The 114,370-nt window shown below is 70.1% G+C and carries 99 protein-coding genes, 3 tRNA genes, 1 pseudogene and 1 riboswitch (2 of these 104 cut by a window edge); of the genes and pseudogenes, 41 read left to right on the forward strand and 62 right to left on the reverse strand.

The annotated features are described in order from the left end of the window. Positions 1–590: the 5' portion of an ABC transporter ATP-binding protein gene (locus DPQ65_RS10140; RefSeq protein ID WP_114907220.1), read on the reverse strand. The gene continues 391 nt to the left of window position 1, outside the view; 590 of the gene's 981 nt are visible here — the first part of the coding sequence; the start codon lies at positions 588–590; the stop codon falls past the left edge of the window. A gap of 60 nt (positions 591–650) precedes the next feature. Here DPQ65_RS10140 and DPQ65_RS10145 point away from each other — a divergent pair, with 60 nt between their 5' ends. Next, positions 651–1,160 carry a GbsR/MarR family transcriptional regulator gene (locus DPQ65_RS10145; RefSeq protein ID WP_114907221.1) on the forward strand — a complete coding sequence of 170 codons (510 nt, stop codon included), beginning with the start codon at positions 651–653 and terminating at the stop codon, positions 1,158–1,160. Here DPQ65_RS10145 and DPQ65_RS10150 read toward each other — a convergent pair. From DPQ65_RS10150 to DPQ65_RS10165, 4 genes are all read right to left on the reverse strand, one after another. Further along, positions 1,124–3,265, reverse strand: a complete 2,142-nt coding sequence (locus tag DPQ65_RS10150) for a prolyl oligopeptidase family serine peptidase (protein WP_114907222.1) — start codon at positions 3,263–3,265, stop codon at positions 1,124–1,126. The genes DPQ65_RS10145 and DPQ65_RS10150 overlap by 37 nt on opposite strands. A gap of 234 nt (positions 3,266–3,499) precedes the next feature. Next, positions 3,500–6,022: an FtsX-like permease family protein gene (locus DPQ65_RS10155; RefSeq protein WP_114907223.1), complete on the reverse strand. Its 2,523-nt coding sequence runs from the start codon at positions 6,020–6,022 to the stop codon at positions 3,500–3,502. Beyond that, a complete protein-coding gene (locus tag DPQ65_RS10160) occupies positions 6,019–6,813 on the reverse strand; it encodes an ABC transporter ATP-binding protein (protein WP_114907224.1) in 795 nt (264 codons plus the stop codon). The genes DPQ65_RS10155 and DPQ65_RS10160 overlap by 4 nt, the downstream gene beginning before the upstream one ends. Next, positions 6,810–7,118: a hypothetical protein gene (locus DPQ65_RS10165; protein WP_114907225.1), complete on the reverse strand. Its 309-nt coding sequence runs from the start codon at positions 7,116–7,118 to the stop codon at positions 6,810–6,812. Before DPQ65_RS10165 ends, DPQ65_RS10160 begins: the two co-directional genes overlap by 4 nt. Before the next feature lie 197 nt (positions 7,119–7,315). Between DPQ65_RS10165 and DPQ65_RS16325 the strand changes: the two genes are divergently transcribed. The 5 genes from DPQ65_RS16325 (at position 7,316) to DPQ65_RS10190 (ending at position 13,778) form a co-directional block, all read left to right on the forward strand. Further along, a complete protein-coding gene (locus DPQ65_RS16325) occupies positions 7,316–8,584 on the forward strand; it encodes a sensor histidine kinase (RefSeq protein ID WP_202863080.1) in 1,269 nt (422 codons plus the stop codon). Further along, on the forward strand, positions 8,575–9,234 hold the full coding sequence (locus tag DPQ65_RS10175) for a response regulator (protein WP_114907226.1): 660 nt from the start codon (positions 8,575–8,577) through the stop codon (positions 9,232–9,234). The genes DPQ65_RS16325 and DPQ65_RS10175 overlap by 10 nt, the downstream gene beginning before the upstream one ends. A gap of 106 nt (positions 9,235–9,340) precedes the next feature. Next, positions 9,341–11,284, forward strand: coding sequence for an ABC transporter transmembrane domain-containing protein (locus DPQ65_RS10180; RefSeq protein WP_114907227.1), 1,944 nt, complete (start codon positions 9,341–9,343; stop codon positions 11,282–11,284). Positions 11,285–11,484: 200 nt separating this feature from the next. Next, the gene (locus DPQ65_RS10185) at positions 11,485–13,248 is read left to right on the forward strand and encodes an ABC transporter ATP-binding protein (RefSeq protein WP_420330090.1); all 1,764 of its coding nucleotides are present in this window, start codon (positions 11,485–11,487) and stop codon (positions 13,246–13,248) included. 95 nt (positions 13,249–13,343) lie between these two features. Then, positions 13,344–13,778 (forward strand): DUF6918 family protein, encoded by a 435-nt coding sequence (locus tag DPQ65_RS10190; RefSeq protein WP_114907229.1) that lies wholly within the window; start codon positions 13,344–13,346, stop codon positions 13,776–13,778. Between the two features lie 16 nt (positions 13,779–13,794). Here the strand turns inward: DPQ65_RS10190 and DPQ65_RS10195 are convergent, their stop codons facing one another. The 6 genes from DPQ65_RS10195 to mfd all read right to left on the reverse strand — a co-directional run bounded on the left by DPQ65_RS10195 (position 13,795) and on the right by mfd (position 21,501). Further along, the gene (locus tag DPQ65_RS10195) at positions 13,795–14,328 is read right to left on the reverse strand and encodes a GNAT family N-acetyltransferase (RefSeq protein ID WP_114907230.1); all 534 of its coding nucleotides are present in this window, start codon (positions 14,326–14,328) and stop codon (positions 13,795–13,797) included. Positions 14,329–14,362: 34 nt separating this feature from the next. Further along, complete coding sequence (locus DPQ65_RS10200) at positions 14,363–15,112, reverse strand: ABC transporter permease (protein WP_114907231.1); 750 nt, start codon at positions 15,110–15,112, stop codon at positions 14,363–14,365. Beyond that, complete coding sequence (locus DPQ65_RS10205) at positions 15,109–15,822, reverse strand: ABC transporter ATP-binding protein (RefSeq protein ID WP_337589683.1); 714 nt, start codon at positions 15,820–15,822, stop codon at positions 15,109–15,111. Before DPQ65_RS10205 ends, DPQ65_RS10200 begins: the two co-directional genes overlap by 4 nt. A gap of 99 nt (positions 15,823–15,921) precedes the next feature. Beyond that, the gene (locus tag DPQ65_RS10210; protein ID WP_114907233.1) at positions 15,922–16,602 is read right to left on the reverse strand and encodes a VOC family protein; all 681 of its coding nucleotides are present in this window, start codon (positions 16,600–16,602) and stop codon (positions 15,922–15,924) included. 28 nt (positions 16,603–16,630) lie between these two features. Then, positions 16,631–17,848, reverse strand: coding sequence for a DUF2332 domain-containing protein (locus DPQ65_RS10215; RefSeq protein WP_114907234.1), 1,218 nt, complete (start codon positions 17,846–17,848; stop codon positions 16,631–16,633). Positions 17,849–17,901: 53 nt separating this feature from the next. Then, positions 17,902–21,501 carry a transcription-repair coupling factor gene (gene mfd / locus DPQ65_RS10220; protein ID WP_238146779.1) on the reverse strand — a complete coding sequence of 1,200 codons (3,600 nt, stop codon included), beginning with the start codon at positions 21,499–21,501 and terminating at the stop codon, positions 17,902–17,904. Between the two features lie 167 nt (positions 21,502–21,668). Between mfd and DPQ65_RS16330 the strand changes: the two genes are divergently transcribed. Both DPQ65_RS16330 and DPQ65_RS10230 read left to right on the forward strand, forming a co-directional pair. Then, entirely contained in the window at positions 21,669–23,735 is a 2,067-nt protein-coding gene (locus tag DPQ65_RS16330) for a TPM domain-containing protein (protein WP_114907236.1), read from the forward strand. A gap of 121 nt (positions 23,736–23,856) precedes the next feature. After that, positions 23,857–24,573: a PspA/IM30 family protein gene (locus DPQ65_RS10230; protein WP_114907237.1), complete on the forward strand. Its 717-nt coding sequence runs from the start codon at positions 23,857–23,859 to the stop codon at positions 24,571–24,573. A gap of 302 nt (positions 24,574–24,875) precedes the next feature. Here DPQ65_RS10230 and pth read toward each other — a convergent pair whose 3' ends face one another. From pth to glmU, 5 genes are all read right to left on the reverse strand, one after another. Next, complete coding sequence (pth, locus tag DPQ65_RS10235) at positions 24,876–25,466, reverse strand: aminoacyl-tRNA hydrolase (RefSeq protein ID WP_114907238.1); 591 nt, start codon at positions 25,464–25,466, stop codon at positions 24,876–24,878. Positions 25,467–25,556: 90 nt separating this feature from the next. After that, complete coding sequence (locus DPQ65_RS10240) at positions 25,557–26,231, reverse strand: 50S ribosomal protein L25/general stress protein Ctc (RefSeq protein ID WP_114907239.1); 675 nt, start codon at positions 26,229–26,231, stop codon at positions 25,557–25,559. Between the two features lie 209 nt (positions 26,232–26,440). Next, positions 26,441–26,980 (reverse strand): DUF1697 domain-containing protein, encoded by a 540-nt coding sequence (locus DPQ65_RS10245; protein ID WP_114907240.1) that lies wholly within the window; start codon positions 26,978–26,980, stop codon positions 26,441–26,443. A gap of 17 nt (positions 26,981–26,997) precedes the next feature. Next, on the reverse strand, positions 26,998–27,981 hold the full coding sequence (locus DPQ65_RS10250) for a ribose-phosphate diphosphokinase (RefSeq protein ID WP_114907241.1): 984 nt from the start codon (positions 27,979–27,981) through the stop codon (positions 26,998–27,000). After that, on the reverse strand, positions 27,978–29,531 hold the full coding sequence (gene glmU, locus DPQ65_RS10255; protein ID WP_114907242.1) for a bifunctional UDP-N-acetylglucosamine diphosphorylase/glucosamine-1-phosphate N-acetyltransferase GlmU: 1,554 nt from the start codon (positions 29,529–29,531) through the stop codon (positions 27,978–27,980). The genes DPQ65_RS10250 and glmU overlap by 4 nt, the downstream gene beginning before the upstream one ends. A gap of 272 nt (positions 29,532–29,803) precedes the next feature. Between glmU and DPQ65_RS10260 the strand changes: the two genes are divergently transcribed. Continuing rightward, positions 29,804–30,340, forward strand: coding sequence for a CarD family transcriptional regulator (locus DPQ65_RS10260; protein WP_162802155.1), 537 nt, complete (start codon positions 29,804–29,806; stop codon positions 30,338–30,340). Positions 30,341–30,388: 48 nt separating this feature from the next. Here DPQ65_RS10260 and DPQ65_RS10265 read toward each other — a convergent pair whose 3' ends face one another. The 4 genes from DPQ65_RS10265 to DPQ65_RS10280 all read right to left on the reverse strand — a co-directional run bounded on the left by DPQ65_RS10265 (position 30,389) and on the right by DPQ65_RS10280 (position 34,603). Further along, a complete protein-coding gene (locus tag DPQ65_RS10265) occupies positions 30,389–32,119 on the reverse strand; it encodes an AMP-binding protein (RefSeq protein ID WP_114907244.1) in 1,731 nt (576 codons plus the stop codon). A gap of 85 nt (positions 32,120–32,204) precedes the next feature. Next, positions 32,205–33,362, reverse strand: coding sequence for a UDP-galactopyranose mutase (glf, locus tag DPQ65_RS10270; RefSeq protein ID WP_114907245.1), 1,158 nt, complete (start codon positions 33,360–33,362; stop codon positions 32,205–32,207). A 7-nt stretch (positions 33,363–33,369) separates the two neighbouring features. Further along, positions 33,370–34,431 (reverse strand): glycosyltransferase, encoded by a 1,062-nt coding sequence (locus DPQ65_RS10275; RefSeq protein WP_114907246.1) that lies wholly within the window; start codon positions 34,429–34,431, stop codon positions 33,370–33,372. A gap of 90 nt (positions 34,432–34,521) precedes the next feature. Then, positions 34,522–34,603: transfer RNA gene (locus DPQ65_RS10280), tRNA-Gln, on the reverse strand. 139 nt (positions 34,604–34,742) lie between these two features. Here DPQ65_RS10280 and DPQ65_RS10285 point away from each other — a divergent pair. Next, positions 34,743–35,348 (forward strand): TetR/AcrR family transcriptional regulator, encoded by a 606-nt coding sequence (locus DPQ65_RS10285; RefSeq protein ID WP_162802186.1) that lies wholly within the window; start codon positions 34,743–34,745, stop codon positions 35,346–35,348. Here DPQ65_RS10285 and DPQ65_RS10290 read toward each other — a convergent pair. Further along, complete coding sequence (locus DPQ65_RS10290) at positions 35,335–35,916, reverse strand: PadR family transcriptional regulator (RefSeq protein WP_114907248.1); 582 nt, start codon at positions 35,914–35,916, stop codon at positions 35,335–35,337. The two genes, DPQ65_RS10285 and DPQ65_RS10290, sit on opposite strands and share 14 nt — an antisense overlap. A gap of 57 nt (positions 35,917–35,973) precedes the next feature. On the opposite strand from DPQ65_RS10290, the gene DPQ65_RS10295 reads away from it, so the two are divergent. Next, a complete protein-coding gene (locus DPQ65_RS10295) occupies positions 35,974–36,711 on the forward strand; it encodes a VC0807 family protein (protein WP_114907249.1) in 738 nt (245 codons plus the stop codon). Here DPQ65_RS10295 and DPQ65_RS10300 read toward each other — a convergent pair. From DPQ65_RS10300 to rsmA, 5 genes are all read right to left on the reverse strand, one after another. Further along, complete coding sequence (locus tag DPQ65_RS10300; RefSeq protein WP_114907250.1) at positions 36,708–37,220, reverse strand: MarR family winged helix-turn-helix transcriptional regulator; 513 nt, start codon at positions 37,218–37,220, stop codon at positions 36,708–36,710. The genes DPQ65_RS10295 and DPQ65_RS10300 overlap by 4 nt on opposite strands. A 48-nt stretch (positions 37,221–37,268) precedes the next feature. After that, complete coding sequence (locus DPQ65_RS10305; protein ID WP_114907251.1) at positions 37,269–38,195, reverse strand: DMT family transporter; 927 nt, start codon at positions 38,193–38,195, stop codon at positions 37,269–37,271. 62 nt (positions 38,196–38,257) lie between these two features. Continuing rightward, positions 38,258–40,105 (reverse strand): ABC-F family ATP-binding cassette domain-containing protein, encoded by a 1,848-nt coding sequence (locus DPQ65_RS10310; RefSeq protein ID WP_114907252.1) that lies wholly within the window; start codon positions 40,103–40,105, stop codon positions 38,258–38,260. A gap of 4 nt (positions 40,106–40,109) precedes the next feature. Beyond that, on the reverse strand, positions 40,110–41,072 hold the full coding sequence (locus tag DPQ65_RS10315) for a 4-(cytidine 5'-diphospho)-2-C-methyl-D-erythritol kinase (RefSeq protein WP_114907253.1): 963 nt from the start codon (positions 41,070–41,072) through the stop codon (positions 40,110–40,112). A gap of 9 nt (positions 41,073–41,081) precedes the next feature. Beyond that, positions 41,082–41,948: a 16S rRNA (adenine(1518)-N(6)/adenine(1519)-N(6))-dimethyltransferase RsmA gene (rsmA, locus tag DPQ65_RS10320; RefSeq protein ID WP_114907254.1), complete on the reverse strand. Its 867-nt coding sequence runs from the start codon at positions 41,946–41,948 to the stop codon at positions 41,082–41,084. A gap of 158 nt (positions 41,949–42,106) precedes the next feature. Between rsmA and DPQ65_RS10325 the strand changes: the two genes are divergently transcribed. After that, positions 42,107–42,634, forward strand: coding sequence for a DUF4282 domain-containing protein (locus DPQ65_RS10325; RefSeq protein WP_162802156.1), 528 nt, complete (start codon positions 42,107–42,109; stop codon positions 42,632–42,634). 150 nt (positions 42,635–42,784) lie between these two features. Then, the gene (locus DPQ65_RS10330; RefSeq protein ID WP_114907256.1) at positions 42,785–43,414 is read left to right on the forward strand and encodes a superoxide dismutase; all 630 of its coding nucleotides are present in this window, start codon (positions 42,785–42,787) and stop codon (positions 43,412–43,414) included. A 173-nt stretch (positions 43,415–43,587) separates the two neighbouring features. Here the strand turns inward: DPQ65_RS10330 and DPQ65_RS10335 are convergent, their stop codons facing one another. Continuing rightward, a complete protein-coding gene (locus DPQ65_RS10335; RefSeq protein WP_114907257.1) occupies positions 43,588–44,430 on the reverse strand; it encodes a TatD family hydrolase in 843 nt (280 codons plus the stop codon). Continuing rightward, entirely contained in the window at positions 44,430–46,343 is a 1,914-nt protein-coding gene (metG, locus tag DPQ65_RS10340; protein WP_114907258.1) for a methionine--tRNA ligase, read from the reverse strand. Before metG ends, DPQ65_RS10335 begins: the two co-directional genes overlap by 1 nt. A 282-nt stretch (positions 46,344–46,625) precedes the next feature. Between metG and DPQ65_RS16335 the strand changes: the two genes are divergently transcribed. Next, entirely contained in the window at positions 46,626–50,243 is a 3,618-nt protein-coding gene (locus tag DPQ65_RS16335; protein WP_162802157.1) for a S8 family serine peptidase, read from the forward strand. Positions 50,244–50,456: 213 nt separating this feature from the next. Then, positions 50,457–51,065, forward strand: a complete 609-nt coding sequence (locus DPQ65_RS10350; protein WP_114907260.1) for a DUF4126 domain-containing protein — start codon at positions 50,457–50,459, stop codon at positions 51,063–51,065. A gap of 23 nt (positions 51,066–51,088) precedes the next feature. Here the strand turns inward: DPQ65_RS10350 and rsmI are convergent, their stop codons facing one another. The 4 genes from rsmI to DPQ65_RS10370 are packed head-to-tail and all read right to left on the reverse strand — an operon-like array spanning position 51,089 to position 55,480. Further along, complete coding sequence (gene rsmI, locus DPQ65_RS10355; RefSeq protein ID WP_114907492.1) at positions 51,089–51,934, reverse strand: 16S rRNA (cytidine(1402)-2'-O)-methyltransferase; 846 nt, start codon at positions 51,932–51,934, stop codon at positions 51,089–51,091. Between the two features lie 34 nt (positions 51,935–51,968). Continuing rightward, entirely contained in the window at positions 51,969–52,712 is a 744-nt protein-coding gene (locus tag DPQ65_RS10360; RefSeq protein ID WP_114907261.1) for a succinate dehydrogenase/fumarate reductase iron-sulfur subunit, read from the reverse strand. Positions 52,713–52,767: 55 nt separating this feature from the next. Beyond that, positions 52,768–54,738 (reverse strand): fumarate reductase/succinate dehydrogenase flavoprotein subunit, encoded by a 1,971-nt coding sequence (locus tag DPQ65_RS10365; protein WP_114907262.1) that lies wholly within the window; start codon positions 54,736–54,738, stop codon positions 52,768–52,770. A 46-nt stretch (positions 54,739–54,784) separates the two neighbouring features. Continuing rightward, positions 54,785–55,480 (reverse strand): succinate dehydrogenase cytochrome b subunit, encoded by a 696-nt coding sequence (locus tag DPQ65_RS10370; RefSeq protein ID WP_114907263.1) that lies wholly within the window; start codon positions 55,478–55,480, stop codon positions 54,785–54,787. Positions 55,481–55,578: 98 nt separating this feature from the next. Between DPQ65_RS10370 and DPQ65_RS10375 the strand changes: the two genes are divergently transcribed. Then, a complete protein-coding gene (locus DPQ65_RS10375) occupies positions 55,579–57,156 on the forward strand; it encodes a dolichyl-phosphate-mannose--protein mannosyltransferase (protein WP_238146780.1) in 1,578 nt (525 codons plus the stop codon). A gap of 33 nt (positions 57,157–57,189) precedes the next feature. Here DPQ65_RS10375 and DPQ65_RS10380 read toward each other — a convergent pair whose 3' ends face one another. The 6 genes from DPQ65_RS10380 to DPQ65_RS10405 all read right to left on the reverse strand — a co-directional run bounded on the left by DPQ65_RS10380 (position 57,190) and on the right by DPQ65_RS10405 (position 61,869). Further along, positions 57,190–57,648: a GNAT family N-acetyltransferase gene (locus DPQ65_RS10380; protein ID WP_114907264.1), complete on the reverse strand. Its 459-nt coding sequence runs from the start codon at positions 57,646–57,648 to the stop codon at positions 57,190–57,192. Between the two features lie 84 nt (positions 57,649–57,732). Next, positions 57,733–58,053, reverse strand: coding sequence for a tetratricopeptide repeat protein (locus tag DPQ65_RS10385; RefSeq protein ID WP_114907265.1), 321 nt, complete (start codon positions 58,051–58,053; stop codon positions 57,733–57,735). Beyond that, positions 58,053–59,795, reverse strand: coding sequence for a PH domain-containing protein (locus tag DPQ65_RS10390; RefSeq protein WP_162802158.1), 1,743 nt, complete (start codon positions 59,793–59,795; stop codon positions 58,053–58,055). Before DPQ65_RS10390 ends, DPQ65_RS10385 begins: the two co-directional genes overlap by 1 nt. Beyond that, a complete protein-coding gene (locus DPQ65_RS10395) occupies positions 59,792–60,298 on the reverse strand; it encodes a PH domain-containing protein (protein ID WP_114907267.1) in 507 nt (168 codons plus the stop codon). The genes DPQ65_RS10390 and DPQ65_RS10395 overlap by 4 nt, the downstream gene beginning before the upstream one ends. After that, the gene (gene argF, locus DPQ65_RS10400) at positions 60,295–61,308 is read right to left on the reverse strand and encodes an ornithine carbamoyltransferase (RefSeq protein ID WP_114907268.1); all 1,014 of its coding nucleotides are present in this window, start codon (positions 61,306–61,308) and stop codon (positions 60,295–60,297) included. Before argF ends, DPQ65_RS10395 begins: the two co-directional genes overlap by 4 nt. Positions 61,309–61,413: 105 nt before the next feature. Beyond that, entirely contained in the window at positions 61,414–61,869 is a 456-nt protein-coding gene (locus DPQ65_RS10405; RefSeq protein ID WP_114907269.1) for a pyridoxamine 5'-phosphate oxidase family protein, read from the reverse strand. Between the two features lie 72 nt (positions 61,870–61,941). On the opposite strand from DPQ65_RS10405, the gene DPQ65_RS10410 reads away from it, so the two are divergent. Both DPQ65_RS10410 and DPQ65_RS10415 read left to right on the forward strand, forming a co-directional pair. Then, a complete protein-coding gene (locus DPQ65_RS10410) occupies positions 61,942–62,811 on the forward strand; it encodes a DNA-3-methyladenine glycosylase family protein (protein ID WP_162802159.1) in 870 nt (289 codons plus the stop codon). A gap of 40 nt (positions 62,812–62,851) precedes the next feature. Continuing rightward, positions 62,852–64,099, forward strand: coding sequence for a low temperature requirement protein A (locus tag DPQ65_RS10415; protein WP_238146781.1), 1,248 nt, complete (start codon positions 62,852–62,854; stop codon positions 64,097–64,099). Positions 64,100–64,106: 7 nt separating this feature from the next. Here DPQ65_RS10415 and DPQ65_RS10420 read toward each other — a convergent pair whose 3' ends face one another. Further along, a complete protein-coding gene (locus tag DPQ65_RS10420) occupies positions 64,107–64,436 on the reverse strand; it encodes an ArsR/SmtB family transcription factor (protein ID WP_114907271.1) in 330 nt (109 codons plus the stop codon). A 16-nt stretch (positions 64,437–64,452) separates the two neighbouring features. On the opposite strand from DPQ65_RS10420, the gene DPQ65_RS10425 reads away from it, so the two are divergent. The 3 genes from DPQ65_RS10425 to DPQ65_RS10435 all read left to right on the forward strand — a co-directional run bounded on the left by DPQ65_RS10425 (position 64,453) and on the right by DPQ65_RS10435 (position 67,682). After that, positions 64,453–64,941, forward strand: coding sequence for an SRPBCC domain-containing protein (locus DPQ65_RS10425; protein ID WP_114907272.1), 489 nt, complete (start codon positions 64,453–64,455; stop codon positions 64,939–64,941). An 88-nt stretch (positions 64,942–65,029) separates the two neighbouring features. Further along, on the forward strand, positions 65,030–66,730 hold the full coding sequence (locus DPQ65_RS10430; protein ID WP_114907273.1) for a formate--tetrahydrofolate ligase: 1,701 nt from the start codon (positions 65,030–65,032) through the stop codon (positions 66,728–66,730). A 34-nt stretch (positions 66,731–66,764) separates the two neighbouring features. Beyond that, positions 66,765–67,682 carry an aldose epimerase family protein gene (locus tag DPQ65_RS10435; protein WP_238146782.1) on the forward strand — a complete coding sequence of 306 codons (918 nt, stop codon included), beginning with the start codon at positions 66,765–66,767 and terminating at the stop codon, positions 67,680–67,682. A gap of 283 nt (positions 67,683–67,965) precedes the next feature. Here the strand turns inward: DPQ65_RS10435 and DPQ65_RS16515 are convergent, their stop codons facing one another. Together DPQ65_RS16515 and DPQ65_RS10450 are read right to left on the reverse strand one after the other, a co-directional pair. Further along, positions 67,966–68,814, reverse strand: coding sequence for a TatD family hydrolase (locus DPQ65_RS16515; protein ID WP_420330086.1), 849 nt, complete (start codon positions 68,812–68,814; stop codon positions 67,966–67,968). A 4-nt stretch (positions 68,815–68,818) separates the two neighbouring features. Then, a complete protein-coding gene (locus DPQ65_RS10450; protein WP_114907275.1) occupies positions 68,819–69,502 on the reverse strand; it encodes a Crp/Fnr family transcriptional regulator in 684 nt (227 codons plus the stop codon). A gap of 260 nt (positions 69,503–69,762) precedes the next feature. On the opposite strand from DPQ65_RS10450, the gene DPQ65_RS10455 reads away from it, so the two are divergent. From DPQ65_RS10455 to DPQ65_RS10485, 7 genes and pseudogenes are all read left to right on the forward strand, one after another. Further along, positions 69,763–70,830: an ISAs1 family transposase gene (locus DPQ65_RS10455; RefSeq protein ID WP_272947645.1), complete on the forward strand. Its 1,068-nt coding sequence runs from the start codon at positions 69,763–69,765 to the stop codon at positions 70,828–70,830. A gap of 134 nt (positions 70,831–70,964) precedes the next feature. Continuing rightward, on the forward strand, positions 70,965–71,198 hold the full coding sequence (locus tag DPQ65_RS10460) for a heavy-metal-associated domain-containing protein (RefSeq protein ID WP_114907277.1): 234 nt from the start codon (positions 70,965–70,967) through the stop codon (positions 71,196–71,198). A 96-nt stretch (positions 71,199–71,294) separates the two neighbouring features. Then, on the forward strand, positions 71,295–73,295 hold the full coding sequence (locus tag DPQ65_RS10465; RefSeq protein ID WP_114907278.1) for a heavy metal translocating P-type ATPase: 2,001 nt from the start codon (positions 71,295–71,297) through the stop codon (positions 73,293–73,295). A 119-nt stretch (positions 73,296–73,414) separates the two neighbouring features. Continuing rightward, the gene (locus DPQ65_RS10470) at positions 73,415–73,840 is read left to right on the forward strand and encodes a cupin domain-containing protein (RefSeq protein WP_114907279.1); all 426 of its coding nucleotides are present in this window, start codon (positions 73,415–73,417) and stop codon (positions 73,838–73,840) included. A 69-nt stretch (positions 73,841–73,909) separates the two neighbouring features. Continuing rightward, entirely contained in the window at positions 73,910–74,821 is a 912-nt protein-coding gene (locus DPQ65_RS10475; protein WP_114907280.1) for an NADP-dependent oxidoreductase, read from the forward strand. Positions 74,822–75,085: 264 nt separating this feature from the next. Then, positions 75,086–75,436: pseudogene (locus DPQ65_RS10480) on the forward strand (AraC family transcriptional regulator); the annotation flags it as partial. Between the two features lie 117 nt (positions 75,437–75,553). Further along, on the forward strand, positions 75,554–76,810 hold the full coding sequence (locus DPQ65_RS10485; RefSeq protein ID WP_114907281.1) for an IS256 family transposase: 1,257 nt from the start codon (positions 75,554–75,556) through the stop codon (positions 76,808–76,810). 17 nt (positions 76,811–76,827) lie between these two features. Here the strand turns inward: DPQ65_RS10485 and DPQ65_RS10490 are convergent, their stop codons facing one another. From DPQ65_RS10490 to DPQ65_RS10505, 4 genes are all read right to left on the reverse strand, one after another. Next, positions 76,828–77,259: a hypothetical protein gene (locus DPQ65_RS10490; protein WP_114907282.1), complete on the reverse strand. Its 432-nt coding sequence runs from the start codon at positions 77,257–77,259 to the stop codon at positions 76,828–76,830. Between the two features lie 34 nt (positions 77,260–77,293). Continuing rightward, a tRNA-Ala gene (locus DPQ65_RS10495) sits at positions 77,294–77,366 on the reverse strand. A 68-nt stretch (positions 77,367–77,434) separates the two neighbouring features. Next, positions 77,435–78,367, reverse strand: coding sequence for an aldo/keto reductase (locus DPQ65_RS10500; RefSeq protein ID WP_114907283.1), 933 nt, complete (start codon positions 78,365–78,367; stop codon positions 77,435–77,437). A gap of 56 nt (positions 78,368–78,423) precedes the next feature. After that, positions 78,424–78,882, reverse strand: a complete 459-nt coding sequence (locus DPQ65_RS10505) for a hypothetical protein (RefSeq protein ID WP_162802160.1) — start codon at positions 78,880–78,882, stop codon at positions 78,424–78,426. A gap of 108 nt (positions 78,883–78,990) precedes the next feature. Here DPQ65_RS10505 and DPQ65_RS10510 point away from each other — a divergent pair, with 108 nt between their 5' ends. Further along, positions 78,991–80,718 (forward strand): bifunctional 3'-5' exonuclease/DNA polymerase, encoded by a 1,728-nt coding sequence (locus DPQ65_RS10510; protein ID WP_272947646.1) that lies wholly within the window; start codon positions 78,991–78,993, stop codon positions 80,716–80,718. 89 nt (positions 80,719–80,807) lie between these two features. Continuing rightward, positions 80,808–81,191, forward strand: a complete 384-nt coding sequence (locus DPQ65_RS16395; protein ID WP_337589685.1) for a LuxR C-terminal-related transcriptional regulator — start codon at positions 80,808–80,810, stop codon at positions 81,189–81,191. A gap of 394 nt (positions 81,192–81,585) precedes the next feature. On the opposite strand, the gene DPQ65_RS10520 is transcribed toward DPQ65_RS16395, so the two are convergent. The 6 genes from DPQ65_RS10520 to DPQ65_RS10545 all read right to left on the reverse strand — a co-directional run bounded on the left by DPQ65_RS10520 (position 81,586) and on the right by DPQ65_RS10545 (position 86,284). Continuing rightward, on the reverse strand, positions 81,586–81,780 hold the full coding sequence (locus DPQ65_RS10520) for a hypothetical protein (RefSeq protein ID WP_114907286.1): 195 nt from the start codon (positions 81,778–81,780) through the stop codon (positions 81,586–81,588). A 138-nt stretch (positions 81,781–81,918) separates the two neighbouring features. Continuing rightward, positions 81,919–82,935 carry a hypothetical protein gene (locus tag DPQ65_RS10525; protein WP_114907287.1) on the reverse strand — a complete coding sequence of 339 codons (1,017 nt, stop codon included), beginning with the start codon at positions 82,933–82,935 and terminating at the stop codon, positions 81,919–81,921. An 88-nt stretch (positions 82,936–83,023) separates the two neighbouring features. Then, positions 83,024–83,629, reverse strand: coding sequence for a GNAT family N-acetyltransferase (locus tag DPQ65_RS10530; RefSeq protein WP_202863083.1), 606 nt, complete (start codon positions 83,627–83,629; stop codon positions 83,024–83,026). After that, a complete protein-coding gene (moaC, locus tag DPQ65_RS10535) occupies positions 83,626–84,099 on the reverse strand; it encodes a cyclic pyranopterin monophosphate synthase MoaC (protein WP_114907288.1) in 474 nt (157 codons plus the stop codon). The genes DPQ65_RS10530 and moaC overlap by 4 nt, the downstream gene beginning before the upstream one ends. Further along, positions 84,096–85,382 carry a molybdopterin molybdotransferase MoeA gene (locus tag DPQ65_RS16340; protein ID WP_114907289.1) on the reverse strand — a complete coding sequence of 429 codons (1,287 nt, stop codon included), beginning with the start codon at positions 85,380–85,382 and terminating at the stop codon, positions 84,096–84,098. Before DPQ65_RS16340 ends, moaC begins: the two co-directional genes overlap by 4 nt. Then, on the reverse strand, positions 85,379–86,284 hold the full coding sequence (locus tag DPQ65_RS10545) for a UTP--glucose-1-phosphate uridylyltransferase (protein WP_114907290.1): 906 nt from the start codon (positions 86,282–86,284) through the stop codon (positions 85,379–85,381). Before DPQ65_RS10545 ends, DPQ65_RS16340 begins: the two co-directional genes overlap by 4 nt. Positions 86,285–86,338: 54 nt before the next feature. Between DPQ65_RS10545 and DPQ65_RS10550 the strand changes: the two genes are divergently transcribed. After that, on the forward strand, positions 86,339–86,947 hold the full coding sequence (locus tag DPQ65_RS10550) for a 5-formyltetrahydrofolate cyclo-ligase (protein WP_114907291.1): 609 nt from the start codon (positions 86,339–86,341) through the stop codon (positions 86,945–86,947). On the opposite strand, the gene DPQ65_RS10555 is transcribed toward DPQ65_RS10550, so the two are convergent. Then, positions 86,944–89,571: a penicillin acylase family protein gene (locus DPQ65_RS10555; protein WP_114907498.1), complete on the reverse strand. Its 2,628-nt coding sequence runs from the start codon at positions 89,569–89,571 to the stop codon at positions 86,944–86,946. The genes DPQ65_RS10550 and DPQ65_RS10555 overlap by 4 nt on opposite strands. 58 nt (positions 89,572–89,629) lie before the next feature. On the opposite strand from DPQ65_RS10555, the gene DPQ65_RS10560 reads away from it, so the two are divergent. The 3 genes from DPQ65_RS10560 (at position 89,630) to mscL (ending at position 91,195) form a co-directional block, all read left to right on the forward strand. Further along, the gene (locus DPQ65_RS10560; RefSeq protein WP_114907292.1) at positions 89,630–89,959 is read left to right on the forward strand and encodes an FmdB family zinc ribbon protein; all 330 of its coding nucleotides are present in this window, start codon (positions 89,630–89,632) and stop codon (positions 89,957–89,959) included. A gap of 21 nt (positions 89,960–89,980) precedes the next feature. Next, positions 89,981–90,613: an SAF domain-containing protein gene (locus DPQ65_RS10565; RefSeq protein ID WP_162802161.1), complete on the forward strand. Its 633-nt coding sequence runs from the start codon at positions 89,981–89,983 to the stop codon at positions 90,611–90,613. A 189-nt stretch (positions 90,614–90,802) separates the two neighbouring features. Beyond that, positions 90,803–91,195, forward strand: a complete 393-nt coding sequence (gene mscL, locus DPQ65_RS10570) for a large conductance mechanosensitive channel protein MscL (protein WP_114907294.1) — start codon at positions 90,803–90,805, stop codon at positions 91,193–91,195. Between the two features lie 142 nt (positions 91,196–91,337). Here the strand turns inward: mscL and DPQ65_RS10575 are convergent, their stop codons facing one another. Further along, a complete protein-coding gene (locus DPQ65_RS10575; RefSeq protein ID WP_114907295.1) occupies positions 91,338–91,538 on the reverse strand; it encodes a hypothetical protein in 201 nt (66 codons plus the stop codon). Then, positions 91,535–95,476 carry a DUF4011 domain-containing protein gene (locus DPQ65_RS10580; protein ID WP_114907296.1) on the reverse strand — a complete coding sequence of 1,314 codons (3,942 nt, stop codon included), beginning with the start codon at positions 95,474–95,476 and terminating at the stop codon, positions 91,535–91,537. Before DPQ65_RS10580 ends, DPQ65_RS10575 begins: the two co-directional genes overlap by 4 nt. 153 nt (positions 95,477–95,629) lie before the next feature. On the opposite strand from DPQ65_RS10580, the gene DPQ65_RS10585 reads away from it, so the two are divergent. Further along, positions 95,630–95,702: transfer RNA gene (locus DPQ65_RS10585), tRNA-Arg, on the forward strand. A gap of 556 nt (positions 95,703–96,258) precedes the next feature. Here DPQ65_RS10585 and DPQ65_RS10590 read toward each other — a convergent pair. After that, the gene (locus DPQ65_RS10590; protein WP_238146783.1) at positions 96,259–96,822 is read right to left on the reverse strand and encodes an Hsp20/alpha crystallin family protein; all 564 of its coding nucleotides are present in this window, start codon (positions 96,820–96,822) and stop codon (positions 96,259–96,261) included. A 263-nt stretch (positions 96,823–97,085) separates the two neighbouring features. Between DPQ65_RS10590 and DPQ65_RS10595 the strand changes: the two genes are divergently transcribed. Beyond that, the gene (locus DPQ65_RS10595; protein ID WP_114907297.1) at positions 97,086–97,829 is read left to right on the forward strand and encodes a GAF and ANTAR domain-containing protein; all 744 of its coding nucleotides are present in this window, start codon (positions 97,086–97,088) and stop codon (positions 97,827–97,829) included. 74 nt (positions 97,830–97,903) lie between these two features. Here the strand turns inward: DPQ65_RS10595 and DPQ65_RS10600 are convergent, their stop codons facing one another. The 4 genes from DPQ65_RS10600 to DPQ65_RS10615 all read right to left on the reverse strand — a co-directional run bounded on the left by DPQ65_RS10600 (position 97,904) and on the right by DPQ65_RS10615 (position 104,964). Beyond that, positions 97,904–100,066: a DUF6351 family protein gene (locus DPQ65_RS10600; RefSeq protein ID WP_238146784.1), complete on the reverse strand. Its 2,163-nt coding sequence runs from the start codon at positions 100,064–100,066 to the stop codon at positions 97,904–97,906. 194 nt (positions 100,067–100,260) lie between these two features. Next, positions 100,261–100,962 (reverse strand): arsenate-mycothiol transferase ArsC, encoded by a 702-nt coding sequence (locus tag DPQ65_RS10605; RefSeq protein ID WP_114907298.1) that lies wholly within the window; start codon positions 100,960–100,962, stop codon positions 100,261–100,263. A gap of 103 nt (positions 100,963–101,065) precedes the next feature. Further along, positions 101,066–103,711: an AAA family ATPase gene (locus DPQ65_RS10610; protein ID WP_114907299.1), complete on the reverse strand. Its 2,646-nt coding sequence runs from the start codon at positions 103,709–103,711 to the stop codon at positions 101,066–101,068. Then, positions 103,708–104,964: a metallophosphoesterase gene (locus tag DPQ65_RS10615; RefSeq protein ID WP_114907300.1), complete on the reverse strand. Its 1,257-nt coding sequence runs from the start codon at positions 104,962–104,964 to the stop codon at positions 103,708–103,710. Before DPQ65_RS10615 ends, DPQ65_RS10610 begins: the two co-directional genes overlap by 4 nt. Before the next feature lie 242 nt (positions 104,965–105,206). Here DPQ65_RS10615 and DPQ65_RS10620 point away from each other — a divergent pair, with 242 nt between their 5' ends. The 3 genes from DPQ65_RS10620 (at position 105,207) to DPQ65_RS10635 (ending at position 110,091) form a co-directional block, all read left to right on the forward strand. Next, on the forward strand, positions 105,207–106,595 hold the full coding sequence (locus DPQ65_RS10620) for a hemolysin family protein (protein WP_114907301.1): 1,389 nt from the start codon (positions 105,207–105,209) through the stop codon (positions 106,593–106,595). Next, a complete protein-coding gene (locus DPQ65_RS10625) occupies positions 106,592–107,668 on the forward strand; it encodes a hemolysin family protein (RefSeq protein ID WP_114907302.1) in 1,077 nt (358 codons plus the stop codon). Before DPQ65_RS10620 ends, DPQ65_RS10625 begins: the two co-directional genes overlap by 4 nt. A gap of 1,685 nt (positions 107,669–109,353) precedes the next feature. Next, positions 109,354–110,091 (forward strand): DUF899 family protein, encoded by a 738-nt coding sequence (locus DPQ65_RS10635; protein WP_114907304.1) that lies wholly within the window; start codon positions 109,354–109,356, stop codon positions 110,089–110,091. An 82-nt stretch (positions 110,092–110,173) separates the two neighbouring features. Here DPQ65_RS10635 and DPQ65_RS10640 read toward each other — a convergent pair whose 3' ends face one another. Together DPQ65_RS10640 and DPQ65_RS10645 are read right to left on the reverse strand one after the other, a co-directional pair. Next, positions 110,174–111,013, reverse strand: coding sequence for a C40 family peptidase (locus tag DPQ65_RS10640; RefSeq protein ID WP_238146785.1), 840 nt, complete (start codon positions 111,011–111,013; stop codon positions 110,174–110,176). Positions 111,014–111,015: 2 nt separating this feature from the next. Next, a riboswitch (cyclic di-AMP (ydaO/yuaA leader) is annotated at positions 111,016–111,160 on the reverse strand. 306 nt (positions 111,161–111,466) lie between these two features. After that, positions 111,467–112,168 (reverse strand): iron-dependent transcriptional repressor DtxR, encoded by a 702-nt coding sequence (locus DPQ65_RS10645; protein ID WP_114907305.1) that lies wholly within the window; start codon positions 112,166–112,168, stop codon positions 111,467–111,469. A gap of 140 nt (positions 112,169–112,308) precedes the next feature. Here DPQ65_RS10645 and DPQ65_RS10650 point away from each other — a divergent pair, with 140 nt between their 5' ends. Further along, on the forward strand, positions 112,309–113,010 hold the full coding sequence (locus tag DPQ65_RS10650; RefSeq protein ID WP_114907306.1) for a DUF3105 domain-containing protein: 702 nt from the start codon (positions 112,309–112,311) through the stop codon (positions 113,008–113,010). 3 nt (positions 113,011–113,013) lie between these two features. Next, complete coding sequence (locus tag DPQ65_RS10655; RefSeq protein WP_114907307.1) at positions 113,014–113,796, forward strand: DUF305 domain-containing protein; 783 nt, start codon at positions 113,014–113,016, stop codon at positions 113,794–113,796. A gap of 34 nt (positions 113,797–113,830) precedes the next feature. Here the strand turns inward: DPQ65_RS10655 and pdxH are convergent, their stop codons facing one another. Continuing rightward, a protein-coding gene (pdxH, locus tag DPQ65_RS10660; protein ID WP_238146786.1) for a pyridoxamine 5'-phosphate oxidase crosses the window boundary here: on the reverse strand, positions 113,831–114,370 show its 3' portion. Its footprint extends 153 nt past the window's final position; the window shows 540 of its 693 coding nt (coding positions 154–693); its start codon lies beyond the right edge, outside the window; the stop codon is at positions 113,831–113,833.

A 114,370-nucleotide genomic window follows, 5' to 3' on the forward strand; every position in this document is an offset into this window, starting at 1 on the left:
CACAAGGCCTCCACCTCGGCCAGGATGTGGCTGCTCAGCAGCACCGTGCGCCCCTCGTCCTTGGCTCGTTGGATCCAGCTCTGGAAGACCTCCTCCATCAGCGGGTCCAGGCCGTTGGTCGGCTCGTCGAGGATGAGCAGGTCGGCGTCGGAGGCCAGGGCGGCCACGAGTGCGACCTTCTGGCGGTTCCCCTTGGAGTAGGTCCGGCTCCTCTTCGCGGGGTCGAGCTCGAAGTCGCGCAGGAGCTCGACCCGCCGGGTCTCGTCGAGGCCACCGCGAAGCCGACCGATCAGGTCGATCACCTCCCCACCGGTCAGGCTCGGCCACAGGGCGACGTCACCGGGGACGTAGGCGAGGCGTCGGTGCAGGGCCGCAGCATCGCGCCAGGGGTCACCGTCCAGGAGCCTCACGTGCCCCGAGTCCGGCCGCAGCAGACCGAGCAGCACGCGGATGGTGGTGGACTTGCCCGAGCCATTGGGGCCGAGGAAGCCGTGCACCTCTCCGCGGGCGACGGTCAGGTCGAGCCCGTCCAGCGCGTGGGTCGACCCGAAGGACTTGTGGAGTTGGTCCACGACAATCGGTGCAGTCATGGGCTACAATCTACACAACTTTTACAGATTTGTGAATATCATTAATTGTGGGAGATCCAGATGACTGATCAGGCACCCGAGGAACTGACGGCGGAGCAGCGCGCCTACGTCGAGGAGCTCGCCGGCGTCCTCACGGCCTCGGGCATCCAGCGCATGCCATCGCGTGTCTACGCGGCGATCCTGGTCAACGAGAGCGGCAGTATGACGTCAGCCGAGTTGGCCGCGACCCTCCAGGTGAGCGCGGCGGCAGTCTCGACGGCCGTGCGCTGGCTCACCCAGGTGGGGCTGGTCTCCCGGCGCACCATGCCGGGGTCCCGACGCGAGCAGTACGTCGTCGACGGCGACTCGCTCATCCAGTTGATCGCCCACGACACCAGCGCACTGAACTCCTGGAGCACGGGCTTTGAGCGCGGCCTGCAGGTCGTCCAGCCAGGCGGTGCCGCCGCTCATCGGCTGACCGAGCTCCGGGAGTTCTTCGTCTTCCTGCTCGAGGAGATGGATGGCGTCATGCGGCGCTGGGAGGAGCGGAAAGCTCAGTCCAGGCCGAGCCGTTCGGCCAGGAACCGGTAGGCGAGCGCCTGCATGTGCGCGAGCTGCTCGTTGGTCGCCGCGCCACCGTGGCCGCCCTCGATGTTCTCGTAGTAGGTCACGTCCTTGCCGGCGGCGAGCATCCTGGCCGCCATCTTGCGGGCGTGCGCCGGGTGCACCCGGTCGTCCCGGGTCGAGGTGGTAAACAGCACCGGCGGGTAGTCCCGCTCCGCATCGAACAGGTGGTAGGGGCTGAACGTGGCGATGAACTCCCACTCGTCCGGCTCGTCCGGGTCTCCGTACTCCGCCATCCAGGACGCCCCCGCCAGCAGGTGCGAGTAACGCTGCATGTCCAGCAACGGCACCTGGATCACGACAGCACCGAACAGCTCCGGATACTGCGTGAGCATGTTGCCGGTGAGCAGTCCGCCATTCGAACCGCCCTGCACCCCAAGCCTTTCCGGCACGGTGACACCCGAGTCGACCAGGTGGCGCGCGACAGCCGCGAGGTCCTCGTAGGCGCGATGCCGGTTGGCCTTCAGCGCGGCCTGGTGCCAGGTCGGGCCGTACTCGCCACCACCGCGGATGTTGGCCAGGGCGTAGGCCCCGCCGCGCTCCAGCCACGCGGCCCCCAGACCACCGGAGTAGGTCGGGGTGAGGGAGACCTCGAAGCCGCCATAGGCATACAGCAGGGTCGGGGTGCTGCCGTCAACCGGCAGGTCCGCCCGGTGCACCAGGAAGTACGGCACCCGGGTCCCGTCCGCAGACGTCACGAACCGCTGCTCGGCGACCAGCCCCTCGGCGTCGAAGAAGACCGGCATCGACTTCAGCGGCTCCAGCACGAGCTCGGGGTCAGCGCCGGAGTCGGAGAGGTCAGCGAGGTCGGCGATCGCGAGGGTCGTCGGGGTGAGGAAGTCGGTCGTGTAGACCCACACCGCATCGGACTGCACCCGGTCGACCGCGGCGACCACCGTCGTGCCGACCTCCGGCACCCCCGGGAACGGTGTGCTGGCGAAGGTGCCGTCCGCACCCGGCGTGAGCACCTCGAGCCGGTTGGTCACGTCGTCCAGGACGTTGAGCACCACGTGGTGCCGCGTCCAGGTGTGCCCGGCCAGGGACCTGGTCGGTGACGGGGCGAACAGCACCTGCAGCTCGCGGGAGCCGGCCAGGAAGTCAGCCAGCCGTATGCCGAGGAGCGAGCCCGCGGCATACCTCACCTCTCCCGGGGTCCAGTCATCCCGCAGTTCGACGGTGAGCCACTCCCGCACGATCCCGGCCTGCGCGGAGTCCGGGAGGTCGAGGCGCACCAGGTCGCCGCCGGGGTCCAGGAGGTGGACCTCGTTGGTGTAGAAGGTCAGGGCGCGGTAGATGACGTCGCGCTCGTGACCCGGCGTCTGGTCGTGGTGCGCGCCCACCGCGATGTCCTCGGCCGCCCCTTCGAAGACGAGCTCAGCCGCCTCGAGCGGGTTCCCCCGGCGCCACCGGCGGGCGGTCCGGGGGTAGCCGCTGTCGGTCATGCTCCCCGGTCCGGTGTCGGTCATCAGGAAGAGCGTGTCCTGGTCGATCCAGGACACGCTGCCCTTGGACTCCGGTCGGTGGAACCCGCCCTCGACGAACTCCTTCGCGTGCAGGTCGAACTCCCGGGAGACGTCGGCGTCGGCGCCGCCACGGGACAGGTCGACCATCGCCAGCCGGTGGTCCTCGGTCTCGCTGTCGCGAGTGCGGCGCAGGACGGTGGCGCCGTGCCAGACCCAGTTCTCCTGCTCGACCTCGTTCAACGCGTCAAGGTCGAGGACGGTCTCCCAGTCGGGCTGCTCGGTGCGGTAGGACTCCAGGCTGGTGCGCCGCCAGATGCCCCGCTCGTGCTCCGCGTCCTTCCAGAAGTTGTAGTAGTGCTCCCCGATCCGCGTGACGTCCGGGATCTTGGCGTCCGAGTCGAGCATCGCCCGGATCCGGTCGCGGGTGGCCGCGAACTCGAGCGTGCCCGCGATCCGGGCCGCCTCCCCCGCGTTGCGCTCGCGGACCCAGTCCAGCTGCGCCTCCCCCTCCACCTCCTCGAGCCAGGCGTGCTCATCGGTGCGGGAGACCTCGGTGCCGTCCTGGTCGACGGTGTCCGGGTCCACGGTCTGCTGCTGTTGCCGATTCACCCCGCCAGCGTAGGCGACCGGCTCACGGCGTCACGGGCCGTGCACGCCAGCCGACCGCCCTTCCTGCCGACGGTCACCGCGATCGTCGGGCCACGAAGGAGAGTCGGCTGCGGCCGCTTGAATGCGTGCCCCTGCACACAAAACCGCGGCCACGACTGAGCGGTGCCATCGGGGTCCTGCGTGACGCGAAGTAGTCCTCGAAGGTGGCGGCGAACCCGCTGGTCATGGGTCTGATCATGGCAGGACCAGCGCTCCCCTGGCTCGCAGCAGGTGGCGGGTCGGCACCAGCGTGGCGACAGCAGCGGTCGCCGTGACCACGAGGACGATGGCCGCGACCACCCACAGGGGTCCCTGCGGCCACGGCGTGCCGAGGAACCCCAGGGCCACTAGGCTCATGGGCACCAGGGAGATGACCAGGCCCGCGGCGGTTGCCCCGAGGGCGATCAGGCCGGTCTCGGCCGCGACCATGGCCCATAACTGTCCGTGGGTCGCCCCCAGGGACTCGAGCAGCTGCCACTCGCGCCGACGACGCAAGGTGGTGGCCACCAACCGGTTGGCGACCCCGAGCAGCAGGTAGCCGAAGAGCACCACGGACGCCCCGAGGCTGATCCACACCGTGGGATCCTGGGTGGCCGTGCCCGCCCGGGCGAGCGGATCGCTCGTCTCGAGGCCGGGGTGGCTTGCGACGAGCGCGCTCAGGTCGCGCTCCACGGCGCCCGGGTCCTCCCCCCGGACCAGGACGGAGTCGACGGGTCCGGCCGCGGCCGGCACGAGATCACGCGAGGCGACGACCGTGCCGAACCCGAAGCCGTGGCGGTAGGTCGCCACCACGGTGGGCTCCACGCGCGTGCCGTCGGCGAGCGCGAGCGGCAGGGTGTCCCCCACCTGTATGCCGTGTGGCCAGCCGAGGCTGGTAGCCACCGCCACCGTGTCACCCGCCAGATCAGTCAGCGTGCCATCGACGACGCCGAGATCGAGCACCTCGTCGGCGCCGGGACCGACCGCCAGGATCTGCTCGGGCTCGGCACCGGTGAGAGCCTGCGTGCCGTCGCTGGTGGTGCGCACGCCGCTGGTCCGCAGCACCGGAACCGCCGCCGACACCGATGGCAGGCGCGCAATCTCCTCGACGAGCCCCTCGGGCACGCCACCGACCGGGTCGGCCGTGACCTGGGCGGTCGCGATCGTGCTCGCTCGGGCCTCGTGGGCCGCGACCGACGAGAGCGTGGTCGTCGTGAAGACCTGAGTCACGGTGAGCCCGACCGCCACGGCGAGGACGGCCAGGGCTCCTCCGGTCCGCACGGCAAAGCTCCCGCTGTTGCGCACGGCGAGCCACCCACTGACGCTGCGCTGCCGTGGGGCGAGCCACCCGGCACCTCGACGCACGACCGCTGGCGCGGCCAGGACGACGCCGATGCCGGCCAGGAGCGCGCCCGATGCGGCTCCGATGATGGCCGCCTCGGTGCGGGTGACCAGCGGTGCTAGCGCCGTCCCCAGCGCCAGCACCAGCAGGACGGCACCGGCCCGTGTGCGGAGCGGACCTCCGGCCCGCGGCTCGGACTGCGTCTCGATGACCGCCGTGGTGGCTGGCAGTGTGGACACCCGCCACGAGGCGGCCCGGGCCGCCACCTGCATGACGCCCCACAGCAGCAGCACCGTCGCCAGCGCAGGCCACGGGCTCCAGCTGACCTCCTGGCCGATGACCAGGATCCCCAGACCCACCAGCGCGTCCTGGGACCACCAGGCCAGCCCATAGCCTGCGGCCACTCCCGTCGCCGAGGAGGCCAGAACGACGGTGCTCGCGTGCCGCGCCAGCAGGGACCGAACCTGGGCCGGAGTGGCGCCGACCGCCCGCAACAGGGCCAGTTCCCGCGCCCTGTTGGCGGCCAGGACCGAGACCGCGCCGCCGGTGATGAAACCGACCAGGAGCACCACCACCCCGCCCGCGGAGAGCACGAGGAGCACAAGCATCCCGGCGGTGACCGCGGCCGCTGGGCGCTCGGCCGAGCCGAGATCTGCTCCGGAGCTGACCACCAGTTCCGGGCCGACCGCCTGCTGCACCCGGTCGGCAACCACGGCTGGGTCGCTCCCGGGTTCGGTCGAGGCCGTGATCAGGTCCACTGTGTCCGCGGCCAGCGGCGACAGCGTTCGGGCCAGGTCATCACTGACCAAGATCGTGCCGGGCACCCCACTGGCTGCCCCCGAGTTGTCGGTCGTCCCGGCCCGGTCGACCACTCCGGACAGATGCATCGTGCGTGGCTCTCCCCCGAGGGCCACCTCCACCCGTTCGCCGACGGACACCCCGGCGGCTGCTGCCGTCATCTCATCGAGCACCACGTCGTGGGCACCGCGCGGCGCCTGTCCCACCAGGTCGATCTCCCCCAGCAACGAGTCCCAGCCGTGTCCGGCCCTGCGCGGGTCAGGAGCGGGCTGGAAGCCACCGGCACCGTCGCTGACGGCGGCCGGGAAGCTCACATCGCCCGCCGCGGCGGTGACGCCGGGCACGTTGGCGACCTCCCGGATCAGGTGTGTCGGCACGCCGACGTGCTCGGGTAGGGCGATGTCGAGGTCCTCTGCGCGAGGGACACTCTGCTCGCCGCCGACCACCAGGTCAATCGACCCGAGACGTTGCGGCGGCACCGGTGAGCGCAGACCGGTCTCCAGGAGCACCAGGCAGAGGCTGGCCAGGACCGAGCCGATCAGAACGGCCGTCACGATGGCCAGCACCTCGCTGGCGCGGTGCGGCAGGCGGTGCCTCATCGGTGCGCACCCACCGTGTGAGGCTCAGGCGGACGTCGCTGATCAGCCAGGACCTCGACGTCGGGTGCGCGCAGCACCTCACGGATCCGCCCGTCGGCCATCACCACGGTGTCGTGCGCGGAGGCAGCCGCGACGGGGTCATGAGTGACCATCACCACGGTCTGGCCGTAGTCGCTGACCATCTCGCGCAACAGCCCAAGCACGCCCTGGCCCGTGGCCAGGTCGAGGGCACCGGTGGGCTCATCGGCAAAGACCACGGCGGGTCGGGGCGCCAGGGCTCGCGCGATGGCCACCCGCTGCTGCTGGCCCCCCGAGAGCTCGCCCGGCAGCCGGCGCAGCAGGTCGACCAGCCCCGTCCGCTCGACCAGCGTGCCGACCCAGGCGCGGTCCAGGTTCGCACCGGCCAGTCGCAGGGGGAGGGTGATGTTCTCCTCGATGGTCAGCGAGGGCACCAGGTTGTAGGCCTGGAAGACGAACCCGACGCGGTCTCGGCGGAAGCGGGTGCGGGGCGTCTCCCGGAGCCGGCTCACCTCCGTCCCGCCGATCCAGACCGAGCCACTGCTGGGCACGTCGAGCCCAGCAGCGACGTGCAGCAGGGTGCTCTTGCCGGAGCCCGAACGGCCCATCACGGCGAGGAAGGCCCCGCGGGGCACGGACAGCGAGACCCCGTCCAGTGCGCGGACCTCGCCGCCGCGCCGGAACACCTTGCTCACCGAGTCCAGTCGCACCGCGACGTCCGGGCCCCTGTCGGCCTGCTGGACAGGCGCCCGCAGGGTTGGCCCGGTGCTCATGGCTGCCTCCGCCCGAGATAGCGGGCCACGAGCAACCCGATGCAGCCCAGCGCGGCGACACCGAAGGCCAGGGAGGGCAGCAGGTTGCCCGGGCTGGCCACCGAGAACACGGCATTCAGTGCGGCGCACAGGGCCAGCGCGACCCAGAGGAGAGTGGTGCCACGGTCTCCGGCGGCACCCGGTGTCCTGGTGGCGGATGGCAGGGTGGTGCCACGGTCTCCGGCGACACCCGGTGTCCTGGTGGCAGATGGCAGGTTGCCGCCGTGGTGGTGCGGGGCGTCGGTGAGGCGGTACGGGTCGTTCACGAGTGACTCCTGGTCCGTGCGGATGGCGTGCTCTCCACGCTAGGAACCGTGATCACCCGAAACCATCCTGCGAGCTACCCGATCGAGGGTGCAGCAGGCGCTACCTTCTGCATCCCAGGGGTGGGTGACGTGGACGCTGGCGTGCCCCACGGCATACGTTGGGCTGGCCCAGCCACCACCGCAGCCGAGGAGGAGCCGTGTCGACCGGTGCCCTCCCGCGCCCCGGGCTCCTAGCGATCCTTCGGTCCTGGGTGGTCGCAGCCGCGGTGGCAACCCAGTGGCTGGTGCTCGGCCTGGGCACGGCCCTGCTCGCCCTGCTGACCGTCGTGGTCCTGCTCCTGGTCGCGGCCCTGTGCCTGATCGGCCTCGGGCTGCTGCTGGTCGGCCCGGCGCTGCGCCTGCTGCGCTGGGTGGCAGACCTGGAACGGCGTCGGCTGACGGCGATGGGGCACGCGACGGTCTCGCCCTATGGCCCCCTCCCGCGGGGCTGGGGGCAGGTGCTGCGCGACGTCCGGTCCGAGGTCAGCACTCGGCGGGACCTGGGGTGGCTCCTCCTCCACGCCACGGTGGGGCTCCTCCTTGGCCTGCTGCCGCTGGAGATGCTCTCCAACGCGCTGCAGGAGCTCAGCACCCCGTTGTGGTGGCAGCTGGCGCCGGGCCAGGCCACCGTCCTCGGCGGGTTCGTGGCCGTGGACACGTGGGGCGCGGCCCGATGGGGCGTGGTCACCGGCATCGTCTGGGCCCTGCTCTGGCTGCTCCTGACCCCGCAGCTGGCGCGTGGCCAGGCGGCACCCGGGCGGCGCCTGCTCGTCCCACACCCCGACCAGGACCTGACCGCCCTCGTCGCCCGGCTCGGCGCGACCCGGGCTGCCGCGCTCGATGCCCACGCGGTGGAGCTGCGCCGCATCGAGCGCGCTCTGCATGACGGCACCCAGAACCGGTTGGTCGCCGTCACCGTGCTGGCGGGGGCGGCCCGCCAGGCGCTGGCGCGGGACCCTGCGAGCGCCGAGCCCCTCCTGGAGCGGGTGCAGGACGGCGCGGAGCTCGCCCTGGCCGAGCTGCGCTCGGTGGTGCGCAGTATCCTGCCCCCGGCTCTCGAGGCCGACGGACTGCCCGGTGCCCTGGCCGCCCTGGCCGCCCAGTGCGCGGTGCCGACGCGCGTCGACGTCACGGTGCCGACCCGGCTCCCCGTGTCGATCGAGGCGGTCGCCTACTACGCCGTGGCCGAGGCCCTCACCAATGTCACGCGGCACAGCACGGCACGCGACGCAATCGTCACGGTGCAGCAGCGCGGTGACCACCTGTGGGTCGAGGTCGCCGACGACGGCGTCGGAGGAGCCACCGTCGGGCAGGGGTCCGGCCTCACCGGCATCCGCGACCGGGTGGAGGCCCACGACGGCACGCTCGAGGTGCACAGTCCGGCCGGCGGTCCGACACTGCTGCGGGTGGTGCTCCCATGCGGATAGTGGTCGCCGAGGACGACGCCCTGCTCCGGGAAGGGCTGGTCCTGTTGTTGGGCGGCGAGGGCCTGGACGTCGTAGCGGCCGTCGGGGACGGGGCAACCTTCCTCGACGCCGTCACCGAGCACCGGCCCCAGGTGGCCATCGTGGACGTCCGGATGCCGCCCACCCACACCGACGAGGGCATCCGCGCCGCTGTGGCGGCCCGACGGGACCAGCCGGACCTCGCGGTGCTCGTGCTCTCCGCCCACGTCGAGCAGGGCTTCGCCACCGACCTGCTCGTCGGCAGCGCCCGGGGCCTCGGTTATCTGCTCAAGGAACGCGTGGGACGGGTCGCGACCTTCCTGGAGGCCCTGCGCCGGGTGGCGGGCGGGGGCACCGCGATCGACCCGGAGGTGGTGGCCCAGCTGTTCGCGCGGCGACGGGCAGCCGACCACCTGGCGGCCTTGACCCACCGCGAGCGCGAGGTGCTGGGCCTGATGGCCGAGGGTCTGGGCAACGCCGCGATCTCCCAGCGGCTGTGGATCACCGACCACGCGGTGCACAAGCACATCCGCAACATCTTTGCCAAGCTCGACCTGCCGGTCGGAGCGGACAGCGACCGCCGGGTTGCGGCGGTTCTGCGCCACCTCGAGGCGACCAGCGGGGCGACCTGACCGCCGGCCCGCCAAGGGTTTGCCCGCCGCCGCGGGGACCCGTGCGCCCGGCACGGTGATAATCGGTGGTCAGCGTCCTGCGAACGACCGTACTCTTGACCAAGCCATGCAAGACTTTCCGCCCGAGATCCGGGCCTACTCAGCACGCGACGACGCCGCGCCGGACACCCGCAGCCCGAGGCACTTCCTCTGGTGGATGATCCGGCTCGAGGGCACGCTCGCGCTGGCCGGCGTGGGCATCGCCCTGGTGTGGATGCTCCCCCAGGTGCTCGGTCCCTGGCTGGTGGGCCGGGCCATCGACGACGGCATCGTCGGCGGTGACTCCGGCGCCTTCCTTCAGTGGGCGCTGATCCTGCTGGTCATCACCGTCGTGGGTGGCCTGAGCGGCACGGTCTACCACACGGTGATCGTGCGCGAGTGGCTCGTGGCGCTCTACGGCACCACCAAGCTGGTCACCCGCAAGACACTGCAGCTCGGCCATATCCTGCCGCGCCGCACCCCCACCGGCGAGGTGCTCTCGGTGTCGGGCAGCGACAGCGACCAGTTCGGTGGGTTCATCGAGATCGTCACCCGGGCACTGTCCGAGTTCGTCGCCTTCCTGTGCGTGGCCGTCATCGTCCTCACCATCAGCCCCACGATGGGCGGGCTGGTGCTGCTCTCCGCTCCGTTGCTGGTTGTCTGCGGCATGCCACTGCTGCGCCCGATGCAGCGCTGGCAGGGCATCGAGCGGTCCCGCAACTCCGAGCTGACCTCGCAGGCCACCGACATCGTCGGCGGCCTGCGGATCCTGCGCGGGATCGGTGGTGAGGGCACCTTCGGCGGCAACTACGCCCGGCAGTCCCAGCGGGTCCGCCAGTCCGGCGTCTCCGCAGGAGCGTGGCAGGCCGCCGTCGAGGCGGTCGGCGTGCTACTCAGCGGCACCTTCGTGGTCGCCCTCATGTGGGTCGGTGTCCGCGAGGTCGTGGCTGGCCAGCTCAGCGTGGGCCAGCTCATCAGCATCCTGGGCTATGGCCTGTTCCTGATCCAGCCGATGCGCACCTTTGTGGAGTTCGCGCAAAAGATGACCCGCTCGGTGGTGTCGGCGCGCAAGGCCATCGCCGTGCTGGAGCAGCGGCCGCCGTGGGTGCCACCAGCCGCTCCGCGGGAGCTGCCGCACGATGCACCGATCACGGACGACGCCTCGGGCCTGGTGATCACGCCGGGCCTGCTGACGATGGTCGTGTCTGGGGTGCCCGACGACTCCGCGGCGCTGGCCGACCGTCTTGGCCGCTACCTGCCCGAGGAGCAGGACGCCCGGATCGGCCTGGAGCTGCCCGAGGACCTCAAGGGTCGAGCAGCCCGGCGGGAGCGCGCCCGGCGCGTCATCGCCCGCGCCGAGCAGGCCGTCCGCGACGAGGAGCGCGCCCGTCAGGCCTGGGGCGTGCGCGTCGGCGACGTCGACCTCGGGGACGTGGAACTGGACGAGGTGCGCTCCCGCATCCTGGTCAGCGACACGAGCCCGCACCTGTTCGCCGGCACCCTGCGCTCGGCGATCGACCCGCACGGTCGGCTCGACCGGGGGGCCGCCGAGGCAGCGCTGTGGGCCGCCTCCGCCGACGACGTCTTCGACGCCGTCCCGGGCGGCTGGGCCGGAGAGCTCGACGAGCGCGGCCGCGGGCTCTCCGGCGGGCAGCGCCAGCGGCTGGTCCTGATGCGGGCGCTGGCCGCCGACCCGGAGGTCCTGGTCCTCGTCGAGCCGACCTCGGCCGTGGACGCCCACACCGAGGCCCGGATCGCTGAGCGCCTCGGGACCGTCCGGGAGGGTCGCACCACCGTGGTGATGACTGCCTCCCCGCTGCTGCTGCACCACGCCGATGAGGTCGTCCTCCTGCAGGACGGGCTGGTGACCGCCCGCGGGACGCACGCCGACCTGCTCGCCGACCGCTCGGCATACCGGGCCGTTGTGGTCCGGGGCGAGGAGGCGGCCACGATCGACCCGGCCGAGCGCGACGACACCCGCCCCGACACCCACCACACGAAGACCCGACCCGCCCCCCAGGAGGTGCTGTGAGCACACTGCAGACTCCCCTGCTGCCACCCGAGCTGGCGGCTGAGTCGGCGCGCACCTGGGACGCGGCCGAGCAGCACGGACCCGCCATCCCCGAGGAGCTCGTGCCGCCGACGACGGCGACCATGTCCGAGCGTGTTGCCGCGCTGCGCCGTCGGCACCTGCTGCGCGAGCGTCGGGCCGCGGAGTTCGTCGCCGACACGATGAGCTCGACCAAGGGGCTGCCGATCGCGGCGCCCCGGCAGGTCATCCGGTTCATCGGCCGGCTCCTGGGTGAGCGACGCCTCTGGGTGGTCGCTGTGGTCCTGGGCAACGCACTGGCCGCGGTGGCCGGACTGCTCGTGCCCTGGTGGCTGGGCCGGTTGGTCGACAGCACCGTGGCCGACGTCGAGGCCGGTCGCACGAGTGCGGCACTGGCCACGGCCGACTCGGTCGCTCTGATCGTGGCTGGCATCGTCGTGCTGCAGGCGTTGCTGACCCTGGCCGCCAAGAGCGCCTCCGCCGTGCTTGGCCAGGGGATCCTCGCGTCCGCGCGGGAGTTCGTGGTGCGTGCGATCCTGCGCCTGCCGCTGTCCCGGGTGGAGAGCGCCAGCTCCGGTGACCTGGTCACCCGCGTCACCCGTGACGTCGGGACGATGAGCGAGACGGTGCGCTGGGCACTGCCGCAGGTCATCGTGGCCGGCACCACCGTGATCGCGACCCTGGCGGCGATGATCGTCAACAGCTGGCTGCTGGCCGTGCCGTCACTCGCCCTGTTGGCGATCTCGCTGCTGCAGGTGCGCCGCTATCTCAAGCGGGCGCCCAACGGCTACCTGACCGAGGGCGGGACCTACTCGCGCATCAACACCCACCTCACCGAGACCGTCGAGGGAGCCCGGACGGTCGAGGCACTGGAGATCGGCGGCCGGCGCAAGCGCATCGGCGACGACGACATCGAGGTGTCCGCCCAGGCGGAGCGCTACGGCATCACGTTGCGCAACCTGTTGTTCCTGATCATGGACCTGGCCTTCAGCCTGCCGCGGGTCCTGGTGCTGACGGTGGGCGCCGTGGGCTACTCCCAGGAATGGGTCACCATCGGGCAGATCACCACCGCCGTCCTCTACACCGAGGCGCTGTGGGGCCCCTTCGACATGCTCGTGCACACCCTGGACAACGTGCAGGTCGGTGTCGCCTCCACGACCCGCCTGCTGGGCATCGCCACCGTTCCTCCGGACCGGGACGAGGGCCAGGACGAGCCGGCTGACGCCACGCTGACCGGCGCGGACCTGCGCTATGCCTACCGGCCCGGCCATGACGTGCTGCACGGCATCGACCTGGACCTGCGGCCGGGGGAACGTCTCGCCATCGTGGGCCCCAGCGGCTCGGGCAAGTCGACCCTGGGCCGGCTGTTGGCCGGCATCCACCGTCCCCGCACGGGCTCGGTCACCGTCGGTGGTGTCGAGCTGACCTCGCTCCCCCTCGACCAGTTGCGCCGCGAGGTGGCGCTGGTCACGCAGGAGCACCACGTCTTCATCGGCACCATGCGCGACAACATCGTGTTGGCCCGCGAGGGCTCCACCGATGCTGCGGTGGAGGCGGCCCTGCGCGCCGTCGGCGCCTGGGACTGGGTGCAACGGCTCCCGGGCGGACTGGATGCACGGATCGGCTCCGGCTCGCAGGAGCTGACGCCGGGCCAGGCCCAGCAGGTGGCGCTGGCCCGCCTGATCCTGGCCGACCCGCACACCATCGTGCTGGATGAGGCAACCTCGCTGATCGACCCGCACACGGCCCGCACCCTGGAGGGGTCGATGAACGCCCTGCTCTCCGAGCGGACTGTCGTGGCGATCGCGCACCGGCTCCACACCGCCCACGACGCCGACCGGATCGCGGTCGTCATCGACGGACGGGTCGCCGAGCTCGGCAGCCACGACGAGCTGGTCGCCCTGGACGGTGAGTACGCCGCGCTCTGGCGGGCCTGGACGACCTGAGGCGGGGTGGGCGAAGGGCGACCGGACGCGCGGCGTGGCGTCCCCCCAGGACGACCGGGCGCACGGCAGCACGACAGGGAACTTACGCTGAGCCCATGAGTTCCCTGCAGCAGACCTTGCTCGAGCCCACCCGCCGCCCCACCGTGGTGAAGGCCCTGGTCGACGTGGTTGACGCCGAGGTGGCCAGCAAGTCCGGCATCGGCGGCCGCATCATCAAGACGGGATATGCGGCAGTGACCAGGGTCTCCGAGGGGTTCGTGGCCAAGGCAGTCAACGCGTTGTTGCCCGGATTTGCCACTGCCCTGGATCCGTTCTGGCAGGAGCGGGGGGATCGGCCCTTCGCCGACGTGCTGGTCGCGCGGGACCACGAGGCCGCAGAGGCCCTGCTCGCCGTCACCGACCGCGAGGTGGGCGGCACCAGGAACAGCGTCGTCAAGAAGGTCTACGGCTCGCTGCGCGGGAAGGCCAAGGACAATGTGGTCGCGGCTCTCCCGCGGGTCGGTGCCACGATCGAGAGCCAGGCGAACTGACACCTGAGGCGGCCCCTCACACCGGATCGTGGAGCATGACGTGCACGTCCGGCCCTTCATCACCCACCACGGAGGTCAGCCACAGAGGCCGGACCGTCGTCACGTCACGCCAGCCGGAGCGCAGGTAGAGCTGGCGGGCGGCCCCATGGTGCGGCAGCACCTCCAGACACGGCATGCGACCGGCATCCCGGATGCCCTGGACCGCCCCCTCGAGCAGCAGGCGCCCCGCTCCCGACCCGCGGGCTCGCTCGGCCGTGAACAGGGCCGAGACCCAGGCGAGGCGTTCGGTCGCGACACCGGCGGCACCAGCACACGCCTGGTTGACCGTGTCGCTCCCGCTGAGGGGCCCGACCCAGCAGACGTGACCGATCACGTCACTTTCCTGCTGCGCCACGAGGGCACCCAGGGCGTCCTCGGCGTGGAGGAACTCCTCGGTCGAGACCGGCAGTGGCTTCCGGAACGGATAGCGGGTGCGCGGTTGCTGCTCCAGCAGGTCCACGCCCAGGCCCAGCAGATCGTCCGGGTGGCGAGAGCGGAGGGTGATGGTCACCGCACCATCATTCCGCGTCCCGGGCTCCTCGCTCTCAGTCGGTGCGGCGACGCAGGGTCAGCGTCCCCAGGGCGAGCACGACGACCGCAATGCCGACCACGATGAGCAGGTCGGTCCAGGTGCCGTCCGCCACGTGCCCGTCCGCACCGGCCTGGACTCCCTGCATCGCCTCGATGGCATAGGTCAACGGCAGGAAGTCGGAGATCGCCTGCGCGGCGCCCGGCATGGTCTCCCGCGGCACGAACAGCCCACACAGCAGCAGCTGCGGGAAGACCAGTGCCGGCATGAACTGCACGGCCTGGAACTCGGTGCGCGCGAAGGCCGACACGGCCAGGCCGAGCGCCGTGCCGAGAAAGGAGTCGGCCAGCGCCACGAGCAGCAGGGCCCAGACCGGACCGCCGACCTCCATGCCGAGTGGCCCAACGCCCAGCCCGATCACCAGCGCCGCCTGCACCAGGCAGACGGAGAGCAGGGCCAGGGCGTAGCCGAGCAGGATGTCGGCGCGGCCCGTGGGCATGGCCAGCATCCGTTCCAACGTGCCGGCGGTGCGCTCGCGCAGCATGGTGACCGACGTGACGATGAACATGACGGTGAACGGCATGAACGCGATCAGGGCCGGACCGAAGGTGTCGATGATGTTGCCACCGGCCACCTCGGAGAAGACCCACCACAACAACAGGAGCACCAGGCAGGGCACGAACAGGAGCAGCGCGATGGTGCGCGGGTCACGACGGAGCTGACGGATCACCCGGCGGGCCACCGCGAGCGTGATGCGTGGACTCATGCGGCGGCCTCGTCGATCAGGGCCAGGAAGGCCCCCTCGACCGACCCCGCACCGGTGCGTTCGAGCAGTTCGCTGGGTGTCCCGGCAGCCAGCACCCGCCCCTCGCGCAGCAGCGCGATGCGGTCACAGCGCTCGGCCTCGTCCATCACGTGGGTGGACACGAGCACCCCGGCCCCGCCGGCGGCCAGATCGGCGAAGGTGGCCCACAGGGAGCGGCGCAGCACCGGGTCCAGGCCGACCGTCGGCTCGTCGAGCACCAACAGCGATGGGTCACCGAGCAGAGCAGTGGCCAGGGACACCCGCGACTGCTGGCCCCCGGACATCGTGCCCACCACCTGGTCACCCGCCTCCGCGAGGTCCACGGTCGCCAGCACCTGCCTGACCTGATCGGCACCCACGCCGTGGATGGCGGCAAAGAACTCCAGGTTCTCCCGGGCCGTCAGGTCGCTGTAGATCGCCCCCACCTGCGTCACATAACCGACCCGCCCGCGCACCCCAGGACTCCCGGCCTGCTGCCCCAGGACGCGCAGCGTTCCCTCCACACCGCTCTGGACCCCCACGATCGCTCGCATCAGCGTCGACTTGCCGCCCCCGGACGGCCCGACGATCCCGACCAGCTCCCCGGCACCGACGGTGAGGTCCAGGCCGTGCAGGACCTCGCGCCCGCCACGCGTGACCCGCAGGTCTGCCACCTCAACGACCGGCTCCACCACGGCCCTCCTTCCGGGTCGACATCCCTGTGGACACGGCACGCGGCATCCCACGGGCGCCACCGGACCACGCTAGACCCACCGCACCAGGACCGCGAGTCAGTGGCTGGCGGGTTCCCCGCTGGTGGACCGCGCCTGCCAGGTGCAGAGGCAGACCTCGTTGCCGTCCGCGTCGGCCAGCACCCAGAACGCGGGGGCACGACCGTCCGAGACCAGGCGGCCTCCAGCGGCCAGAGCCGCGGCGACCCGCTGCTCGGCGACATCGTGGGGCAGCGTCAGGTCGAAGTGGATCCGGTTGCGGTCGGTGCGCGGCGGATCCATGTCCTGGAACCAGAGGTCCGGGAGGTGGCCGGCAAGATCCCGCAGGTCGCCACGCCCGTCCGCCTCGTAGCCGAGGACCGCCGTCCAGAACGGGCGGATGGCCGCGGCGTCGACCGTGTCGATGCCGATCTCCAGCGTGGCCAGACGGCCCGGGCGCGCCGCAGTGCCCGCGTCGTCCGCCACGGCACTGACGGCCCGGGCCAGGTCCAGGTCCTGCTGGGTCAGGCCGTCCACCGCCTCGGTGCGCGTGCGGACCACGATGTGGTCCGGACGCAGGTCCACCTCCGGATGGTGGTGCATCCGGTCCCCGGCCGCGGTGATCGCGACCGCGAGGGCGGCGCCCTCCGCCGGGCTGCCGATGTCGAACCGGGCGACGAGCTCACCGAGCAGATAGCGCCAGTCGCCCAGCCCCTCGGCATGCGTCGCGTCGTAGGGCGTCACCTCGTCGTGAACGGTCATGCTGCCAGCGTCCCACGGAGCACCGCGGTCAGGCGAGGGTCCGCGGATCGCCCCAGCGCACCGGCACCCCGTGGGGCGGTGCCTCACCCAGCAGTCGCTCCGTGCCGCCCGGCCAGGTGGTGGCCGCGACGAGGAAGCGGTGTGGCCCGCCCGGCTCCAGGCGCCGGGGCTCGAACGCCAGGTGCGTCAGTGTCCGCTCCGGATCCGCCTCGGCGCCGAGCGCGGCGAGCCGGTCGAGCATGCGCTCCTGCTCCTCGGCCGGCACGTACTGCCACATCACCGAGTGCCACACCACCGTGTGGTGACTCTCCCGCAGCTCCAGCCGGTCCAGGAAGTCCCCACCGCCCGCACGCTCCAGCCTCACCTCGTGCTCCTGGGCCAGGGACAGGGCGCCACGCAGCCGGCTCAGCCGGTGCGTCTGGTCGGGCCACACACAGCTCAACAGGTCGAGGGCACCGTCCTGCGAGCGCGGGTCGATGGGGGCGAGGTCGCAGCCCAGGCGCTCGACCACCTCAACGGCAGTCGGTATGCCGAGGGGCCGGCTCTCCCAGGCCGGGTCCAGCACCACCGTGGTCGGCCTGGCATCGGGGTCCGCGTCCGCCACACCGTCCGCCATGCCGTCAGCCACACCGTCCGCCACACCGTCCGCCATGCCGTCAGCCACACCGTCCGCCGGGCCGTCCACCGGGGCTCCTCCCGCTGCCGGCCAGCCTCCACCCTCAGCGACCCGGTAGGTGAAGTGATCGGCCAGGAGGTTCAGCCCGGCCGATGCGCCGATCTCCAGGAGCCGCACCGGCAGGTCGGGGTGCTGGGCCCGGCTCAGAACCTGCAGCAGACCCCCGAACAGTGCGGCTGAGCGTCCCACCTCGTTGGTCTGGGGCGGGGACCCGAGCCGCTCCCGGATGTCCTGCCCGAGCTCCTCCAGCACGCCGCGCAGCGCGGGCCACGCCGCCGCCGCGGAGCCGTCCCCTCCGACGCTCGCGTAGTGCGCCGCCAGGGCCGGAGCACCTCCGGTCAGCACGAGACGGTGCACGGCCGCCATCAGGCGCAGCGCCAGGGCGGAGGGGCCGGGGTCGTCCTCGTGTCCGGCCAGCACGGTGGCGGTCGGCCCGCCACGGGACAGGTCCTGCGCCACCTGCTCCAGCAGGTGGCCATAGAACGGCGAGCCGAGCGCCCGGCAGGCCACTGCCTGCTGACCGATCAGCTCGACCTGACGTCCCCAGCCCGTGCGGGCGCTGCTGCTCATGGCGCCCAGCCTGCCAGGTGTGTCCCTCGGCCGGTCAGGTGTCCCTCGGCCGGTCAGGCCGAGGTGACCGCCGTCAGCTCGTCCAGCAGCACCTGCTTGATCAGGACGCTGGCCCAGTCCAGGATCTCCTTGTCCCGCAGCACCTTGCCGCCGATCCGCGCGGTCTTGGGCACTGGCACCAGGACAGTGCGGGTGGCCGCCTTGAGGATGGTGCCTGGGAACAACCGGTTGAGCCGCAGCTGCTGGCTCTCGCGCAGCTCCACCGGGCCGAACCGGATGGTCGAGCCCTGGACCGAGATGTCGCTGATGCCGGCGCGGCGCGCCAGTGTGCGCAACCGGGCCACCTCGAGGAGGGTCTGCACCGGCTCCGGCGGGGGGCCGTAGCGGTCGACCAGCTCGGCCTCGATCTCGGCCAGCTCCGCCTCGTCGGTGACCCGGGCCAACTTGGTGTAGGCCTCCAGGCGCAACCGCTCGCCGGGGATGTACTCGTGGGGAAGGTGCGCATCAACCGGCAGCTCGATCTTGATCTCGGCCGGTGTCTCGTCCTTCTCTCCCTTGAAGCCAGCGACCGCCTCACCGACCAGCCGGATGTAGAGGTCGAAGCCCACCCCGTTGATGTGGCCGGACTGCTCGCCTCCGAGCAGGTTGCCGGCGCCGCGGATCTCCAGGTCCTTCATCGCCACGGCCATGCCCGCGCCCAGGTCGGTGTTGGCGGCGATGGTCTGCAGCCGGTCGACCGCGGTCTCGGTCAGGGGCTTCTCCGGCGGGTAGAGGAAGTAGGCGTAGGCCCGCTCGCGGCCCCGGCCGACGCGGCCGCGCAGCTGGTGCAGCTGGGACAGGCCGAACTGGTCGGCGCGATCCACGATGAGGGTGTTGGCGTTGGAGATGTCCAGACCGGTCTCCACGATCGTGGTGCAGACCATCACGTCGAAGGCACCCTCCCAGAAGTCGACGACGACCTGCTCGAGCTGGTGCTCCCCCATCTGGCCGTGGGCGGTGGCGACCCGGGCCTCCGGGACGAGGTCGCGGATCCGGGCGGCGACCTTCTCGATCGAGGTCACCTTGTTGTGCACGAAGAAGACCTGACCGTCGCGCAGCAGCTCGCGCCGGATCGCCGCGGCGATCTGCTTCTCGTCATAGCCACCGACGAAGGTCAGCACCGGGTGCCGCTCCTCCGGTGGCGTGGCCAGCGTCGACATCTCGCGGATGCCGGTGACCGCCATCTCCAGCGTGCGCGGGATCGGTGTCGCGGACATGGCCAGCACGTCGACGTTGGTGCGCAGCGCCTTGAGCTGCTCCTTGTGCTCGACGCCGAAGCGCTGCTCCTCATCGATCACGACCAGCCCCAGGTCCTTGAAGGTGACCGAGGTCGACAACAACCGGTGGGTGCCGATGACCAGGTCGACGCTGCCGTCGGCCATGCCCTTGATGACCTCCCGGGCCTCCCGGTCGGACTGGAACCGGGACAGCGCCCGGACCACGACGGGATACTGGGCATAGCGCTCGGTGAACGTCTGGAAGTGCTGCTGCACCAGCAGCGTGGTCGGCACCAGCACCGCGACCTGCTTGCCGTCCTGGATCGCCTTGAAGGCCGCCCGGACCGCGATCTCGGTCTTGCCGTAGCCGACGTCGCCACTGATCAGCCGGTCCATCGGGACCGGCTTCTCCATGTCGGCCTTGACCTCCTCGATGCTGGAGAGCTGGTCGGTCGTCTCCACGAACGCAAAGGCGTCCTCGAGCTCCCGCTGCCAGGGGGTGTCTGGCCCGAAGGCATGTCCCTGCGTCGCCATGCGGGCGCTGTAGAGCCGGATCAGCTCCGCGGCGATCTGCCGGACGTACTTGCGGGCGCGGGACTTGGTCTTCTGCCAGTCGGCGCCCCCCAGCCGGTTCAGCGTCGGGGACTCACCCCCGACGTACTTGGTGATCTGGTCGAGCTGGTCGGTCGGCACATAGAGCCGGTCGGCCGGTTGCCCCCGCTTGGCGGAGGCGTACTCCAGCACGAGGTACTCCCGCACGGCGCCCTGGACCTGCCGCTGGGCCATCTCGACGAACTTGCCCACGCCGTGCTGCTCGTGGACCACGTAGTCACCCGGCCGCAGCTGCAGGGGATCGACCTGCGCCCGCCGGCGCGACGGCATACGGCGCATGTCCTTGGTCGAGCCCCCGGTGCCGACCGACCCGGTCAGGTCGGTCTCACCGACCACCACCAGACGGGCGCCGGGCAGCACGAAGCCGCGGCCCACCGACCCCGTGGTGACCTGCACGACATCGGACTCGAGCCGCTCCAGGCCCGGGACCAGCCGGTGCGGGACGTCCTGCTCGGCGAGCACCTCGCTGACCCGCCGGGCCAGACCCGGTCCCTCCAGGGAGAGCACGACCTGCTGCCCGTCAGCGAGCCAGCCGCGCAGGGCCGTCGCGATCGCCCCGGCGTCACTGCGGAAGGCCTCGACGCCGCTGGACTCGACGGTGATCTGCCGCGCGACCGGCTCGTCCGCGGTGTCCTCGGTGAACTCCTCCAGCTCCTGGTCGCCGGCGAAGGAGGTCATCGTCCACCAGCCCCGGCCCAGCTCCAGCGCCCGCGCCCGCAGGTCACCCAGTGACCAGTAGGAGGCCGTGCCGAGCACGTCCTGCAGGTCGACCGGCACGGCATTGCCGGCCACGGCGTTTGCCCAGCTCGCCCCGAGGAACTCCAGGCTGGTCTGCACCAGGTCGTGCGCGCGGGTCCGGATCCGTTCCGGGTCGAGCAGGACCAGGCGGGTCGAGTCCGCGAGGACGTCCGGCAGCGTCTCCATGGAGTCCACCAGGACCGGGGTCAACGACTCCATGCCCTCCACCGCGATGCCCTCGGCCACCTTGCCCAGCAGGTCCGCGACCCCCGGCAGCTGATCGGCGAGCTCGGCGGCCCGCTCCCGGACCTGGTCGGTGAGCAGCAGCTCGCGGCACGGCGGCGCCCACAGGCCCCCCTCGGCGATCTCCAGCGACCGCTGGTCGGCGACCTTGAACCAGCGAACCTCCTCGACGGTGTCTCCCCAGAACTCCACCCGCAGGGGGTGCTCCTCGGTGGGCGGGAAGACGTCCAGGATGCCGCCGCGCACGGAGAACTCACCGCGTCGCTCGACCAGGTCGGTGCGCACGTAGGCCGCCGCGGAGAGGGCCTCCACGACCTCCTCGAAGACGTGGGTCTCCCCCGCCTGCAGCTGCACGGGCACCAGCTCGCCCAGACCGGCCACGAACGGTTGCAGCAGCGCCCGGGCCGAGGCCACCACGACCTGCAGGGGACCGTATGCCGAGGCACCGGCGCTCTCCCCGCTCACCTCCGGGTGGGCCAGGCGGCGCAGGACCGCCAGGCGCTGACCGACCGTGTCCGAGCGGGGGCTGAGCCGCTCGTGCGGCAGCGTCTCCCAGCTCGGGAAGGTGGCGACCTGTTCCCGGGGCAGGAACTCCGCGAGGGCCGCGGCGAGGTCGTCGGCCTCCCGGCCCGTCGCGGTGACCACCAGCAGCGGTGACCTCCCGGCCAGCGCGGCCACCAGGGCAGGGCGCGCCCCGGCCGTGACCGCGACGTCGACCAGGGGCTCCCGGTCGTCGGCTGCGGCCAGGACGGCCGCCGCACCGGGATCGGTGATCAGGCCGGCTAGCACTGGGGTGAGACTCACGAGGGGCCCTCTCTCGGCATACGTGGGCAGAGACCTGCTGGCAACACAAATGGCCCCGGTCTGGGAACTGACCGGGGTTTCTGCCAGTCTAAAGGCCAGGACGGACAGCCACATGTTTCGGCCCGGGGGCGGTTGCACCCCCGGCTCATTGACAGGAAGATCACACCGTGACCCAGATTGCCGAGCCGAGCCGCCGCACGACCAGGTCCTGGGGGGCCACGCTGGTCGTCGGTGCCGCCCTCGCCGTGCCGCTGACCCTCACCGCGCAGGTAGCCCTGGCAGAAGAGGCGCCGCTGGAGATCACCGACCAGATCAACGACCGGGCCGGGGTGCTCAGTGGCAGCGAGGCCGAGATCGAGGAGGCGATCCAGGATCTGCGGGACGAGACCGGCCTGCAGCTCTTCGTGATCTATGTCGACGAGTTCGACCGCGCGGACGGCCCTGGCTGGTCCGATGAGACCTACAACCTCAATGGTTTCGACGGCGACGACATTCTGCTGTCGGTGGCCGTCGAGCAGCGCGCCTACGGCCTGACCGGCAGCTCCGCGATCCCCGCGAGCGCCCTCAACGAGGTCGCGAGCAGCTACGTGGAGCCGGCCCTGGGGCAGGACGACTGGGCCGGGGCCTCCATCGCCGCCACGGAGGGCCTGGCCGAGGTGCTGCCGGACGGGGTGAACACGGCCATCGACTCCGGCGGCTCTGGCAGCTCCGGCAGCTCAGGGGGCAGCGGATCCGGCGGCGGTTTCAACATTCCCTGGATGTTCGCGGTCCCGGTCGTGGCCATCGTGGGCTCCAAGGTGATCTCCTCGATGGGCAACAAGAGCGCCCGGCAGAGCCGCGAGCGCGCCGGGCAGCTGCCCGCCGAGTCCAGCCAGACGGCACAGGTCCCCACCCAGGAGCTGCAGCGCGTCGCCGCCGCAGCCCTGGTCGACCTGGACAACTCCCTGCGCAGCGCCGAGGAGGAGCTCGCCTTCGCCGAGGCGCAGTTCGGCCAGCAGCAGACCGAACAGTTCCGGACCGTCCTCGGGGAGGCGCGACGCACCTCCCAGGAGGCCTTCCAGATCCGTCAGCAGCTCGACGACTCCGACAAGGAGGCCGAGCCGGTCGAGCGGAGCATGCTGGGACAGATCATCCAGCTGTGCTCCAGCGCCAAGGCGAGCCTGGACGCCCACGCGGCGGAGTTCGCCGAGATGCGCGCCCTCCAGGACACCGTGCCCCAGTTCCTCGAGGAGCTCGCCGGCCGGGCGCAGGAGGTGCGCGGACGCCTCCCGGTCGCGGACCAGGAGATCCAGGGGCTGGCCGCACGTTATCCGCAGCAGGCCCTCGGGACGGTGCGGGACCACCGGGTCCAGGCCGAGCGGCTCCTGAACAGCGCCGAGGGGTTCGTCGAGGCCGGCCGTGAGTCCGTGGCCACCGACCGACCGTCCGCGGTCGCCGCGGCCCGAGCGAGCGAGGAGGCACTCGGGCAGGCCGTCCGACTCCTGGATGCCATCGCCTCGGCCGACAACGACCTGGCCAACGCCAAGCAGGTGCTCTCCAGGGCGATCTCCTCCTTGACCTCCGATGTCCAGGACGCCCAGCGGCTCGCCCCCAAGGACCCCGTCATCCAGCCGGTCGTCGAGCGGGCTCGCCGGGCGATCGCCCAGGGGCAGAGCGCGGACACCTCCGGCGACCCGCTGGCCGCCCTGGCCACCCTGGACGCCACCGAGCACGATCTGGACACCCTGCTCGATCCCCTGCGCGACGCCGAGAGCAAGCGCACCAAGGTCCGTGAGGACCTCAACGCCCGCGTCTCCCGGGTCGGCGCGCGGCTGCGCAGCATCGACGAGACGATCTCCACCCGCCGCGGTGCCGTCAACAGCGGTGCCCGCACCCGCATCTCCGAGGCGATGCGCCTGTTCGAGCAGGCCCAGCGTCTCACCCGGGACGACCCCCAGCAGGCGGCCAACCTGCTCAACCAGGCCGAGCAGCTCGGCGAGCGCGCCCTCAGCGAGGCGCAGCAGGATCTCGACCGTTGGAACGGCCCGATGGGCGGCGGTGGGCGTCGGGGCGGGATCGACCCCCTGTCAGTCATCCTCGGCGGCATCCTGGCTGGCGGTGGCAACCGGCACAGCGGCGGCTGGGGTGGTGGCGGCGGCTTCGGTGGTGGCGGGGGCTTCGGCGGTGGTGGCGGCTTCGGCGGTGGCGGCGGCTTCGGTGGCGGCGGCTCGACCTCTGTGGGGGGCCGCTTCTGAGATCTCGGCACCCTGATGCGCTTGACTGGACGGAACCAATCGACGGCGTGAGCCGTCATTACACAAGAACTGGCACGACGACCTCGCACTACCTCGGTCCCCACGAAAGGACACTAGGACCATGACTCAGAAGCAGACCATCCTGGGCCGCATCAGCCAGCTCGCGAAGGCCAACATCAACTCCCTCCTGGACCGCGCCGAGGACCCGGAGAAGATGCTCGACCAGCTCGTGCGTGACTACACCAACTCCATCGCCGAGGCTGAAGAGGCCGTCGCACAGACCATCGCCAACGTGCGCATGGCCGAGGCCGACCTGCGCAGCGACGAGGAGACCGCGCAGGAATGGGGTCGCAAGGCTGCCGCTGCCAACAGCAAGGCCGAGGAGCTGCGGGGCCAGGGCGACGCCGCGGGCGCCAGCAAGTTTGAGAACCTGACCCGCATCGCCCTCCAGCGCCAGATCCAGCACGAGAACGACGCCAGCGCCGCACGTCCGGCGATCGAGCAGCAGAACGTCACCGTCGAGAAGCTCAAGGAGGGCCTGGTCAGCATGAAGACCAAGCTCGAGGAGCTGAAGTCCAAGCGCGGCACCCTGGTGGCGCGGGCCCGTTCCGTTGAGGCGCAGGCCAAGGTGAACGACGCGATGCGCTCCATCGACGTCATGGACCCGACCAGCGACCTGGGCCGCTTCGAGGAGAAGATCAAGCGCGAGGAGGCGCTCGTCGCCGGTCGCGCCGAGGCGCAAACGACCTCCATCGAGGACCAGTTCGACGAGCTCGAGGACCACAGCCACGATGCAGAGATCGAGGCGCGCCTAGCTGCGCTGAGGAGCCAGGGCTGACCCGTCCCCAGCCACTCTGGGGCGCCAGCTGACCAGCGCCACGGGCCCGCCGGATCCTTCCGGCGGGCCCGTGGTCGGTCACGACCGCGCCCAGTCGGCGCAGGGCACAGCCAGCCGCCGTGAGCTGGCACCGGCGTGCAGCGCGAGCCGGCGCGCTCGGTGGGGTGACATCTCGCCGGCGCGCTCGGTGGGGTGACATCTCGCGAGTCGGCGCGCTCGGTGGGGTGACATCTCGCGAGTCGGCGCGCTGGGTGGGGTGACATCTCGCGAGTCGGCGCGCTCGGTGGGGATGGAACGCTCCCTCAGCGCGAGTGGAAGCGCCCTTGCGTGGCCTCCAGGCCGGTGTGCACGAGGTCGGTCACGGCGTCCACCCCGTCCCCGATGAGCAGTTCGACCTCGACCCGGTCGCGGGCGGGGAAGTCGGACAGGACGTAGGCGGCCGGGTCCTGCCGCCCCGGCGGTCGTCCGACGCCCAGACGCACCCTGAGGTAGTCCCGCGTGCCGAGTGACTGGCTGATGGAGCGCAGGCCGTTGTGCCCGCCCTCGCCGCCGCCGCGCTTGAGCTTGACCGCACCGAAGTCGATGTCGAGCTCGTCGTGCACCACGACGACCTGCTCCAGCGGCACTTTGTAGAACGCCACCAGCGAGGCGACCGGGCCACCCGAGACGTTCATATAGGTCATCGGCTGGGCCAGGATGGCGCGGGGGCCGGGGGCTCCGCCGGGCAGCGTGCCGAGCCGGATCTCACTGACCCAGGCACGAGACTTGTGCTGCTTGGCGACCACCCCAGCCTGCTCGGCGAGGTCGGCGATCACCATGGCTCCGATGTTGTGCCGGTTGCCGGCATACTTCGGCCCGGGGTTGCCCAGCCCGACCACCAACCAGGGGTCCATGAGTCCTCCAAGAATGACGGCGGGGCCGCCCCGGACGTGGTGTCCGAGGCGACCCCGATCGTATGCCGTGTGGTCCGGCAGGTGCGCCGGTCAGGCGTCCTCGGCCTTGGCCTCGTCGTCGCCCTCGCCCTCGGCCTTGGCGTCCTCTGCGTCGGCGTCGGGCTCCTCGTGCTCGATGCCGACCTCCTCCTCAGCCTCAGCCAGCTCGGCCTCCAGGGCCTCCTCGGAGATGGCCTGGGTGACGTTGACCAGGAGCGCCTCGGGGTCGGTGACCAGGGTGACGTCCGCGGGCAGCTCGATGTCGCCGGCCAGGATCTGGGTGCCGGCCTCCAGGCCCTCGACGGAGACGACGAAGGACTCCGGGATCTTGGTGAAGTCGGTCTCGACGGTCACCTCGGTGTAGTCGGTGGTGACCAGCGTCTCCGGCGCGGCCTGGCCCTCGACGTGGACGTAGACGTCGACGACGACCTTCTCGCCCTTGCGGACGATGACCAGGTCGACGTGCTCGATGGTGCGCTTGATCGGGTCACGCTGGACATCCTTGACCAGGGCCAGGTGCTCCTTGCCCTCGACGTCCAGGCTGAGGACGGCGTTGGTGTGCTTCAGCGCCATCATCGTGTCGTGGCCCGGCAGGGTCAGGTGCATCGGATCGGTGCCGTGGCCGTAGAGGACGGCGGGCACCTTGTCGGCGCGCCGGACGCGGCGGGCTGCACCCTTGCCGAACTCGGTGCGCATCTCGGCGGAGATGGAAAGTTGGTCAGCCATGTCGGGGCCTCCGGGGTTGGTGGTTCATCGGGTGGGGCCTCGACGCGGGGCGCGGCACGACGCGGAGGCAGGGCCGTCAAAGTCGGCACAACCGCGTCGATTCACGGACGCGCCACGTCTTCGTGCGGCGTCCCTCGCCGAGGCAACAGTCGGTCAGTCTAGGTCAGCAGTATGGCCTGAACCAACTTGGGTCCTCCACCCCAATCTGTTCAGCCCCAGCGGCGGGCCACCTCGGTCAGCACACCGGCGGTGCGGGCCGTGGTCACCCCGAGCAGCCGGGACGTGGCCGCGCCCAGCGGGTCGACGTCGCCGGGCACGGCGTGCTCCCACATCTGGTGGACGCTGCGTCCGCGAACGGCGACGGTCACCTTCGGGCCGGAGGCCGCCTCGACGCGCTCCGCAGCCGCTGCCGGGAGCGGCTCGCGCACCAGGGAGACGTAGTGCCGCTGGAGCGGGCCGTGCTCCGCAGCCAGCACCTCGGCATACGAGACGATCTCGCTCAGCTCGGCGAGCCCGAGGACGATGGTCGGCACCTCGAACCCGCGGTCACGGGTGAAGGCCGTCTCCAGCGCGTCCTCGACACGGGCCGTCGAGCGCATCCGGGAGGTGACCCGGACGTTGCCGGTGTTCAGATAGGTGGCGACGTCCGTGAACCCCGCCGCCTCGGTGACCGCACGCAGGTCGTCCTTGGGGAACCTGCGCTTCGCTCCAAGGTTGACCGCGCGCAGGAATCCGACATAGGTGGGCACGCGCGCAACCTCTCAGCTCAGGCGTGACCGTCGAACATGCTGGTGACCGAGCCGTCCTCGAAGACCGCGCGGATCGCCTGGCTGATCAGCGGCGCGATGGACAGTTCGGTGATCTTGTCCAGTGCCCGGGCCTCGGCCGACAGTGGCAGGGTGTTGGTGACGACCACCTCGCGTGCGACCGAGTTGGAGAGCCGCTCGACCGCCGGCCCGCTGAAGATCGGGTGCGTCGCCGCGATGACGACACTGTTGGCGCCGTCCTTCATCAGGGCGTCCGCCGCCTGGCAGATGGTGCCGCCGGAGTCGATCATGTCGTCGACCAGGATGCAGGTGCGGCCGGCGACCTCACCGACGACCCGGTTGGCCACGCTCTGGTTGGGGCGGGTGATGTCCCGGGTCTTGTGGATGAAGGCCAGCGGGGCGCCGCCCAGGCGCTGGCTCCACTGTTCGGCGACCTTGATGCGGCCAGCGTCGGGCGAGACGATCGCCAGCTCCTCCTTGCCGTAGTGCTTCCTGACGTAGGAGCTCAGGATCGGCAGCGCCATCAGGTGGTCGACCGGTCCGTCGAAGAAACCCTGGATCTGCGAGGTGTGCAGGTCGACGGCCATCAGCCGGTCGGCGCCGGCAGTCTTGAACAGGTCGGCCATCAGCCGCGCGGAGATCGGCTCGCGACCACGGTGCTTCTTGTCCTGACGGGCGTAGCCGTAGAACGGCAGCACCACGGTGATCCGCTTGGCCGAGGCACGCTTGAGCGCGTCGACCATGATCAGGTGCTCCATGATCCACTCGTTGACCGGCGCCGTGTGGCTCTGGATGACGAAGGCGTCACAGCCGCGGACGGACTCATCGAACCGGACGTAGATCTCGCTGTTGGCGAAGGAGTAGGCGTCGGTCGGGACCAGGTCCGTGCCCAGGGTGGTGGTGACCTCCTCGGCCAGGCCCGGGTGGGCCCGCCCACTGAAGATCATCAGGTTCTTCTGGGTGGTCTTCTGGATGCCGGTCATGCCTGGCCCCCTTCGGGCTCGGTGGCGGTATGCCGAGTGCCGGCCTGGTCCTGGTCGTGGGCTGTGGCGTCGCTGGGCTCGGTGGGGGCTGGCCCACTGGCACCGGCTGCCGCGGCGGCATCGGCCGTGCCGGTGCCGGGGCGTTTGCGGGCCACCCACCCGTCGATGTTGCGCTGGCGCGCCCGGGACACCGCGATCTGCCCGGGCTCGACGTCGCTGGTGACCGCGGAGCCGGCACCGACATAGGCACCGTCGGCGACGTTCACCGGCGCGACCAGCACGGAGTTGGAGCCGACGAAGGAGTGCCGCCCGATCGTCGTGTGGTGCTTATTGACCCCGTCGTAGTTGGCGAAGATCGTGCCAGCGCCGATGTTGGCGCCCTCCCTGATCGTCGCGTCGCCGGCATAGGTCAGGTGCGGGACCTTGGCACCGTCCTCGATCACGGCGTTCTTGGTCTCCACGAAGCCGCCGATCTTGCCCTTGGCGCCGAGCTCCGTGCCGGGGCGCAGATAGCTGAACGGGCCGACCGTCGCCTCGGGGCCGATCACCGCGAGCTCGGCCTGCGTGCGCACCACGCTGGCGCCGTCGCCGACCTGGACGCTGGTCAACGTCGTGTCCGGACCGATCACCGCGCTCTCCCCGATCGTGGTGGCGCCCAGCAGCTGGGTGCCGGGGCGGATGACCGTGTCCTGCCCGATCGTGACGTCGGCATCGATCCAGGTGGTGGCCGGGTCCACGACCGTGACGCCCGCGCGCTGCCACCGCTCGACGTTGCGCTCGTTGAGGATCCGTCCGAGGGTGGCCAGCTGCACCCGGTCGTTCACGCCCTCGGACTGCCAGCGGTCCTCCACCACGTGGGCACGCACCGCGCGCCCGGCATCCCGCGCCAGGCCCAGGACGTCCGTGAGGTACTTCTCGCCCTGGGCGTTGTCCGTGCCGACCTGCGCCAGGGACTCACGCAGGACCTGGGCGTCGAAGGCATAGATCCCGGAGTTGATCTCCTGGATGTCGAGGGCCGCGGCGTCCTGCCCTCCGGTCTCCCGGGCGGCAAGAGCATCCTTCTGCTCGACGATCCGCTGCACCTGTCCGTCGGTGTCGCGCACGACCCGGCCATAGCCGTGCGGGTTGTCCAGGATCGAGGTGATGACCGTGACCGCGTTGCCCGCCTCCTCATGGGCCCTGGTGAGCGCCTGGAGGGTCTGGGTGGTCAGCAGGGGCACGTCGCCATAGGTCACCAGAACCGTGCCGGTCAGGTCCGCGGGCAGCACCTCCAGCCCGCACTCGACGGCCCGACCGGTGCCCTTGATCTCGTCCTGGTCGGCGATGAGAGCGTCCGGGTCGGTCTCGGTCACGTGCGGGGCCACGAGCTCGCGCCGGTGGCGGACGACCACGGCCAGGTGGGCCGGGTGGGTGCCGCGCGCGGCGTGCATGGCGTGCCCGACCAGGCTGCGCCCACCGATGGGGTGCAGGACCTTCGGGGTCTTGGACTTCATCCTGGTGCCCTCACCCGCTGCGAGGATGATGACAGCTGCCGGGCGGTTCTCGCTCACGCGAAGTCGCTCCCAAGGTCTCGGGGACTAAACACTGCTGGCGGCCCTCGGGGTCACCCAGGTGGATGCTACCCGTCCACCGGGAGTGGTGTCTCCCGGCCCTCGCGCCAGGCGACGAACACTCGCGCGGCAGCGGGGGATCGGTCGATGGGGAATCTCCTGTGGTCGTTCGGCGTTGGAACAGGTGTCGGCCTGTGACGGGACCGCGCCCCGAACCGGAGCGCGACGTGCGTCGCCCCGGGCGCGACCGACAAGAAGGAAGGGTCCCCGCCATGCAGTTCACCGCAGACCAGCTCAGCACCGGTCAGCTCCTCGTCCACCCCCACCACGGCCCGGTGATCTTCGAGGGGACGATGACCCGCGTCGTCGGCGGCGTCGAACGGGCCTACCTGACCCTGCGGGTGCAGCGCACCGACATGTCCGTGTCCGTGCCGGCGGACGGGGCCGCGGAGATCGGCCTCCGGCCCGTCCTGACCGCCGAGCAGGTCCAGGAGGTGCTGGATGAGCTCCGGGCGCCGAGCCTGCCTTTCGACCGACAGTTCTCCCGCCGGATGAAGAGCCAGCAGGACCGGCTGCTGCGCGGCGACCTGCGGGTCACCGCGGAGGTCGTGCGTGATCTCGTGCGCCGCGAGCGGGCCGACGGCCTGTCCCCCGCTGAGAAGGACCTGCTCCGACGGGCCGAGCAGCCCCTGCTCGGGGAGTTCGTGGCGGCGCTCGAGGTCTCCCCCGAACGGGCCGAGGAACTGCTCGTCGCCGCCGTGAGCGGCGAGGAGGTCCCCACTCCTACGCAGCTGTCGCCGGCCGGCTGAGCACGCCGGGCTCCTGGCTCCCGGGCTACTGGGAGCGCAGCTCGGGGGCTACTGGGAGCGCAGCTCGGGGAAGTCGCTGTCGCGCCACTCCGCGGCACGGCCGTCTCCGGAGTTGGCGGGAGCAACCGCCAGCTCCTGTTCCCGCCCGCGCAGCTCGACCCGCCGGATCTTGCCGGAGATCGTCTTGGGGAGCTCATAGAACTCGATCCGACGCACCCGCTGCCACGGCTGCAGGTTCTTCCGGGCGTGGCGCAGGATGGCCAGGGCCGTCTCGCGGGTGGGCTCGTGCCCCGGGGCCAGCGCGATATAGGCCTTGGGCACCGCCAACCGCACCTCGTCCGGGGCCGGCACGACAGCCGCCTCGGCCACGGCCGGGTGCTCGATGAGCACCGACTCCAGCTCGAACGGGCTGATCTTGTAGTCGCTGGCCTTGAAGACGTCGTCGGTGCGGCCGACGTAGGTGATCATGCCGTTGCCGTCCCGCTCTGCCACGTCGCCGGTGTGGTAGAAGCCGCCGGCCATCGCCTCGGTGTTGCGCGCGTCGTCCCCCTGGTAGCCGGTCATCAGCGCGACGGGCGCGGCCGACAGGTCCAGGCACAGCTCGCCCTCGCCCGGGCCCACCACCACCTGGCCGGACTCGACATCCACCAGCACTGACGGCATACCAGGCAGGGGTCGCCCCATGGAGCCGGGCTTGACCCGCTCCCCCGGCATGTTGCCCACCTGTGCCGTGGTCTCGGTCTGGCCGTAGCCGTCGCGCAGGGTCAGCCCCCACTGCCGACTCACCTGGGAGATCACCTCGGGATTCAGCGGCTCGCCGGCGCCGATGACCTCACGCAGTGCGCCGGGACCGCCGGAGAGATCGGCGTTGATGAGCATGCGCCACACCGTCGGCGGCGCACAGAAGGTGGTCACGCGATAGCTCCGGAGCACCTTCAACAGCGCTGCGGCGTCGAACCGCGCGTAGTTGTAGACCATGATCGTCGCCTCGGCGATCCACGGCGCGAAGAAGCAGGACCAGGCGTGCTTGGCCCAACCCGGACTGGAGATGTTGAGGTGCACGTCCCCGGGGCGCACGCCGAGCCATGCCATGGTCGACAGGTGCCCGATGGGGTAGGAGGACTGGGTGTGCTCCACGAGCTTGGGCTGGCTGGTCGTGCCGGAGGTGAAGTAGAGCAGTAGTCGGTCGGCAGGCCCGGTGCCCGGGTGCTCCACCGGCCCTGCTGGCTCGCGGTATGCCGAGTGCAGGTCGGTCCAGCCACTCACCTCCCCGACGCTCACCCGGACGTAGTCCCCGGGCACCTGGTCGAACTTGCCGGCGTCAGCGGGGTTGACCACCACGCACCGGGCACCGCCCCGGGCGACCCGGTCCCGCAGGTCGGCCGGTCCGGCCGCCGTCGTGGTCGGCATGATGACGGCGCCGAGCTTGATGATGCCGAGCATGGTGTCCCACAGCTCAAGCTGGTTGCCGAGCATCACGATGACGCTGTCGCCCTTCGAGACACCCTGTGCCGCAAGGAAGGCCGCGACCTGGTCGGACCGCGTCGCGACCTGGTCGAAGGTCAGCTGCTGGTCGGAGCCGTCCTCCTCGACGACGATCAGCGCCGGTGTGTCGTTGCCGCGCGCGATGGCGTCGAACCAGTCGACCGCCCAGTTCCATCGCTGGCCGACGTCCGGATAACGGAACTCCTCCCGGGCGCGCTCCGGTTCTCCGGCCAGCGCGAGGAGACCGTCGCGGGCTGCGCGGTAGGCGTTCGTGGCATCGGTCAGGTCAGTCATACCGGCAGTCTGTCAGGACTGGCTGGACGACTTCCCGTGGTGGCACCCACGCCAGGGGGCCGTCCCCGACCACTCCGGGACGGAATCAGAGCGCACGGAGCAGACCCACCAGGTCGTTGTCGACGAGGCTGAGAGCGGAGGCCACGGCCATGTGCATGTCGAGGTAGCGGTAGGTGCCCAGCCGGCCCCCGAAGGCCACGCCCGGTTCTGCGGCCGCATGCTCGCGGTAACGCCGCACCAGGGCACGGTCCTGTGGTGTCCCCACCGGGTAGTAGGGCTCATCCTGGCGGGTCGCCAGCCGCGGATACTCCCGCATGATGACCGTCCGGTCCGTCGGGTAGTCCCGCTCCGGGTGGAGGTGCCGGAACTCGTGGACCCGGGTGTAGGCCACCTCGGGATCAGCGAAGTTGAGCACGCTGGTCCCCTGGAAGTCCCCGGTGAGCACCACGTCCTGCTCCAGGTCCAAGGTGCGCCACCGGAGCTCCCCCTCAAAGTCGTCGAAGTAGCGGTCCAGCGGGCCGGTGTAGACCACCGGAAGCTGCCCGACGACGGCACCCTTGCGCACCGGGCTCGCGGAGTCGAGGAAATCGGTGTCCAGGCGCACCTCGATGCGCGGATGGTCCGCCATCCGCGCCACCCAGGCGCTGTAGCCATCGACGGGCAGGCCCTGGTGCCGATCGTTGAAGTACCTCGTGTCGTAGGTGTAGCGCACCGGGAGCCTGCTGATGACCGACGGTGGCAGGTCGCGCGGCTCCGTCTGCCACTGCTTGGCGGTGTAGCCGCGGATGAAGGCCTCATAGAGGGGCCGGCCGATCAGACCGATCGCCCGCTCCTGGAGGTCCCGGGCCTCCCCGCTGCCCAGCTCCGCGGCCTGCTCGCGGATGAGCTGTCGCGCACTGCTCGGGCTGTGCGCCGCCCGAAAGTACTGGTTGATCGTGGCGAGGCTGATCGGCATCGGGAACACCTCGCCACGGTGGACGGTGAACACTCGGTGGGTGTAGTCGGTGAACGCGGTGAACCTCCTCACGTACTCCCACACCCGCTCGTTGTTGGTGTGGAAGACGTGGGTGCCGTAGCGGTGCACTTCGATCCCGGTCTGTGGGTCGACCTCACTCGCCACGTTGCCGCCCAGGCGTGCCCGGGCGTCGATCAGCAGGACCCGCAGCCCGTGCACGGAGGCCGCGCGTTCGGCGACGGTCAGCCCGAACAGCCCCGCGCCCACGACGAGCAGATCCGCGTCCATGCCTGCCTCAGCGCACCGCGACCCTGCCGTGAGCACCGTGCAGCGCCCTGCGCAGCACGCGCTCCAGGCGCCGGAGTCCGCCGAAGGACCGCAGCTGCGGCAGTTCCTCGAGCATCTCGAGGAACCGGTGGCTCCACAGCGCGTAGTCCGGAAACCGCGCCAGCCTCCGGTCAAACCCCCGCTTGCGCCAGGACCACGGCTTGACGCCGGCAAAGTGCAGGCCCCGGGCCAGCTCGATGCTCGGGTGGCCGTAGAACATCGAGTAGCTCGGGTCCAGACTCGTCCAGTTCCCGGACCAGTAGAGCGTGGCTGCCTGCTGATCGGTCCATGGCCACCGGTCCCGCGCCAGTTGGTGCGGCTCGCCCTCGGCGATCCACCGTAGGAAGGCCCGATACGTCGCCATCGAAGGCTTGATCACCAGCAATGAGGCGTTCACGCCATAGTTCTGAACGTCGAAGGCGACGCGGTCGGTGATCTCGCGCGGGACCGGCGCACCAGGCGGGCACACGTCACCGTAGACGTCGTGCCACACCCACTCCCCGGTCTCCAGCGCCGCGGGTCGCGGGATGAGCCGGCCCCGGTGGTCGATATCTGCCATGTGCTCGCGACGCTCGTTGACGATGCCGGCCGGTGCCGGAGCGTGCCACAACCGCTCGAAGTCGCGCACCGGCAGCAGGTCGGCGTCCAGGTTGATGACCTTCTCGTAAGCGGTCCCGAAGTCACCGTCCGGCCCCAGCCGCAGGGAGGCGAAGCGCGTCAGTTCGGCACCGGAAACCCGCGCAGACCCGGTCCTCGGTGCAGCCACCGAAGATGCCGCCTCATTCCTCGGGACACCCAACTCGTCCACCGGCAGCACCTGGTCGTAGAGCAGTCGCAGCGCATCGCGGGCACGGTCCGAGATCTGCTCAGTGACCAGACACACCCGGTCCGAGCAGCTGCCCTGCCGGCGGAGTCCATACGCAGCCATCAGGCACCCGGGCAGGTAGCTGTCGTTGAACATCAGGAAGGTGACGAAGGCACGACGGTGCGCAGGGGGGAGCCCCCGAGGCGTCTGGGTCGCGGCTGTCATGTCCCCGACCCAAGTCCACGGCCTGCCCTACTGCAACAGGTTTCCGGGGCGCACCCACGGCGCCCCGGACCCACAGCACACCCACAGCGCTGGCTCCCCGGGAAGGAATCGAACCTTCGTCGCTAATCCTGATTCAAAGTCAGGCGGCCCCTGCCAGCAGAGCAACCGGGGAACACCCGGCGACATGCACCGGACCGGTCAAGGTTAGGCCAGATCCGGCCCGAGACCCCAGCCGCCCGCGCCGACAAGGCAGAATGGAGCGTGTGAGCCGCCCCGATCCCAAACTGTCCACGCCCGCTGCCCGCCACCGCATGACCGGGCCCCAACGGCGCGAGCAGCTCATCTCGATCGGGCGGAGACTGTTCTCGGAGAAGGGTTTCGAGGGCACCACGGTCGAGGAGATCGCCGCCAAGGCCGAGGTCTCCAAGCCCGTGATCTATGAGCACTTCGGCGGCAAGGAGGGGCTCTATGCCGTCGTCGTCGACCGCGAGATCCAGGCCCTGCTCAACGCGATCACCAACGCCCTGTCCGAGCCGGGCCACCCCCGAGCACTGCTCGAGCGCGCCGCCCTGTCGCTGCTGGACTACATCGAGAACTCCACCGATGGCTTCCGGATCCTGGTGCGGGACAGCCCTCCCGGGCAGTCCACCGGCTCCTTCGCCTCTCTGATCAGCGACGTCGCCAGTCAGGTCGAGCACATCCTCGCGGCCGAGTTCAAGCGGCAGCGCCTCGACCCCAAGATGGCGCCGCTGTATGCGCAGATGCTGGTCGGCATGGTCGCCACCCCCGGTGGGTGGTGGCTGGACTCCCGCAAGATCAAGAAGGAGGACGTGGCCTCCCACGTCGTCAATCTCGCGTGGAACGGGCTGTCCGGTCTGGAGTCCAAGCCGAGCCTGCGGCTGATCAACCCGCGCTAGATCCGCTGCCACATTGATCGGCACGGGAACGGTCGAGGTCGGCGTCGGCACCGAGCTGCTCGCTGGCCCAGCGTGCCCACTGCGCGGTCGCACGGAAACTGTGGATGCCCAACTGGACCGTGAGCCCGAGCGGACCACCGGACGCACTCCCAGTGCGCTCCTGCAGTGCGGCGAACTCCGCCTCGAGATCCTGGACCTTGCCACGCGCACCGGCCTCGGTCTGTCGGAGGACCTCGAGTGCCTCCTCCGGCTCGAGCACCCCGAGGAGGAAGAGTCGCAGGGCATGCTCATTCTTCACGCCTCCGGTCGATGTCGGAGCAGCCATCAGCCAGGCCCGCAGAGCGGTCAGCCCCTCTCCCGTGCAGCGATAGGTGGTGCGTCGTCGCGCCCCACGATCGACGACCTCGACCAACCCCTCCTGGTCGAGTCGGCGCAACTCAGGATAGATCTGGCTGTGCTTGGCATCCCATGCGTAGGCCCCGATGACGTCCGCGAACCGCCCGGCGAGGTCATAGCCACTGCTCGGACGGTCCAGCAGCAGGCCGAGAATCGCGTATCGAAGGGCCATCCCCAGAGCCTATATGACTATCTTGACATGTCGAACTCGACATGTCACTCTCGACACATGGGCTTACCGGTGACTGTCTGCGAGACCGAGGAGGCGCCCCTTCCACGCGCCACGTCGTGGGTCCGCGCACTGGCCGGTGAGCTCGCCCTCGACGTCGGGCTGTCGCTGGCGGCCTTCTGGCTCGCGATCACCGCGGGGTGGGGCACTGTCGGCGCCATCATTGCCGCTGGCGCGGTCGCGGTGGCACGGGCCGCATGGACGGCCATCGTCCGCAGCACCCTCGACACCTCACTGCTGCTGGTCGTGCTGGGCTTCCTGACCTCCCTGCTCCTCGCCCTCGTGAGTGGAGACGCCCGGGTTCTCCTGCTCAAGGGGTCGGCCGGCCTCGTCCTGTTCGGGGTGGTCGCCACCGCGAGCCTCGTGTGGGGCCGGCCCCTGTTGTTCTGGCTGGTGCGGCGCTTCGTGGCGCCCGGAGCCGCGGGACGTCAGCAGTGGGAGGAGCTGTGGCATGGGAGCACACCGTTCCGCTGGTTGTATCGCCGGATCACTCTCGTCTGGGCCATGACCTATCTGCTGGCAGCTGCCGGTCACGTGACTGCGGTCCTGACACTTCCCGTGGAGGTGTCCGCGCCGCTCCTGCGGGCAGCCACTCCACTGCTGAGTCTGGCGATGATCGCCTGGACAGCCTGGTTCTCCGCTCGCGCGGAGCGCCGCCTGGAAGGGCCACTCATGGACGAGGCCGAGGACGCGCCGGCAGAGGACGCGCCCGTGGAGGACGCGTCCGTGTCGTCCTAGTCCTGCTCGAAGGGCGTCAGCAGGCGTCGGAGCAGGGCGGCGAGCTCGTCACGCTCCTGCGGCGACAGGCCGATCAGGAGGTCGCGCTCATCCTCGACGAGGCCGGCCAGGGCACCATCCACGGCTTCCCGACCCTGCGCGGTGAGCGTGATCAGCACGGTGCGCCGATCCGTCGGCGACGCAGTGCGCGCCACCATGCCGTGCGCGACCAGCCGATCGATCCGGTTGGTCATGGTGCCGCTGGTCACCAGCGTCTCGCGGACCAGGTCACCCGCCGACAACTGATAGGGCTCCCCCGACCGGCGCAGAGCAGACAGCACGTCAAACTCCCAGGCCACCAGACCCCACTGGTCGAACGCGTGGCGACGCGCCAGGTCCAGGTGGCGAGCCAGCCGGCTCACCCGCGAAAGGACCTCCAGTGGTGAGACGTCCAGGTCCGGGCGCTCTCGCCGCCAGGCCGCGACGATGCCGTCGACCTGGTCGGGAGCGGTGCGCTCGGTGTCAGCCATGGACTCACTGTAATGAGCCGCACGCTGCCCAACCTCAGGGCACGGGGCTCACGACGCCTGGGACACGGCACGGCGCGAGGGCAGGCTGGTCGCGACCACCCCGCCGATCACGACCAGCCCGCCGATGAGCTGAGCCGCCGAGTAGGGCTGCCCGACCAGGATGGTGAAGGCGGCGACGAACACCGTGACCAGGTTGAGGAAGACTCCGGCGCTGCCCGCGGGGAGGTCGACCAGAGCACGGCTCCACAGCAGATAGGCCAGCACCGAGGGGAAGACCGCGATGAACAGGACTGCCCCCAGGGCCTGTGGGGTCAGCGAGAGGCTCGGTCCTCCGGCGGCGAGACTGAACGGCAGCAGCACCACCACGGTGATCGCTGCCTGCACCGCCAGGGCGGTCACCGGCGGCACCTGCAACCTGCCCTGGCCAGCCCTCCCAATGATGGTGTAGGCAGTCCAGGCCACGACCGCGCCGAGCATCACCAGCTCACCGGCACCGAACCGTGCCGCGAGCAGCACCCTGAGGTCACCGCGGCTGAGGACGATCAGCGCCCCGACGACCGCGAGACTCACGCCTGCGACGACCAGCGGGGTCAGCCGCTCTCGCAGGACGAGGGCGGCGACGAGAACGATGAGCGCGGGATTGGTGGAGTTGACGAGCGAGGCGCTCAGTGCCGAGGTGTGCTCCAGCGCCACATAGACCAGCAACGGATAGCAGAGCAGGCCGGTCAGGCTCAGGGCCACCAACCAGCGCCACTGCGAGAGCACCACGCGGAGGGACGGTCTCTCCCGCCGGGCGAGAACGACCAGCAGCGGCAACGCGAACAACCACCGGAGCAGCACCAGGTCGAGCGGGGTGATGCTCTGCACGGCCACGGCTCCCACGAGGTAGTTGCCGGCCCAACAGAGCGTGGCCCCCAGCAGGGCGACGACGGCGACCAGGCGCCCGTGCCGGGTGCCAGCGCCGGAGTGGGGCATACGACGGCGGCTCCTCTCGTGACAGAAGCGGCTCGGGTCGAGCCGTGACAGGCTGGACGCTGCTAGTCGGCCAGTTCGGCGGCCTCCAGCCACTCCAGCTCCAACGTCTCCCTCTCGTCGCGGATCGCGGCGAGCTGGGCACTGAGCCGCATCATCGCCTCGGCGTTGGTCGCCTGCGCCACCATCTCCTCATGCACCCGGGTCTCCCGCTCCCCGAGCCGGGCCAGCGCCTTCTCGACCCGGGCCACGGTCTTGCGGGCCTCGCGCACCTCGGCCGCACGAGGAGCCGACGATCCCCCGGACTGGGCGCCGCCCGATGCCTTCGCCGTGGAGTGCGAGCCACCTGAGGCCTGTGGAGCCGGTCCCCCACGCTCCGCCCGGGTCTGCATGGCGCGTCGCAGCTCGAGATACTGCTCCACCCCACCGGGCAGGTCACGTAGGCCGCCGTCACCCAGCAGGGCCACCTGCCGGTCGGTCATCCGCTCCAGCAGGTAGCGGTCGTGGGACACCACGAGCAGCGTGCCGGCCCACCCGTCGAGCACGTCCTCCATCGAGGTCAGCGTGTCGATGTCCAGGTCGTTGGTCGGCTCGTCGAGCAGCAGCACGTTGGGCTCGTCCATCAGCAGGCGGAGGAACTGCAGTCGTCGCCGTTCGCCCCCGGACAGGTCGCCGACGCGCGACTGCTGCCGCCCGCCGGTGAAGCCGAGGCGGGTGGCCAGCTGGCTCGCGGAGATCTCCTTGCCGCCCAGGACCGTGAACGAGCGAACCTGCGTGATGGCATCGATCACCGTCCGGCCCGCGACCGCTTCCAGCTCTCGCAGGTCCTGGCTGAGGCACGCCAGACGGACGGTCTTGCCGGTCTTGAGCGTGCCGTCCTCCAGCGGGATCTGGCCCATGAGGGCTCGGAAGAGGGTCGACTTGCCGGCGCCGTTCACTCCCACGATGCCGAACCGGTCTCCGGGGCCGATCCGCCAGGTGACGTCGTCGAGCAGCACCCGGTCACCGAGCCGGACGGTCGCGTCCAGCAGGTCCAGGACGTCCTTGCCGAGCCGCGTCGTGGCAAACCGGACCAGCTCGACACTGTCCCGCGGCGGGGGTTCGTTGGCGACCAGGGCCTCGGCAGCGTCGATCCGGAAGCGTGGCTTGCTGGTCCGGGCCGGCGCCCCGCGCTGCAGCCAGGCCAGCTCCTTGCGCAGCAGGTTGTTGCGACGTTCCTCGGTGACCGCCGCCACCCGCGCCCGCTCGGCCCGGGCGAGCACATAGGCGGCGTAGCCCCCGTCATAGCTGTGGACCTGCCCGTCGCTCACCTCCCAGGTGCGGGTCGCGACGGCATCCAGGAACCACCGGTCGTGGGTGACGAAGACCAGACCGCTGCCGGGACGGGGACGACGCTGGGACAGGTATGCCGCGAGCCAGGCCACGCCTTCGACGTCCAGGTGGTTGGTGGGCTCGTCGAGCAGCAGGAGGTCGGGGTCGCGCACCAGCAGCGCCGCCAGCGCCAGCCGGCGGAGCTCACCGCCGGACTTGGCTCCGACGGGGGAGTCCAGACCCCCGAGTACGGTAGCGCCCAGGTCGCCCAGCAGCCCGGACACGATCTCCCGGACCCGGGGGTCACCGGCCCACTCATGCTCGGCCAGGTCGCCGAGGACGACCTGTCGGACGGTCGCGTCAGGGTCGAGCACGTCGGCCTGGGCGAGCATCCCGCTGGTCACGCCGGCCGGTCGGAGCACGCGTCCGGTGTCGAGCTCGCGGTTGCCCTGCAGCACCCCCAGCAGGGAGGTCTTGCCGCCGCCGTTGCGGCCGAGCACGCCGATGCGCTCGCCGTCGAGGACCCCGAGGGAGACGTCGTCCAGCAACACCTGGGTGCCCGCGATCAGACGTGCGCGGTCGGTCGCTATGAGGTTGGCCATCCGCTCAGCCGGAGAAGTTCTGCGGGCCGGTCGGCGCGACGGAGTGGATCACCTGGGCGCCTGCGACAGGGCCGGTGGCGCGGCGGATGTCGCCGGCCGGCCCACGGGCAGCCAGTCCGACGGAGAGGTCGATCGCCTCGGCCTGCGTGCTCACCAGGAAGACGACGGTCGGCCCGGACCCGGAGACAATGGCTCCCTGAGCGCCCAGGGTGGTGCCGGCCTCGAGCACCTCGGCGAGCACGGGATACAGCGAGATCGCCGCCTCCTGGAGGTCGTTGCGCAGGGCGGCACCGACCTCGGCCGGGTCCATGGTCCGCAGCGCTGCCATCAGGTCCCCGGAAGGCACCGGGTCTCCCACCGAGCTGCCGGAGGCCTCTCGCAGACGGTCGCACTCGGCATACACCTGCGGGGTCGACAGGCCCGTGTCCGGGCTCACCCACAGCACCCAGTGCAGCTCTCCCCGGGCGAGCACCGGAGCGAGCCGCTCTCCGCGTCCGGACCCGACGGCGGTGCCACCGTGCAACAGGAACGGCACGTCGGAGCCGAGCCGGGCAGCGATCGGCTCCAGCTCGTCGCGGTTCAGCTGCAACTCCCACAGTGCGTCGCAGGCGACCAGGGCCGCCGCCGCGTCCGCCGATCCGCCGGCCAGGCCGCCTGCGACAGGGATGTTCTTGTCGATGCTCAGCGCGACGGCGCCCTCGATGCCATAGCGGCGGGCGAGCATCTTGGCCGCCTTCAGCGCCAGGTTGCTCGTGTTGGTGGGCACGCCCTCGGCCGTCGCGCCGGTGACCTCCACGGACCAGCTGTCGGCCTCCGTGGCGGTGACATAGTCGTAGATCGCGACGGTGTGATAGATCGTGGCCAGCTCGTGATAGCCGTCCTCGCGCAGCGGTCCCACGACCAGCTCCAGGTTGATCTTCCCGGGCACACGGACGGTGACACCGCGGGACTCGACGGCCAGACTCATGCCGCCACCCTATGCGTCGGGGCCGCGGGCAGCAGCGATGGCCGCGAACTGCTCGATCGTCAGGCGCTCTCCGCGGGCGCTCGGATCCACACCGGCCGCCCGGAGCGCCTGCTCGGCCGCGGCCGGGGATCCAGCCCAGCCGGCGAGCGCCGCCCGGAGGGTCTTGCGACGCTGGGCGAAGGCTGCGTCGATCACCGCGAAGACCTCCCGCCGGTCTGCGGTGGTGACCGGCGGGTCACGCCGGACCATGCGCACCAGCCCCGAGTCGACGTTGGGAGCCGGCCAGAAGACGTTCCGGCCGATCCTCCCCGCCGGTGAGACCTCCGCATACCAGGCGGCCTTGACGCTGGGCACTCCGTAGACGCGGTTGCCCGGCGGCGCGACCAGCCGGTCGGCGACCTCAAGCTGCACCATGACCAGCACCCGCTCCAGGGTGGGCAGCACCTCCAGCAGGTGCAGCACGACCGGCACAGCCACGTTGTAGGGCAGGTTGGCGACCAGCGCGGTCGGCTGGGGGTCCGGCAGCTGGGTGACTCTCAGGGCGTCCTGCTGCAGGACCGTCAGGCGATCGGCACGCTCCGGAGCAACCTCGGCGACCGTGGTTGGCAGCTGCTCGGCCAGCACCGGGTCGATCTCGATGGCGGTCACCCGGTCGACCGTGTGCAGCAGAGCCAGGGTGAGGCTGCCCAGCCCCGGCCCGACCTCGACCACGACATCGTCCGGCCCGACACCGGCCTGGCGGACGATCTTGCGCACCGTGTTGGCGTCGATGACGAAGTTCTGTCCCCATGTCTTGGTGGGACGCACTCCCAGGCGGCCGGCCAGCTCGCGGATCTGCGCCGGGCTGAGCAACTGGTCGTGGGGGTGTGGCTCCATGACCGGCCAGCCTAATGGCGCACGGGTCGACCCGGTGCGCGCCACTGGTGCCTGTGCCATCCGGACCCATTGTCCGTGCGGGGGCCTGCCGATATGGTCCGGCCAGGCCACACCGCTGGCCCGATAGACCACATGCTCGCGACCGAGGGAGAGACGTCATGTCAGTGCCACCCCAGGACCCAAACCAGTCCCCTAACCCGAACCAGTCCCCTGACCCGAACCAGCCGCCGGGTTCCCCGCCGCCCTCCTCGCCGCAGGGTGCTCAGTGGCAGAGCGGTCAGCCCGCGCCGCAGACCGGTGGGTGGCAGGGCGGTCAGCCCGCCCCGCAGACCGGTGGGTGGCAGGGCGGTCAGCCCGCGCCGCAGCCGCCGAGCAACCAGGAGGGCGCCATGGACGCCAAGGGCTTCTTCGCCGCCCTGTTCGACTGGCGTTTCCACACCCTGATCACGCCCAAGATCGTCAGCATCGTCTACCTGGTCGGCATGATCCTGATCGGGCTCGGTTGGTTGGGCGCCCTCGTCAGCGGCTTCAGCACAGAGCCGGTGCTCGGACTCATCGTGCTGATCGTCGGGCCTGTCATCGCCGTGGTCTACCTGGCGTTCTGGCGGATGACCCTGGAGTTCTACTTCGCCATCGTGCGCATGTCCGACGATATCCACCGCAGCGGCGGAGCGCCCCGCCGCTGAGCTCAGCGCGGGCCTGGGTGACCAGGCCCGCGCTGCCCGGCGGGGTGAGCCTCAGAGCCCCCGCCGGGGGAATGCTCCACGGTTGCAACTACGTTGTAGGTAGGACAGGCTCGAAGCCTGTGGACATCGACAACTGAGGAGCTGTTTGCTGTGGCTGACTATGCACTTCCCGATCTTCCCTACGACTACGGCGCACTCGCCCCGCATATCTCCGGCGAGATCATGGAGCTGCACCACTCCAAGCACCACAACGCCTATGTCACCGGCGCCAACACCGCCCTCGAGCAGTTGGCCGAGTCCCGCGACAAGGACTCCTTCGGCAACGTCAACATGCTCTCCAAGAACCTGGCGTTCAACCTCGCCGGCCACGTGAACCACTCAGTCTTCTGGCCGAACATGTCCCCGGACGGTGGCGACAAGCCGGTCGGTGAACTGGCCGCCGCGATCGATGACACGTTCGGCAGCTTCGACGCCTTCCGCGCGCACTTCACGGCCAACGCGCTCGGCATCCAGGGCTCCGGCTGGTCGATCCTGGCCTGGGACACCCTCGGCCAGAAGCTGATCCTCTGCCAGCTCTACGACCACCAGGGCAACCTCTCGGCCGGCCTCGTTCCGTTGCTGATGCTGGACATGTGGGAGCACGCCTTCTACCTGCAGTACCGCAACGTCAAGGCCGACTACGTCACCGCTTGGTGGAACGTCGCCAACTGGGCGGACGTCCAGTCCCGCTTCGAGGCGGCCCGGACCACCACCAACGGGCTGATCGTCCCTAGCTCCTGACGACCTCGCGACCCTCAGCGGCCCCGGTGCACGTGCACCGGGGCCGTTGTCGTGCCACCAGGCGGAGGGTGGGGCCCGCAGCCCGTGCGCCCGGTGGGGTCAGATCTCAGGCGACGGCGCGCCCGGTGGGGTGAGATCTCAGGCGACCGTGCGCTCGGTCAGGAGGGGGGCGGTCACCAGGGGCCGTAGACCTGCTCTGAGTTCGCCGACACCGCCTGGCACAACGTGGGGACTGCGACGTTCAGCGTGGTGGCCATCGCGCGCACGGTGAGGGGGATCAGGTAGGGGGCGTTGATCTGCCCCCGGTGCGGGCTGGGCGTCAGATAGGGCGCATCGGTCTCCACGAGCAGGTGCTCCAGAGGGGTCACCGCAAGCGCATCGCGCAGATCTCTGGCGTTCTTGAACGTCACCGTGCCGGCGAAGGACAGGAAGTACCCCCGCCGCACGCACTCCCGGGCCATCGCCATGTCACCGGAGAAGCAGTGCAGGACGACCCGGTCGGGGGCCCCCTCCTCGGCCAGGATGCGCAGCACGTCCTCGTGGGCGTCGCGGTCGTGGATCTGCAGCGCCAGCCCGGTCCGCTTGGCGATCTCGATGTGGCCCCGGAACGACTCCTGCTGGGCGCCGACCCCCTCGGGACCGGTGCGGTAGTAGTCCAGGCCGCTCTCGCCGATCACCCGCATCCGCGGATGGGTTGCGAGCGCCTCGATCTCGGTGAGCGCGTCGTCCAGGTCCCCGGCCGCGGCGTGCCCGGGTGCCTCGTTGGGATGGACCGCCACGCCACCGAGCAACGCCGGGTGCGTGTCGAGGACCTGGGCCGTCCACCGGGCGCTCGGCAGGTCACATCCGATCTGCACCAGGCGGTCGACCCCCACCTGCGCCGCGGCCGCGATCTGGTCGGCAAGGTTCACTGCGGGGCCGTCCCTGCCGATGTCGAGGTGGCAGTGGTTGTCCACGACCGGGATCGGCAGTGGCTCGGGGGCAGGGGGGGCCTGCGCCCGAGGGCTCTGCGCCATCACGCTCCGGGGCCGCCACCGGTGGGGGCGGTGCCGTCGCCGTCGTCGCCACTGCCCTCGCCGTTCTCCCCGGCGACAGAGCCGTCCGCGCTGACCTCGTTGCCGTCCTCATCGACCAGGCCGAGGCGACGCCGCTCCTCATCGATGATGGCCGTGTCCAGCTTGGTGAAGATCGGCGTGGGCTTGGCCACCGGCGCCCCGACCGTGACTGGTCGGCTCTCCCAGGGGGGCATGCCGGCATAGTCACCGGTGATGATCGGGTATGCCGGGCGCTGCGGTTCGTCGAGGTCGCTCACCTCCTCGACGTGCGGCATGGGCATGAACTGCCCCGTGCCGCCGAGTGCCGCGTGGACCGCGTTGGAGCTGTGCGGCAGGAAGGGCGACAGGAGGGTGTTGAGATCGACGACTGCCTGCGCCAGGACGTGCAGCACCGTGGCGAGCCGGGCACGCTGGTCCTCGCCCTTGAGCTTGAACGGCTCGGTGGTGGAGACGTAGGCGTTGGCCTCACCCACCAGGCGCATCGCCTCGGCCAGTCCGGCCTTCTGCTTGTGCGTGGCGATCAGCCGTCCGACGTTGGTGAAGCCCTCGGCGATCTGCCCCAGCAGGGCACGGTCGACGTCTTCGAGGTCGCCCGCGGCGGGGATCTCGCCGAAGTTCTTGGCGATCATCGAGGCGGTCCGGTTCACCAGGTTGCCCCAGCCGGCCACCAGCTCGTTGTTCGTCCGCTTCACGAACTCCGGCCAGGAGAAGTCGGAGTCCGCGGTCTCGGGGGCCGCCGCCGACAGGAAGTAGCGCAACGCGTCGGGCTGGTAGCGCTCCAGGACGTCGCGGACGTAGATGACGATGGAGCGCGAGGTGGAGAACTGACGCCCCTCCATGGTGAGGAACTCGCTGGAGACAACCTCGGTCGGCAGGTTCAGCTCACCGAAGGGACCCTGCTCACCGCCCCGAGTGCCCGCCCCGTTCTGGGCGAGCATCTCTGCCGGCCAGATCTGGGCGTGGAAGGTGATGTTGTCCTTGCCCATGAAGTAGTAGGTCAGCGCCTCCGGGTCGTTCCACCAGTCACGCCAGCGCTCCGGCTCGCCACGCCGGCGGGCCCACTCCACGGACGCCGAGAGGTAGCCGATGACCGCGTCGAACCACACGTAGAGCTTCTTGGTCGGGTTCTCCTCCCATCCCGGCAGCGGGATCGTGATGCCCCAGTCGATGTCGCGCGTCATCGCGCGCGGCCTGATCTCCTCGAGGATGTTCTGGGAGAACTTGATGACGTTGGGACGCCAGAGTCCGCTGGCCTCGCGACCGTCGAGCCACTCGGACAGCGCATCGGCGAGCGCCGGCAGGTCCAGGAAGAAGTGCTGGGTGTCGGTGAACTCCGGTGCCTCGCCGTTGATCTTGCTGTGCGGGTCGATGAGGTCGACCGGGTCGAGCTGGTTGCCGCAGTTGTCGCACTGGTCCCCGCGGGCCTCGGGATACTTGCAGATCGGACAGGTGCCCTCGATGTATCGGTCCGGGAGGGTGCGACCGGTCGACGGGCTGATCGCGACCTTCTGGGTCTGCTCGATCATGTAGCCATTGCGGTGGCAGGCCAGGAACATCTGCTGCACCACGTGGTCGTGGTTGGCGGTCGTGGTGCGGGTGTAGAGGTCGTAGGAGACCCCCAGGGCGGTGAGGTCCTCGACGATGAGCCGGTGGTTGACGTCGATGAACTCCTGAGCACTCATCCCGGCCTTGTCCGCCTGCACCAGGATCGGGGTGCCGTGCTCGTCGGAGCCAGAGACCATCAGCACCTGGTGCCCAGCCATGCGCATGTACCTGCTGAACACGTCGGAGGGCACGCCGAACCCGGCCACGTGGCCGATGTGGCGCGGGCCGTTGGCGTACGGCCAGGCGACGGAGGACAGGACATGGCTCATGGCTGGCGAGTCTAGTGGGGGCAGCACGTGACGACCGACCAGCCCCGATCACCGGCGACCGGCCCCCGTCGTGACCGTTTGGAGACCCTTTTGATCACGAATCGATAACGGACCGGGCGCGGGGGTCTAGATTCCCGGTCCCGACCTGCCTACTGTCGAGCAACCGGTGGGATTCACCGGCATCTGATTCTGGGAGAATTCATGAGACGAGTAGGTAGTAAGGCCCCCTCGCGGGGTCTCCGCCGCGTCGCGACGGCGGGGGTCGCCTCGGTGGCGCTGGCCGTGACAACCGTCAGCAGTGGCGGGGCGTTCGCGGCCGAGGCCGACGGCGATGTGCGGGATCTGGGTGAGGCCGCTGATTACGGGGTGGTTGCCCCGGATGGCGGCACCAAGTTCGTGGACGGTGCCATCGAGGGTGTGAAGGCACAGCCGTCCGCCTACTTCATCCAGCTCAGCGCGACACCGGTGGTCAAGGGCGGTTCGGCCAGCGCGGTCACCTCGCAGACCGACGCGTTCCTGGCCCGCGCCGCTTCCGTGGGGGCAGACCTCGAGGTGCGTCAGACCTACGACTCCGTGTGGAGCGGCCTGTCCGTCTCCGGCTCGCGCGCCGATGTCGAGCTCGCGGCCGCGTCGGAGGACGTCGTGGCGGTCTTCCCGGTCCACCAGATCGAGGCTCCCGAGCTCGACCTCGGCGACGCCTCTCCCCAGATGGAGAACGCCAAGGGGATGACCGGTGTCGACAAGGCCCACGAGATGGGTTACACCGGCGAGGGCATGCGCATCGCCATCATCGACACCGGCGTCGACATCGACCACCCGGACTTCGGCGGTGACGGCACCCCCGGTGACGGCATCACGGAGGACTGGCAGACCGACCAGGTCCAGGTCGGCTATGACCTGGTGGGCGACGACTACAACGCCGCTACCCCCGCGACCGACATTCCGGTCCCGGACGTCAACCCGGATGACTGCCAGGGCCACGGCTCGCACGTCGCCGGCATCTCCGCGGGCAACGGCGACGAGGCCGCAGGCGGCGTCGTGGGTGTCGCCCCCGACGCCGTCATCGGTGCCTACCGTGTCTTCGGCTGCGCAGGCTCCACGACCTCCGACATCATGCTCTCGGCCATGGAGCTGGCCTACGAGGACGACATGGACGTGGTCAACATGTCCATCGGCTCCGGCTGGGCCTCCTGGGAGCAGTACCCGACCGCCGTGGCCTCCGACTCGCTGGTGGACGCCGGCATCGTCGTCGCCGCCTCGATCGGCAACGAGGGCGCCAGCGGCACCTTCTCCGCCGGTGCGCCGGGTGTCTCCGACAAGGCCATCGGCGTGGCGTCCTACGACAACGCGATGGTCACCCAGAACGCCTTCACCTACGGGGCCGACGACGTCTCGGTCGGCTACGCGCCGGCCACGGGTGCGCCCGAGCCGCCCACCGAGGGCACCGAGTCACTCGTCCGCCTGGGCGACCCCGGCTCGATCGAGGGCATGGCCTGCACCGCCGATGGTGGCATCGAGGACGACCTGACCGGCTCCATGGTCCTGATCGACCGTGGCGAGTGCTCCTTCCACGAGAAGGCCGCCAACGCCCAGGCCGCCGGCGCCGTCGGCGTCGTCCTGGCCAACAACGTGCCGGGCGTCATCAACGCCACGGTCGAGGGTGACCCGGCCGTCACGATCCCGGTGGTCTCGATCCAGCAGGCTGCCGGCGCTGACCTGAACGCCGCGATCGCCGCGAACGACGAGGCGATCGACCTCACCTGGACCGACGAGGTCACCTCGGTCGAGAGCCCGACCGCGGGACTGATCTCCGCGTTCAGCTCCTACGGCATGACGGCTGAGCTCGAGCTCAAGCCCGACCTCGGTGCACCGGGTGGCAACATCTTCTCGGCCTACCCGCTGGAGAAGGGCGGCTACGCCTCCCTGGGTGGCACGTCGATGTCGTCCCCGCACGTGGCCGGCACGGCGGCCCTGCTGCTGCAGGCCCGTCCCGACCTGGCCACCGAGGACGTCCGGACGGTGCTGCAGAACAGCTCCGACCCGGCCCCGTGGTCCGGCAACCCCACGATCGGCTTCCTGGACTCGGTGCACCGTCAGGGCGCCGGCATGGTCGACATCGACGACGCCATCCTGGCGCCGGCCCTGGTCAGCCCGGGCAAGATCTCGCTCGGCCAGACGGACACCGAGCCGCAGACCGCGACCGTGCAGGTCCGCAACACCACCGACCAGGCGATCGAGTACGCGCTGAGCAACAACACCGCCACGATCTCCACCGACGGCCCGGACTACGCCCCCGGGTACTGGAACGCGGCCGCGGTGGTCGAGGCACCGGAGACGGTGACCGTTGCCGCCAACGGCAGCCGCTGGGTCAACGTCACGTTCACCGGCCCGACCATGGGCCCGGAGATGACGGTGGGTCTGCAGTACGGCGGCTACCTGGAGTTCGAGCCGATCGGCGACACTGCTGGTGACGTCGTGCGGGTCCCCTACGCCGGCTACGCCGGTGACTACCAGGACCGTGAGGTCCTGCTGCCCGGACCCTACGAGTTCGACCTGCCCGTGCTGGCCGTCGGCGACGGCGACCCGAACGGGGACGGTCAGGAGTCCTACACGCCGTTCCCGGACACGGGCACCGGTGACGAGCCGGTCTTCACCCTGGTGGACCACGACGACCCGTCCATCCTCGCCGAGTTCGGCCACCAGGCCCGCAGCGTCGAGGTGACGGCCTACCGGGCCAACGCCGACGGCACGCAGGGCGAGGAGGTCGGCGTCGTCTACACGGAGGACTACCTGCGCCGCAGTGAGGCGCCGGGCGACTTCCTGGCGTTCACCTGGGACGGCACCTTCCAGGGTGCCACCGTCGAGGACGGCAAGTACCTCCTGGAGATGACCGTCACCAAGGCCCAGGCGTTCAACGACGACCGGGAGGCCGGCACCGAGAGCTGGACCGGAGAGCCGTTCACCATCGCGGACGCTCAGGAGGCTCCCACCTCCCCGATCGTGTCCCGCATCGACGGCACCGACCGCTACTCCACGGCCGCCAAGATCTCCGGGGCGAACTACGACCCGGGCGTCGAGACGGTCTACATCGCCACCGGCCAGACCTACCCGGACGCCCTGGCGGGCGCTGCACGGGCGGGTGCCCAGGGTGTGCCGGTCCTGCTGGTCAAGCAGGACGACATCCCGGCGGCCACCCTGTTCGAGCTCGAGCGGCTCGAGGCGGGCCAGATCGTCGTCTTCGGCGGCCCCGTGGCCATCGACGACGCGGTCGTCAGTGAGCTGGAAGGCCTCACCGACGGCTCCGTGACCCGGATGGCCGGCGAGGACCGCTACGGGACCGCTGCGGCGATCTCGGCGGACATCGAGCCGGGTGCGGACACGGTCTACGTCGCCACCGGTGAGGAGTTCGCCGACGCCCTGACCGGGGCGGCCCGGGCGGGCACCGTCGAGAGCGCCGTGCTCCTGACCAAGTCCGACCGGCTGCCGCACGTCACGGCCGCCGAGCTCGACCGGCTCGACCCGACCACGATTGTCATCCTGGGCGGGCCGAACGCGATCTCCGAGGAGGTCGCTGCCGACCTGGCCGTCTACGGCGAGGTCGAGCGCACCGCGGGCGAGAACCGCTACGAGACAGCCGCCGAGATCGCCGCCGACTTCCCGGCGGGCCTGGACGATGTCTTCGTGGCGACCGGCCTGGACTACCCGGACGCGCTGACCGGTGCCGCTCTCGCGGGTCACCTGAACAGCCCCGTCCTACTGGTCCAGCAGGATCACATCCCGCACGCCACCATGGGTGAGCTCACCCGCCTGGGTGCGGAAGAGATCCAGATCCTGGGTGGTCGCGTCGCGATCAGCCAGGGTGTTGAGGACGACCTGAACGAGATCGTCTACACGCCCTGACCCAGCGCTCAACCCCTGGTGGGCCCGCCCCGAGTTCGCTCGGGACGGGCCCACCGTCGTGTGCCACGAACCGGTGCGTGTCGACGCGCCGGAAGGTCACGGAGAGGTCACGGAACCGTGGCTCGTGGGAACACGTCACAGGTCCGCCATGGTTGACTGGCTGCAACGGGTCCCGCCGGGACGCGCCGAACGACGAAGGGGGCGAGACTGACCATGCTCGCTGCACTCACCGGAGCAGGGCTGTCCGCCGCGGCGGGCCTGAATGCCTACATCCCGTTCCTGATCGTGGCCGTGATGGCCCGGTTCACCGACATCATCAACCTGCCGGGACAGTACGCCTGGATCGAGTCCGACTGGGCGATCGGCGGTGCCGCAGTGCTCCTGGTCGGTGAGGTGGTCTTCGACAAGATCCCCGTCGTCGATCACATCAACGATGCCGTCGGCACCTTCATCCGCCCAGCGTCGGGGGGCCTGATCTTCGCCGCGACCCAGGCCGCGGAGGACCTGGAGCAGGGCTCCTCGTTGTTGCAGGACAACCCCTGGATCGGTGTCGTCCTGGGCATCGTGACCGCTGGCATCGTGCACACCGGCAAGGCCGTCACCCGTCCCGTCATCAATGCCAGCACTCTCGGCATCGGGGCTCCCCTGGCCTCGACGGCCGAAGACACCGCCTCGGTCGGCCTGAGCTTTGTGGCGATCTTCTTCCCGGTCATCGTGATCTTCGTGCTGCTGCTCATGCTGTGGGGCGGCATCGTGCTGTGGCGCAGCGCCCGCAGACGCCGTCGAGAGCGCGAGCAGGCCGTCAGCGCCTACTACGGCTGACCACCACCCCCGGGCCGCGCGTGTCAGCGAGCAGCGAGCACCGCGTCATACAACGCCTTGGTCGACAGCCCGGTGCGTCGACCGACCTCCTTGCAGACGTCCTTGAGCCGCTCCCCGGCCGCCGTCCGCTCCAGGATCTCCGGCAGCACATCGGCCACTGTCACTGCGGGGCCGGCCGCCGGGTCCAGCCCCGAGACCACCACGGTGATCTCCCCCCGCACACCGTCCGCGGCCCACTGCGCCAGCTCGGCCAGCCCCCCGCGGCGGACCTCCTCATAGGTCTTGGTGAGCTCTCGGCATACGGCTGCTGGTCGGTCCGGGCCCAACACCTCAGCCATCGACTCGAGGGCCGCGGCGAGGCGGTGGGGGGCCTCGAAGAAGACCATAGTGCGCGGCTCCTCCACCAGCTGCCCGAGCATCCGCGCGCGCTCCCCCGCCTTCCGGGGCAGGAAGCCCTCGAAACAGAACCGGTCGACCGGCAACCCGCTGACGGCCAGAGCCATCAGCACGGCCGAGGGGCCGGGCACACAGGTGACCGGCAGGTCCTCGGCGACACAGGCCGTCACGAGGCGGTAGCCCGGGTCGGAGACCGACGGCATGCCGGCATCGGTGACCAGGAGGACCCGCTCCCCGGCGCCGATCCGGGCCGCCAGCTCCGGCGTGCGGGCGGCCTCGTTGTGCTCGTGGTAGGACAGGACATCGCCGACCACGCTCACCCCGAGCCGGTCGGTGAGTCGCCGCAACCGCCGGGTGTCCTCCGCGGCGACGACGTCTGCGGTCGCCAGCTCCTCCAGGAGGCGGGGCGAGGCGTCGCGGGAGTCGCCGATCGGCGTGGCCGCGAGGACGAGTGCGGCTCGGTGCGTAGTCACCGACACCCCTGGCCGTATGCCGTGGGTCCGGGACTCAGGCGCGGTGCCGCTGGGCGCGCAGCAGGTCGCCGTTCATCTGCGAGATGACGTTGAGCGGGATGCCCTTCGGGCAGGCCCGGGAGCACTCGCCCAGGTTGGTGCAGCCGCCGAAGCCCTCCTCGTCGTGCTGTCCCGTCATGGACAGCACGCGGGCGTCACGCTCGGGCTGACCCTGCGGGAACTCGCCGAGGTGGGTGATCTTGGCGCCCATGAAGAGCATGCCGGAGGCGTTCGGACAGGCCGCGACACAGGCACCGCAGCCGATGCACTCGGCCGCCATGAACGCGCGGTCGGCGTCGTCCTTGGGGACCGGAGTGGCGTGCGCGTCCGGCGCGGACCCGGTGTTGGCCGAGATGTAACCGCCGGACTGGATGATCCGGTCGAGCGAGCCACGGTCGACGCACAGGTCCTTGATGACCGGGAAGGCGTCGGCCCGCCACGGCTCGATGACGATCTCGTCACCATCGCGGAAGGACCGCATGTGCAACTGGCAGGTCGTGGTCCGCTCGGGGCCGTGGGCCTCGCCGTTGATCATCACGCCGCACATCCCGCAGATGCCCTCGCGGCAGTCGCTGTCGAAGGCGACCGGCTCCTCGCCCTTGGCGGTCAGCCCCTCGTTGAGGACGTCGAGCATCTCCAGGAAGGACATGTCCTCGGAGACGCCCTCGATCGGGTAGGTGACGACGCCGCCCTTGTCCTCCGGGCCGTTCTGCCGCCAGATCTTCAGGGTGAGTTTCATCGGGTCCCTCCACGAGGTTCGGAGTGTGCGACGGATGGGGTGCGGCCGGGGGTGATCACTTGTAGCTCCGTTGCTTCAACTCGATCGCCTCGTACTCGAGGAGTTCCTTGTGCAGGACCGGGTCGCCGTTGTCGCCGCCCCACTCCCACGCGCCGACATAGAGGAACTGGTCGTCATTGCGCAGCGCCTCGCCGTCCTCGGTCTGGCTCTCGGCCCGGAAGTGGCCACCGCAGGACTCGCGCCGGTGCAGCGCGTCGATGCACATCAGCTCGCCGAGCTCGAGGAAGTCCGCGACCCGGCCGGCCTTCTCCAGCGACTGGTTGAGGGTGTCGGCGGCGCCGAGGACCCGCACGTTGCGCCAGAACTCCTCACGCAGCGACCGGATGAGGTCGATTGCCTTGCGCAGCCCCTCCTCGGTGCGCTCCATGCCGCAGTACTCCCACATGATGTGCCCGAGCTCCTTGTGGAAGGAGTCGACGGAGCGGTCACCGTTGATGCCGAGCAGCGTCGTGATCCGCCTCTCAACCGCGTCCTGTGCCTCGACGACCGCGGGGTGCTTGACGTCGATCGGCTCGTAGGGCCCGTCTGCGAGGTAGTCGCGGATGGTGTTGGGCAGCACGAAGTAGCCGTCGGCCAGGCCCTGCATGAGCGCCGAAGCGCCGAGGCGGTTGGCCCCGTGGTCGGAGAAGTTGGCCTCCCCGGTGACGAACAGGCCCGGGATGGAGGCCTGCAGGTCGTAGTCGACCCAGAGCCCGCCCATCGTGTAGTGGACCGCGGGGTAGATGCGCATCGGCACCTGGTAGGGGTCCTCACCGGTGATCTGCTTGTACATGTCGAAGAGGTTGCCGTACTTGGCGCGGACGGCGTCCTCACCCAGGCGGCCGATGGCCTCCTTGAAGTCCAGGTAGACGCCGCGGCGGAAGTCGCCGACCTTGGGACCGACACCGCGGCCCTCGTCGCACATGTTCTTGGCCTGCCGGGAGGCGATGTCGCGGGGCACCAGGTTGCCGAACGAGGGGTAGAGGCGCTCCAGGTAGTAGTCGCGGTCCTCCTCGGGAATGTCGCGCGGGTCCTTCTCGCAGTCCTCGCGGCGCTTGGGCACCCAGATCCGGCCATCGTTGCGCAGCGACTCACTCATCAGGGTCAGCTTGGACTGGTGGTCGCCGGAGACCGGGATGCAGGTCGGGTGGATCTGCGTGTAGCAGGGGTTGGCGAAGTAGGCGCCCTTGCGGTGGGCCCGCCAGGAGGCGGTGACGTTGCAGCCCATGGCGTTGGTCGACAGGAAGTAGACGTTGCCGTAGCCCCCGGAGGCGAGCACCACGGCATCCGCCAGGTGGGTCTGGACCTCGCCGGTGACCATGTCGCGGGCGATGATCCCGCGGGCCTTGCCGTCCACCACGATGAGCTCGAGCATCTCGTGCCGGGCATACATCTGGACGGTGCCGGCGCCGATCTGGCGCTCTAGCGCCTGGTAGGCGCCGATCAGCAACTGCTGGCCGGTCTGCCCGCGCGCATAGAAGGTGCGGGAGACCTGGACGCCGCCGAAGGAGCGGTTGTCGAGCAGGCCGCCGTACTCGCGGGCGAACGGCACGCCCTGGGCCACGCACTGGTCGATGATGTCGGCACTGACCTCGGCCAGCCGGTAGGTGTTGTCCTCGCGGGAGCGGTAGTCCCCACCCTTGACCGTGTCGTAGAACAGCCGGTAGATCGAGTCGCCGTCGCCCTTGTAGTTCTTCGCGGCGTTGATGCCGCCCTGGGCGGCGATCGAGTGGGCCCGGCGCGGGCTGTCCTGGTAGCAGAACGACTTGACGTTGTAGCCCGCCTCGCCCAGCGTCGCCCCGGCGGAGGCACCCGCCAGGCCGGTGCCGACGATGATCACGTCGAGCTTGCGACGGTTGGCCGGGTTGACCAGCTTGGCGTCGAACTTGCGCTGGGTCCACTTCTCGGCGATCGGGCCAGCAGGTGCCGCCGTGTCCGCGATCGGCTCGCCCTCGCGGTAGAGGCCCTCGATGAGAGGTGCGGTCATCGTGTGTGCTCCGTCCTGGTGCTCCCGGTGGTCAACTGGGGTGCGGTCATGGGATCAGTCCGAGGAAGATGGCCACCGGGGGCAGCGCGAAGCCGACCACGACGACCACCGCGACGAGGATGGCCACCAACCGCAGCCGCTCGGCCATGTCGAGGCTGGTGTTCAGGCCCAGGGTCATGCCCGCAGACCAGATGCCGTGCAGCAGGTGCATGCCCAGGCAGGCGATGGCGAACAGGTAGATGAGGACCGCCCACCACTCACCGAAACTGGCCACCAGCCGGTCGGCGGGGTTGTCGTAGGTGCCGCCGATGTTGATCGTCAGCGTCGTGAAGTGCAGGAGGTGGAAGACCACGAACACCAGCAGCGCCACACCGCCCCAGCGCATCGACCGCTTGACGAAGGTGGCCCACTCCCCCTTGCGCTGGACGTAGCGGACCGTCCGGGCGCGGCCCGCGCGGCTCCACAGCAGGAAGGCTGACGCGGCGTGCAGCACGAGACTGACCAGCAGCGTGATGCGCATGATCCAGAGGAAACCCTTCTCCGGAAGCATCGGCGTGCCGAACTCACGCAGATGGTGCGCGTACTCGTTGAAGCTGTCCTTGCCGGCAAAGATCATCAGGTTGCCGTACATGTGGGCAAGGATGAACCCGACGAAGATCACGCCCGTGACGGCCATCACCGTCTTGAGCAGGATGCTTCCTGTCCTGGGCCGCTTGCCTGCGGAGATTGTTGAGGTGGCCACGTCAGGACTGTACTACTGGCGACACGCCGCGCGAGGACAACCCCCGTCACCGCCCCCGAACGCGCCGGTGAGCCAGGTTCCCCGCCTACTATGACGCCGTGACCGAACCGACCGGGGGGCCGACGAGCCTGCGCGCGCGCCTGCTCGGGCCGGCCGTGAGCGCCCGGGCCGCGGCCTGGGCGTGGTGGGGTCCGCTGATCGTCATGGTCCTGGGCGGCGTCATCCGGTTCGTCAACCTGGGGCACCCGTCCTCCCTGATCTTCGATGAGACCTACTACGTCAAGCAGGCCTGGTCGCTGATCCGGTTCGGCACCGAGATGGAGGTGCGCGAGGGCCTCGAGGAGCCCGACGTGCTGTTCACCGCGGGCACCCCGGACGTCTTCGGCAGCACCCCGGACCTGGTGGTCCACCCACCCGTCGGCAAGTGGATGATTGGCCTGGGCGAGTGGGTGTTCGGAGTCGAGGACCCGTTCAGCTGGCGGGTCGCCGCCGCAGTCGTGGGCACGTTGTCCATCCTGATGATCGGCCGCGCCGCCTGGCGGATGTTCCACAACCCGCTGCTGGCCACCGCCGCGGCCACTCTGCTCGCGGCGGATGGCCACCACTTCGTGCACTCCCGCACCGGCCTGCTCGACGTCTTCGTGATGTTCTGGGCACTCGCCGCGTTCTGTCTGCTGCTCATCGACCGTGAGGACGGTCGCCGGCGTCTGGCGGCGCGGGTGGGTGCACTGGCACCCAGCCCGGGCAGTATGCGGTGGGGCCCGGGCCTCGGTTTCCGCTGGTGGCGCGTGGCTGCCGGAGTCAGCCTGGGTCTGTGCATCGGCACCAAGTGGTCCGGGCTGTTCTTCCTGGCGGCCTTCGGCCTGATGACCGTCTGGTGGGACATGGGCGCCCGGAGGGCTGCCGGGGCGCAGCGGTGGTTCATCGGCTCGGCGGTGCGCGACGGCATCCCGGCCTTCCTGCAGACCGTGCCGGTCGCCCTGGTCACCTACCTGGTCAGCTGGGCCGGCTGGTTCGCCACGGATCACGGCTACAAGCGGCAGTGGGCCGCCGACAACCCCGTGCTGGGGCCGGCCTCCCTGGTGCCCGACCCCGTGCGGTCCCTGTGGGCCTACCACCAGGAGATCATGAGCTTCCACGTCGGGCTCGCCAACGAGCACGCATGGTCCTCCAACCCGTGGTCCTGGATCGTGCAAGGGCGTCCGACGCTGTTCTACTCCCGCTGGCCGAAGCTCGGCGAGGACGGGTGTGAAGCGGCCGACTGCGTCACCTATATCGCCTCGCTGGGCAACCTGTTCATCTGGTGGGGCGCCACCCTGGGTCTGCTGGTCGTGGCCTTCATGTGGATCATCGGCCGTGACTGGCGCGCCGGCGCCGCCCTGTCCGGGGTGATCGCGGGGTGGCTGCCGTGGTTCCTCTACCAGGGCCGCACGATCTACAGCTTCTACGCGGTGGCCTTCGTGCCGTGGCTGGTGCTGATCGTCATCTACTGCCTGTCCCTGGCCTACGGCCGCGCGCAGGACCCGCTGGTCAGACGCCGGTGGGGTGCGGTCGCGGTGATCCTGTACGTCACGGCTGCCGTGGCCCTGTTCGTCTGGTACTACCCGGTCCACACGGCCCAGACCATCCCGCGGGACCAGTGGGAGCTGCGCATGTGGTTCGACTTCTGGACCTGACCCCGGGGCGCCGGCCGGACCGCGGCATGGTCATCACCGGCCGTGGCGGTACGGGTTCTCCCACGGCCAGTCGGTCCTGATCCACTCGGCCACGGCGTCCGCGAGCGGCTCGTCGAGCTCTGCGTGACTGGCCCGGACCCAGGACTGGACGCTGACGTCGTGGCCCTTCCGGGTGGTCGGGTAGAGGTAGACGCACCCGATGACGTCCTCGTCGGCCGGGTCGAGCACCGTGAAGGTAAAACCCTTGCCGGCAGCGAAATCGGCCTCGTGCCGCGTCAGGTCCTGGTGGTTGCGCTCCATCGTCAGCCCCTCCGGCGGGGGCCAGCTGCCGTCCGGATAGCCGGGCGTCGACCGGATGTGCTCGATGCTGGACATCCACGCGGCACGGTCAGCCTCATTGTGCCGGGGGCCCAGCGGCTCAAGCCGGAAGCGGTCGGCAGTCAGGGAGCGCGGCGGCTCGAAGCCGACCGGCACGAAGTCAGCGGTGTCCATGCGGCGACGGTAGCCACACCGAACGCCTGCGCGCCTCCGGTTTTCTTGCTGCAGCGCTGAGCGACCCCGAGCCCCAGGAGGGTACTACTCCGTCAGGCCCATCGCCTCGGCGAGCAACAGGTGCTGACGCCCCTCCTCGGCACGACCGGCGCGCTGCAGCGTCCTGGCCAGGAGGAGGTGCGCATAGGCCTCGGTCGGCCAGCGGCCCACGACCTCCGTGAGCACCTCCTCGGCCCGCCCCAGCTGGGCGGAGTGGTAGTAGGAGCGCGCCAACCAGATGCGGGCCTCGAGATGGTCCGGCTCCTCCTCAACCAGGCGCCGGAACAGCTCGGCGGCCTTGGCGAACTCCTTGTTCTCGAACAGGAAGGTCGCCCGGTCGTAGGTCTGGGTGAGGTCCTCGGCCATCACGGCTCCTCTCCGGCCGACCGGAACTGGTCGACCACGGTGGGGGTGGTCTGTCCTGCGAGCTCGATCGCCCACGGCAGGGGGATGTTGGAGACGGTGACGGCCTCCGGTCCGGCGGCGGTGGTGGCCAGCAGATCGGCCAGGCCGCGGCGCCGCTGGAAGAAGGACTGTCGGACCACCCATCCGATGACCCCGGCCCGCTCGAGCACGACCCGCTGCCGTTGGAGCGCCCCGGAACGGCTCACCACGTGCTCCGGCGTCAGGCGGTGGCCCAGGTTGCGATAGCTCAGCTCGGCCGTGCCCAGGTTGAGCAGGCCGGTCGCCACCAGGACCGCACCGACGATCCACCAGGGCCAGGAGAACCACCAGCTGAGCCCGCCGACGATGGCGGTCAGGCTGAGCGTCGGCCACAGGCTCTGGAAGAGCAGCCGGCGGCGCGCCGCCGGACCGTGGCTGCGCACGGGCACGGTCAGCGGCCCGTCCAACGTGCCGTCCGGCCCGGCCCCCTCGTCGTGGGCAGCGGCACCGGTCGGGTCCAGGAGCCGCTCCCCCGCGCCCAGCACGCTGTGACCCACCGACTCCGCCACCGGGCGGGGGCAGGGCGGCAACAGCTTGGTGGTGCCCCCCGACCCGACGCCGGTGGCCAGCGAGGTGAGCTCGCCGCCACCGACGGCACGCAGCAGGAGCGGCTCGGTCAGCTGGACCCCACGGATCCGGGCCTCCTCGACGGTCGTGGACGTGGTGGTCAGCAGGCCACGGGTGAGGCGGATCGTGCCTCCGGGCTCACGCACCAACCGCAGGTTCCACCACTGCAGCACGTAGTTCAGGGTCGAGACCACCAGCCAGCCGACGATCACCAGGATCAGCCCCACCAGCACGACGGCGATGATCGCCTGCGCCAGCACCCACTCGTAGGTGTCGGTCACCCGGTCCTGGCTCAGCACCCCGAAATCGTCACCGAACTGGAAGAGCACACCGAGCGCGGTGGCCACGATGACCAGGCTCGACAGGCTGAACGGCGCGAACCGCAGCCAGGACCAGTCGATCTCGGCCAGCACCTGCTCCTGCGGCAGCCCCACCGGTCCACCGGTCTGGGGTGCGGTCCCCTCGGGCGCGCCCTGCGGCATACCGGCCTCGGGCGGTGCCTCCCGCAGCGTCCCCGGTGACCCCGCGCGTCCCTGGGCCCCACGCAGGAGCAGATACTCCCGCAGCTGGGCGGCGTCGGCCGTGGCCAGACCGTCCAGCTCCACCCGGGTCTCGTCGACACCGGTCCCGATCTTGGCGCGGGCCAGCCCCAGGACGCGGTGCAGCGGCGGGGACTCCAGGTCGACGCTGCGCACCCGGTCCAGGGGCGCGGTCTTCTCCGACTTGTTGAGCAGCCCCTTGCGGACCTGCAGCTGGGTGTCGGTGAACCGGTAGCGCGTGGTGAACCAGGGGAGCACACCGGCCGCGAGCGCCGCGACCACCAGCACCGGCAGGAGCCGGATGGACCAGCTGCTGTCGGACCGGCTGATGCCGATGAGGGCGATGACGATCGGGAAGGCCATCGACCACAGCACCCGGACCGGATGGACCAACAGCATCCGTGGGGACTGCCGGTGCCACTCCTGGTCCCGCACCGCCTGCGGCGCCGGGAGGTCGTATGCCGCTCCGCTGGGTGGCGCGTCCAGGCCCCCTTCCCCCGGGGGCGGCAGATCGTGCGCCGGCCCGGTCGGTCCCGGTGGGTCAGGGGGCAGGGTCACGTCGCGTCACCCTTGTCGCGGCCGGTGATCTCGGTCAGGTCGGCGACCACGCGGCGGGCCTCGTCGTGGTCCAGGCACTTGATCTCGATCGCGCCGGCCGAGGACGCCGTGGTGACAGTGATCGAGGCCAGGCCGAACATCCGCTGGATGGCGCCCTGCTCGGAGTCGACGGTCTGCACGCGGGACAGGGGCGCGATGCGCTGCTCCACGTTGAGCCAGCCCGAGCGGGTGTAGATCGCGGTGTCGGTGACCTCCCAGCGGTGCACCGCGAACTTGAAGCGCGGCACAACCAGGATCTCGACCAGCGCACCGAGCACTGCGAGCGCCAGGATCGCGGTGGCCCACCACCACCGCTCGGGGAGCACGACGAGGTAGACGACCGTGAGGATCGCCAGGAAGATGCCCTCCCAGATCAGCGCGGTGGTCGTCCAGTAGCCGATGGCTCGGCGCGAGACCTTGCGGGCGGGGTCGCGCAGCGCGGGGTCTCCGGTGGCCGAGCTCATGCGCTGCCCACCAGGGTGGCGACGAGCAGGGCCTTGATGGTGTGCATCCGGTTCTCGGCCTGGTCGAAGACGATGCTGGCCTCGGACTCGAAGACCTCGTCAGTGACCTCAGCCCCGCCGGCCAGGTGTGGATAGCGCTCGATGAGCTCGCGACCGATGTCGCTGCCGGCGTCGTGCAGGGCCGGCAGGCAGTGCATGAACTTGGCCGCCGGGTTGCCCGTGGCCTCCATCAGCGCGGCGTTGACCTGGTAGGGCAGGAGCACCTCGATGCGCTCGCCCCAGGCCGAGGCAGGCTCGCCCATCGACACCCAGATATCGGTGTGCACGAAGTCGACGCCCCGGACCGCCTCCTGCGGGTCCTCCGTGAGCGTGAGGCGGGCGCCGGTCTGGTCCGCGATGGTCTGGCACTGCGCGATCAGCTCGTCGGTCGGCTGGAGTGCCCGCGGTGCCCCGATGCGCACGTCCATGCCGAGCTTGGCGCCGATCAGGAGCAGGGAGTTGCCCATGTTGTTGCGTGCGTCGCCGAGGTAGGCGAAGGACGTCTGGTCCAGGGCCTGCTCGGCGTGCTCGCGCATGGTGAGTGCGTCGGCCAGCATCTGGGTGGGGTGCCAGTCATCGGTCAGTCCGTTGTAGACCGGCACGCCGGCGTGCGCGGCCAGGTCCTCGACGACCGACTGGTCGGCCCCGCGGTACTGGATGGCGTCGAACATCCGGCCCAGCACCCGCGCGGTGTCCGGGATCGACTCCTTGTGTCCGATCTGGGTGGACGCGGTCTCCAGGAAGGTCGTCGAGGCTCCCTGGCCTGCGGCTGCCACCTCGAAGGCGGACCGGGTGCGGGTGGAGGTCTTTTCGAAGATCAGCGCGATGTTGCGCCCCGCCAGCCGCGGCACCTCGGTGCCGGCCCGCTGGGCGGCCTTGAGCTCCGCGGCACGGTCCAGGAGGTGACCGATCTCCTCCGGCGTCTCCTCGACCAGACTCAGCAGGCTGCGCCCCCGCAGGTCAACTGCCATCACGTGTTCCTTCCCTGCGCTTGCCGGTGCTCGCGTGCTGCCGCACGCACTGGTCCAAGCATCGCACCCATCCCCTCCCGCACCCGCACCTGTCCCGGCGAGATGTCAGTGAACCCAGACCCCGTCGCGCATGAGGGTCCGTCCGGCGATCTCGTTGCCCTCGCGCCATGCCTGCACCCGCGTGGGGCGCAGGACCAGGTAGACATAGCCCGCCGACCCTCGTGGGTCCCAGCCGGTCTGTGCCGCATAGACATCCGCCAGCACCTCGTCATCGCCCACGTCCACCGCCCGGTCCAGCACCACGTCCAGCAGCACGACGTCACGGGTGGGGCCGACGCCGAGTCGCGCCCGCCCGGTCGCCGTCAGGTTGCGTGCGGTCAGCGAGGACGCTGGCAGCGCGATGACCGCCTTCTCCTCGGACCACAGCAGCGACAGCGGGACCAGGTGCGGCATCCCATCGGGCGACGCGGTCGCGACCCACGCATCGATCCCCTCGGTGCGCAGGGTGGCCAGGGTGTCCGCCGTGCGGGTGGCGCCGTCACGGGCCTCAGGAGGAGTCATGCCTGAACGATAACCAGGGGTCCTGTCGCCCCCCGCGCCGTCGTGTCCGCGTCGGGTGCTAGGCATGAGCCCGTGGATCAGGTGGAGCTGCCCGCCGTCGGTGGGCTGGAGGCGGACGCGGTCCTGGCGACCCTGGCCGCCCACGCGACACCCGGCAGCGAGGTGGTGGCCCACGAACCTCACCCCGGCAACGGCACTGGCAGCGCACGAGGCACCCACCGGCGCCTGCTGACGCTCGGTGGTGCGCCGATGGCCATCACCCTGCTCGTCCACCCCGGCGGGCTCACCCTCCGGGCGCCGTCCCGAGTCCTCGACGAGGCGACCGACGTCGTCAGCTGGTGGTTCGACCTGGCCACCGACCCCGGCCCCGTGGCCGCCCAGCTCTCACTCGACCCACGGCTCGCTCCGCTGGTGAGCCAGCGACCTGCCCTGCGGCCACTGCGCCACCCGGCGGGCTTCGAGGCGGCGATCGACACGGTCGTCGGGCAACAGGTGACCCTCTCCTCGGCCAGGCTGTTCGGAGAACGGTTGCGGGCGGCATACTCTCCCGGCACGGTGGAGTGCCTGCGGGTCTTCCCCTCCGCCGACACCCTGGCGAGGGCACCGCTGGAGGAGTTGCGCGCCGCCGTCGGGCTGACCACCTCGCGGGCCCGGACCGTCCAGTCGGTCGCGCAGTTGTTCGCCGACGGGTTCCGACTCACCCCTGGGGTCGACCCGGCCGGTGCACGCAGGCACCTCCTGGGGGTGCCCGGCGTCGGTCCGTGGACGGTGGAGTACCTCGCGCTGCGCGCCCTGGGTGACCCCGACGCGTTCCCAGCCTCCGACGCTGTCCTGCGCCGTGCCCTGGGCGGTGCCGGGCCCCGAGCGGCCGAGGAGGAGTCGCAGGCGTGGCGCCCCTACCGCGGTTGGGCCACGGCCCACCTGTGGGCCGCAGCGAGCTGAGCGTCAGCCACCTGCGCTGACGCGCCGCCCGTGTGAGGATGTGCGTTATGCCGGAGTCGTCCCGCCGAGATCACTGGGTCCAGCGCATGAGGGCCGTGACCCGGACGAGGAGCACCGGAGCGCCACTCCCCTCGAGCTGCTCTTTGACCTGACGCTGGTCGTCGCCTTCAGCCAGGCGAGCACCCAGATGGCGCATCTGCTCGAGCTGGGCCACATCGCCACGGCCGTCGGCGCCTTCGCGTTCTCCCTCTTCGCGATCTGCTGGGCCTGGATCAACTACTCCTGGCTCGCCTCGGCCTACGACAACGATGACGTCTTCTTCCGCGTCGCCACGATGGTGCAGATGCTTGGAGTGCTAGTCATCGCCCTCGGGATGCCCGCCCTCTTCCACTCGATCGACGTGGGCGAGCACATCGACAACGGCATCGTGGTGGCCGGCTACGTGGTCATGCGCGTCTCGACCATCGCGCTGTGGCTTCGTGCGGGCAGGCACGACCCACCACGGCGCCCCGCCACGCAGACCTATGCCCGCCTCATTGCGCTCGCCCAGGTGGTCTGGGTGATCCAGATCTTCACCTACCCCCCGCTCCCGGTCACCGTGGTGGTGACACTCCTGCTGGTCATCTTCGAGATGTCAATCCCGGCCATCGCCGAACGACGAGCCTGCACGCCGTGGCACGCGCACCACATCGCCGAGCGGTATGGCCTGCTGGTGATCATCACACTGGGTGAGGTCATCCTGGGTACGATCCTGGCGATCTCGGCCGTGGTCGAGGAGCAGGGCTGGTCCCTCGAGGCCGTTCTGGTCGCCTCGGGCGGTGTCATGCTCGCCTTCGGCCTGTGGTGGGTCTATTTCACGATGCCGTCGGGTGAGGTCCTGGCAGGACACCGAGAGCGCGGATTCACCTGGGGCTACGGCCACCTGGTGCTGTTCGGCTCCCTCGCCGCGACCGGCGCGGGTCTCCACGTCGCCGCGAACGTCATTGAGCACGAGGCCCACCTCGGTCCCGTCGGGGCCATCCTCAGCGTCGTGGTGCCGGTGGCGGTGTTCACTGTCGCGCTCATCACGTTGTACTCCCTGCTGCTGCACCAGTTCGACACCTTCCACACCTGGCTGGTGGTCGGCGCGCTGGCGGTCCTGACCGCCGCCGTCCTCACGATCGCCGCGGGCGCCTCCATCGGCACCGGCATCCTGCTCGCGGCCGGTGCCCCGCTCCTGGTGATCGTGGGCTATGAGGCGGTCGGGCACCGACATCAGGCCGACGCGGTGGCGCGCACCCTGTCCTAAGCCGCCCTCACTCGCGGTCGAGCTCGTCCAGCAGCGCGACGGCGGCACGGGTGTAGTCCCCGATCCAGCGGTCGTGGATGCGCTTGATGGGCTGCGGTGCCAGCGTGAGATGCCGCTCCCGGCCGACCTTCCGGCCGATGACGAGGTCCGCCCGCTCCAGCACGCGCAGGTGCTGCAGCACCGTGGTGCGGTCGAGCTGCGGGAACTGATCGCACAGCTCACCGGTGGTGCGCGGCGCGTCGCGCAGGACGTCGAGCATCTGCCGCCGGGTGGCGTTGGCCAGGGCACGGAAGACCAGGTCATCCTTCGCGTCCCCATTGCGCTCTCCAGCATTCATGTTATATAAATATCACATGCCAACGACACAGCAGCTCACCGAACTGACCTTCACCGTCGCCGGGCGCGTCGCCCGGCCCTGTGCGGAGGTCTACGAGGCGGTCGCCGACCCCGCGCAGCTGTCCCGCTACTTCACGACCGGCGGCGCCCGGGGACGGCTCGAGGCCGGCGCCGACGTCAGCTGGGATTTTCACGACTTCCCGGGACGGTTCCCGGTGACCGTGCTCGAGGCGGTCCCACCCCGCCGGATCGTCATCCAGTGGACGACGGAGCGAGGACCTGAGACGACCACCGACCCGTCGGGGACGACGAGGACCACCTTCGAGTTCGAGCCGATCGACGGCGACACGCGCACGCTGGTCTCCATCACGGAGTCCAGCTGGCAACCCACCGCGGACGGCGCCGCGGAGGCCTTCGGCAACTGTGAGGGCTGGACGAGCATGCTGAACGCCCTGAAGGCGTGGGTGGAGCACGGCATCAACCTGCGCGAGGGCTTCTACGCCTGACCAAACCATGGCCGGGAGTCCCGGCCTGATCCGCGCTCCTCGACACACCCGCCCCGGCATTCTCGGGGTCGTGCATAGGCTCTGAGTCATGAGCCGACCCACTCCCCTGCCGAGCGACCTGGAGATCGCGACCTCCGCCACGCTCCGCCCGATCGCCGATGTCGCAGACGACCTGGGCATCGCCCACGAGCACGTCGAGCCGTACGGCCGGGACGTGGCCAAGATCGATCTCGCGGCCGCAGCCGGGCCGCCCCGCGGGAAGTATGTCGTGGTGTCGGCGATCACCCCGACACCCCTCGGCGAGGGCAAGACCACGACCGTGGTCGGCCTGACGCAGGCGCTGCGCAGACTGGGCTCCAACGCGGTGGCCACCCTGCGCCAGCCGTCGATGGGACCCACCTTCGGGATCAAGGGCGGCGCCGCTGGAGGTGGCTACAGCCAGGTGGTGCCGATGGAGCGGCTGAACCTGCACCTGACCGGTGACTTCCACGCCATCACCGCCGCCCACAACCTGCTGGCGGCCGCCGTCGACAACCACCTGCACTTCGGCAACGAGCTCGGGCTCGACCTGCGCAACATCACCTGGCGCCGGGTGATGGACGTCAATGACCGGTCCCTGCGCAACATCGTGGTCGGGATGGGAGCCCGGGCCGACGGGCTGGTCCGCGAGACCGGCTTCGACATCACCGCCGCCTCCGAGGTGATGGTGCTGATGACCCTGACCACGTCCTACCAGGACCTGCGCTCGCGGCTCGGTCGGATCGTCGTCGGCTACACCGGCGAGGGCAAGCCGGTCAGCGCCGAGGATCTCGGGGTCGCGGGCGCCATGGCGGTCATCCTGCGCGACGCGCTCAAGCCCAACCTGCTGCAGACGTTGGAGGGAGGCCCTGCCCTGGTGCACTGCGGCCCCTTCGGCAACATCGCCACCGGCACGTCGTCGGTCGTGGCCGACCAGGTCGCGCTGAGCCACGCGGACGTCGTGGTGACGGAGGCGGGCTTCGGGGCCGACATGGGGGCCGAGCGGTTCTGCAACGTCAAGTGCCGGGTGGGCGGCCTGGAGCCGGACGCCGCGGTGGTGGTGGCGACCGTGCGCGCCCTGAAGGTGCACTCCGGCAACTACGACATCAAGGCCGGGCGCCCGCTCCCCGAGCGCCTGCTCGCCGAGAGCCCGGACGAGGTGCGCGCTGGTCTGGAGAACCTGCGGGCCCACGTGGAGATCATCCGCTCCTTCGGGGTGAGCCCGGTCGTGGCGATCAACGCCTTCCCGCAGGACCACGAGAGCGAGCACGACGTGATCCGAGGGTTGGCCGCCGAGCTGGGCGTCCGCTGCGCCGTGACCAGGCACGTCGCCGAGGGAGGCGCCGGCGGGGAGGACCTGGCACGCGAGGTGCTGGCCGCCGCCGAGGAGCCGACCCGGTTCACCCCCACCTATGCGCTGGAGGACTCGCTCGCGGAGAAGATCGACGCGGTGGCGACCAGGGTCTACGGCGCGGACGGCGTCGACTACTCACCGGCCGCGAGGACGGCGCTGCAGACCTATGAGGATGCCGGGTTCGGTGGCCTGCCGATCGTCATCGCCAAGACCCACCTGTCGATCAGCTCGGACCCGACCCTGATGGGCGCGCCGCGCGGGTGGCGGCTCCCGGTGCGCGAGGTGCGGGCCAGTGTCGGCGCCGGCTACGTCTACGCGATCGCCGGCGACATGCGCACCATGCCGGGCCTGTCGCGGCACCCGAACGCCGAGCGGATCGAGCTGGCGGCGGACGGCACGGTCACCGGGCTGTCCTGACCCTGGACGCGGCCCACCCTGTTATAACCGTCAGGTGCCCACCCCCGCCCCACCCCAGACCCATGACCACGTCACACTGCGTGCCGGTCGCTACACCGCGACGACCACCGCGGACGGCGGAGCCCTCGGCTCCCTGCGCCACGACGACCGAGACCTGGTCCTGCCCTCCGGCCTGCAGATGGGTCGACCAGCGTATGAGGGCGCGATCTGTGCCCCCTGGCCCAACCGGGTCGTCGACGGACAGTGGGAGCACGAGGGGCACCGTCACCAGTTGGCGATCACCGAGCCGGAGCGCGGGCACGCCCTCCACGGCTTCGTGCACGACCAGGGCTGGACACTCCTCGAGGCGACGGGCAGCACGGCACGGTGGGGCCTGGACACCCAGCCACAACCTGGCTACCCGTGGTCACTGCGCCTCACGACGGCATACGAGCTGGACGCCGAGGGCGGCCTGACCTGGCAGGTGACCGCACAACAGCACCCGACCGGCGCTGAGCCGACCAGCCCGGCACCCTATGGCGTGACCGTGCATCCCTACTTCGTGGCCGGTGCGGGCCCGGCGCAGGACTGGACCCTGGAGCTGCCGGCCGAGTCCGCCCTCGCCGTCGACGACCGGTTGGTGCCGCAGGAGCTGGTGCCAGTTGGCGAGGCTGGCCTGGACCTGCGCACCGGGCGCACCCTCGGTGAGCAGCCGATCGACCATGCCTTCGGTGGCCTGACCGCGCGCGTCGCCCGGCTGACCACCCCTGCGGGCTCCGGGGTCGAGGTCACCTGGTCCGAGCGACACCGTTGGGTGCAGGTCTTCACCGCACAGTGGGACGCGCGCCGCCCGCGGCACGCGGTCGCCCTCGAGCCGATGACCTGCCCACCGGATGCGTTCAACTCCGGCACCGACCTGATCATGCTGACGCAGGAACCGGTGACGGTGGGCTGGCAGGTCCGCGCTCTGTGACCGCGAGACTGCTGCCTCAGACCGAGCCCTGGAGCGCGGTCGAACATGGGTGGAGGTAGCGCGACAGTGTTCGAACCTTGCCCCGGCGCTGACGCGGGCCGTGTCTTCGCATCACGCGATTCGGCGTCGGGACTCGTTGGTTGGCCAGGAGTCTTTGGAGCCGCTGCCGCGCCCGGTGACGCGCTTGACGGAAACGATGCTGCTTGAGGCCGCGCGGAGGTATCGGGGTGGGGAGATCCTGCGGACCATCGCGAAGGATCTGGAGGTGAGTCGTGAACGCCTCTCAAGTCATTTGCGCGAGCGAGGGGTCCGGCTCCGTCGAGAGAAGCCCTCTCCTGCGCTGGTGCTTGAGATGTGCCGCCGTTACGAACAGGGTGAGTCGTTGGCGAGCGTGGGCGCGCGCCTTGGATTCAACCCCAGTTCCGTGCGTGTCGCGCTCCTCGCTGCGGGGGTGAAGCTTCGGGACACTCATGGGCGAGTGCGGTGAGTCTCGACGCCCCTGTCGGGGTGTTACTCGATAGCCCCGAGGATTGCTACGACTCGGGGTGGCAGCAGAGACTTCGTACCAGTGGTGTTCACAAGCGTGGCGAGGTTGCGCCACGCATGGGCGCGGATCTGAGCGGTGGTGACTCCGCGCTGCTTGGCGAGAGCTGCTTCGACGTCGCGGACGTTGCCAGGTTGATGCGGGCGGGCTCCGCTGCGGTTCCCAATCGGGGTGGTCTGTTTCTAGGAGGAGACGGTCCGTGGGGATGAGGTCGATGGCGTCGCTTCGGCGCAGGGTGGCGGTGTTGATCGAGAAGTAGGCTCCGAGTTCAACTGCGCGCCTTGTGGTGGACCGGTCGCCGAGCCACCAATGCAGGATCGCGCCGGTGATCGGGGTGTGTTCGAGATGTTCCACGACTTCGTTGGTTGCCCGGTAGCTGTGGATCGACGTGAGTCGGGGCTTCGCTTGGAGTTGCGTGAGCAGCGAGGCCAACACGTCGTGCTGTTTGGCGGCTCTTCCCCTTCGCACCACGGCGCGCCGGAGGAAGGTCGTAGTGAGCAGCCTGCACGGGTGACGCCACTTCAAGGAGGTCAAGGGCGGGTTCGAGCTGCAACGGATACTGCCCAGGAGGCCGACACGCCGCGGCACCGGTTTATCGAGGTGTGGCTACGTGTTCAAGTGCATCGATATCGAGAATCGTGATGTCTCGACGCCCGTGCAATTCGATGAGGCCGGAGACCGAGAGCGCGGCGAGGCGCCGGCTCAGGGTTTCCGGCGTCGTGCCGAGGTACGCGGCGATTTCCTGTTTCGCCATCGGCAGTCTCACCGTGGCCGCTCCGTCCCGGATGGTGCCGGGTAGGTCCAGTAGGTAGGCCGCGACGCGGGCATTGACATCGCTGGAGGTGATGGCGGCCAGCAGTCGCTCGACGGAGGAGAGGCGGTCGGAGAGCGTGCGCAGCATCCGCTGACTGATGTCGGGGTAGTCACGCAGCAGGACTGCAAGGTCGGCATGGTCGAACACGCACATCCGGCTCTCTTCCAGCGCGACGGCGAGGTCGTTCGGGTGGTGGCCCGTCAGGAAGGCCCGTTCACCCACGACCTCGCCGTCGGTCACCGTTCGCAGGATCTGTTCCTGGCCATTGGCGGCCGCGTGGCTGACCTTGAGCTGTCCGCTGTGCATCACCAGCAGGCGCGAGACCGGCTGTCCGGGCGCATAGACGATCTCTCCCTTTTTGGCGAGTACCGGGCGGGCGAAGTCCGCGACGCGCAACTGCTCTTGATGGGTGAGACCTTGAAAGATCGGGACGCGGGTGACGCACAAGTCGTCCTCGGGCATGACGCAAGTCTATCTTACGCCGGCTCGACGCGACCGTAACGGACGGGCCAGCGGCCAGGGCCCCGGCAAAGTCGGTTGAGCAGGGTGTGACGGGCAAGGATGCTGGTCTCGGGTAGCAGCGCGGGCGTGCTCTGACCTGGGAGGATGGAGGTTCTCACACCAATCCGTCTGTCAGGCTGGAGCACGCCCGCTTGTTCTCATCTTCCCAGGTGTCGTCCGCGAGGACGACGGCCACGCCGCGTCATGTGCATCTTCTTGACGTGTTGGGACGTCTTGTGGATCCACGTTCGCGGCCCGGGGTTCGCCACCGTGCAGCCGGGCTCGTCGCGGTAGCGGTCGCCGCGATGAGTGCGGGCATGCGGGGGTTCACCGCGATCGGGCAGTGGGTCGCGGCCGTGGATCCGGACGTCCTGGCCGGTCTCGGGCTCGCGGGTCGTGCTGATGAGTCGACGTTCCGCCGGTTGTTCGCCGCCCTGGACGCGGATCTGCTGGACCGCTTGTTGGGTGTGTGGGCCGCTACCCGCGCTGGGACGGTCGAGGGGCGCCGGGTGATCGCGATCGACGGCAAGACGGTCCGCGGTGCCCGCACCCGGGCGCGCACGGCACCGCACCTGGTCGCCGCGCTGGCGCACGGTAGCGGCCTCGTGCTCGGCCAGGTCGCCACGCCCGACAAGGGCGGGGAGATCATCGCCGCACGGGACCTGCTAGACGTCCTTGACTGCAGCGCCGGGCTCGCCGGTGCGGTCGTCACGATGGACGCGTTGCACGCCCAGCACGCCACCGCTGCCCGGCTCGTGGCGGCCGGGGCCGACTACGTCCTGACCGTCAAGGGCAACCAGCCCACGCTGTTCGGACGGTTGAAGCGGCTGCCGTGGAAGGACGTGCACGCCAGCACACGTTCGGAGCGCACGCGCGGGCGTAGGGTCACGCGCACCATCAAGGTCGTCCAGGTCCCGGACTGGATCGAGTTCACCGGTGCCGCGCAGGTCGCCCAGCTGCGCCGCATCGTCACCCGAGGCGGCAAGAAGACGGTCGAGGTCGCCTACCTCGTCACCAGCGCCGACGTCCGCGCCGCGCCACCTCAGGTCCTCGCGGCCTGGGTGCAGTCGCACTGGCACATCGAGAACCGCTTGCACTGGGTACGGGACGTGACCTTCGGCGAGGACGCCTCCCGCATCCGCGCCGGCGTGGCCCCGCGAGTCATGGCCACCCTGCGAAGCCTGGTGATCGGCCTGCTACGACTGGCCGGATGGACGAACATCGCAGCAGGCCTACGCCACCACGCCCGACACGATCAACCCGCCGCCAACCTCGTACTCACCGCATGACCAGCGACTTTGCCGGAGCCCTGGGCCAGCGGCGCTCTGAGCCTCGCGAACTTGATCTATGTCAAGGAGTTCGCGGCACGGCCAACCTACGGTGAAGGTGTCAGTAAGAAACACCACGACGGAAGGATTCCACAATGACCACCGCGACCACAACCCACACCATCCTCCGCGCGGAAGGTTTTTCCTGCCCCTCCTGCGTGGCCAAGATCGAGAAGCAGGTCGGCCGTCTCAAGGGTGTCGAGAACGTGAAGGTCCACTTCGCCTCCGCCCGCATCGAGATCGACCACGACGCCGAGCGCGTGTCGGTGGATGACCTAGTCGCCGCCGTCGCGAAGGCCGGCTACAAGGCCACGCCCGCGGCCTTCTAACGTCAGTGGGCCAGCGGGCCCCACGGGGCCTGCACACATTTTCCCCTTCATTTTGCCGGTCCGCCGGCTCAAAACGCAGAAAGGTCGTACCCGAAAGTGAACAGGCTCCAGAAATGGGTCTATGGGAACTGGTCCGTTCCCGTCGTGTCCGGCGTGCTCATCATCATCTCGTTCGCCATCCAGTGGCTCGGCGGGGGTGTCGCCAACCTCACCGTCAGCCCGCAGTGGTGGCTGGACGCCGGCACCCACGCCACGCATGCCAGCGGGGTCTTCACCCTCGGGGATGTCTTCATGATCGCCGCGGCCGTGGTCGCCGGCTACGGAATCGTAGTCAAGGCGGTTCGCGCGCTGATCGCCAAGGTCATCGGCATCGACCTGCTGGTGTCGGTCGCGGCCATCGGCGCTGTGATCATCGGCAACTTCTGGGAGGCCGCGGCGGTGACGTTCCTGTTCGCCATCGGCCACGCCCTGGAAGCAGCCACCTTGAACAAGACGCGCTCGGCACTGGCCGAACTGGTCGCTGTCGCCCCGGATTCCGCGACCGTCGTGCGCGACGGTCAGCAACAGGAGGTGCCTGCCGCCCAGGTGAGAATGGGCGAGATCGTGCTGGTCAAGAACGGCGCGAAGGTCCCCGTCGACGGCCAGGTCGTCTCGGGTACCGGCGCCATCGATGAGGCCTCGATCACCGGGGAATCCATACCGGTGGAGAAATCCAAGGGCGGACAGGTCTTCGCCGGCACCGTCTCCCGCGGCGGTTTTCTGCAGGTGCTGGCCACGGGCATCGGTGCCGATACCACCCTGGCCCGGATCATTCACCGGGTCGAGGAGGCCCAGGACGCCAAGGCGAAGACCCAGGCGTTCATCGACCGCTTCTCCGGTTGGTACACCCCTGCGGTGATGGTGCTGGCTCTGGCGGCCGGTCTGATCTCCGGCGACGTAGTGCTGGCTCTGACCCTGCTGGTCATCGGCTGCCCCGGCGCCCTGGTGATCTCCATCCCGGTCGCGATCGTGGCCGGCATCGGCCGCGCCGCCCGCAACGGCATCCTGATCAAGGGCGGCGAATTCCTGGAGACCTCGGCGAAGATCTCCGCGGTCGCCGTGGACAAGACCGGCACCCTGACCGAGGGACGCCCTCAGCTGACCGATGTTGTCATCCTGGATTCCGCACTGGAGCGCAGCGAAGTGCTGCGCTGGGCTGCCGCCGCGGAGGCCGGCTCCGAACACCCGCTGGCCCGTCCCATCCTGGACACCGCCCAGGCCGAGGGAGTAGGCCCGCACAGCATCCCCGGCAGTGTCACGCCGGTCCCCGGCAAGGGCATCGTCTCTGACGTCGACGGTCGTCGGGTGCTGATCGGTAACCCGCCGCTGCTGCTCCAGTACGGCGTTGTCGATGACGGCAGCGCCGCCCAGGCCGCGGAATCGCTGGCCGCTGAGGGCAAGACGCCGATGATCGTGGCCGTCGATGACAAGGTGATCGGTGTCGTCGCCGTGGCCGATCAGATTCGACAGGATGCGCCCGAGATGATCGCCCGCTTGCACCGGGCCGGCGTGCAGAAGGTGGTCATGCTCACCGGTGACACCCGGCTGGTGGCTGAGGCCATCGGGAAGGCCACCGGGATCGACGAGATCCATGCCTCCCTGCTTCCCGAGGACAAGCTGGACGTGGTCGCGCAGCTGCAGCAAGAGGGCCACACTATCGCCATGGTCGGCGACGGCGTCAATGACGCCCCGGCCCTGGCCACCGCGAACATCGGCGTGGCGATGGGCGCGGCCGGCTCGGCTGTGGCCGTGGAGACCGCGGACATCGCCCTGATGGGCGACAACCTGCTGAAGCTGCCGGAAGCTATCGGCTTGGCGAAGCGGACCGTGTCCGTGATGCGGCAGAACATCGCGATCGCCCTGATCACCGTGCTGCTGCTGCTGGCTGGCGTCTTTGCCGGCGGGGTGACCATGTCGATCGGCATGCTCGTTCACGAAGCCTCCGTACTGGTGGTCATCGCCAACGCGATGCGGCTGCTGCGCAACAGCCGGGGCTCCACCGCGATGCCGAAGAGCGAGAGGACCAGCGGAACAGCAGCGCAGCAGGTCAACGCCTGACATCGAACCCGCGGGGGCGGCAACGAACCGCTACCGATCTCCGACGCGGGGCACACCGACAAATTCACAACAACCACCCGAACACCGAAACCGAGAAACGCAACTGGAGGAGAGCAATCATGAACGGAAAGAACTTCACCCTGGCAGACAACGTCGAGCATTTCACCATCGCTGACGTGGCCCGGGCCAACCCCGACTTCCGGAAGGTGCTGTGGACCGGTGAACACGCCCAGATCGTGGTGATGACCATCCCGCCCGGCGGCCAGATTGGAGACGAGGTGCACGAGCACACCGACCAGATCCTGACGTTTGTCTCCGGCACCGGCGAAGCCGATCTCAGCGGCCATACCCATCCCATCGATGCCGGTGACCAGTGCGCGGTACCGGCCGGAGCCCGGCACAACTTCCGCAACACTGGGGACGAGCCGTTGGTGCTCTACACCATCTACAGCCCTCCGGAGCATGCTGCCGGCGCCGCCTTCGCGACCCGGGAGGAAGCCGACGCCGCCGAAGCCGCCGGTGAGGACGAGCCCCCTCGGCACTGACCCTCATCGTCACGCTATCTACGCACCAAGACCCACTACTCAGCCTCAGATCAGAAGGAGATCGCATTCATGTCCAAGGTCTACGTCTTTACCGATTACGGCGGACCCGGAACCCAGCAGCTGATCGACCGACCTGTTCCCGAGCCCGGACACGAGGAACTGGCCATCGAGGTCCGGGCCGCCGGTGTGAATCCGGTCGACTGGAAGATGCGCGAGGGCCGACTGGGACGCGAGTGGTCGTTGCCGGCGCCGATGGGCCGTGAGGCCGCCGGCGTGGTCATCGCCGTGGGCGACGGGATTGAAGGCTTCGCCGTGGGCGATGAGGTGCTCGGCCTGGTGGCGCCCGGGCAGGGCGGACTGGCCGAGCACACGCTCTTGAGTGCCTCCACCGCTGTGGCCAAGCCCGAGGAGATCTCCTTTATCGACGCCGCCACCATTCCGGTGGCGGCAGCCACCGCCTATGACGCCACCCACCAGATCGAACTCGAACCAGGCCAGACCCTGCTCCTGTTGGGCGCCGGCGGCGGGGTGGGGCTGATGGCCGCGCAGATCGGCCGGGTACACGAGTTCACGGTCCTCGGCGTGGCCGGCGCAGCCAAGCGGGGACTGGTCGAATCTACCGGTGCCGTCTTCATCGAATCCGGTTCGGGCGTCGCCGATCGCGTGCGAGAAGTCGCCCCTAAAGGAGTCGACCTGATCGTCGACCTCGTCGGCGGTGACGTCCTGCGTTCCGTCGCCGACCTGGTGGCCGATCCGGCCCGGATTATCTCCGCGGCCGATCCGGACGCCGCAGTCGAGCTGGGCGGCCGGACCTTGGCACGTACAAGTGAGGCCATGGGGAAGATCACCGAGGTGATCCAGTACGGGCTGGTCGACCCCCATGCCGACACCCAGTACGACCTCAATGATGCAGGTCAGGCGATCGCGGCCGTGGAGACCGGGCACGCCGCCGGCAAGGTCGTCGTGGTTCCCGAAGGCTGATCAGCCGATGCCGGGCGTGGGGGCGAGTTGTGTACGGCGGATGCCCTTACGCAACGCGTCCATCATGGCCCGATCTGCGTCGTCGCTGACGAGGGCGCGAACTTCGTCCCCGGCACGTGATGATGTCGGCCGCGCTGATAGCGAAAACGACTGATGGGATCGCCCGCGGCCGGGAGCAGCCCAGCACCCCCTGCGGGTGCCAGTCGTCGCCGGTTTTCTCCGATCCTTGCTCGAACCAGGACAGTGCATTCCCCGGTGGGTCCGGTGGCCTATGACTGCGTGAAGGTGATCGTGGTCCGGTCAGGTTCGGCGATACTGTTCAGTGAGTTCGGGCAGAAACCAGTCGGCGCGGGTGATGTGGTGGTCCTGAGCGCGAATGTCTTGTGTGGCAGCGAACCGGAGGGCCATATCACCGTCACGACGGTCTATCTGGATACCGACTACTTGGTAGATCAGGTGTTCTGGCAGCACGCCGGGCTGCTCCAGGACCGACTCGATGCCCAGGGACTGGTGGAGACGATCTACACCGAGCCGGCTCAGGCGCTGCGATTGGGTGAGGACCGGACCGGGATGCTGATGCCCTGGTTGGATGAACTCGTGGCGCTGAGAGTGGAGTCCATAGAGTTGGTGTACGACGATCCCCGGTGAGTGTGTCCTGCTGAAGTAGGGGCGGCCACCGGTGTGATCCTTCGAGTGAACCTTCCAAAGCACTCTCGAAGAGGAGCACCACCGATGACCGCTCAACCCAGTATCGACCCCGAGGTCTTCCTGCACGAACAGCTCGCCCAGGCCAGCCCTGACCTGATGCGCGAACTCCTGGGCACCTTCATCAACAGCTTGCTCTCGGCGCAGGCTGACAGTGTGTGCGGCGCCGAGTACGGCACCCGCACCGCCGAGAGGGTCAACCGCCGAAACGGCTACCGGCACCGCGACCTGGACACCCGCGTCGGCACGCTGGACGTCGCGGTCCCTAAGCTGCGCGAAGGCACCTTCTTCCCCGACTGGCTCCTGGAGCGGCGAAAGCGCGCCGAGGCCGCACTCACCACCGTGGTCGCGACGTGCTACCTGCTCGGGGTCTCCACGAGGCGGATGGACAAGCTCGTCACCGCCCTGGGTATCACCGGGCTGTCCAAGTCCCAGGTCTCGGTGATGGCGACCGAGCTGGACGAGCACGTGGAGTCATTCCGCACCCGGCCCCTAGACGCCGGCCCGTACACCTTCGTGGCCGTCGATGCCCTGGTCCTGAAAGTCCGCGAAGGCGGCCGGGTCGTCAAGGTCTCCGCGCTGGTCGCGACCGGTGTCAACACCGAGGGGTACCGGGAGATCCTGGGCGTCCAGGTCGCCACCGGTGAAACGACGGCCTCCTGGCTGGTCTTCTTCCGGGACCTGGTGGCCCGTGGCCTCACCGCAGCTGGGCCGGTCGCGATGGTCACCTCCGACGCCCACGCCGGGCTCGTGGAAGCCATCGGGGCGACGCTGCCTGGCACGTCCTGGCAACGGTGCCGAACGCACTACGCGGCGAACCTCATGTCAGCGACCCCGAAGGCCTCCTGGCCGTGGGTCAAGGCGCTGCTGCACTCCATCTACGACCAGCCCGACGCGCAGTCCGTACACGCCCAGTTCGAGCGGATCGTCGAGGCGCTGGATGAGAAGCTCCCCGCCGTCGCGGCCCACCTGCAGGACGCTCGGGCCGACATCCTGGCCTTCACCGCCTTCCCCCGAGACGTGTGGCGCCAGACCTGGTCCAATAACCCCCAAGAGCGCCTCAACCGCGAGATCCGGCGGCGTACCGACGTCGTGGGCATCTTCCCCAACCGCGAGTCCATCATCCGCCTCGTCGGCGCCGTCCTCGCCGAACAACACGACGCCTGGGCCGAGCAACGCCGCTACATCGGCCTCGAGGTCCTCACCCGCTGCCGACAAGCCCTCACCCCCAACGCCACCGACCAGGAGGCCATCACCGCTACAGTCCCCGAACTGACGACCTGATCAACCCCAACCAGGGATCACCGTCGTACACCACCCCACTGGACTTGACCACCAACCAGCGCGACAAGCTCGAAGCTGAACGGCTCAAGCTCGTCCAAGCCCACTATGCCGACGCGATCCCGCTGGACCTGCTCAAGAGCGAACAAGATCGCATCCGCACGAGCCTCGACGCGATCACGAACCGGCTCGACAGCCTCGCGACCACCTACACCAGCGCCCGTGGAGGCCTCGACCAGATCATCGGCATCCTCACCGATCTCGGCGACCTCTACAGCAAGTGCGAACCTTCTGAACGCCGCATCCTGAACCGCGCCCTGTTCAAGCGGATTGTTGTGGACGAGGACGAGAACACCACGTTTGTCCCGGCAGAGCCTGCCGCCAGCGTCCTCGCGTCCGGCAGCAGTAGCACCGCAGACGATCCTGGCCCAGACACGAAACTGCCCCGCCATCAGGCGGGGCAGGTTTCGATTTTCTCAACTTACGTGGAGCTGAGGGGAATCGAACCCCTGACCTTCTCATTGCGAACGAGACGCGCTACCAACTGCGCCACAGCCCCAAGGTGTACCGGCGGCTACGTACTGTAGCACCGGCATACCCCGATCTCCGATTCTGGGGGCCGCGCGCTCAGAGCTCGGCCAGGTCCTCGGCTGTCGGCTCCCAGAGCCCGGCTGCCGCGTTGCTGCGGACCTGGTCGGCGCTGGTCACCCCGGCGATCACGGAAGCGACGGCTGGCTGGGCGGCCAAGCCACCGATCGCGACCTGCAGCATGGTGAGGCCGCGCCGCCCCGCATACGCCTCGAGCCGCTCGATCTCGTCCCAGTCCGCGCCGGCCAGTCGCTGGGCCTGGCTGTCCAGGGCCAGGCGTGATCCCTCCGGCGGGGCCTGGTCGCGACGGTACTTGCCGGTGAGCAGGCCATACTCCAGCGGGAAGAAGGGAAGTATGCCGACGCCCACCGTCTCGCAGGCCGGCACCAGCTCCTCCTCCGCCTCGCGGTCGAGCAGGGAGTACTTGTTCTGGGCCGAGACGAACGGTGCGTAGCCGCTGGTCCGGGCCGTCCAGTCGGCGTCGACGACCTGCCACCCGGCGAGGTTGGAGGACCCGATGTAGCGCACCTTGCCCTCGGTGACCAGCTCGGTCAGGGCGGCGAGGGTCTCCTCCATGGGAGTGGCCGGGTCGGGGGTATGCAGCTGGTACAGGTCGATCCAGTCCGTGCCGAGGCGGCGCAGGCTGGCCTCGACCGCCTTGCGGATGTAGCGGCGGGAGCCACGCGCTCCCCAGTCGGGGCCGTTGGCGCCGCGCATGTCCATCCCGAACTTGGTGGCGACCACGACGTCGTCGCGTCGGTTGTTGAGCGCCTCCCCGAGCAGCGTCTCGGACTCGCCGCGGCCGTAGGCGTCGGCCGTGTCGAACAGGGTGATGCCCGCCTCGATCGCCGCGTCGACGACCTCCTGGACCCGGTCGCCGTCGATCCGGGTGCCGAACGCGTTGCAGCCGATGCCGACGGTGCTCACTCGCAGGCCGGAGTCGCCCAGCGGGCGATAGGTCATCTCAGTCATGGCCCCAACGTAACGGCGCCGCCTGCGCACCGGGACGGCAGGTGCCTGGTGCCCGGTCAGCTGGACGCCGCCGCGGCCGACGCGGCCCGCCTGCGGATGATGTGCGACAGCCACAGCAGAAAGAGCTGGTGGATCGGCGGGACCGACGGGTCGACGTCCAGGCAGGCCCGCGAGCTCAGGAAGCCAGCCTTGGGCGCCTCGCCGATCAGCTCACCATCCCGCCGCACCTGGTGGGCCGAGGCCAGGAACTGCGGGCCGATCTCGTAGCTCACCCCGTCGCCCTCGACCAGCCAGGCCGAGCTGAAGAAGCCCTTGCGTCGGGCTCTCAGCAGCGGTTGGCCGGCACCTGCCAGCCGGGCCACCCGCTCGCTCCCGTCCCGGGTGAACTCCCTCGTCTGGTCGCCGATGACCAGCTCGGCCCCCTCCCGCCAGAACTCCGGATCGACCGATGCCACCGGCTCCCCGTCCAGCAGGATCGGCGCGACGCCACCGCTCTTGTGTCCCCACTCCAACATGGCCGGCAGTCTAGTGAAGGCGCCGGCCGCTGGCCGGCCACCGAACCGGCCACGGTCCACGGTGTCCTCGCACGCCGCTGTCAGCCCCACGGCATACGCTCACCCATCGTGGATCTCGTGGTGGCGCCGACCCGGGTGGGGGCGCTCGTCACCGACCCGTCCGCCGGCACCACGGGACGCCTGGTCGACTGGGAAGAGCTGCCCTCCTGGGTCCAGAGGCAGGAGGCCACGGGCACCGCACGCTGGGTGTGGCCGGACACCGCAACCATCTACCCGCGCCTGCTCTCCGCCGGGGTGCGCGTGGCGCGCTGTCACGATCTGCGGCTGAGCCACGCCATCCTGCGTCTGGCCGCAGCGGAGCCGTGGCCCGCGCCCAGCTGGTTGGCGACCGCGCCGCCCGAGCCCAGCACCCCGAGCCTGCTCGACGACCTCACCCCCGACAGCTCACCGTCCCTGGAGGACGTGGCGACCGAGCACCAGCGCCAGCTGGCCTCCCTCGGTGCCGCGCCCGACCCCGGGCGCCTTCGCCTGCTGCTGGCTGCCGAGTCCGCCGGTGCACTCATCGCTGCCGAGATGCACGCCGATGGCCTTCCGTGGGACCGCACCCGGCATGAGGAGATCCTGAGGGCCGCGCTCGGACCGCGCCCCAGCTCGGGGATGCGGCCGGCGCGGCTCGAGGAGCTGGCCGCGCAGATCCGCGAGCTGCTGCACGCTCCGGGGCTCAACCCTGACTCCCAGGCGACACTCCTGAAGGCGCTGCGCAACGCCGGGCTGGAGGTGACGTCCACGGCCAAGTGGGAGCTGGGCGGACTCGCGCACCCGGTGATCACCCCGCTGCTGGAGTACAAGCGGCTCGCGCGACTGCTGTCCGCCAACGGATGGGGATGGCTGGACACCTGGGTGACACCGGGTGTCGGTGGGCGGGCCGGGCGGTTCCGCACCGACTATGTCCCGGGCGGGGTGGTCACCGGACGGTGGGCCACCAGTGGCGGCGGTGCCCTGCAGATCCCCAAGGCGGTCCGGGCAGCCGTTGTCGCGGACCCCGGGTGGATGCTGGTCGTGGCCGACGCCGCGCAGGTCGAGCCCCGGGCTCTCGCGGGGATGGCCGGCGACCAGGCACTCGCGGCCGCGGGCCGGGACGGTGACCTGTATGCCGGACTGGTCGCCTCGGGCGTCGTCGACACCCGCGAGCGGGCCAAGGTGGGCATGCTCTCCGCCCTCTACGGCGGCACGGCGGGCGAGGCGGGAGCCATCCTGCCCAGGCTGCGCCGGGCCTACCCCCGCGCGACAGGACTGGTCGACCGTGCCGCGGCGGTCGGTGAGCGCGGCGGCACGGTCCGCACCTGGCTGGGCCGGACCAGCCCCCCGCCGGGCGACGCGTGGCAGACCGTGCAGGGACGGGCCGGTGAGGTCGACGCGGTCGACACCGACGAGCGCCGGGCCCGCAGTCAGGCTCGCGACCGGGGGCGGTTCACCCGCAACTTCGTCGTGCAGGGCACCGCCGCCGAGTGGGCCCTGTGCTGGATGGCCGAGACGCGCCGGCGGCTGCGCGAGGTGGACGCGGGCGCTCGACCTGACGTCGCCATGGACGGCAGCCCGTCGGCCACCGACTCACTCATGGAGTTGGCACCCACGCCCGGGCAGGGCGTGCCGCACCTGGTCTTCTTCCTGCACGACGAGGTCGTCGTGCACACGCCGGCGCACCTCGCGCCACGCGTCGAGGAGATTCTCCGGGACGCTGCGCGCACCGCAGGCCAGTTGCTCTTCGGTGACTTCCCGATCAGCTTCCCCCTGCACCTGGCGAGCGTGCCCAGCTATGACCTAGCCGATCACTAGGTTTCATCCAGCCTGTTCCCAGAAACCCCACCAGCCACAGAGGTCCCATGCTGGCGCGCAGGGTGCTAGCACCGCTAGCATCACGTGGCATGGCCACGGTGACGGTTCGCAGACTGGATGACGACGTCCGCAGGCTTCTTCGGATCCGGGCCGCCACGAACAACCGGTCCATGGAGGCAGAGATACGGGACATCCTCACCCAGGCCGTGACGCTCCCAGAGCACCCGGCACGCAGTGAGGCGCAGACCACTTGGCCGACCACCCGGCATACCACCGTTGACCAGCATAGAGACACACTGACTGCTCGGGAGCGGACGGTGGCGATGCTGGTCTCGCAGGGGCTCAGCAACCGGCAGATCGCCGCTCGGCTCTATCTGTCCGAGCGGACCGTCGAGACCCACGTGAGCGCGATTCTGACCAAGCTCAACGTCCGCAGCCGCACCGGGGTTGCCGCCCGCTTTGCCCGAGCCTGAGATGGTGGGTCCGGACCCCGTGGTTCCACGGATGCCGAGCACACTGCGTGCCACCTAGGGTTGAGGCCGTGCGCCGTCAGTGGGGGCTGACCCCGGCGCGGCGGCGAGCAGTCCAGGTTGGCCACTCGAGCCGAGTCCGAACGACCCGGCCCGGGCAGGATCTGCGCCCATCGGCAGATCCGCCGACCCTGGCTCCTGAGGTCCTCGATCGCGTGAGGCCCCAGGAGTAGTCCTTCCGCGAGACGGGAACCCCGAGCGTCTCGCGGGATCCCCACCGCACCGCCACCCTGCGCACCAGCAGGGTGGCGGTGCTGGGTCGGGGAAGCGCTCTGCCACTGTGGGCCGGTGCCCCGGGCTCGCGGCACGTGACGACCAGTAGGGGATCTGCTCGGGACTACCAGTAGCGGATCTGCTCGGGCTGGTGGGTGCTCTCCCGCATCTGCGACTCGCGCTTGGCGCGCACATCGCGCGCGTTGTCCCCCTGCACCTGGCGCTCATCGACATCAGAGAGTGTCACGGCCTCACCCCTGCGACGGCCAGTGAGCGCGCGCACCACCACTCGGGCCAGCCTCGTCAACGTGCGGATCATGTCGACCTCCCTGCCGCGGTGGTTGCCTAATCCTAGCCGACCCCAGGCAACCACACCGGCTCGGCAGACCATCTGGACCACCAGGACCTTCGACGCCCCTGACGGCCCCCTCCGTGGACGACGCCGCGGCCGCCTCGGTCAGCCGGCTGAGTGCACAGGCGGCAGGTCCTCGAACTCCTCGTCGAGGGCAAGCGCGTGCCCGTCGAAGGGCAGGTCCTCGAGCGGACGCTGGCTCCGCGTGGTGCGGGGCTCCTCGCGGCGGGGCGCGCGGGCCTTCAGGGTGTAGGTCGGTGGGGGCACCGGGACCGGCGCCCAGGTGCCCGGCTCGGGCTCGGCCACCGCGGCGGGGTGCTCGGCGGCAACCGGCTCCGCGGGCGGCGCCGGAGCCGGCTCGAAGGCCTCGATGTCATAGAGCGCGGTCGCGCGGGCCGGGGCCGCAGACGTCAGCTCCTGCTCGACCGTGGAGGGGGCACCGGCGGCCGGTGTGGATGCGGCGGAGGTGAGGGTGCGCGGTGCCGGAGTCGCGCTGGCCACGGTCCGGCGACGCGGTGCCGGCCGTCGCTCTGTGGGGCGGTCCGCACGCTCTGCCACGGGCCGCGTGGCCGCGGGGCGGCGTCGGACGGTCGGGCGGGTGGCTGTGGCTGGGGGACGGCGGGCGCCCGAGCGGACGGGAGAACCCTCCTGGCGACGGGTCGCTTCGACGGAGAAGCGCACGAAGGTGACGGCGAGCAACAGTGCGGCGACACCGGCCAGAGCAGCCCACCAGGACGTGCCCGTGACCGACAGGGTCAAGCCCACCACGAGGGCGACCACCCCCGCGATCAGAGCTGCGGCCCGCACCGTGGTGGCAGAGGGTCGTGTCCGAAGGCGTCCTGCCGCGCCGTGCCGCTGGGCGCTGGCGGCGCCGTGCCGGGCGCGCTTGACGACCACATCGGGGTGTGCCGGTCGGGTCAGCGACACCGAGTAGGAACGCTGCTTCGGGGTGGAGATGTCCGCGCGCGGCATGCTCTGCCGGCGCTCGAGCACGCGCATCGCCTCGGAGAACCGGTCAACGGACCGGGCCGTGGCGACGTGGTCCCGGCGGCGGATCCAGTGCTGGATGAGATAGGCAGCCCACACGGCGAGGATCACCACGAAGATCAGACTGTTGGGCACACCTGAACTCTAAGGAGCCTGGTGAGGCTTACCCGGGAGGTCTCTTGCGTGTCGCGGAAGTGACTGGTGTGACTGGGGGAGAAAGCTCTCACCCGGCCCGGCGCAGCCGCTCCACCAACCGGTCCCGGCCCAGTTGCTGGTCGGTGATCGCGAACTCCACGTGGTCGCGCCAGGCACCGTCGACGTGCACGAGCCCCGCCCGGAAGCCCTCGTCCGGCAGGCCGAGGCGCCGTGCCACGGCCAGGCTCGCGGTGTTCTCCGGTCGGATCGCGACCTCGATGCGGTGCAGCCCGACGTCGTGCAGGGCGTGATCGATCAGCATCGCCAAGGACCACGCCGCGAGCCCGCGACCGGTCGCGCGGTGGTCCAACCAGTAGCCCGCCGAGGCAGTCCATCGGGATCCCCACACGATGTCGAAGAGCTGCATCTGCCCCACCAGGAGACCGTCGGCCTCGATCACGAAGGGCAGCACCCGGCCCTCCCGTGCGCCGCGGTCCAGCACCCGCCGGAGCCGGGTGAAGCCGATCGGCGGCTCCGGTCCGCTCGGCACGGTGGCCTCCCACGGCCGCAGCCAGTCGAGGTTCTCCTCACGCAGTTCCAGCCAGCGGGCCCGGTCGTGGCGGGTCAGGGCCCGCAGCACGATCTCGACCCCGTCGGCACGCACCTCCTGCAACCGGACCGGCCAACGGATCACGACCGCGTCCAGTCCCCAGAACGTCCGCCGGACTTGGCCACGACCATCACGTCGGTGATCACCGCCTGCCGGTCGACCGCCTTGATCATGTCGACCATGGCCAGCGCGGCGACGCTGACACAGGTGAGGGCCTCCATCTCGATGCCGGTGCGGTCGGCCGTGCGCACCGTGGCCCGGATCTCCACGCCGGTGTCGACGACGCTCAGATCCACCTCGACGGCGTGCACGGCGACCGGGTGAGCCAGCGGGACGAGGTCGGGGGTCTTCTTGGCGGCCTGGATGCCGGCCAGCCGGGCGACGCCGAGCGCGTCACCCTTGGGGGCGGTCCCCTCCCGCAGGGCGCGCACAGCCTCCGCCGACAACAGGACCCGGCCGGTGGCGCTCGCCTCGCGGGCCGTGACCTGCTTGCCGCTGACGTCCACCATGTGCGCGGTGCCGTCCGCGCGCAGGTGTCGCAGGCGCTCGTTCACCCGCGCTCCTGCTGGCCGGAGCCCGTCCGGTCCTGCTCCTGCGCCAGGTCGGCCTCGATCTCCCCCAGCGGGCGCAGCGGCAGGACGGACACCCGCGAGCCGGTCGCCACGTCGGTGACCTCGGCCGGGACGACGGCCAGGCCGTCGGCGAGCGCCAGCCCACCGACCAGGTGGGAGCCCGGCCCACCAACGGGCGCCACGGCATACGCCCCGCTGGTGTCCCGACTCAACCGGACCCGGTGATATTGCTGGCGCCCCTCCGGTGAGGACCACCCCTCCAGGACCACCGCCGGCAGGGTGACCGCCTCGTAGCGCTGCCCGGCCAGGGCCGCGAGGGCCGGCCGGACGAAGACCTCGAAACTGACCAGCACACTCACCGGGTTGCCCGGCAGGGTGAAGACAGGCACCTTGCGCCGCCCCAGCAGGCCGAACCCCTGGGGCTTGCCGGGCTGCATGTCCACCTCGGTGAACTCCATCGAGCCGGCGCCGGTCAGGACCGACTTCACCGCGTCGTAGGACCCGCCCTTGCTCACGCCGCCGCTGGTGATCACCAGGTCCGCGTGCCCCAGGTGGTGCTCGATCTCCGCCTTGATGGCCTTCTCGTCGTCCGGCAGGTGGCCGCCGTGCACCGCGAAGTGGCCGGCAGCCCGGGCCAGCGCGATGAGCATCGGCCCGTTGGAGTCGTGGATCTGCCCCGGGCCGACCGGCTCCCCCACCGGCACGAGCTCGTCCCCGGTGGAGAGGACCACGACGCTGAGCTGACCGGTGGCCCGGACCTCGGCCACCCCGGCGGAGGCGAGCACCGCCACCTGGGCCGGGCCGATCCGGGTCCCGGCCGACAGGATCACCGATCCCGCCCGCACGTCCTCCCCCGCGGCCCGGACGTTCGCGCCCACCTCGACGGCTCGGGTGATCATCACCTCGCGCGGGTGCCCGTCGGTGTCCTCGACACGCACCACCGCGTCGGCGCCGTCCGGCACCGGGGCGCCGGTCAGGATCCGCCAGGCATGGAAGTCGCGGTGGGTGAGCGCCCGACCGTCACCGGCGGGGATGTCGCCCAGCACCGGCAGCACCCGTGGCTCCTCGGGGGTGACACCGGCGATCTCACGGGCGCGGACGGCATACCCGTCCATCGCCGAGTTGGCGAAGCGCGGCAGGTCGACGGGGCTGGTCACGTCCTCGGCCAGCACCAGGCCGTGGGCCCGGCTCAACGGCACGGTCCGCGCCGGGACCGGACTGATCTGGGCGAGCACCGCCTCCAGGTGCTCAGCGACGGAGGTCACCTCGCATCGCCCCGCACGAAGTCATCCAGCCAGGAGGTGAAGTCCGCGCCCAGCTCCGGGTGCTCCCGCCCCAGCCGCACCACCGCCTTGAGGTAGTCGAGGCGGTCACCGGTGTCATACCGCCGTCCACGGAAGACGACGCCGGTCATCCCCGCGCCCTCACCCTCTGCGCCCGCGAGCTCGAGCAGGGCGTCGGTCAGCTGGATCTCTCCGCCCCGTCCCGGCTCGGTGTGCTCCAGCACGTCGAAGACGCGCGGGTGCAGCACATAGCGGCCGATGACCGCCAGGTTGGAGGGCGCCTCCTCCACGGGGGGCTTCTCCACCAGGCCGGTGATGCGCACCACGTCCTGCCCCTCGTCGTCGGGCTCGATCGCTGCGCAGCCGTAGAGACTGACCTGGTCGGGTGGCACCTCCATCAGCGCCACGACCGACCCGCCCCGCTCGGCCTGGACCTCGATCATCTGCTCCAGCAGGTGGTCGCGCTCGTCGATCATGTCATCGCCCAGGAGCACCGCGAAGGGCTCGTCCCCGACGTGCGAGCGCCCGCAGAGCACCGCGTGCCCCAGCCCCTTGGGCACGCCCTGGCGCACGAAGTGCACCTCGATGTCGGTGCTGGCGTTCACCCGGTCGAGCCGTTCCTGGTCGCCCTTGGCCTCCAGCGCGCGCTCCACCTCGGGGTGACCGTCGAAGTGGTCCTCGATCGCGCCCTTGCCGCGACCGGTGACCATCAGCACGTCGGAGAGTCCGGCGCGGACCGCCTCCTGCACGATGTACTCGATGGCAGGCCGGTCGACGACGGGCAGCAGTTCCTTGGGCACGGCCTTGGTCGCTGGCAGGAACCGGGTGCCGAGGCCGGCCACCGGGATGACTGCCTTGCGCGGGCGCGGGGTGGGCTCGCTCATGGCCCACACCCTAGTGGTCGGGGCGCAGCGGGTCAGGTCGGGGAGAATGGCCGGATGGACGATGTGCGTGCCGCCAAGAAGCAGGCTCGGTCCCGCGTGCGAGCCCGCCGCCGGGACCTGGTCGAGCGACAGGGTGTGGCGGAGCGGGCGGAGCAGGCGAGCGCGCTCGCGAACGCGTTCCTCACCTGGGCCCGGGGGTATGCCGAGGGGCTGGGTCGAGGGGACCTCTCCGGCCTGGTCGTCACGGCCTTCGACCCGATGCCGACCGAGCCGCCCGTCCACGCGCTGGTGGCCGCGGCACGGGAGGCCGGGATGCGGGTGCTGCTGCCGGTGACCGTCCGCGAGGACACCCGGTTGGACTGGGTGACGGCCGGCGACCCGACGAGTGAGGTGCAGGGCCCCGAGGCGCTGCTCGGGGTGGATATCGCCCTGATCCCGGGGCTGGCCGTGGACCTCTCCGGGCACCGCCTGGGCCAGGGCGGCGGCTACTACGACCGGGCCCTGCCGCTGGTGCGGCCGGGGGTGCCGGTCGTCGTCGCCCTGCACGACCACGAGTTCCCGACCCACGCCGCCCCGGAGCTGGCCGTGCCGCACGCGCCCCACGACATACCGGTCGATGGGGTGCTGACCACCGCGGGAGTGACGCGGCTGCCGGTGGGCTAGGGCCGCAGGAACAGCGTGTGGGCCGCGTCCTTCTCGACCGCCGCGCGGCTGTGCACCCAGGGGAAGGTCTCGTTGGCCAGCCAGGCGGAGGTCTGGTCGTTGTAGTTGGGGTGGAACGGGTGGCCGGAGTTGCCGCCCAGGTTGACCCAGGTCGAGGCGTCCAGGTCGGCCAGGTCGACCACCATGCGCATCGAGGGGCCGGAGGTCACGCGGAAGCTGTTGGAGCCCGCCTCCCAGTTGAAGGCATTGACCAGGGAGGACCCGCCCGGCGCCGGGAACGGTCCCTCGTTGAAGGCCCACCGCACGATGCCGGGGATGTCATCCCCACCGAGCACCTCGTGGCGCATCGGGACGTTGTGCAGCTCACCCCACACCCAGGAGTCGGGGTCCTTGCCGCTGCGCTTGGTCAGGTCGAGGCGCGCGTTGATCATGGCCTGGCGCAGGATCTCGTCGCGGGTCTCGACCACGCCGGCGGTGCGCTGGTCGTCCCACCAGTCGTCCTCGGGACGGTCCAGCAGGTTGGTGATGACCAGCATCCACCGGGAGTTGCCGTCCGCGGCCAGGTCGGCGGGCAGCTCGTCGTCGAAGGTGAGGTCGAGGATGTTGGCCCAGACCGCGTAGTAGTACATCGCGGCCGCCGACTGCTCCCCGTCGACCGGTGCGGTGCGGTCCCAGTCGGCCAGCATCTGCTGCGGCTCGCGATAGAAGTCGGAGTTGGGGACCTCCACCTCCAGCAGGGCAGGCACGAGCTCGTCGGCGAAGGCGTTGCGGGTGTCGCCCTGGATCTCGCGCATGTCGTCGGTGGTCAGCGGGCCCTCGGCCAGTTTCTCCGCCAGCACGTCGGCGATCCGTTGGGCCCGGTAGCCCTTGTCGGACTCGGTGGTCAGGAAGGGGCGACTGCCCTCGGTCACTGCCTGGTTGGCTGTGACGATGACCCCGTCGGCGGGGTTGAACGCGTGCGGCATCTGGCTGAACGGCACCCAGCCCTTCCAGTCGTAGGCCGGCAGCCAGCCCTGGGCGGGGTAGAAGCCGGGCGGTGCGCCGTTGGTGCTGGTCTCCCGGATCGGGACCAGGCCCGGCGCCTGGTAGCCGATGTTGCCCTGCGTGTCGGCATAGATGAGGTTCTGGCTGGGCACCGCGAACTTGCGGGCGGCGTCGCGGAAGGAGTCCCAGTCGGTGGCGGTGTTGAGCTGGAACACGGCGTCGGCGGTGCGGGTGACCTCCAGGCCCGTCCACGCCATCGACACGTCGTAGGAGGTGAGTGACTCCACCCCATTGATCGGCGCGGTCTGGCCGGCCGCACGGACCGAGTCGATCACGTCGGAGAGGATCGGGCCGTGGCGGGTCTCCCGCACGGTGAGCGAGACGTCCTCGCCACCGGCCACCTTGAGCACCTCGGTGCGCTGCTCGATCGGCTCCCAGGCGTTCCCCCGGCGGACCTGACCGTCCTCGTTGGTCTCCTCGAGGTAGAAGTCGGTCACGTCCGGGTCCAGGTTGGTCAGGCCCCACGCGATGTCGTTGTTGTGGCCGATGATCACACCCGGGAACCCGGCGAAGGTGAAGCCGGTGACGTCGAACGGGCAGGCGGCGCTGACCTCGCGGCAGTGCAGCCCGGTCTGCATCCAGATGCCCGGCTGGGTGATGCCCAGGTGCGGGTCGTTGGCCAGCAACGGCATGCCGGACTCGGTGTGCTCGCCGGAGACCACCCAGGCGTTGGAGCCGATCCCCGCTCCCTCGCCGAGCAGGTTGGGCACCGCGTCCAGCGCACCGAGCGTGCTGTCGTAGGCCGCGGCCACCTCGGCCGGGACCGGGCCCCCACCGGGTGCGTCGGGTTCGCCGTCGGCGCCGGGAGCCGTCGGGCTGGGGGCCGCACCGCGGGTGCCTTCATCCGAGGGCGCTGGCAGCGGCTCGGGCTTCCACTCGTCCTCGGAGAGGATCGGGGCGTTGGTCTCGTGGGGGTAGTCCGGGTAGAGCGAGGCCAGCTGGCCGCGGGACAGCTGCCCGACCAGGCGGGCACGGGCGAGCTCGTCGGTGTAGTTGCCCCGCAGGTCCCAGGCCATCGCCTTGAGCCAGGCCAGGGAGTCCACGTCGTCCCAGGGACGAATCCGGTAGTCCGGGACGCTCTGTCCCAGCACGACATACTCCAGCGCCACCTGCGAGGGCGACCCCTTGTCCGTCAGGTAGGCGTTGACCCCGGCCGTGTAGGCCGACAGATAGCGGCGGGTGTCCGCACCCAGCTTGGGCAGTTCCTGCTCGGCGACCCGCCGCCAGCCCATGGTCCGGATCACCCGGTCGGTCTCCACGCCCGGCTCGCCCACCAGCTCGGCGAGCCGTCCCGCGGTCACGTGCCGGCGCAGGTCCATCTGGAAGAACCGGTCCTGGGCCGCGGTGAACCCCTGAGCCATGAACAGGTCCTCGGACGTGTCGGCGTAGATGTGGGTGACTCCGCGGTCGTCCCGCAGGACCTCCACCTCGGAGGTCAGCCCCGCGACGGTCAGCTCCCCGTCGGCCTGTGGGAACGAGCGGCGCACCAGGCCGACGCCCAGGACGAAGGCAGCGACGATCACCAGCACCAGGGTCGCAGCCAGGGGGACGACGACACGACGCAGGAGACTTCGGGGCACGCTCCGAGCGTATGCCACCGAATCGGTCCCGGCGTGCATCCGACGTACAATCGGCTCCGTGCCGACCTACTCCTATGCCTGCAAGGACTGCGACAACGCTTTCGACATCCAGCAGGCCTTCAGCGACGACGCCCTGACCGTGTGCCCCCAGTGCGGTGGAACGCTGCGCAAGCGCTACGGCTCGGTCGGTGTCGTCTTCAAGGGCTCGGGGTTCTATCGCACCGACTCCCGCAAGGGTTCGGTCGCCGCCTCGTCCTCGACCAGCGACACCTCCTCGGGCGGCTCTGCCGACACCTCGAGCTCCTCCAGCAGTGGCTCCTCGTCCACAGCCAGCAGCTCGAGTGACGCCTCGTCCACAGGCTCGGCCGCGAAGGCCGCGACTGCCTGAGAGGTTCCCTAACCTCCAGGGGTGACCAGGCCCCCACGACTGCCCCTGCGCGGGCGCGACCGCCGCTCGGTGTGGCGTCGTGGCCTCGCGCGCAAGACACTCGCGGCACTGCTCCTCGGTGCAGGGGTGTATGCCGGGACAACCGTTCTGGCTCCACCAGCACCTGATCCCGGGTCACCCGTCCTGGTGGCCAGCTCGGACGTTGCCGTGGGGGCGGCCCTAGACCCCGGGAGCGTGCGGTCGGTCCGGGTGCCGGACCATCTGGTGCCCGATGGTGCCCTCACCGAGGTGGCCCAGGGTGCCCTCACGACGGCGCCCCTGCGAGCGGGCGAGATCCTGACCGACCTGCGCATCGCACCCGACGGCCCGCTGGAGGGGCTGGATCCCGGCCTCGTGCTCGCACACCTGCCGCTGACCGTCCCTGACCTGGCCGGCAGCCTGCACCCCGGGCTGCGGGTCGATGTCCTCACCACCGTGGACGGCACGGTCCTGGCGAAGGAGGTGCTCCTGGTCCAGCAGGTGCGGGGCCCGGAGTCGGGCAACGACACCGTCAGTTTCCTCGTCGCGGTGACACCTGAGGAGGCGAGCCGGCTCGCCGTCGCCGGGAGCAGCGAGGCGCCCGGGGCGGGCCTCACCGTTGTCCTGCGTCGTTAAACAACAGGTATGCCATCGGTGAATCTTGCGCATTGAAGGGTGCGCACCATCGGCAAGAATGCGTCTCAACGTCGCCCGAATGGTGAGATTACCTGTCGCGCTGCGCTATTGTCTGCCTCGCCCTGCGCCAGCGTCGGCTCAGGTTCATTGTTTGACGAGCGCCCCGAGGGGCGTGAACTCGGAGGAATTATGATCCAGGGATTCAAAGATTTCATCATGCGGGGCAACATCGTCGACCTTGCGGTCGCGGTCGTCATCGGCACGGCGTTCGCAGCCGTCGTCGATGTCGTCGTCAGCAGCCTCATCACCCCGCTGCTCAACGCCATGGGCGGAGCCGAGGCCAGCGGCCTGGGCTTCGAGATCATCAGCGGCAACGCGGCCACCTACATGGACTTCGCGGCGATCATCAACGCGCTGATCGTGTTCCTGCTGACCGCTGCCGTCGTCTACTTCGTCATCGTGGTCCCGATGAACAAGGTTAACGAGCGGATGGGCTATGGCGCCGAAGAGGAGGAGGCCCCGGCCGAGGACGTCGCCCTGCTCACCGAGATCCGCGACCTGCTCGCCCGCCGCACCATCTGAGGCAGGTGCCCTCGCTCGCTGCACCGGCTCCCATTGTCCGCCGCCTGACGCCGGCTGTGACGGCAGCAGGCAGTGAGGCCAGCACCTACGCGCCAGGGCCCGGTCCCCCCCTCGGGGGCCGGGCCCCGGCCGTGTCCGTCTGTCATTCCCAGTGAGGCGGGCGCTGGTCTCGCCACCACTGGTCGAGGCCCACCTCCTGAGCCGTCCCCTCCGCGGTGGGGGTCATCGCCTCGAGCTCGCCGTGCGGCTCGCTGAAATCGGGGGCATCCTCCGGCTGCGCGTTGGTGGCAGGGGCCACGACCCGGCGGTGCCGACGCCGGCGCGGGGCCTCGTCCTCACTCACCGCTGCCGGTTCGCCGAGGCCCGCCGGGCCACCTCGACGATCCGGGCCACCTCTCGTGCCGGGTCGCGGAAGACATCGGTGGTCCAGACCTGGACGGGAGTCCACCCGAGCTGACGCAGGTGCGCCTGCCGGTTGTGGAGCCGGTCGGCGTCCGGTCCGTCCGAGCCCGGGTGGGCGTCGGTGTCGATGGCCAGCAGCGGGCGGTTCCGGTCATCGGGGTCATCGACCACGAGCTCGATGCGGTGCGGGCCGGTGCCGAACCCGTGCCGCACGGTGAGGTGCTCGGCCCGGAGCCGCTGGGCGAGATCTGCCACGAGCGCGGGCACGTGCTGGGCCCGTTCGGCTGCATCCTCGGGGCCAGTCGAGGGCCGGCTGGGGCCGCTGTCGGGGTCGAGCGCAGCGCGCGCCGCCGTCTCCCGGACCAGGTCCGCTCCCGGTGACGGCGGCAGGTCAGCCACCGGACCGTCTGCGACGAGCACGACCGAGCGCCTGGCGACGTTGAGCGCGGCCGCCCCCCAGGCCTCTGAGAGGTCGTCGCGGCCGGTGAGCACAAGCACCAGACGGTCGCGCACGTCACCGGCCGCGCGCTCGACCGTGGTGAGCAGGAACGGCTCGGCGACATCCTCCCGGAACGACCCGACCAGGTCGGCCTCACTGGCGACCCGGTCCCAGAGCAGGGCCTCGACCTCTGCGACGACCGAGAGGTCGTCGGCCAGCACTCCCAGCGAGTGACGCGGGCTGCGGCGTGCATGGTCAAGCACGAGGTCGACCACGCGGGTGATGGCCTCGGCCCGTCCGTCAGCCTCCACGACCGCGATCCGCGACTGGCGCAGGACCCCCGGGAAGCCCTGCACCGCTGAGCCGGGGCGACGGGGCAGCATGCGGTCATCCAGCGAGCGATAGTGCGTGTCCAGACGACGCACCGGCAGGGCCTGCATCGCGGCCGTCACGAGGGAGAGGGTTCCTGGCACGGCGGGGTCCTGTCTGGCGTCCACCACTCCAGCCATCGGCAGTCCGGGCAGGCCCCCCGCGTCGCCGACGATCAGGACCCGCTCCCCCCGGGTCAACGTCGGCACGGCGTGCGCGAGCGGGAGCTGCTGGGCCTCGTCAAACACGACGAGGTCCAGCTGGGCCTCCAGTGGAATAGTGGCGGGCACCGTGAGCGGGCTGGTCAGCCAGCACGGCCGCAGCGCCCGCACCAGGTCGGGTGCTGCCCGGATCAGGTCGATGGTGCGCAGCGGAGGACCGGCCTCAACCACGGACCGGAGTGCCTCCCCCTGCTCGGGGTGCTGGGCCAGCACGGCGCTGGTCCGGTCCCGCGCGGCGCGGCGCACGGCCTCGCGGGCACTCTCGGCCTGTGCCTCAAGTTGCTGCTCGAGCGCCGCCATGGCGTCGTGCAGCTCGGAGCCCGTGGCCTGCGGCGTCTGCCGGGTCATCTGGTCGTGCACCGAGGCCCAGAACACAAGGTCCGCCTCAGCCTCGACGTGCTCGGCCGCCACGGCGCGCTGGGCCAGGTCGTCCACCAGCCTGCCGAGCCCCTGGTCCCGCAGAGGCTGGAGGTCGGCGTGGACGGCTGCCACGACGGGGAGCCGGTCCGCCTGGGCGTCCAGGCGGACCAGTCGCTCGAGGAGGAGATCGAGGTGCGCCGTCTCCAGCTCACGTCCGTGCCGGGTGCTCGCGAGCACCTCGGCGAGCCAGGTCAGGTCACGGTGGATGCCGTCGAATTCGGCCGCGGCCTCCTCCCAGCCTCGCGGAGCCTTCGGACGGGCAGCACGCCCTGCCAAGGACTCCCACTCCGAGCGCTCCGACAGCGCGTGAGCCAGTCGGTCACCGACGTCCGGCGGCGGTGTGCCCGGGCGCAACAGCCCCCGAGCCTGGCGCTTCAGCCGGCCACGGGCCACGGCCGAGAGCTTGTCCGGAGTGTCCCTGGGTTGCTTCGTGGTGGCCCGCACGAGGTCCTCAAGGGGTGCCTCATAGACCTCTGGGGTGAAGACGTCGAGGGTGTCGCGCACCTGGCGGAGCAACTGAAACGTCCGGTTCCACTGTTGCAGGTTCACCGGCACGGGCAGTCCGGCGCTCCGGCTGAGGGAGTTGATGTCCTCGCGGGCCTGCGAGAAGCGGCCAGCGACTAGGTCGGTGACGATCCCGGCCGCCCGCACGGCCTCCTGCTCCGTCGTGATCTGGGCGCCGAACCACGGGTCTTCCGCGCGCCGCTTCCAGGCTCCGGCCCGCACGGCACGGGTCAGGGCGTCGCGGATCTCCGTGACCGCGTCAGGGGTGAGGTCGGCGAGCACCTCAGGTGCCAGTCGCACATGTGAGGTCGGAGGGTGGTCCAGGGCGGCGAGGCGGGTCAGCACGTCCTGGGTCTCGGCGAGCGTCACACCCCACGGCTCCCGTCGCCCGTGCAGCTGCTCCTCGTGCTCGGCGAGCACGGCCAGCGGGTCCTCGGTGCCCGGAGTCTCCGGCACCGGCCGGCCCTCCGTGGACTCAGCAGGCGGTGCGCCCGCGGCGTGGGATGCCACCCCGTCCAGTTGGTCTGCCTGATGACGGTCCAGCGCATCAACCAGACCCGCCCCCGCACGCCGGGCACCGGCAGCGGTCTCCCGCAGATCGAGCACCAGCTCGCCCAGGCCGATGCTGCGCAGCCGCTCCTGGACATCCTCAAGTCCACGCCGCTGCTCAGCCACAACCAGCGCAGAGCCACCCTCGCCGATGGTGCTGGCGACGGCATTCACGATGGTCTGCGTCCGGCCCGTTCCCGGCTCGGCGTCGAGCACAACGGACTGACCGTCGGCGAGCAGGCCCAGAACTGCTCGCTGTGCGCCATCGGCCTCAAGCACCGTCGGGACCCGAGCCCCGCGAGCACGAGAAGCATCGTCACGCACGCCATCAGCAGGCCCGCCCGCCAACTCCTCACTCACGCCATCAGCAGACTCGCCCGCCAACTCCTCACTCACGCCATCAGCAGACTCGCCCGCCAACTCCTCACGCACGCCATCAGCAGGCTCGCCCGCCAACTCCTCACGCACGCCATCAGCAGGCTCGCCCGCCAACTCCTCACGCACGCCATCAGCAGTTTCGCCCGCCAACTCGTGAGGCACGCCGCCGACGCTGGCCTGATGGTCGCTCGTCCCGTCGTTGCTGGCCTCATCGTCGTTCGTGGCCTGCTCGCCACGCTCGAGTTGTTCGGCCAGGGACACCAAGAGCGGTCGACGTGCCAGCGGCTCCACCGGGCCGGCCAACTCTGCGACCAGCGGCAGCTTGGCCAGCGGATAGGTGCTGAGGACCAGCTGGGGCCCGATGCCGAACTCTGCGATGCCGGTGCAGAGTGCCTCGAGCTGGTCATAGGTCGGACGTGGATCGAACCCGTGCCGACCGCTGCTGGCCCGTGCCAGGTCGTGTCCATCCAGTTCGACGCCGCGCTCACCGCGCAGATAGTGCTCCAGGGCGGGATTGAAGATGACGTCCGAGTCCAGGCGCAGCACGAAGTCACGACGTGAGGCATCGGTCGGGCGGATCCGGGCACCCCGCAGGAGCACGGGGGCGCGGGGTGGGATCGGTGCGCGCGGGAGCTGCCACGAGGCCATGCCCACCGCCAGGAACAACGTACTCAGACCATATTCACGGTGCAGCTCCACGCCCTTGGCCCGGATCGCGCCGACCCGCCGGCGCGCCTCGGCGAGCGCCACCGACTCCCGCACGAGCTCGGACAGCAGCGTGTTGTGCCCCGCCAGAAGCTTGGCGACACCACCGGGGTGCGCCACGGTCAGATCGATGGTGCCGGTGGGCAGGTCGCGGTGCCACATGAGGGTGTTGCGGCCGCCCAGATCCGCGAGCTCGGAACGCCACGTCGCCTGAGCAGCTTCGAGCACCGTGCGGCGCACCTCATCAGGGGTCGCGTCGACGCGTGGTCCGTGGGCGTCGACAGGTTGGTTCACGATGCCAGGTTAACCAGGTTCCTGGGGCGATCCGGACAGACACGGGCGCGCACGATCCCAGACGCGGGGTAGGAGTTGCCCCGTCCCCCGCGATAGGCTCACCTCCGGCGATCAGCCGGGCGCAGGACCTCCGCGCTGGGCCTCGGCCTCCCCGCCCTCGTAGCTCAGGGGATAGAGCACCGCTCTCCTAAAGCGGGTGTCGCAGGTTCGAATCCTGCCGGGGGCACATTCCCGCCCTGCACATGATCATGAGCAAGGAGTAAAGGTTCACGGCGGTCCTCACAAAAAGGATCCGCGCTGTAGAACACGAGCTCCCCCGCTCCGTCTGACCCCGCGCGTCAAGCCCGAGTGGCATGTCCGGTGACTCGCATCAGCCCCATCGCGGCCGGCACGTGCACGGGAAATGCCCAATTCCCGCCGGCGGGCTCAGGCTCCAGCGCAACACGGATCTGCCGGGAGGCATGGTGCTGCGTTCGTATGGTCTGAGGCTGGTGGCTGCTGGGATGGCGTTGGAGGAGGTGGGCGGGGTAGTTCTCGGGCACGTGTCCGCCGAGATGTGACTGGAGTGGCAGGTCTGACTGGAGTGGCGGGTCTGGCCGCACTATCTCGCGAACTTCGCCAGATCCGGTCGGTCACGACCCTCGGCGCATGGCGATCCCGCACCTCCTCTGCCTGAGACCAACCGCGGCACTCGCCGACCCGCCGGGTAGACGCGCAAGGCCCCCAACCTCGGCAGGTCGGGGGCCTTCGGTCACCCTGCACAGCAGGGCCGGGCGAGTAGCTTAGGCGGCACCGGTGGTCTGCGCTACCTGCTGGTCGCCGGCACCGGTGGTCTGCGCTACCTGCTGGTCGCCGGCACCGGTGGTCTGCGCGACCTGCTGGTCGCCGGCACCGGTGGTCTGCGCTACCTGCTGGTCGCCGGCACCGGGGGGCAGCGTGCGCTGCCCGTCGTGGGCGACCTCGATCTTGCGCGGCTTGGCCTCCTCCGCGACAGGAATCACCAGCTGCAGGACGCCGTCGGCATAGCTGGCATCGATCCTGTCCGTGGCTAGCCCACGACCCAGTGTGAGCTGTCGGGCGAACGTGCCTGTAGGACGCTCCCGGGTCAGCCACTGGCTGGCCTCGGTGTTCCGGGGCGCGCGCTCGGCGCGGATCGTCAGGCTGCGGTCGTCGACGTCGATGTCGATCGTGCTCGGATCGACGCCCGGCAGGTCGACCTCCACGACGAAGCGGTCGCCCTCGCGGTACAGGTCCATCGGCATACCCGGGCCGGTCTGACCGCGGGTCACCGAACCGAGGACACGGTCGATCTCACGGAACGGGTCAAACGTGCTGAAGGTGTTCACGGTTCCTCCTCTGTGGTCCAGTAGCCACCCCGTGTGGCTACCTTGAGTCTACTAGAGTCAACTTTATTGATACAAGCCGCATTCCCCACCCCGCCCTCAGCGCCCTCGTGCTCACTGCCCGGTTGCCGGAGATCCGAGTAGCATGAGTGAGAGCCGAGCTGATCCACAGTTTGGTCAGATGTGTGCACCTGTCTGCGTCGCCACGTGCCTTTCCGAACGTCTCGTCGAGGTTGTCCACCTGCACTACTCCGTTCGGACCAGTCATGGAAAATGCCGCACGCATCGCAGAGGGACTCGCCCGCGCTGCCCGGGAGATCAACGCGAGCCACGACCTCGAAGCCACTCTCGACAGCATCGTGCACACCGCTGTCGGCGCACTGCCGGGCATCGATCACGCCGGCATCTCGGTCGCGCACCGCAACGGCAAGGTCGAGACCAGGGCAGGCACTGGGCAGCTCGTCTGGGAGCTGGATGCCCTGCAGTACACCCTCCGCGAGGGGCCGTGCGCCCACGCGATCGATATCGAACCAGTGACCGTGGCGAACGAACTGCGCCACGACGGGCGCTGGCCGAACTACGTGCCACGGGCACTGCGGATGGGGGTCCGCGCGCAGATCGGCCTGCGGCTCTACGTCGAGGAGAAGACGCTGGGTGGTCTCAACCTCTACTCCGTCGAGGCCGACATCATCGATCCGGATGTGGTGCACACGGCCGAGCTCTTCGCCTCCCACGCCGCCCTCGCTCTCGGTCGGGCTCGCCGGGAGAATGAGTTGAGCGAGGCCATCGGCACCCGCAAGGTCATCGGGCAGGCCATCGGCATGGTGATGGAGCGCTACGAGATCGATGAGGGCCGCGCCTTCCAGTTCCTGGTCCGGGTCTCCACGACCAGCAACATCAAGCTCCGCGACATCGCTCAGGAGATCATCGACACCTCGAACACAACCTACGCACGCCGCACCCACGTGCGATCCACCGCAGACCCCTCAGGTCTCGACAGGATTCGGTAGGTCACTGCCTGCGGACGTGCGATGTCCCGCGACACCACAGTGAGGTGTCGCGGGACATCACGGTGTGGGCTCGGTCAGAAGCGCAGCCACGTCCCGGCCAGCCCCTGCTGCTCGACACCGGGCACCGTGTAGTCACACACGCCCTGGTCGAACACCTCGAGCAACTCCGCCCACTGCGCGTCGCTCATCTCGGGGTAGGTCTCCCGGGTGGGAGCGGTCGTCTGGCACTTGATGACGTCGGCCCGCACGCTCTCCCCAGCGACCTCACGCGGGAAGCTCGCAGACGGGTAGAGCTGCTCACACTGCGTGGACGGGTCGCGATCGAGCATCATCGGCAGGAACTCCGGTGACGCGTCCCGAGTCATGCAGCCCTCAACAAGAGCCTCCGGGCGAGCGTCACCGATCTCCTCGAGGGAGGGCAGTTCGCCGTCGGTCACGCCGACCTCCGTCAGCCAAGCGTCCATCTGCGTGATGGCGTGCCGCACCAACGGGCTGTTGGTGCTCAGCCCGCCATAGCGCCTGTCCTCGAGCAGGCTCACGTGGTTGACGGCGCTGCCGTTGGCGGCGACGAGTCGCTCACGCATCGAGTTGGTGTGGTAACGCACGTGGATGTCGCCGTTAGCACCATCGTCGGTGTAGGAGCGGTAATCGATGATCGGAGTGCTCGCGAGACCGCCGCCACCGTTGGTGAGACGCCCGGTCTGGTAGGCCGCCTCGACCGCCGGCAGATCGGCCACCGACCGTTCCGTCCGGTACTGGCCGTCGTGGTCATAACCGCCGACCGCGGCATTGAGCTCGAGGAACTGGTCGACCGAGATGGTGCCGTCCTGCAGGGCCTTGAGCCCGTACTGGATGCCCACGTTGTCGAGGGGGCGGAGCGCGAAGCCGGTCTCGGGGTCCTCACCGTAGGCGTTGATCGTGTGGTCGTAGACATCGCAGCGTGCACCGTCCGGGTTGGTCTCCGCGTCATAGCGCAGCCCGGCCGGCAGCACCCCGGGGCAGAACGCCGTCGGGTCGATCCGACGGGCACCGTTAGCGACGTTCGGCATGGTGGCCAGGGTCTGGAAGCCGGTGACCTGCCGCTTCTGCTCGTCGGTCCAGTCCACCTGGGCGCTGTCGTTGAAGTAGTGGTTCAGCAGCCGGGCATCGGTGATGAAGTTGACGGTCCCGAACCCGACTTCTGGGAAGGAGCAGCCCACGAGGATGCCGTCGAAGATCCCCGGGTAGTTGTCCGCCGTCTGGTGCGCCTGGTAACTGCCGCCGGAGCAGCCGAAGCCGATCGTGAAGTCGTCGCGACCATAGACCTCGATGAACTCCTCCTTGGTCATCGCCGCGGTCTCGGAGGCCAACAGGTCGTTGCAGTTGTTGCCGAACACATTGAGCGAGGACGACACGACGGCGTAGCCCTCGCGGAGCATGAACTGGTTCGTGACTCCACCCGTGCTGGCGCCCTGCCGGTACCACCCGTTGGTGCAGCCACCGCCGAGGGTGTAGATGGCCTTGCCGTTCCAGCCGGCCGGCCGCTCGGTGGGGCTGGGCTCCGGCTCGGTGAGCGGGTCGTGCAGCACCGAGTGCTCGTAGATCCCGCGGTTGGCCGTGCCGGTCTCGATCCGCACGATCATCGGCACCTCGACGCCATCCGAGGTCGTGGTGTGATCCAGGTTCTCCGGGTATGCCGTGGCGTCCGCCGGCCAGACGGCCCACCCGCCGCCGGTGGTCTGGTAGATGTAGTCGACCCGGTTGTCGATGCCGCAGTGCTCGTCCACGGGTGCGCCAAGGGTCTGGTTGACGACGGGCACCCGGAACTGATGGGTCTGGCAGATGAAGGGATCCTCGTGCGGTCCGGACAGGAGCGGCCCCTCGCCGGGGTGGTTAGTCACCTCAAGGCTCGTGCCGGTGCGTCCGTCGCCGGGGCCCTTCGCCTCGATCGTGTGCTCCCCGTTGCTCATCCCGTCCACCAGCCCGACCAGCACGCGGCGCTCCGCGTCCCAGGAGAACCCGTCGGTCTGGTCCGCGCCGTCCAGGGTGACCCGCACCTCATGGGGTGGGACGTTGTGCGGGACGGTGACCTCAACGAGGGCGTCACCGCCGGTGACCATGTCCGGGGCGCTGGACACCGTCTCGACCCCCAAGCCTGCCGACGGCGGCGCACCCGACGCGGCCCCTCCCAGCGCCAGCGCTCCACCGGTGCTGGCTACCAGTGCCAGCACGGCCGCAGCCACAACACTTCTACTCATCTGGACCTCCATTGGTCTCGTCCCCGAGGTGGACGAGGCCGAACTTATGGGTCCCGCTGAGCTACTGCGGCGTACTTGGTCAAACCCGAACGAACAATTTCACCCAGACAGGGACATGCCCCGCATGATGGAACGTGGCGACCCTTGTTGCGGGAGGTGGTGGCTTCCGTCGAGGCGGTGGTGACGGCCTGCGTTCAGGAGGTGGTGAGGCTTTCGTTTAGGCGGTGGTGGCGGCTTGCGTTCAGGAGGTCGTGACGAGCTCCTGCTGGGGCGCGATCGGGATCGCGAGCTCGGTCAGGAGATCGCACACCCTCTCCCTGATCTCGGCAGCGATCCTGCGCGCTGCAGCGAGATCTTGGGCGTACGGGTCGTCGATGTCCCAGTGGATCGTCCGTCGTCCGACCAGGCGCCTCCCGACACCCGATCAGGACGAGAATGTCCGCGGCATCCAGCACGTCATCCTGGACTTCCGAGGGCAGGGGGTGGAACCGCTCAACCCCTAGCTCCGCGAGGACTGTGGCGGCATGCGGGTTGAGGCGACCGGTCGGCCGCAGACCGGCCGATCGCGCCAGGAGCCGGTGGCCGGACAGGTGCTCGGCCAGAGCGGCCGCGACCTGGGACCGCCCCTCGTTGCGCTCACAGACGAAAAGAACCTTGGGCAACGGTGACAGGACGCGCCCCTCGGCACGGGCCAACGACACCAACTCGTCCCGGACCGCGTGCTCGACGAGGACGGGGATGAACTCCGTGTGCTTGCCACAGGCCTCGAGCCGGGAACGGCTGCGGTCGACCAGCGCCGCGATCTCCTCCGGCTCGAAGCCGTCGGCGTATCGCTCCGTCAAGTCCGCGACCACCCGGGCCATGGCGCGTCGGTATGCGCTGCGGTGCTGCTCCATTGCCTCCACCTCACCTCAAGGTAAACGTCAGGTGAATTACCAGTGTACGCCCGGTGTCCCGCTGGGGCGACGGTTCACCGTGGGTCGTGAGGATCGGCAGCGCTCAGGCCGTGAGCCGGATCGTCGTCGCGCCCTCGAGCCGTCGGTAACGCTCGGGGGTGCACGTGAGCAGCACGACCTGGGTCCGCTCCCCCGGGCCGGAGAACACGGTGCTCACCCGCTCCAGTCGCTCGGGATCGGTGTAACCGAGGGCGTCGTCAATGATGACGGGGACCCCGGCACCGCGCTCGACCAGGCCGGCGACCGCCAGCCGGGACAGGATCCCCAACTGCTCTCGGGCGCCTCCTGACAACTGGTCGAAGGGGACACTGGTGCCCTCGAGCGTGCGGCTGCTGATCGTGAGATCCTCGGCCACCTCGAGGTCGAAGGAGGGTCCGTAAACTTCCTGCCCGAGCCTGCGGATCTCCAGCTGGTAGGGCCGGACATAGGCTCGGTGTGCCGCGTCGCGGTGCCGGCCCAGGGTCTCGTGGAGCTGGCGCGCAGCCCGTGCCCGGCGGTGCACGGCGTCGAGCTCGGCCCTCAGTCGCACGAACTCGTCGACCGCCAGGGTGTAGGCCTCCTGGCGGCCCTCCCCGCTCACCAGCTCGACCTGCCCCTGCACCTGCGCCAGCTGCTGACGCACCCGGACGAGCGCGGCCTGGTGATCCTGGTGCGCCTGCTCGGCCCGGGCCAGCCGCGCCCGGACGCCGTCGACGTCGGCCTCCTCCAGTGCCCTGCGAGCGACTCCCATCTGCGCCTCGACGCGGGCGTAGGCGGCTCCGGCAGTGCTCACCGCCTCCTGCAGCAGCTCATCGGGTGTCGTCTGCCGGGCCTCGGCCAGCCCAGCACGATCGCGCTCGAGCCGCTCGGACATCTCGGCATTGACCCCGACGGCGCGCTCCACCTGGAGCTCGACCTGGGCACAACGACGCTGGTGCTCCTGCAGCTCCGTCTCGGCCCGGGCCAGTGCTGCGTCGGCCTCCCGGCGCTCAGTGGCCGCGGCTCGCGCCACCGCCCGGGCAGTCGTGACGTCCTCCGGGAGCGGATGGTCGACAGGACGGCCGGCGTGCTCGGCCAACAAGGCCTGGGCCTGCTGCAGCTCAGCGGCCAGCTGGTCCTGGTGCCGGCCACCGAGCAGGTCATCCAGCCGCTCGGTGAGGTGGCGGACCCGCGCCGCGGCGGAGGCCCGACGGGTGGCCGCCGAGCGGGCTTCGGCCAGGTCTGCGACACCGGCCTGGTCGAGGAGCTCCGCCCACAGGGCCTCGGCGCGGTTCAGGTCGGTGGCCAGCTGCGCCGCGCCCTCCTCAGGACGGACAGTGACCCGCAGGTCGCCCGGCAGCTCGATGGTCAGGCCCGCGCCGACGGACAGATCACTATCGGCGCCTGCCGCGAGCTCCAGCGTCTCGCTGTTCACGACCAGGCTGCGACTCCCCCCGAGGGACTCCAAAGAGACCCGAGCGCTGCTGGCCTCCAGCCCGGACCGCAGACGGACTACGGTCCGCTCGGCGGTCTCAAGGGCGCGCACGGCCTCCTCGTCGAGATCGGGCAGGCCACCGAGAGTCTCGTGGGCCTGGGCCAACTCGGCCTGCAACTCGACCAGTCGCTCCCTGGTGTGCGCCAGCTGCGCCACGCGCGCCACGGCCTCGACGTGCTCGACTTCCGCGCCGGCCTGCTCGGCCACCGCGACGGCCCGGTCCCGAGCCGCACGGGCGCCGTCACGCGACTCGCGGAGGCGGGCGGTCGCCGCGTGCAAGACGTCCAGCTCATCGCGACGGGTGCCCACGGCCTCCTCAGCAGCGGCCAGACGCTGCTCCGCCTCGGCCAGCTCCTGCTGAGCACGCTCCCGGCGGGTCTGGTCCTCACCCGCACGGACCGAGTCCTGGCGAGCCCTGGCCAGCGCTGCAGTCGCCTTCTCGTGGGCGCGCACCAACGCGCTGATCTCGGCGTCGTGCTCACGCGCCCTCGTCAACCGGTCGGTGAGCTCGGTCTCCTGGTGGGTCAGCTCAGCGAGCTCGGTGCGCAACCGCTCGTGACGCTCCACCAGCTCCTGGGTCTCAGTAACTGCCCGATGCGCATGAACGGCCTCATCGCGGGCGACCGAGGCAGCAGTCACCGCGGCCTTGAGCTCGCCGGTCAGACGTCCAGTGGGGGTGTAGTAGCGCCGGAACTCCTGCTCCACCTGCTCGAGCAGCGTGGAGCCGTCAGCCGAGTGCAGGTCGGCCCCGCTGGCGCCGTCGAGGGCCTCGGTGAGCACGGCGCTGTCGGTCAGGGACACCTGCCCCAGATCGCCACCCTGGGTGAAGCGCAGCGCGTCCCACAGCGGACGGTCCAGCGACTCGGCGAGGATCGCGTCGAGCCGATGCTGGGCCTGCTCGCCCGATAGGTGCTCGCGAACGGGGCTCAGGATCTCCAGCTCGGTGGAGCTGCCCCGCAGCCACTGCTTGGCAAAGCGCACCCGATGGCTGCCCACGGTGAACTCGGCCTCCACAAGCGGGCCGACGTCACGCCCGAGCGGCTGGAGGGCCTTGACAGCCCGGGACCGGGAGGTGGCCTTGGCGCGCGGGTCGAGGAGCAGGTCGAAGGCCTCCAGCAACGTGGTCTTGCCGACCTCGTTGGGCCCTTCGATGACGACGACGCCGGTGTCGGGAAAGTCGACCGTGCGCTCGAGGATGCCCTTGACGTCGCGCAGGTGCAGGCGGTGGAGCTTCATCGAGCCTCCTCGCGGGCGATCCGATAGAGCAGCGACAGGGCGTCGGCCGCGCTCTGCTGGTCCTCCGCGGCGTCGGGGGTGAACTCCCAGTCGAGCGGGTCGAGCTCCTCGAGCGAGTCAGGGTCCTCGCCCGCGTGGCACTCCTCCTCCTGGTCCAGCTCGCCGGCGACCGCCAGCCCGCGCATCTCCTCCGCGGCCGCACTCACAAAGCCACCGAGCCGCAGATCGTCCAGCTCCGCCCCGTCGGCGCTGATGCCGAGACGGGTGTGCCGCTCCCACTGAGTGAGGGCGGCAAAGACCGCGCCCTGCTCCTCAAGCAGATCGGTGAGGGCGGCATGGTCGGCGACGCCGAGCACGCCACGTAGCGCCAGTCGCAGGACGGTGCGGTCCTTGTCGGCGATGGCCGCCAGCTCGCCCCGCAGTGCGCTCACGTCGGCCGCACCGGACAGCTCCCGACGGATGGTCCGGAACGTCCAGGTCCCGACGTGGTGCGGGGTCACCACGGGAGGTCGCCCCCCAGAGAGCTCGACGACCAGGACGTCTCCGGGCTCGGTCTCGCGGTGGTCGGTGACCTCGGGAGCACCGGAGTACCACACCGCGCCGCTGTCACCGACGCTCGTCCGCGAGTGCCGGTCCCCCAGGGCGACGTAGTGGATCCGGCCAGCATCCAGCGCCTGCTCCAGCGGCGCCAGGGAGATGGCGGCGCGGTTGTGCCGGTCCGGGTCCAGCACGTCGACCGCCCCGTGGCCGACCACGATCCGCAGCGGTTCCGGGCTGCCAGCTGTCGGCATACGGCCCCCTCCGAGCGCTGCCGTGACGGCCGCTCCCACCAGGTCATGGTCGGGGTGCTTGCCAGACCAGGGGGCCGGGATCAGCTCGACGCCCTCACGCACGGTGACCGGCTCCGGTCCGTCCAGGACGCGCACGTGCTCGGGGCGGTCGCGGACGAACTGTGGGCTGCCATAGATGGTGAGCGGATCGAGCGGGTCGTGGTTGCCGGGCAGCAGATAGACCGGCACCGGCACCTCGGCCAGCGCCTCCAGTGCACGCCCCACGGTCTGCCGGGACAACTGGTTGGTCTCGAAGACGTCCCCGCACACCACCACGAACTCGCACCCCTGCTCCTGGGCGAGGAGGCCGATGCGTCGGATCACGTCGATCCGTGCGGCGGCGAAGCGGGCCTGCGCCTCGCCCTCCAACTGGCGTCGGGTCATGCCGATCTGCCAGTCGGCGGTGTGCAGAAATCGGACCATGACGCTCCTCCCAGGTGTTGGCCCCACCGTAGGAGAGAGCACCGACACTGCCCGGCTGGCGCACCGGCCGACGCGGAACTGCAGCGTCTGTCCACAGGGAAATACGTGCAGAGGGCCAGTTCCGAGTACCCTTGTGACATGCATAAACAGGCAGACCCAGTGGACGAACCAGCTGAACCTAGTAGTACCGGGCCGGGCTCGGCCCGGCGCTCAACCCACACTGCCCTGCAGGGGACCGCAACGTGCTAATCGGTAGCGGCCTGCTCGTCATTCTCGCGCTCACCGTCCTGACCGGCTATTTCGTGGCCCAGGAGTTCGCGTACGTCGCGGTCGACCGCGGCCAGCTGCAGAAGCTGGCCGACGAGGGCGACCAGGCGGCCACCCGTGCCCTGAAGGTGACCTCTCGGCTCTCCTTCACCCTCTCCGGCGCCCAGTTCGGCATCACCCTCACCGCCCTCCTGGTCGGCTTCGCCGGTGAGCCGCTGCTGGGCCGCGGTCTGGCCGAGACGATGGGCTTCGCGGACCTGTCTCCCGCCGCCACGACCTCGATCTCCTTGGCGATCACCCTGGTCTTTGCGACCGGTGTCCAGATGGTGGTCGGCGAGCTCGGCCCCAAGAACCTGGCGATCGCCCGCCCCGTGCCGCTGGCCCGGGCCCTGTCCCGGTCGACCCTGATCTATCTCGCGGTGGCCGGTCCGATCATCAACCTGTTCGACAAGGCCTCCAACGCCCTGCTGCGATCGGTCGGCATCGAACCGCTCGAGGAGCTGCCCCAGGGCGCGACCCCGGAGGAGCTGCACCGAATCATCGACGAGGCGCACACGGGCGGACTGCTGGATGAGGACCTGTCTCGCCTACTGGGTCGCGGCCTGGCCTTCCGCAACCACGTCGCGCAAGAGGTGATGACGCCGCGGATCGACGTCGAGACCGTGCAGGCCGACGAGCCGGCAGCGCGCGTCCTGGAGCTGTTGGAGACCGGCCACTCCCGGTTCCCTGTCATCGGTCGCGACGTCGACGACATCGTCGGCGTCATCGGCCTGCACGAGCTGCTCCAGGTCCCCGCCGCACAGCGCCCGATGGCGACAGTCCGTGACCTGGCGAGCGAGGCGCTGATCATCCCGGACAGCCTGCCCCTGCCGCGCGTGCTGGAGCAGATGCGCGAGTCGCACCGACAGATTGCTGTCGTGGTGGACGAGTACGGCGGGTTCGCCGGCATCATCACCTTCGAGGACGTCGCCGAGGAGGTCGTCGGCGAGATCTGGGACGAGGGCGACACCGAGGACGAGTCCGTCGAGGAGCAGCCCGACGGCAGCTGGGAGGTCCCGGCCCGGTTGCGGCTGGACGAGGTGCGTGACACCACCGGGGTCGCGTTGCCCGAGCACGAGGACTACGACACCCTCTCCGGGCTGATCATGGAGCGGCTGGGCCGCGTGGCCGAGGAGGGCGACACTCTCGAGGTGGTCTGGGAGGCCCGCGACGAGCACGGCGCTCCCGAGGTGCGTCGGGTCCGCCTGGATGTGCTGTCCGTGCAGCGCTACGTGCCGGACACCGTCCGGGTCCACGCCCCCACTACCCACCCCGGCTCCCTGGCCGATGAAGAAGCCCAACCGGCCGAGGCGGTGGCCTCGTGAGCACCAGCACCGCCCTCTGGGTCAGTATCCTCCTGCTGGTCCTCAACGCCTTCTTCGTCGCGGCCGAGTTCGCCGTGGTCGCCGCCAAGCGGCACCGACTGGAGGAGCGTGCCGCCGGCGGCGGCCGTGCCGCCAAGGCCGCCGTCTCGGCCAGCAAGGAGCTCTCGCTCATGCTCGCCGGCGCCCAGCTCGGCATCACGCTGTGCACGCTGGGACTGGGCGCCCTGGCCGAGCCGGCCGTCGCCACGCTGCTGGAGCCGCTCATCCACTGGGCCGGCATCCCCGCCGCGCTGACCCACCTCGTCGCCGTGATCATCGCCGTGGCCCTGGTCGTCTTCCTGCACATGGTGGTCGGCGAGATGGCCCCGAAGTCGTGGGCGATCTCGCACCCCGAGACCTCGGCGGTGCTGCTCGCCCTGCCGTTCCGCGCCTTCACCTGGCTGAGCCGCCCCCTCATCTGGGGGCTCAACGAGCTGGCCAACCTGATGCTGCGAGCCGTGAAGGTGCAGCCGGTGGACACCGTGAGCTCCACCCACGGCCCGGCCGAGCTGCAGCTGCTGCTGGCGCAGTCCCATCAGCACGGCGTGCTCCCGGACGCGGACCACGCCATGCTCACCGGGGCACTCAAGCTCGAGGAGGAGACGATCGCCGCGGTCATGTTCCCGGTGTCCGAGGCCGTCTGTGTGCCGGACACGGGCACGGCCCGGGACGTCGAGGCGATCTGCCACGAGAGCGGCCGGTCGCGGCTGTTCGTGACCCGTGGGAACCGCATCACTGGTCTGGTTCACGTGCGCGATGCAGTGCGGGCTACAGCCGCCTCCCAGACGGAGTATGCCGTCACGGACCTGGTGCAGGAGGCCATCACCCTCCCCGCCTCGCTGCCGCTCATCGACGCGGTCCAGCGGATGCGTCAGGAGCGCGCCCAGCTCGCCCTGGTCGGGGACCCGGAGGGCCACGTCGTCGGGCTGATCTCGTTGGAGGACCTGCTTGAGCAGATCCTCGGCGAGTTCGACGACGAGACGGACGAGCCGGTGACTGGTGCCGAGCACATGCAACCGACGCCTACCGCCTGACCGGCGTCACCCGGCAGCCCGGGCTTCAAGAGTGGCCGTACGGATGCCGCCCCTCACGGAGCGGGAAGCGGGGGATATAGACCTTCCGGCTCCTTTGGGCAGGCTCCATACAGTTCTGCCACCGCAGCCTCGGACTCGGGCGTTGCCTCCGAGAATGGATTCCACCAATCCTCTGAACTGTAATACTGACCAAGCCACGCTTCTTGGGACGGTGCGTCCGAGATGGGATACCCGAGGCGCTCGACGCAGGATGCTGATTCCACCAGGTGCTCATAGTATTCCTGTGCTGGAACTAGCGGCAACTCCTGTCGTCGCCTCGGATCCAGAGGATACCGCGCCTGACAAACGTAGGCCGCCTCGTTGAGTGCGCCAACCTGGTCGTCGGGAACGCGAGGCGGAATCACGCCCCCGTCAAGTGTCGCTTTCGCATCGAAGCCAAACCCTGCGAGACAATCCACCTGAACACTGGCGAACTCTTCCTCTTCGATGAACCTCACGATCCCAACGGGCGGTGGATCATCAACCCGATTTCCAGCAGCCAACTCTGGCCACCGCTGTTGCTCCAGGGCAACCATTTCCTCGTAAGAGTCCGCGTCGCTCCAATCTGGGACGACACTCTCCGGAACCCCTTGATTGACAGCCTGCTGAACTTGAGGTTCAGCGGTCTCTGTTGACGAATCCACACTATGCGCACTGCATGCACAACTCATAAAGCAGGCTATGACCGCACCGACAAATCCGACCCGCCTCATGCTTGACTAGGCAGGTGGGTTGCAAGCCACTTAGCACCGCGTGCGCCAGGGAGTGGACAAATGCTTCCTTCGCGGGCGCTCAAAAAGTAAAGGCATTCAACGGCAAACTGAACTCTTGAGTGCATCTCAAGACTTCTTTGCGCCACACGATTGCCCTGGAGGGCAGTAGCAGCCAGCCGTTGCAGAACTTATTGAACCCTCCGTCCAGACGCCTGCACTTCCACTTGTACTCCGGTAATGGGTCGACGTCCGACTTCCGCCGGTGCTCCAATATCGAATCGGCCCGCCGTTCCATTCGTGGCGTATCGCTCCATTCACACTCGTCGTGCTTGAAATCCGACATTCATACCCAAGATTGCAGTGAACGTCCCGCGACCACGTCTCAACCGCACTTCCCATCTCGCTCGACGCACCAATGGAGGCAACGGCTAGGAGGGCAGCAACGGCCAGTCGAGTCAACCACTGATATGCCCTATTGAATCCCTGAAATCGCGTGAACTTGCCATCCCTATCCATTTCGATTCTCCCCAGCTCCCCAAGCTCGAATGTGTCCCACATCACTTCCCTGAGCGCACGAAGAGTACGCTACCCCACTCGATGTCGCCGACGTCTCGAATGTGAGGGATCTCACAATGAGTTGCAGGGTTGTCAACGAGGGTCACCTCCCCACACATGGCCAAGTTGGTCTCCAACCTGATGATGATGGCCCTGTCCAGTCGAAGACTCCGCCCTCCGGCGATCATGAGCCTCGTCCGTTGCTGTCTGTCGGAGTTGCGCGACGACGATATAGAACTTGCTCGAGCAGACCTTTGGCGAGTTCGACAACAAGCCGATGGCTTGTGCCGAGCGGCCGCCTGCCACTACGGCGATGACTCCCTGACGCCCAGCGGGTCGATACCTCCTAACCCAACCATTCGGCATACAGGAGGAATCATGCGACTGCCCACCGGCGCCGTCGAGACCCGCACCCACCCACCGATCGTGGACCGGGCCACATGGGAGGCCGCCGTGGCTGACCTGCTGGTCCGCGAGAAGGCCCACACGCGGGAAGGTGACGCGATCGCGGCAGCACGGCGACGGCTGCCGATGACCGAGGTGCCGAGGGGCGCGACGATCGTCGGGCCCCGGGGCGCCGTCCCGTTCGTGGACGCCTTTGCTGGACGCTCCATGCTGGTCGCCTACTTTCACATGTGGCACGACGGCCACGCCTGGGAGGGGCAGTGTGAGGGTTGCACGTTCTCGACGGCGCAGATCCAGCTGCCGGAGTATCTCAACGCGCGCGACGTGACGCTGGCGATCTTCAGCGAGGGAAGCTATGAGGAGAGCGCGCCGTATGCCGAGTTCATGGGCTACCGGCTGCCGTGGTGGTCGGCGCGTGACTCCGCGGGGGTGCTGCTCGGCGACCGAGGGTTTGGCGTGCTGGCGTGCTATCTGCGGGTGGGAGACCGGGTCTTCGAGACGTGGTGGACCACCGATCGCGGAACCGAGGTGATGGACTGGAGCTATGGCCTGCTCGACCGCACGGTCTATGGCCGGCAGGAGGCCTGGGAGTCCTCTCCGGAGGGCTGGCCCACCCTGCACGACGAGCATGCCTGGCGGGTGGCGGGACGGCCCACGGCGCAGTGGCGCGTCACCGACGAACCTGCCGGCGGTGGTCACGGCTGCGGCTGAGGTCGACCGCCCCCGGTGCGACCCCGCACATGCAGGAAGGCCCCGCCGGAGCGGGGCCTTCCTGGTGGTTCGTGCTGGTGCGTCAGAGAACGCGGCCGTAGCCGCTGACACCCGAGAAGATGGAACGGTAGGTCACGCCGACCGAGGGGTTGCCCGCGTCGTAGACCATGCCGTTGCCGGCGTAGATGCCGACGTGGTAGGCCGGGTAGCCCCAGAACACCAGGTCGCCGGGCACCGGGTTGCTGACCGGGGTGGCGTAGGACTGCTGCGCGGATGCGCTGCGGGGCAGGTTGACGCCGACCTGGGCAAAGACGTAGGAGGTGTAGCCGGAGCAGTCGAAGCCGGAGGGGCTGCCGCCGCCGTAGACATACGGGTAGCCGACGTAGGACGCGGCGATGCCGGTGACGCTGCCACCGTAGGACGGGGCCGGGGCAGCCTCGCGCTCGGTGCTGCGGCTCGCGGAGTCGTCGGAACGCTCCGAGGTCTCCGTCTCCGTGGTCGTGGAGCCGGTCGAGCTCAGCGTCGATTCTGTGCTCTCGGTCGACTCGGTGACGGGAGCCGCCTCGACGGGCTCCTCGACGACCGGGGTCACGCCGGTGAACCCGAGCGAGCCGAACTCGGTGTCGACGTCCTCGGGGGCCGCGACGGCCACGGCGGGCAGGTCGGTGGGCTCGGCCATGATCGGCATGTTGGCGCTCAGCAGGTCGATCGCGGGGGCCGCGTTGACCAGGTTGCCGGACACGACAGAGGCGACCTCGTCGACGATGCCCTGGGGGTTGGCGCTCGCGGGGGCCACAGCCGTGGCCAGGAGGCCACCGGAGGTCGCGACAACAGCGGTCGTCTTGGCCGAGCGGGAAATCGTGGCGCCGGCTGCGGTGAGCCGACTGGGCGCGCGGTGGCGACCGGGGGTGCGGTTGGTCACGGTGTACCTCTCCAAATGCCTACGGGGTGAGCTGTCGGGCTCGGGCTGGAGTGCGCCCGGAGCTCCGGCGAACCGGAAACTCTTAGCCCCTAGGGGCCGAGGCCCCAAAGGCGGTTCCCCCGCTCCTGCCAGCGGTGTTCTCAAAGATCCACCCGCAGTGACAGGACTCAGCGCTGCGGGTAGAGCGCCTCCGGGGAGAGGCAGCGGGAACGAGAGTACACACCAGACCCGCTGAATGTCACATTTCGGTAAAGGTCCTGTGGATAGAGAACGGCCGCTCGGTGTCAACCGATGCGCTGACCTGCAGGGACGTCGAGCCACTTGACCCAACTCCCAGAAACCGTGTGAGGGAGTTCACATCACGACACTGCAACGTCTTCGTGCCGTGGGACGTCTATAGGGGCTGGCCCCCGTCAACCTCGCACGCGCCAGACGGGTCGTTCCGGGCGCCCCTCAGACCGCTTGGGAGACGAAGATGTGCGAGGCGACGTCGTGGGGCAGCGAGACGGCGGTGTCACCCTCCTGCGCACCGGTGACCACCACGCGGTCGCCCTCGCTGTGAGCGGTCACCCGCTGGCCGGGGGCCACGCCGGCCTCACCCAGGAGTGCGAGCACATCGGGCTCCACCTGCGCGGGCTCCCCGATGCGCACGACCTCGACCTCGAGGTCGCCTGGGACGTTAGTCAGCACCTCCAGCAGATGCTGGCCGCCAGCCGTCCCGGTGGCGGGGAACTCCGCGGCGAGCTCGGACAGCCCCGGGATGGGGTTGCCATAGGGCGAGACGTGGGGGTCCTTGATGATCGCCAGGATGCGTTGCTCCACCTGGTCACTCATCACGTGCTCCCAGCGGCAGGCCTCCTCGTGCACGTGCGGGAGGTCGAGACCAATCACGTCGACCAGCAGGCGCTCGGCCAGCCGGTGTTTGCGCATCACCCGGACCGCCGTGCGCCGCCCGTGCTCGGTGAACTTCAGGTGCCGGTCGTCCATCAGGGTCACCAACCCGTCCCGCTCCATGCGGGCCACGGTCTGCGAGACCGTCGGGCCGGAGTGACCGAGTCGCTCCGCGATCCGCGCCCGCAAAGGCACCACGCCGTCCTCCTCCAGTTCGAGGATGGACTTCAGATACATCTCGGTGGTGTCGATCAGGTCAGTCATGGTGGCCCTCCGTGGCAACTCAAGGTCTGCCCTCGATCCTACTGAGACAACGCGCAATCCCCGCTTTGTGACGGTCGGGGCCTTGTTCAACAGACTCACCGCTTAGCATGGTGCGCGATTCCCACGACCGCAGGAGAACCATGCCCAGGCCGGACCGATCGACCAGCAAGGCTGCCAAGAGCGGCAAGACCAAGGGGGGCAAGCCTCCCCAGGGTGCCGCCGCCGACCGCCAGGCACGTGTCGCGGCGATCCAGAAGAAGGCGAGCTCCTCGGGTCGCCGGAGCACCTCGGTGATCTGGATCGCCCTCGCCCTGGTGCTAGTCCTCATCGCCGGCCTGGTGGCTTGGGCCGTGATCGACCAGCAGAACAACCGCCCCGGGATGGGCGCCGTCGTGACCTATGACGAGCTGGACGACCCCAGTGACGACCTGGGTCGCAACCACGTGCAGACGGCTGTGGAGTACCAGCAGCACCCGCCGGTCGGTGGTGACCACCACCCTCGCTGGCTGAACTGCGGGATCTACGAGGAGCCCGTGCCCAGCCACCACGCGGTCCACAGCCTGGAGCACGGGGCGATCTGGCTCACCTACCAGCCCGGCATCGCCGAGGGCGACCTGGACGCCCTGCGCGACCTGGCCTCCCAGGAGTTCATGCTGCTGTCTCCCTATGAGGGCCAGGAGCACCCGATCATGGCCACCGCCTGGGGCCGTCAGCTCGGGGTGCAGAACGGCGATGACACCCGCCTCGAGCAGTTCATCCGCGACTGGCGGCAGGGCCCGCAGACCCCGGAGCCGGGCGCCGCCTGCACCGGTGGCACGTCCGTGGACCTGGTCGGCGGCTGAGCAGTGGTCGCCGACACCGACGCCACGGAGCAGACCGCGCCACGCGGGTCACGCTTCGGCCGTGTCGGCGTCGGCGTGCTCGCGGCCGTCGCGGTCATCGGCCTGATCCTCGGAACCCAACTGGGCTGGTTGGTGTTCGGTAACACGACACCGGGCGATGAGAGCGTCGCGGCCGGCTTCGCCCGGGACATGGGCGAGCACCACGCCCAGGCGGTCGAGATGTCCCTGGAGGTGCTGCAGACCACCGAGGCCGACGACGTGCGGGCACTCGCCACCGACATCGCCTCCACGCAGGGCAACCAGCAGGGCCAGATGGAGGGGTGGATCCGCACCTGGGGCCTGCCGATGGCACGCCCCGGCGACCGGATGGACTGGATGGACCAGTCCGGCATGACCCACTCCATGCACCAGGTCGAGGGCGCCCCGATGGCCGGCATGGCCAATCCCGAGCAGATGGAGTCACTCCGGGCCGCCGAGGGCGAGGCGGCCGACGTGCTCTATCTGCAGTTGATGATCACCCACCACATCGCCGGGGTCGAGATGGCCCAGGCTGCCGTCGACGGCGGCGTCGAGGGCGAGGTCGAGCGCCTGGCGGCCGCCATGGTCAACGGTCAGGAGTCCGAGATCGACCTCATGCTCGGCATGCTCGAGGAGCGTGGCGAGCAGTCCCAGGAGCAGTCCGGGTTGACGGTGGGCGTGGCCGAGCAGAGTGAGCCGATGGAGCATGAGGACATGGGCCACGGCGACGGGGCCGACGAGACCGACGGCGGCCACGCCGACCACTGAGGCCAGCCCGCTCACCCGGCCAGCAACGCGCCTGCTAGGGCTGTAGCCGGCTGACAGCCCAGGACGCCGCGTCGTCCAACCCACCCCCGCCCACCCGGGCGAGCACCAGACGGTCGTGCAGCCGGTTGACCCGGCCGGCCCAGAACTCCACGCGGTCGGCCCGGACCCGGAACGCACCCCAGTGCTCCGGCACCGGCACGTCGTCGGGACGTCCACGGTCAGGGAACCGGGCGGCATACTCTGCATAGGCGGTCTCGAGCTGCAGTCGGCCGGCGACCGGCTGGGACTGGTCCGAGGCCCAGGCGCTGATCCGCGAGCCCCAGGGACGCTGCCGGAAGTAGTCCTTCACCTCGGCCCGGTCGACCAGCTCGGCCACGCCGCGGAACCGGATGGCGCGGAACATGCTCGGCCAGGTCAGGCTCGCCGCGACCTGGGGGCGGGCGACCAGCTGTCGGCCCTTGGTCGACTGCAGGTTGGTGACGAAGCCCGGGCCGCGCGGGTCCAGGAAGCGCATGAGCACCGTGCGCACGTCCGGCCCGTTCTCATCCACTGTCGCCACCGAGAGCGCGTCCGG

The organism is Ornithinimicrobium murale (assembly GCF_003352835.1).
GTDB classification, from domain to species: domain Bacteria; phylum Actinomycetota; class Actinomycetes; order Actinomycetales; family Dermatophilaceae; genus Ornithinicoccus; species Ornithinicoccus muralis.

Bases quoted from the DNA above. Each gene is read 5' to 3' on its own strand.
- DPQ65_RS10145 (WP_114907221.1), top strand. From the start codon at position 651: ATGACTGATCAGGCACCCGAGGAACTGACGGCGGAGCAGCGCGCCTAC.
- DPQ65_RS10155 (WP_114907223.1), bottom strand. From the start codon at position 6,022: ATGAGGCACCGCCTGCCGCACCGCGCCAGCGAGGTGCTGGCCATCGTG.
- DPQ65_RS10160 (WP_114907224.1), bottom strand. From the start codon at position 6,813: ATGAGCACCGGGCCAACCCTGCGGGCGCCTGTCCAGCAGGCCGACAGG.
- DPQ65_RS10175 (WP_114907226.1), top strand. From the start codon at position 8,575: ATGCGGATAGTGGTCGCCGAGGACGACGCCCTGCTCCGGGAAGGGCTG.
- DPQ65_RS10180 (WP_114907227.1), top strand. From the start codon at position 9,341: ATGCAAGACTTTCCGCCCGAGATCCGGGCCTACTCAGCACGCGACGAC.
- DPQ65_RS10185 (WP_420330090.1), top strand. From the start codon at position 11,485: ATGAGCTCGACCAAGGGGCTGCCGATCGCGGCGCCCCGGCAGGTCATC.
- DPQ65_RS10190 (WP_114907229.1), top strand. From the start codon at position 13,344: ATGAGTTCCCTGCAGCAGACCTTGCTCGAGCCCACCCGCCGCCCCACC.
- DPQ65_RS10200 (WP_114907231.1), bottom strand. From the start codon at position 15,112: ATGAGTCCACGCATCACGCTCGCGGTGGCCCGCCGGGTGATCCGTCAG.
- DPQ65_RS10210 (WP_114907233.1), bottom strand. From the start codon at position 16,602: ATGACCGTTCACGACGAGGTGACGCCCTACGACGCGACGCATGCCGAG.
- DPQ65_RS10215 (WP_114907234.1), bottom strand. From the start codon at position 17,848: ATGAGCAGCAGCGCCCGCACGGGCTGGGGACGTCAGGTCGAGCTGATC.
- DPQ65_RS10230 (WP_114907237.1), top strand. From the start codon at position 23,857: ATGACTCAGAAGCAGACCATCCTGGGCCGCATCAGCCAGCTCGCGAAG.
- pth (WP_114907238.1), bottom strand. From the start codon at position 25,466: ATGGACCCCTGGTTGGTGGTCGGGCTGGGCAACCCCGGGCCGAAGTAT.
- DPQ65_RS10240 (WP_114907239.1), bottom strand. From the start codon at position 26,231: ATGGCTGACCAACTTTCCATCTCCGCCGAGATGCGCACCGAGTTCGGC.
- DPQ65_RS10250 (WP_114907241.1), bottom strand. From the start codon at position 27,981: ATGACCGGCATCCAGAAGACCACCCAGAAGAACCTGATGATCTTCAGT.
- DPQ65_RS10260 (WP_162802155.1), top strand. From the start codon at position 29,804: ATGCAGTTCACCGCAGACCAGCTCAGCACCGGTCAGCTCCTCGTCCAC.
- DPQ65_RS10265 (WP_114907244.1), bottom strand. From the start codon at position 32,119: ATGACTGACCTGACCGATGCCACGAACGCCTACCGCGCAGCCCGCGAC.
- glf (WP_114907245.1), bottom strand. From the start codon at position 33,362: ATGGACGCGGATCTGCTCGTCGTGGGCGCGGGGCTGTTCGGGCTGACC.
- DPQ65_RS10275 (WP_114907246.1), bottom strand. From the start codon at position 34,431: ATGACAGCCGCGACCCAGACGCCTCGGGGGCTCCCCCCTGCGCACCGT.
- DPQ65_RS10285 (WP_162802186.1), top strand. From the start codon at position 34,743: ATGACCGGGCCCCAACGGCGCGAGCAGCTCATCTCGATCGGGCGGAGA.
- DPQ65_RS10290 (WP_114907248.1), bottom strand. From the start codon at position 35,916: ATGGCCCTTCGATACGCGATTCTCGGCCTGCTGCTGGACCGTCCGAGC.
- DPQ65_RS10295 (WP_114907249.1), top strand. From the start codon at position 35,974: ATGGGCTTACCGGTGACTGTCTGCGAGACCGAGGAGGCGCCCCTTCCA.
- DPQ65_RS10300 (WP_114907250.1), bottom strand. From the start codon at position 37,220: ATGGCTGACACCGAGCGCACCGCTCCCGACCAGGTCGACGGCATCGTC.
- DPQ65_RS10305 (WP_114907251.1), bottom strand. From the start codon at position 38,195: ATGCCCCACTCCGGCGCTGGCACCCGGCACGGGCGCCTGGTCGCCGTC.
- DPQ65_RS10310 (WP_114907252.1), bottom strand. From the start codon at position 40,105: ATGGCCAACCTCATAGCGACCGACCGCGCACGTCTGATCGCGGGCACC.
- DPQ65_RS10315 (WP_114907253.1), bottom strand. From the start codon at position 41,072: ATGAGTCTGGCCGTCGAGTCCCGCGGTGTCACCGTCCGTGTGCCCGGG.
- rsmA (WP_114907254.1), bottom strand. From the start codon at position 41,948: ATGGAGCCACACCCCCACGACCAGTTGCTCAGCCCGGCGCAGATCCGC.
- DPQ65_RS10325 (WP_162802156.1), top strand. From the start codon at position 42,107: ATGTCAGTGCCACCCCAGGACCCAAACCAGTCCCCTAACCCGAACCAG.
- DPQ65_RS10335 (WP_114907257.1), bottom strand. From the start codon at position 44,430: ATGGCGCAGAGCCCTCGGGCGCAGGCCCCCCCTGCCCCCGAGCCACTG.
- metG (WP_114907258.1), bottom strand. From the start codon at position 46,343: ATGAGCCATGTCCTGTCCTCCGTCGCCTGGCCGTACGCCAACGGCCCG.
- DPQ65_RS10350 (WP_114907260.1), top strand. From the start codon at position 50,457: ATGCTCGCTGCACTCACCGGAGCAGGGCTGTCCGCCGCGGCGGGCCTG.
- DPQ65_RS10360 (WP_114907261.1), bottom strand. From the start codon at position 52,712: ATGAAACTCACCCTGAAGATCTGGCGGCAGAACGGCCCGGAGGACAAG.
- DPQ65_RS10365 (WP_114907262.1), bottom strand. From the start codon at position 54,738: ATGACCGCACCTCTCATCGAGGGCCTCTACCGCGAGGGCGAGCCGATC.
- DPQ65_RS10380 (WP_114907264.1), bottom strand. From the start codon at position 57,648: ATGGACACCGCTGACTTCGTGCCGGTCGGCTTCGAGCCGCCGCGCTCC.
- DPQ65_RS10385 (WP_114907265.1), bottom strand. From the start codon at position 58,053: ATGGCCGAGGACCTCACCCAGACCTACGACCGGGCGACCTTCCTGTTC.
- DPQ65_RS10395 (WP_114907267.1), bottom strand. From the start codon at position 60,298: ATGAGCTCGGCCACCGGAGACCCCGCGCTGCGCGACCCCGCCCGCAAG.
- argF (WP_114907268.1), bottom strand. From the start codon at position 61,308: ATGGCAGTTGACCTGCGGGGGCGCAGCCTGCTGAGTCTGGTCGAGGAG.
- DPQ65_RS10405 (WP_114907269.1), bottom strand. From the start codon at position 61,869: ATGACTCCTCCTGAGGCCCGTGACGGCGCCACCCGCACGGCGGACACC.
- DPQ65_RS10420 (WP_114907271.1), bottom strand. From the start codon at position 64,436: ATGAATGCTGGAGAGCGCAATGGGGACGCGAAGGATGACCTGGTCTTC.
- DPQ65_RS10425 (WP_114907272.1), top strand. From the start codon at position 64,453: ATGCCAACGACACAGCAGCTCACCGAACTGACCTTCACCGTCGCCGGG.
- DPQ65_RS10430 (WP_114907273.1), top strand. From the start codon at position 65,030: ATGAGCCGACCCACTCCCCTGCCGAGCGACCTGGAGATCGCGACCTCC.
- DPQ65_RS10450 (WP_114907275.1), bottom strand. From the start codon at position 69,502: ATGCCCGAGGACGACTTGTGCGTCACCCGCGTCCCGATCTTTCAAGGT.
- DPQ65_RS10460 (WP_114907277.1), top strand. From the start codon at position 70,965: ATGACCACCGCGACCACAACCCACACCATCCTCCGCGCGGAAGGTTTT.
- DPQ65_RS10470 (WP_114907279.1), top strand. From the start codon at position 73,415: ATGAACGGAAAGAACTTCACCCTGGCAGACAACGTCGAGCATTTCACC.
- DPQ65_RS10475 (WP_114907280.1), top strand. From the start codon at position 73,910: ATGTCCAAGGTCTACGTCTTTACCGATTACGGCGGACCCGGAACCCAG.
- DPQ65_RS10485 (WP_114907281.1), top strand. From the start codon at position 75,554: ATGACCGCTCAACCCAGTATCGACCCCGAGGTCTTCCTGCACGAACAG.
- DPQ65_RS10490 (WP_114907282.1), bottom strand. From the start codon at position 77,259: ATGGCGGGGCAGTTTCGTGTCTGGGCCAGGATCGTCTGCGGTGCTACT.
- DPQ65_RS10500 (WP_114907283.1), bottom strand. From the start codon at position 78,367: ATGACTGAGATGACCTATCGCCCGCTGGGCGACTCCGGCCTGCGAGTG.
- DPQ65_RS10505 (WP_162802160.1), bottom strand. From the start codon at position 78,882: ATGTTGGAGTGGGGACACAAGAGCGGTGGCGTCGCGCCGATCCTGCTG.
- DPQ65_RS16395 (WP_337589685.1), top strand. From the start codon at position 80,808: ATGGCCACGGTGACGGTTCGCAGACTGGATGACGACGTCCGCAGGCTT.
- DPQ65_RS10520 (WP_114907286.1), bottom strand. From the start codon at position 81,780: ATGATCCGCACGTTGACGAGGCTGGCCCGAGTGGTGGTGCGCGCGCTC.
- DPQ65_RS10545 (WP_114907290.1), bottom strand. From the start codon at position 86,284: ATGAGCGAGCCCACCCCGCGCCCGCGCAAGGCAGTCATCCCGGTGGCC.
- DPQ65_RS10550 (WP_114907291.1), top strand. From the start codon at position 86,339: ATGGACGATGTGCGTGCCGCCAAGAAGCAGGCTCGGTCCCGCGTGCGA.
- mscL (WP_114907294.1), top strand. From the start codon at position 90,803: ATGATCCAGGGATTCAAAGATTTCATCATGCGGGGCAACATCGTCGAC.
- DPQ65_RS10595 (WP_114907297.1), top strand. From the start codon at position 97,086: ATGGAAAATGCCGCACGCATCGCAGAGGGACTCGCCCGCGCTGCCCGG.
- DPQ65_RS10600 (WP_238146784.1), bottom strand. From the start codon at position 100,066: ATGAGTAGAAGTGTTGTGGCTGCGGCCGTGCTGGCACTGGTAGCCAGC.
- DPQ65_RS10605 (WP_114907298.1), bottom strand. From the start codon at position 100,962: ATGGAGCAGCACCGCAGCGCATACCGACGCGCCATGGCCCGGGTGGTC.
- DPQ65_RS10610 (WP_114907299.1), bottom strand. From the start codon at position 103,711: ATGAAGCTCCACCGCCTGCACCTGCGCGACGTCAAGGGCATCCTCGAG.
- DPQ65_RS10615 (WP_114907300.1), bottom strand. From the start codon at position 104,964: ATGGTCCGATTTCTGCACACCGCCGACTGGCAGATCGGCATGACCCGA.
- DPQ65_RS10635 (WP_114907304.1), top strand. From the start codon at position 109,354: ATGCGACTGCCCACCGGCGCCGTCGAGACCCGCACCCACCCACCGATC.
- DPQ65_RS10645 (WP_114907305.1), bottom strand. From the start codon at position 112,168: ATGACTGACCTGATCGACACCACCGAGATGTATCTGAAGTCCATCCTC.
- DPQ65_RS10650 (WP_114907306.1), top strand. From the start codon at position 112,309: ATGCCCAGGCCGGACCGATCGACCAGCAAGGCTGCCAAGAGCGGCAAG.